Here is a 105440-nt window from a genome sequence, read left to right as displayed (position 1 = left end):
CGAGTGACGGAGACGTACTCGATCGGGAACGTCAACGGACGTTCCAGCCCGAGTAGCTCCTGCAGAACGATATTGACGACGCCACCGTGGCAGAACACAGCCACGGTGGCGTCGTTGTCTGTTGATGTGACGATGTCGTCGAGGGCGCCGAGGAAGTTCCCGAACTTCACCTCGTCGACCGCGGCCATCAGGTGGCGTGCCACAACGTGTCCGATGAGCTAGACCTATGGTCGGGCAGACCAGGACGGCACGCCTCGCCGGATCGTCAACTCTGCAAACACAGCCGCACAGGTATCCCTACAGAGCGGCAGGCGATCCGCACGTTTCGGACGCGATCACCGATGATGCGAAACGCCGTGACGACGCTCCAGGAAACGATGGGGGCTCTCCCAGCCTTTCGCCTGCAAGGTCGTCGGGCAACCGCGATAGACGGGGCGGAAAGAGCTTGCGAAGAACACCCCGGACGACCCGGACGCCGATCTGCCGAAGTGGTTGCGGGACTGGGCCAAATCCAACCAACGCGAAGGATTCCTACGGGCGTGGGCGGATCTGCGTGCCGCGGGGTGGGTGATCAACAAGAAAAAAAGTTCAGCGACTCTGGCGCAAGGAAGGGCTGCGGGTGAAGGTCCACAAGATCCATAAGCGGGCTGGCGCCTCGACCACCCAGATTACCGAGGCTGATGCGCCGAATCCGTTGTGGGCGATTGACTTCCAGTTCGACTCCACCACCGACGGACGGAAGTTCAAGATCGCATCGATGGTCGACGAACATACCCGGCAGTCGGTGCTCAACATGGTCGAGCGATCCATCCCGGCAGAGGATCTCGTCGCAGCTTTGGAGAAAGCGTTTGCACTCTGGGGCGGCCCACCACAGGTCCTTCGGTGGTAGGACCCCGTTTGGTGAGCCACTCGATATCAGAGAATCAATGCATGTGAATACAGCTGGCAGCGTACTCATTCGGAGTGCGGTACGCCAGCGATGAATGACGGTGTCGCCGAAAGATACATGGCGCGTTTGAGTCTGGAGTTCCCGCCGTACCTGATCAGCCTGGCATGAATCGTCCGGGCGCCCCACCGCGGATTCTCCGTCCGCATCGCCACGATCCTCGCTTCGACCACGGGGTCCGCCTGCCGCGGTGAGGTGCGAGGACGACGAGACCTCAGTTGCAGGGCATTGGCGCCTTCGGTGTTCAGCCGGCGGCGATAGTCGTAGAACGACTGTCGCGAGACGCCGTAGCGGCGGCAGGTATCGGCGACTGTTATGCCGTCGCGCAGTGGGGTCAGCAGGATTTCCAGCGATCGTTCGTTCACACTCATCGCTCGCACCCTCGAGAGAGAGTGTCAGAGATGTCCCGCGCACGCAGTGTCAGCTATCTGTCCAGTCCTTACAGTTCTGACACGACGGTGTCAGTCCGGTTTCTTCGGCGATGCGGATCAGCATGGTTCCGCGGTGCGACACGAGTACGTCGCGAGTGGTGTCGCCCGAGAGTTTTCGGTCTACGTCCTCAGCGGCCAGACCTCCCATAGTATTTCGATAAAAAGTCAAGCAGCATCACATCTTTCGGCCGCCACGTCGTACGTGCCGTAGTTGCCCAGTTGACGAATTCGCAGTCATTCCGCAGCACTCCAGGGTAACGGGTTCAGGTGCACTCTGAACTCAGCCGTCAACTGCTGCCCGCAGAAACCCTCGTTCTACCGCATCCGCCATGATCTCCCAGAATCCTCCTCGGTCAAGGTCGGCCCTCTGCTACTACTGCCCGGAGCCCACCCGAGAGCTGTGGTGCGGGGTCGACGCCGCATCACAGCATCGTCATCCTGCAGTGAAACCTGCGTCGATTGTTAGGACACTCCCAATCGCCGAAGCAGCACCGGCCGAACTCAGCCACATGATGCCCGAAGCAATTTCTTCAGGTGTGCTGTACCTTCCCAGCGGATATCCCGCACCGCCTTTGGATGGTGCCCCTCCTTCGAAAGAGTCCACAATCCGGTCAGCCATCGGAGTCTGGACGCCAGACGGACATACCGCATTGATCCGCACTCCGTTACGTGCATATTGCAATCCAGCGCTTCGCGTGAGGCCAAGGACGGCATGCTTGGAAGCGCTGTAGACGGCGGAGCGGGCGGAGCCGACCAAACCTGCACCGGATGAGACGTTCACGATGCTGCCACCCTCCGCCTGCTTCAACATCTGTTCAATCTGAGATCGCATGCAGTACCAAACTGCTCGTAGATTCACGTCCATAGTGAGGTCGAAGAGGGCGTCATCCTCATCTAAGAGCTTCTTTGTAGCCCCCTCGACGCCGGCTGCATTGACAGCGCAGTCCAGCCCTCCCCATCGAGAGACAGTCGCCTGAACTGCCGCGAACACTTCGTCCCCCTGCGTTAGATCGCAGTGCAACGCCAGTGCCTCGGCCCCAGTTTCCTCGATCTGATCGACAACTTCGGCGAGCAATTCACTATTGCGATCAACGACTGCCACCTTTGCGCCTCGTGCCGAGAACTCAAGTGCCGTTGCCTTCCCTATACCGGATGCTGCACCAGTAACGAAGATCGTCTTGTTCTGAAAATTCACTGCACTAACCTCTCGTGAGAATGCGCTGATGTGCTCACCAATATTTTTGGAAGTCGGAATCAACTTCTGCGGTCAATTCTGCGAGCAACCCAGGCGGGCCACCGGTCGAGTATTGCCGAACCGCCTTTGCAATATCGGCCGTCTGTCTACGCTTCCGATACTGCCGATTCCGCAGCGTGCCAGTGTGGTCCGACAACGTCTCGTGCCGTGGATCGAGCCAACTCACAGGATGCAGACATCCAACGTGCAGTTCGGTTGATTCCGAAGTAGCGTAATTTAATTGGATCGCGCTATCTACTCGAGTAATCCTGCAATCTCCCGACTACTGAGTGCCGAGCCGGGATACCTCGTGACGCCACGCGGCTCCCAGGTTGAGGCCGGAGCCCAGGTTCGGCAAGTCAGCCAAGTCCTGTGCGCTGATCGGGCGCAGCGTGCCGCCTGCCGAGACGATGGTCAACGACAGCGATGCGATCGTGTCGACCGAGATGGCGCGAAGCACCGCTTCCTGTACCGAAGTACCGGTGGAGGTGAGGCCGTGTCCGCGCATGAGGACCACTGGCCGGTCACCCAGGGAATCAGCGACGTCGTCACCGAGAGCTGAGTTGTGAATCAAAGCGGCCCGGGGAAATACGGGCACTCCCCCGTGCGCCAGAACAGCCCCCGGGATGTCGTAGGCCCCCACGATGGGCAAAATGGGCAACCCCGCGAGATCGGCAGCCACAACATTGGCGGGGTGCGCGTGCACCACCGACATGACATCGGGGCGAGCAACGAGCACCCGGCTGTGAAGCGGCAGCTCGTACGGCACGGTGTATCCGTCGAGTTCGCCGGGAGCGCCTGGCTCACCGGTTAATTCGACCAACCGAATATCTTGCGCCGTCGTGTGCGCCAAACCGCGCTCTTGCGCGCCCCGGCACCGAACCAGCAGCTTCGTGTCGTCGATTCGATGACTGATGTGCCCGAGAATGCCGGGCGCTAGTTGGCGAGCTGCCAAAACGCGGCAGCCCTCCGCCACCAGTTCGCGCAGGTCATTCAATTCCGCAGACATCATCGCTTCACCGCCGGGGTAGAAAGTTGTGTATGCACCGCATCGGCAGGGCCGCCGGCAGCGATAGTCCGCCGAAGCTGAACCGACGCTTTGGGCCAGTTGACGGTAAATCCGCCGCTGGCCCGGCCGTCGGAGTCCTGCCAAATCGCGGCCAATCGCAGTGGATCGGATTGCTCCACCACTAGCGGATCAGCCGTGGTGTCGCGGGTTCCGAACAACTGAATCTTCCAGTTGTACTGATCGCTCCACACATAGGCCACCGGATCGTGCGCCTGTAGATCATCGGGGTGAACAATATTGTGGGCCAACGTGTTTGCCTGCTCGACAGCGTTGGTCCAGTGTTCGACGCGCGCCGACTTGTCGAGCCGCGGCTGGTACCACTTCGAGATGTCACCAACGGCGTGGATGTGCGCGACATCGGGCGTACGGCCGTATTCGTCGCACACGACACCGTCGTCGAGTGTCAGGCCCGAGGACTCCAACCATCCGACATCGAGAACCGCACCAATTCCCACAACAACGGCGTCGACGGGGAATTCGGAGCCGTCGGAGAGCTGTGCCCGCAGACCCCCGTCGACGCGATCGAGTGCGCTGACCGTGGTACCGAACTTCGTTTCAACACCATTTGTTCGGTGCAGATCAGAAAGTCGTTCTCCCAATTCATTTCCAACGATGCGCGCCATCGGGATGGGCGCCGGATCAACGATCGTGACGTCGATGCCCTGCTTGCGTGCGAGTGAGGCCACCTCGGCACCGATAAACCCCGCACCGACGACGAGGAGGTGCGCTGCACCTTTAAGGCTCTCGCGCAGCGCGCGAGCGTCGGAAAGAGTGCGCAGCACATGCACATCCGGACCGGTCCAGGGCGACGGCCGAGCAGCGGCGCCGGTAGCGATCACCAGCTCGTCGTAGTCGAGAATTGCGCCGTCAGCGAGGACCAGCTGGTTGGCCTGCGTGCGCAATTCGACTGCGACACTGCCCAACACCAGCTCGATGCCGAGCTCGCTTGCCTCTTCTGCGGTGAGCAGCGGAACGTGTGCGTCGCCGTCGAGCGGCACTTTCGACAGCGGCGGCTTGTCGTACGGCAGATGCGACTCGGCCTCGACTACCGTTACAGCCCCGGCGTAGCCCTCATTACGCAACGCCCGGGCCGTACGGATACCACCGACGGATCCGCCGACGATAAGAACCCCGCCGCTCACTCGTCCTCCAGCCAGAGGGCGTTGGCGGGGCAACTCTTCGCCGCGGTCTCGACCCGCTGGCGGTCGGACTCGTCCACGCGGGCCTTGAGCAGCACCACCAGACCGTCGTCGTCCATGTCGTAGACGTCGTCCGCCGCGACCACACAGTTTGCATAGCCTTGGCACAGGTCGAGATTCGCTTTGAGGATTGCCATTGAGGATTCTTCTTTCGGTAGGTCGCGTGGTGCGACTCTTAAACTTTGATGCCCATGCCGCCATCCGAATGAACGACGCGGCCGGAAATGCCACGTGATCGGTCGGAGGCGAGGAATACGTAACTCCACGCGTGATCGATGCCGGAGAGGGCGACTCCCAACGGGTTTCGGCCGGCGAGTTCCTTCGCGCGGTCCGGTCCGTCGAGCCGGTTCTCCATCAGACCAAGTGTCGAGAGCCCACTCAGATCGGTACCCAGCGTGCCGCCGGGGGCAACGCCGTTGACGCGGATGTCCGGTGCCAGCTCGTACGCGAGGGTCGTGACCAACCCACGCACCGCGAATTTGGATGCGACATAAAGTGTTCCACCGCGCCCCGGGTAGTAGGCGGACGTCGACTCGGTGAGCACGATGGAACCGCCCGACTCACGCAGAGCCGGCGTCGCAGCCTTGACGCTGTGCAGGTGCGATTTGACGTTGATGGCAAACATTTCGTCGAATGCCTGGTCCAGCATGTCGGCGTCGATGCTCTCGAGCTTGCGGTAGAAGTCGAAGACGCCCACGCAATTCACCAGAATGTCCAGTCCGCCAAAGCGATCCACGACTGCAGTTACTGCAGCCTGGTTCGCGGCAGCCTTGGTGGCGTCGCCCTGGACAACCTCGACCTCGGGGTGCTCGGCCGCGAGGGCCTCGCACTTGGCCGCGTCGAGCTCGAGAACACCGACACTGGCGCCCTCGGCAAGGAAGGCGTCGACGACACCGCGCCCGATGCCCGAGCCAGCCCCGACGATAAGCGCACGCTTACCGTCGAGCCAGCCGGTCACGAAGCATCCTCAGTGTCGAGGAGCGACTGGAACGGCTTCCCGACCATCGCGGACAATGTCGTCTCGTTCTGCCACGTCAGAGCCTCGAGCTCGAGAGCGTCGAGAGTGATCCACTGACCGGACTTCGGTGATTCGATAAGCAGCCGAACGCCGTTGCGGGTGTGGACCTTCGAGATCCGCATATCTGCGAACTCGTTTGCGATGACGATGGTTTCACCGTCGCGCTGGTCCTGCAGCACGCCGAGCCGTGAGTTGGCCAGGGCTGCCGCGGCGGCGTCCTCGGCCTCGCCTTCCCAACCGAGCTTCACAGGAACACTGCCAGATTCTGCATGCGCAGCACGGACTCGTCGGCGGCGATGTGCCGACGGGCCAGACGCCAGACGCCGTCCTCGAGACGCAGCAGGTCAACGCGACCAACCGAGAGCAGCGAGGGCTCCAGCACGTCGCCGCGACTGCGGAACAACAGGACTGCCGACTCGACGACGAGCTCGTTCTCGTTCTCCGTCGCAAAAGTGCGGACGTTGGACAGGTGGTGGCGCAGTCGCGACGGGGGATCCTCGGCCCACGCGTGGCCGGTATCGAAACGCGCGACGCGGCGACTCAACGAGTACTTGTCCTCGTCGAAGTGCGCCATGTCCTTGGCCGTGTCGTAGCCGGTGCCCAGCGCCGTGGTGACGCGGATCGGCATGAAGTAATGGATGTCCTCGGCAAGCGTTTCCAGCCAGGCGTCGTAGTCCTGCCGGTCGAGGATGTATGTCTCCTCCACGAGCCAGCGGTGCACTGTCAGGTGCCGCTGATCGTCGAACGCCAGCGATGGGCCCACGGCCGCGGTCTTCGACGCGTCCTGTCCGAGAGGCGAACTCGCGGAGTCGATGGGGATGTAGGTGCTCATGGTTACGCCTCCGCCTTCTCGCTGCTGCACTGCGCTGCCGTCTCACTGCTGCACTCGCCATCGACATTGGGAGCACCGACGTGGATGTTTTCCGTCACCGGGGCCGGCTTCTCCAGGTAGTCGGCCCACTCGTTGAGTAGGTGCCGCTGGTTGTATTCGCCGTAGCCGACGTGTGCGACGCCGGGACCGCAGAACTCTTCCTCGGTCAAGGGCTGCACCACCGGGCTGTCGTCGTGAAGCATGCCCATGCGGCCGTTGAGCAACAGTCGACGGGCCATCGAGCCGCCGGCCGTGTTGGTCAGGGAGACCCAGTTCTCGACGTCGTCCTGCTCGAACATGCCGCTCGAGCCGAAGCACATCAGGTAGGCCTTGTAGGAGAGCTTCTTGAACTCCTCCGGGGCTTCCTTGTCGACGACGAACCAGGACAGGACCTCGGTCTCGTCGGCACTGATCGGCTGCCACTGGCGGATGGAGATGAAGGGCAGGACGTCGTCGCCTTCAGCGACCTTCGGCCAGTTGTGGACCAGGCTGATGTTCGGGAACACCGAGGCGGCAGAGATCATGAAACCGTCGCGTCCGATGACGTCGACCTGCTCCTGGGACCACTGCTCCTTCATACGCTCGATCATCTCGTCGGGGTAACCGACGTAGCTCATCTTCTCTTCGAAGGTTCCCGGGGGCAGCTTGTACGTGGTGCCGCCGCCCTTGCCGGCCCAGTACGTGTTGCCGTCCTTGCGCTTCTCCGCCTTCGGCTCGCGGAACAGGCCGATCTCGACGACGGAAGTGTGGGTCTGCGGCGTGTGGTACATGTCGCCGGCGAAGTTCTCGGCGCCGATCTTCCAGTTCGCCTTGACTCGCCAGCGCTGCGGTCCGCGGATCTCGACGCCGCTGGCACTCTGCTTCGTGTAGTAGTCGAGGTAGAACTTGAAGTCGCCGAGGAAGTCCTCCAGCGGCTCGGCGTCCGGGTCCATCGATACGAAGATCAGCCCGTTGTAGATGCCCAGACTGGGCGCCGGCAGCAGTCGCTGACCCTTGCGCGCGAAGCCTTCCTCGCCGCCGTAGGCCTCCTTGTGGAACGGCATGCCGACAATGCGGCCATCGTTCTTGTAGGACCAGCCGTGGTACGGGCAGCGGAAATGCGAAGCATTGCCCTGCTCGGCGCGGCACACCTGCATACCGCGGTGCAGGCACATGTTGAACATCGCGTGAATCTCGCCGGACTGGTCACGGCTGACGATGAACGAGTTCTCCATAACGCGGCGTACGACGTAGTCGCCGACCTGCGGCAACTCCGACTCGTGCGCAACGAACATCCATGCGCGGCTGAACAGTCGCTCCTTCTCGGCCTCGAAGACCTCTGCGTCGTTGTAGATGTGCGCAGGGAGCATGCCTCTTCGGACGTTCGCAATAACGTCATCCGCGTCACGCATGAGAAGCCTCGTTTCGATAGTTTTCTGATGTACAGAAAGTTATTCTGCTTTCAGGAAGGGTTGATGTCAACCATCAGTTTCATTCCGGCGCGACCAGTGTAGTTTCCGCAGGGAAGAATTAGCATCTGCAAAGCAGAGGATTTGAGGGCGGTGTGTCCCGCTCCACGAAAAATAGCCACCGCACACTTACGTGCACGGTGGCTTCACACACTTACTTCTACGCCGCTTCACCACCCGGATCGCGAGGTATGAGACGCGCGGTGAGGCGTTGGTGATTGCGAGAATCCCCCCAACTCACAAGACGTCCGCGAGTTCCTTGAGCAGCGCCGCTTTGGCGCTAAGTAAATTCATCACTACGCGAGGCATTGCAGGGCAATCCCGACCGAAGGCAAGACGCCCACCGAGTCAGCGACTCTCGGGAACTCTCACCGCCGATCCAGACAGGACGACAAGAAATCTCATGATCTCAACAGCATTCACGGAAACGTTCGGCGTTTGCCACCCCATCGTGCAGGGCGGCATGCAATGGGTAGGACGAGCGGAACTCGTTGCCGCCGTTGCCAATGCCGGCGCACTCGGATTCATCACTGCACTGACCCAGCCCACACCGGCCGACCTGGCGAATGAAATTGCCCGATGCCGCGATCTCACAGATCAGCCATTTGGAGTCAACCTCACAATCCTTCCCTCCATCACTCCGCCCCCGTACGACGAATACCGCCAGGCGATCATCGACTCAGGGGTGAAGATCGTCGAAACCGCAGGCTCCAACCCCGGACCGCACCTGCCCATGTTCCACGACGCCGGAATCAAAGTTCTGCACAAATGCACCACCGTGCGCCACGCAGTGAAGGCTCAGGATCTCGGAGTCGACGGCATCAGCATCGACGGCTTCGAATGCGCCGGCCACCCCGGCGAGGACGACGTAGCCGGACTGGTCTTGATTCCCGCAGCGGCAGAGAAAATCTCGATTCCTATGGTCGCATCGGGTGGATTCGCCGACGCCCGCGGACTCGTGGCCGCACTGGCCCTCGGCGCCGATGGCATCAACATGGGCACACGCTTCATGTGCACCGCGGAATCCCCGATTCACCAGAACATCAAGGAAGCAATCGTCGCCGCCGACGAAACACAGACCGAACTCATCTTCAGATCACTCCGAAACACCGCGCGTGTCGCAAGCAACACCGTAAGCCGCGAAGTTGTCGAAATACTCTCACGCGGAGGGCAATTCGAAGATGTTCGGGAACTCGTCGCCGGCGCTCGCGGACGCACCGTCTATGAAAAGGGCGACCCCGACGCAGGCATCTGGACCGTCGGCACCTCACAGGGCCTCATCCACGACATCCCCACCGTCGACGAGTTGGTCCAGCGCATCATGTCCGAAGCACAGGACATCATCGGCGCACGACTGCGCTCGATGACCGAACGCATCTCGGTCTAGAACAGGCAGGTCGACAACGCCGTCCCGTTCGTCAACGACGGAGACCTACCTCAACTGCAGTGAGGTGGACACTGTCCACCATATTGATGACAGTCGCACCAAGTGTGCGTATTGTGAACCCAAGTACGTATTGCGAACAGAAACCGAACGACGAGGTTCCCCATGTTGCATCTACCGCCGCGGTACCAGCGGCCGACTGGCGTCAATGCCCCGGCCGATTTCGCGGACTACAAGACCACCTCTCTGCGCCACCCCAAGCAACCGCTGAAGCTGCTCCCCCAGCGCCTCACGGAACTGACCGGGCCGGTATTCGGCGAAGACCGCGTCGGCGCGGGCGAAAATGACCTGACCATCGCCAACGGCGGCGAAGCACAGGGCCAGCGCATCGTGGTTCACGGACGTGTTCTCGACGGTGACGGCAAGCCCGTCCCCCACACACTGCTCGAGGTGTGGCAGGCCAACTCCGGTGGACGCTACCGCCACACCGGCGACAACTGGCCCGCTCCGCTCGACCCGTTCTTCAACGGTCTCGGTCGCTGCGTGACTGATGCAAACGGGCACTACTCGTTTACGACCGTCAAGCCCGGCGCCTACCCGTGGATGAACCACGACAACGCCTGGCGCCCCGCACACATCCACTTCTCGTTGTTCGGCACCGCCTTTACCCAGCGCCTCGTAACCCAGATGTACTTCCCCGACGACCCGATGTTCTTCCAGGACCCGATCTACAACGCGGTTCCCGAAGAGGCACGTCACCGCATGGTCAGCGTCTTCGACTACGACGCCACCGTCCCCAACTGGGCTCTGGGATTCCGCTTCGACATCGTCCTGCGCGGCCGCAACGCATCCGTATTCGAGAACGAGGAAGACCACGATGACTGAGAAGCCGGCGCCCATCTACCCCGTCGTCCCCGGAGACTTCACCACCGCACCGTTCGGTGTCACCCCGTCGCAGACCGTCGGACCTTATTGGCACATCGGCCTGCCGTGGACCGATGGCCCGGATGCCGCTCCCGAAGGCGCCGATGGCCGAATCACGTTGTCCATCAACGTCATCGACGGCAGCCGTACCCCTATCGCCGACGTGATGATCGAAACGTGGCAGGGCGACGCACTCGGACGCTTCAACCATCCCGATGACCCGCGTGGCGCCGTCGAGCTCACTCCGGCCGGCTTCCGCGGGTTTGCCCGCAGCGCAGCCGATTCCACCGGAACGGCCGTGGTTCATACCGTCAAGCCCGGCGCACTGCCCACCGAATCCGAGGTGGAGGAAGCTCCACACGTCAACGTCTCGGTATTCGCCCGCGGCATGCTCGACCGCCTCGTCACTCGGCTGTACTTCCCCGAGGATACTGACGCGCATGCGGTTGATCCTGTGCTGAGCTCGCTGACCGAAGCCGAATGCGCGAAGTTGGTGGCTACCAAAGTCGACGGTGGGTACTCCTGGACGGTCTATGTTCAGGATGCCAACGCAGACGGCGTCGAGACGCCGTTCTTCGAACTGTAAGAGGAGTACACATGCCCACCCGCGGCGACTTGTTCGATCCGGTGTTCGGAGCCACCCCCGTGGCCGAGCACCTGTCCGACCAGGCATGGGTCACTGCCTTGCTCGACGTGGAGGCTGCGCTGAGTTGCGCAGCCGCCACGCTCGGGTTGGCCGACGGTGAGCACTGTGCTGCTGTAGCTTCAGCTGCGGCGGAGCTGTCACAGCCTGGTGGCCTCGACATCGCGGCGTTGGGGCGCGCCTCTGCCGCCGGCGGAAATCCCGTCATTCCGCTGGTGAAGATTCTCCGCGAGAGAGCGGCTCGAGCCGGGGTCCCCGGCAAGGTTGTGCATCCTGGCGCTACCAGCCAGGACATCATGGACAGCGCACTGATGTTGTTGGCACGACGGGCCGGTTCGGTTGTACTCGCAGATCTGACCCGAGCCGCCGACGCCGCAGCGCATCTTGCGCGGGCTCACCGGTCCACTCCAATGGTGGCGAGAACCTTGGGGCAACAGGCACTTCCGACTACCTTCGGCTTGCTCGCGACCAGTTGGTTCACTGCACTCGATGCTGCGGCTGTCCGGTTCGACGCCCTGTTGTCGGCACTTCCCGTTCAATTCGGTGGCGCGGCGGGCACACTCGCCGCGTCGTACCCGGACGGCCTCACCCTGGCCGACGCGTTTGCCGACGAACTCGGACTGGCCCGGCAGGTTGTGCCGTGGCATACCGATCGCGTGACCATCGCCGAGTTGGCAACCGCCCTGGGCATTGTGGCCGGCGCAGTATCCAAGCCCGCTACCGATATCATCACCATGGCCTCCACCGAGTTGTCCGAGGTAGCCGAAAATGCTCCCGGTGGCTCGTCTGCCATGCCGCACAAGCAGAATCCCGTCGCGGCCATCACCGCGCGCGCCGCAGCGAGACGCGTTCCCGCATTGGTCGCCACCGCCCTGTCCAATATGGACCATGAGTTCGCACGGGCCGCTGGTCCCTGGCATGCCGAGTGGGAAACCGTCACCGATCTCCTCCGACTGGCCGGCGGTGCAGCGCACCAACTGTCGGTCAGCCTCACTGGCTTGCAGGTACATACCGATGCAATGGCACGCAATCTCGACATCACCGACGGCTTGATCCTGGCGGAGGGCGTCACCAAAGCACTCTCGGCGCACACCGACCGTGCGCGTGACATCGTTACTGCTGCAGCCGCTTCCGGTACCCGCCTGGATCAGGATCCGGCAATCACCGAACATCTGAACCTCGCCGAGCTTTCCGAACTTCTTGATCCAGCACACTATCTAGGCCACGCCACCGATCTGGTCGACAGAGCCCTGGCGGGGCGCCCCACAGGAGATTCACGATGAGCGTCGCCCTCAACTTTCAGCAGTCCGGCAATCCGGCGGCTCCCGCAGTGGTCCTCCTCGGATCGCTCGGCTCCGATCTCTCCATGTGGCAGCCGCAGATTCATGCATTGTCGAATCGGTTCCGGGTCATTGCCGTCGATCATCGTGGCCACGGCCAGTCGCCGGTGCCGGCCGGTCCGTACACCGTCGCGGACCTCGGTGGAGACGTCATCACGCTGCTCGATTCCCTCGAACTCGAGTCAGCGCACCTGGTCGGGCTCTCCCTCGGCGGCGCCGTCAGCCAATGGATTGCCGCGCACCACCCCACTCGCGTCGATACTCTGACATTGCTCTGCACGTCGTCGCAGTTCGCCCCCGCCCAGCCGTGGATCGACCGTGCCGAGGCTGTGCGCACCGACGGGATTGCGTCAATCGCTGAGGCCGTAGTGGGACGCTGGTTCACCGCCGGTCTTACCGAGCAGGATCCCGAGTTGGTCGCTCGCCATATCGCGATGGTCAAAGCAACACCCGACGAGGGTTACGCCGCCTGCTGCGAAGCACTCTCGACCTGGGACGGCCGTGCCGACCTCGCCCGCATCGTGGCTCCGACGCTCCTCATCGCCGGCGAGCAGGACGCCGCTACTCCCCCGGCCACGGTGGCGGCAATCGCCGACGGTATCGCCGATTCCGTGATGCACGTCGTCAACCCTGGCGCGCATCTCGCTAGCGTCGAGCAGGCCGGACGCGTCACCAAACTCATTGCAGCACATATTTCTTCGCACACTCCTGCCGTCGCGCAGCGCATTGCAGCCGTCGAGGCCGGCATGACCGTGAGGCGTCAGATCCTCGGCGATGCCCACGTCGATCGGTCCATCGCCGGGTCCACCGAGTTCACCGCACCGTTCCAAGATTTCATCACCCGCACAGCGTGGGGTGACATCTGGTCGCGCCCCGGCCTCGACCACCACACCCGCCGACTGCTCACGTTGGCGATCCTCACCGCTGTCGGTAACGAGCACGAACTCGACATGCACATCCGCGCCGCACTGCGTGCCGGGACAGATCCTGACGAACTCGTGGAAGTATTTCTCCATACCGCGGTCTACGCGGGCGTGCCGAACAGCAATCAGGCTTTTGCGCTGGGAAAGCAGGCCCTCGCCGATCTCACGCCGAAGCCCGAGGAGAACACCACACCATGAGCGAGAACGAACAGTCACCGGGACCGTCAACCGACTACGTCCAGTCGCTGGCCCGCGGACTGTCCGTCATCAAGGCTTTCGACGCCGAGCATCCGCGTCAAACGCTCAGTGATGTCGCCCGGCACACGGATCTCACGCGTGCCACGGCTCGTCGGTTCCTGCTCACTCTCGTCGAACTCGAGTACGTTCGTACGGATGGTTCGGTGTTCTGGCTGACACCGCGAGTTCTCGAACTCGGTTACAGCTACCTCTCCAGTTTGTCACTGCCCGAAATCGCGGGCCCACATCTGGAAGCGTTGTCTGCCAAGGTCCGTGAATCGACCTCCGTGTCCATCCTCGACGGCGACGACGTCGTGTACGTGGCTCGTGTTCCGGTCAGTCGCATCATGACAGTCTCGATCACCATCGGCACTCGCTTCCCCGCCTACGCCACGTCCATGGGCCGCGTATTGCTCGCCGGGCTGTCCGACGCCGCACTCGATGCGTACCTGACTCGGGTTTCCTTTACACGGCTCACCGGTAAGACTGTCTCCACTGCTGTAGGCCTGCGCGCCGAACTCCAGAAGATCCGTGCCGACGGCTTCGCCGTAGTTGACCAGGAACTCGAAGAAGGTTTGCGTTCGCTCGCCGCTCCCATTCGAGATGCAACCGGCAACGTGGTTGCGGCAGTGAATATCTCGACCCAGGCCGCCCGATACTCCGCCGAAGCCGTTCTCACCGAATTGGTTCCGGCAGCCCTCGCGACGGCCGATGCCATTTCCGTCGACCTCGGCCGCACCCAGACCTCGAACAATCCCTCGACCACGCCCCGCTGATCGAGCCACACCACAAGGAACCATCGTGCCTGACGTTGTTATCTGTGAACCCCTCCGCACCCCGGTAGGCCGCTTCGGCGGCGTCTTCCGTGACATCGCCCCGGAAGACCTAGCCTCCACCCTGATCGCCGAACTCGTCTCGCGCACCGGCATTTCCGGCGCAGACGTCGACGACGTCATCCTCGGACAAGCCTCTCCCGGAGGTGAGGCTCCCGCGATCGGACGCATCGCCGCACTCAATAGCGGACTCGGCATCCACGTTCCGGGTATGCAGGTAGATCGCCGCTGCGGATCCGGATTGCAGGCAATTATCCAGGCAGTCATGCAGGTTCAGTCCGGCGGCAGCGATCTGGTTCTCGCCGGCGGCGCCGAATCGATGAGCCAAGCCGAGTTCTACGCCACCGGAATGCGTTGGGGCATCAAGGGAGAAGCCGTTGCGCTCAGCGACCGGTTGGCCCGCGCCCGCGTCACTGCCGGCGGCCGCGACTTCCCGGTTCCCGGCGGCATGATCGAAACGGCCGAGAACCTGCGCGCCGAGTTCTCCATCAGCCGTGAGGATCAGGATGCACTGGCCGTACAGTCGCATCAGCGCGCCGTCGCTGCCCAGAAGAACGGCGTCTTCGCCGAGGAAATCGTTCCGGTCTCCGTTCCCCAGCGCAAAGGCGACGCGCTTCTTGTCGACACCGATGAGCATCCGCGCGCCGATACGTCGATGGAATCGCTTGCCCGCCTTCGCCCCATGCGCGGAAAGATCAATCCCGACGCCACCGTCACCGCCGGAAATGCGAGTGGTCAGAACGACGGCGCCGCATTGGCAATCGTCACCACAGCAGAGAAGGCACGCGCGCTGGGCCTGCGCCCCCTTGCCCGCCTGGCAAGTTGGAGCGTCGCCGGTGTTCCTCCCCGCACCATGGGCATCGGTCCCGTCCCAGCCTCGGAGAAAGCACTCGGTCGCCTCGGACTGACCCTGGCCGATATGGACGTCATCGAACTCAACGAAGCCTTTGCCGCACAGGCACTTGCAGTTCTCCGCACGTGGAAACTCGAACCCGACGACGCGCGGATCAACCCCAACGGTTCCGGCATCTCGCTCGGCCATCCGGTCGGCGCAACCGGTGGACGAATCCTGGCGACCTTGCTTCGCGAGATGGACCGTCGCGAGGCGCGGTACGGCCTCGAGACCATGTGCATCGGCGGTGGCCAGGGGCTGGCTGCAGTGTTCGAACGCCTCAGCTGACACACTGCGGAGAGCCGCCACCGAACTTATGGCGACTCTCCGCAGGTCATGCGTCGCGGAGGCTGTCCCGCAGCACTTTTCGGTTCAGCTTGCCCACGGCCGTTTTCGGAACCGATTCGGCGAAGACCACGCGTCGCGGTTTTTTGTACGACGCCAACCGCTCGCCGACGTGAGCTACCAATGCCGCCTGCAGCGCGTCATCCTCGGCAATCCCTTCCTTCAGGACCACCACGGCCGTCACCGCTTCCACCCATTTTGCATCCGCGGTACCCACCACCGCCACCTCGCGCACTGACGGATGTGTCAGTAGCGCATCCTCGACCTCACGCGGGTAGACGTTGTATCCGCCGCTGATAATCATGTCCGACGCACGATCCTTGAGGAACAGGAAACCTTCCGCGTCGAATTCACCGATATCGCGGGTGTGTACCCAGCCGTCGTCCGTGAATGTCTCCGCATTGAGCTCGGGCGCGTTGAAGTAGCCGGAAATCGCTGACGTCGAACGGATGACAATCTCACCCGGTTCCCCTTGTGGCACTTCGTTGCCCTCGGAATCGAGCAGTCGAATCTCGACGTCGATGGCCGGCTGACCGCAGGACAGCAACCGTTCCGGGGTGTGATCTTCAGGCCGCAGAACGGCAATGCACAGGGGTGCTTCGGTCTGTCCGTAGTACTGCAGGAACCGATGATGTCCCCAGGCGTCCATCGCTCGTTCGATGGTCGCGAGCGGCATCGGCGATGCACCGTAGATCACAGCTTTCAGGCTGGAGATATCAGCCGTGGTGAAATCCGGCCGTTCGACGAGCATTTGAATCATGGTCGGCACCAAGTTGATTGTGGTGGCCCGATGCTCGGTTATCGACGTCATGAACGTCGACGGATCGAATCCCGGGAGAATCACAGTCTTGCCGCCACGCAGCCAGAATGGAAGGACGAATACTCCGCTCGCGTGAATCAGCGATGCCGCATGCAGCATCGTATCGTCCGGTGTCACCGACACGAGGTTGAGCAACACGTTTCGGCAGATTCCGGCGTAACTACTCTGCGTGTGCTGCGCCGCCTTGAGAGTCCCGGTAGTCCCGGAGGTGAACAGCGTAAGGATGACGTCCTCTGCCTCGACCTCGACGTCCGGAATGGTCGCGGGCATAGTCTGAGCCTGGTCGAGCAGAGAATCCATTCCGCCACTTGGTGTTTCGAGTCCGATGAACGTCCGATCCGGGAATTGCTCGGCAAGGTCTGATGCACGGTCTGCGAGGTCGGGGCCGAACACGATATAGGCACTGTCCGTGTCCTCGAGCATCCTCGAATGCTCGTCGAGCGAGAGCCTCGAGTTCAAGGGTACCCGATTGATTCCGGCCTTCACACACGCAAAATCTGTCGGCACGCTAGCGAGAGAGTTGTTGACCAACAGGGCAACTCGCGATCCATGCCCAACTCCCAGCGCAATCAACGCGTACGCCAACCGGCTACTGAGTTCATCCACTTCGGTGAAGGTCATCGACTGATCGCCGAACACGACTGCCGTGCGCGGTCCATGCTGGCGGGCGCCTCGAACGATCAAATCTCGGGTGATGGGCATCATGTGGCGTTCTCCTCGTTCGGATCGTTGTTTTCGAAGCGGCCGTGGCGTCCGGCACCGGCAGCAAATTCAGCGGCGCCGCGTGCGCCTTCGGCGGCAACAATCGGATTGCCGGCAACACCTTCTGCTCGAAGTGCCTCGGCGAGGGGAAGATCGAAAGATCGATAGGCCGACTCGCGGTCAGCCAGCATGCAGAGCTGAGGAAATGCCGTCAACTGACGCGCGAGTTCCTGTGCCGCAGCCAAGGACTCACCAACCGGAACAACACGATTCACGAGTCCGAAGGACTGCGCTTCCCGCGCATCAACCGGGCGGCCGGTCAAGATCATGTCGAGTGCGCGGCCTTGCCCGACGATCCGGGGCAGTCGCACCGTCCCACCATCGATCAGTGGCACTCCCCAACGTCGGCAGAAAACTCCGAAAACGGAGTCTTCCTCGCACACTCGTAGATCTGCGAGCAAGGACAGCTCCAATCCCCCAGCCACCGCATATCCACTGACAGCAGCGATCAGCGGCTTGGACAGCGCCAACCTGGTGGGGCCCATCGGGCCGGTGCCGCCACCTTCGGGGTGCAGTTCATGCACGCGGGCAGGATCCGAGACAGCAGTCAAATCCGCTCCGGCGCAAAATGTTCCACCCGAACCCCAGAGAATCGCGACTCGCTGCGTGTCGTCGGCCTCGAACTCAAGGAACGCATCCCGCAGTTGTACTGCCATCGGTCCGTCCACTGCATTCTTGCGATCCGGACGGTTCATGACGATGGTGGTGACGCCGTTGTCTCGCTCGACGTAGACATCTCTGCCCGGCTGATCGGAGTCGGTCACGATACTTCCTCACTTCTCACGGTTAAGGTTTCCCAATACCCACCATGCCACTTGTAACAAAATTGGTCAGGAGTTGTCGAAAAGTTGTTACAAATTGATCGAGCGCTGTCCGCCGGCCGAGTTGTCCTGGATCTGGCGACGGCAAGCCCGGAGACCGAATTCAGCACGACAATGCTGACCCGAGCAGGCGAATTGATCGGCGTCACCGCGTCAAGCATCCGGGTGGCGACCGGGCGTCTGTGCAAAGAAGGAAAGCTACGTCGCACAGCCCGCGGAACCTACATCCTCAACCCCGAGGGATTTCCGACCTACGGCGAGGTAGAAGGCTGGCGTACACGTATGGATCGACTCCGGACCTGGGATGGGTCATGGGTCGCCGTCGAACAATCCGCATTGAAGCGAAGCGACCGTACCGCCGCTCGTCGACACGACCTAGCACTCCACTTAGCGGGCTACGCAGAATGGACGCCGACGCTGTCGGTACGTCCGAACAATCTCGACGGCGGCGTCGACAACGCTCGATCTGCACTGCACCGACTCGGCGTGGCACCCGAGTCCACAGTCATGCGCGTCGACTCGTTGACACCCGAAGACGATTCAACCGTGCGTGGATTGTGGAATTCCGACTCCTTGCTCGCCGAAATCGCCGATGCCCGCGAAGCACTGACCATCGCAGAAGAACGCCGATCTTCCGTCAGCCGCGAGGAAGCCGCTCGGGAATCACTGGTCCTCGGCAGCGCCGTGATCGCGGTGATCATCCGAAATCCGCTCTTGCCCGAAGATCTCGAACCCCAGCAACCGCTGAGGGACCTGATCACTCACATGCTCGAGTATCAGGTCGCCTCACGCGAATTGTGGTGGTCACTACTACAGCTCTGACAGTTGTGAGTCAGGCCCGCCGAGCTGCAACAGCCTGCGCCAAACGGTCCAATTGCGCTGCCGTGGTGGACCAGTCGATGCACGCGTCGGTGATGGACTGTCCGTACGTGAGCTCGTCAGCCTTGCCCAAGGTCAGGTCCTGACGACCGGCTTCGATGAAGCTCTCCAGCATGACACCGGCAATTCCCTGCTCACCTTCGGTGAGACGACGGGCGATGTCGTCGAGCACGATGACCTGACGCTCGTGGTCCTTGCTGCTGTTGCCGTGGCTCGCGTCGATGACCACGCGCTCCGGCAGATTCGACTTACGCAGTCGTGCAAGGGTATCGGCGACGGTCTCGGCGTCGTAGTTCGGACCGTCGCTGCCGCCGCGAAGGATGACGTGGCAATCCGGGTTTCCGGCGGTACGGATCAGCGCGGCCTGACCGTCGAGATCGGTGCCGGGGAAGACGTGACTTGCTGCCGCAGCGCGGGTTCCGTCGACGGCTACCTGCACATCACCTTCGGTGGAGTTCTTGATACCAACGGGCATGGACAGTGCGCTGCACAACTGGCGATGCACCTGGCTGGCCGCAGTGCGGGCGCCGATGGCTCCGTAGCTCACGAGGTCTGCGATGTACTGCGGCATGATCGGGTCGAGGAATTCGCAGCCGACCGGCAATCCGAGACTGGACACGTCGAGAAGCAGCTTGCGGCCGATACCGAGACCGGTATTGACGTCGTACGTGCCGTCGAGGTGCGGGTCGTTGAGCAGACCCTTCCAGCCCAGCGTCGTACGCGGCTTTTCGAAGTAGACGCGCATGACGATGTGCAGGTCGTCACGCAATTCTTCGGCTTTGGCGGCCAGTCGACGGGCGTAATCCATGGCAGCTTCGGGATCATGCACCGAGCACGGGCCGACTACGACGATGAGTCGGTCGTCATCGCCGTTGAGAATGTTGATGGTGTCGGCGCGACCGGTACGCACAGTTGCAGCCGCGACCTCGTCGGGAGCGTGCTGAGCACGGATAGTCGCCGGTGAGACGAGCGGACTGATGCTGACAGTGCGCTGATCATCGAGGCTGTCCGATGTGGCTGTGGTGTTGATGGTGACAGTCATGGGGTTTCGGTTTCCTGTTCTCAGGCCGACCCCAGAGGTGAAATGAACTCCAGCGAGCCGGTCTGTAATCCGGCTCTTGGGTGGAGGTTGTCAGCGCATGGTTACGCTGGCAGGCCCACCCGGGGCCGGCCTGCTAAACCAGAAATACACGCGCTGCATGTCGGCCACCATACCTCGAGTTCGAACTTCGGGGGCCGTTCAGGTCGTCGCATCACGATGAAGGCTGTTGCCGACGTCGCCATAGGGCCCTGGGCTGAGATATGACCGCGCCCCGGCGCCATCGACTGTGTCGGTGACGTCCGGGGCATGGAAGGGCGAATCAGCCAAGGTCCGGGTGGCCGACCCAGTCGACAATCGTCCAGCCCTTCTGCGGGCTGCCCTTGAGGACGACGCGGCCGCCGTTGCGTATCGGATCGGTGCCGAGTTTGTCCTTGTCGGCGTTGCTGGCGTTCATCATGGACCAGAACATGATGGTGGCGCCGTGCGCGAAGATCACCGGGTTGGCGCAGTCGCGGCGCTGCACATCGAGCAGTGCCTGATCGACGCGGCCGTCGAACTCGTTGCCGTCGATGGAGCCTGGAATCCGTGCGGTCAGGTCGCCGGAGAGCCACTTGATCGGCGCCTGTAGGTACCCGGACAGTCCCGCGGCTTCCGAGGTGCCCTCGTACTCGCCTGCCTCGATCTCCCGGAAACCGGGCTGAATGTTGAGGCTCAGATCGAGCTTGGCGACGGTCGGTGCCGCAGTCTGCTCGGTACGCACCATGTTTGACGCGAAGGCGCAGTCGTAATTCTCGTCGGCCAACTGGACGGCCAGGTTGTCTGCCTGTGTCCGGCCGCGTGGGGTCAGGTCGGGTCCGGGCACCGTGGTGTCGATCAGGCCGGAGGTGTTACCGGCGGACTCGGCATGGCGCACCAGGGTGATGACCATTTCGTCGTTGCTGCTGCCGGAGCTGCTGCCGAAGCTGCTGCCGAAGCTTCCGAAGTCGATATCGGCGGACGCGACGCCGGTGGTAGCGGTTGTGGCCGCGACCGCGGTCGCCATCACCGCAATGGATAGTCGAAGAGATCGGATTCGCATGGGTGGGAAGGCCTTTCATCGTGGGGAACGCCACTTCAGGTATGCCGAAGAACCGAAACTTGGAGTGTCGGATCTCACACAACCAGCTATTTGCCAGAATCGGTTACGGGTCTCCCATTCATCGGGAAATCCCTCGCGCACCGGACCGCACGCAGGCGAAAACCACCAGGAGCGGAGGTGCGAGCGGCGTCTGGTCAATTCAGCACCCCACCGACGCATCAGATGAGACTCATCCTCCGAGTTGAAAAACCTTGCGGCCCTGACGAACCCCATTGATCTGAATTTCGATGCCGTGTTCTCCGGCGTAGTACTTTCGGGTGCTGATCGGCCTGAACGAGTGACGCTTTCCGATTGCAATGGCGATTCCCGGAGCAAGTGTTCGGGTAGCCAACTTGAATACCTTCGGAGTGGTAAGACCGTTGGCCTTCACATGGTGGACCACGTAATCGATCACCACCGTAACCTCGCCCGCACCCTGATTGGTGAGGACGAAGTCGAAGGAAAGATCGCCACCAGCGGCTACGGCGTCTCGGTCGAGAACGAAGTCCGCGACGACAACATCTGTGGGTGGCGCAAAACCGAGCAACGCGAGAGCATCCGCATCGCCGGCTTTCACCAGGCTTCGGAGCGCGTGACGGACAACCTTCGGCGTTGCTGGATCTGCATCGCCGAGCCAACGTTTGGCGACCGACACCGCCAACACAGGATCGATCCGACTGAGATCGTTGAGGTGGTTCGCGACCGATCGCCTCACGTACTCGGACTCGTCCCGATACAACGCGTCGAGAATCGCAATCGTGGACTCCGGCCGCGCTGTCAGTGCCTTCACCCGCCGACCCCACGGCAGACGTGTCCGCGTTCCCTCGCTGGCAAGGCGTCGAACGTGCTCGTCCTCGCGATCAGTCCATCCGAGCACTATCTCCAACGCTCGCTCGAAATCCGCGTCGAGGAACGTTCGAATCGCAAATTCACCGGTCAGACGAGAAGTCAGCTCGGCAAGGAGCGCCATTCCGTCGTCGAATCCGTCAGGGTCTTGTGTTGCCGACACTGCGACGGCTTCTGTGACCGGCCAGATCATCCACCCGGTGAACGCGTCCTCGGCCAAGGCGGCGCGAATGATCTGCGCGAAAGCCGAATAGTCGTCGGGAAGCTCGTTCAGCATCGCATCCCGGACAACACGCGTGCGTTCGCTCAGGCTCAATCCTCCGAAACCCGCGGCCGAGCCTCGCACGCCGTCCAGACGTTTTCGCCCCGTCGCGCGTTCGAGACAACGTGCCAAGTCCGCGACTACAGCCGTTCCGAGTAGTTCATCTGCGGTCGGCATCAACACCACGCCGTGAGTTGGTCGGTCATGCGGGCAGAGTACGTCCAAGGTCCGACAACCTTCGCCGTAAACCCATGACAGTTGTCATGGGCAAAAGGTGACGGACAGCCGAGGAACAACTCTCCCCCGCACGACAGATTGAATCTATGACCTCAGCACACGCACTACAGACACAATCGAGAGTCTCGGCGGGTGACGCAGTCCGGTTGACCGGAGTCCGGAAGGAGTTCGGTTCCGTTGTCGCCGTCGACGGTATCGACCTGAGCATCGAACCCGGCGAGATCGTTGCGTTCCTCGGTCCCAACGGCGCCGGAAAGACAACCACGGTCGACATGATTCTCGGGCTGTCTCGGCCCACATCGGGCAAGGTAGACGTTTTCGGGATGCCACCTCGTGCCGCCATCGCGCGGGGACTCGTTTCCGCTGTCATGCAAAGCGGCGGATTGCTCCCCGAGTTGACCGTTGCCGAAACCGTCGCCCTGACCGCGAGCCTCTACGCCCACTCTCGTCCGGTCGACGACGTCCTCGACCGGGCCGGAATCCTCGATATCTCCGGGCGACTCGTGAAGAAGTGCTCCGGTGGTCAGCAGCAGCGCCTCCGGTTTGCGATGGCACTTCTGTCGGATCCGCGGTTGTTGATTCTCGACGAACCGACGACCGGAATGGACGTGGAAGGTCGACGAGACTTCTGGTCGGCAATCCGGGCAGACGCCGACCAAGGTCGCACCGTGCTGTTTGCAACGCACTACCTCGAGGAGGCCGACGCGTATGCCGACCGAATCATTCTCGTTCGGCACGGCCGGATCGTGGCGGACGGAACAACGTCGGAGATCAAATCGATGGTCGCAGGGAGGACGCTGCGAGCGCACATCCCGAATCTGGACAAGCAAGCCCTGCAATCGATTCCGAACTGCGATTCGATCGAGCTGAACGGCGACACTCTCGTAGTCCATTCCCGGGACACCGATTCCGTCGCACGCTACCTGCTCACACACACGCAAGCCCACGACCTCGAAATCATCTCGCACGGACTCGAAGATGCGTTCATCGCGCTCACCTCCGACACCACCGACGGACAATTGTGATGACCCGAGTTTCCGAAACCTCCACTTACCGAGAAGATCGCGCCGTTGCACCACTAGGCGGTTTCAATACAACCCTGCTGCGCATCGAGTTTCGGCGCTTGACCCGCAATCGACGGACGATGATCTTCACACTGATCATGCCGGTCGTGTTCTATCTCGTTTTCGGTCCGGGTCAGGGAAACGAGGATCACGGTATCGAACACGGAAATGTCGCTGCCTACATCATGATCAGTATGGCTCTGTACGGCGCGATGCTTGCCACGACCAGCGGGGGCGCAATGGTCTCCATCGAGCGCGCGTCGGGCTGGAGTCGCCAACTGAGGTTGACCCCACTGACACCGGTGGCCTATGTCGTCGTCAAACTGATCATGGCGATGACACTAGGTCTGATCTCCATTCTCGTTGTGTATCTCGCAGGTTCCTTCACCGGCGCACAGATGGACGGATCACTCTGGTTCACAACAGCATTGATCGCTTGGCTAGGTTCTGCCATCTTTGCTGCATTCGGCTTGTTCATGGGCTATCTACTGCCAAGTGAAAATGTCATGCAGCTTCTCGGCCCCGGTTTGGCGCTGCTGGCCTTCGGCGGCGGGCTCTTCGTGCCCTTGCAAGACGGTTCGGTCTGGGCAACCATTGCTCAATTCACTCCGATGTTCGGCATCAACGCGCTGGCACACGCACCACTGACCGGCAATTCCCTTCACTGGACCTGGATCGCCAATATCCTGGTGTGGTTCGCCATCTTCGCCGTCGGCGCGGTCTGGCGATTCCAGCGAGATACGGAGCGTGTGTAGTTGTCCGAGACCAGCCACCGAGGCGATTCCGTCGCACCACCGCGATGGAATCGTTTCGGCATTCTGTTTGCCGCCGTCTGGATGGTCTTTCTCGGTGGCCCGCTCATCGAAGGGTGGAATCACCGCGACGAACTGCGTGGTTGGGCGGGCATTCTCGCCACGCTCGGATTCAGCACGCTGTATCTCCACACCTTTTACAGAGTTCAGCAGCGTCGTCGGATGACAAGTACGGAGCCGACGCTTCTCTGGGCCGCCTTCACGCTGGCGGGACTGACAGCGCTCGCTGGTGTGATGATCATCAGCGTCGGGCCGACCGGCCTTGCCGCTGCGCCCTACCTCGCTGTCACCGCCGTGACCATGCTGCCGACCGTGGCCGGCGGCGTCTTCACATTGATATTTGCGGCGTCAGTGGAAATCGTCAGCGCTTCAGCCGGATGGGGAAACTATTCCGGCCTGTCACTCGGAGTGTGTGCCGCCGCTTTCGCCACGTGGGGCGTGATGTCCCTCATCAGGCGCAATTTCACGATGCTCCACGAACGAGAGGAGCAGGAAAGGCGCGCTGTCATGGAGGAACGGGCAAGAATGGCCCGTGATCTTCACGACATCCTGGGGCACTCACTCACAGTCATCACCGTGAAAGCCGAGCTGGCCAACCGATTGCTCGACATCGACATAAACCGGGCCCGAAGTGAACTCGACGATCTCGAGCGCCTTTCCCGCGATGCGTTGGCCGATGTGAGATCAGCAGTCGACGGATTTCGCACTATCTCGCTTCCGATGGAGATAGCCCGTGCTCGCGAGGCCTTACGCGCCGCCGGCATCGAAGATCGCACTCCGAACAGCACGGAAATGGTTCCCGGTCACCTGCGAGAGTTGTTCGCCTGGACAATTCGTGAAGGCGTCACCAACGTCGTACGCCACAGCGCCGCAACACAATGCACAATCACAGTGGACGCGAACAGCGTTGAAGTTACCGACAACGGTGTCGCTTCGGGGCGTACGACAACCGGCAACGGGCTGACCGGCCTACGTGAACGTGCAGCATCCGCCGGAGCACGCGTCATCATCACGAGCCCATCGCCACAAGGTTTTTCGCTACAGGTCCTGGACCAGGAGACAACGTGACGATCCGCCTACTGCTCGCAGACGACCAAGCTCTGGTGAGAGGAGCACTTGCCGCACTTCTCGATCTCGAATCCGATCTGACAGTAGTTGCCGAAGTCGGCCGCGGCGACGAGGTGGTGGCAGCAGCGCTCGAGCACCAACCGGATGTGGCATTGCTCGACGTGGAAATGCCGGGGATGGATGGCATTGCAGCCGCTGCGGCACTGCGCGACGCGGTACCGACGACACGCGTCCTGATTGTCACCACCTTCGGACGCCCGGGGTACCTCAGGAAGGCACTACGAGCCGGGGCAACTGGGTTCGTCGTCAAGGACACTCCGGCACGCCAACTCGCAGACGCGGTACGACGGGTGCACGCGGGATTACGCGTCGTCGATCCGACGCTGGCAGCAGACAGCCTGATCAGTGGAGAATCTCCCTTGACCGAGCGCGAGACCCAGGTCTTGCGAGCCGCCCAGACCGGCGCGCCCGTAGCCACCATCGCTGCAGAACTCTTTCTCACTGCCGGCACCGTTCGCAATCACCTGTCATCCGCGATGGGCAAGACCGGTGGCACCACGCGCGGGGAGTCCGTTCGGATTGCGAACTCGAACGGATGGCTTTGACCAGACATATGATCGAGCAATTCCGTCGCAATTGACTAGTCGAGATCCCTTCGTTGAGCGACGGCCGAAAATTCACGTATCCTCAACGTGGTTCCGCAAACTAGCAAGACATTGCCGCCCAGGGAAGGCTTGGCTCACGACCTGGTTATGATGCAGTTACCGATAGGTCCGGGGCGGGCGATACGGGAGGGACGGGGGTAATGGTGCACAGGTTCAGCCAACGATTGAATTCGTTGTTCGAATCCGCTCCTAGCCACGTCACCAATGCACTGGTGGTACGAAGCATGACCGAACACGGCTGCCGAATTTCGACGCCCTATCTGTCACAACTCCGAACCGGCGTCCGTACCAATCCGTCACCTGAAGTCGTTGCTGCCCTCGCCGAATTCTTCGACGTAAACCCGGACTATTTTTTCAGCCCATCCCAGCAATTGCCGTTCGTCTCCAGCGGCGATGCCGATCATTCATTGCTGGAACAGCTTCACAACGATCGTCTGCGCAACCTGGCGTCGCGCGTCATCGACTTGTCTCCCGCATCGCAGGCTTTGCTCGTCGAGATGGCAGAGAACCTCCGATCATCCGAGAACCTGCCCCGCGTACCTCCGGACTCCAGCGCCTACACCTGGCGAACGTAGTGGCTTTCACTCGTGCGACGTGCGAACACTCCCTTCCATTTGCGGTGTCCTATGCTGGGCGATGCAGCTGGTTCGCCTGGCACGGTAATGAGGAGCCCCGAAGACCGTTCCCGGCGTCGAAGCTCCATCAGCTCACGCTGACGGAGTGAGAGGGAACCTGGTGAAAATCCAGGACTGTCCCGCAGCGGTAAGCAGGAACGACCGCCGTCTACATGCACTGGGCATCTGTCTGGGAAGCGACGGCCAGTAGGTTCGATCATTGTCGATCGGGAGCCCGCGAGTCCGAAGACCTGCCGACTGTGTCGGGCACGCCGTGCCCGACGGTCCACCGCCTCGAGGAATGGGCGAGTAGATCTCAGAGAGGCCGCACGTTTAATGCGGCCCGGTGAGGTGTACCCGTCTGCCGGCAGTGGCCATCAGTGCATTGGCAATCTGGAGAAATTCCGTGACAACTACATTCACCGCGACCGTGCTGGGCTCACCGCGCATCGGTCCTCATCGCGAACTCAAGCGGGCAACCGAAAGCTACTGGGCAGGGCGTATCGACGCCGATGCTCTGCAGCGTGTGGCCCGTGATCTGCGCCGGCAAGGGTTGGCCGACCTCCGTGACCGCGGCCTCGACTCAATTCCGGTCAATACGTTTTCTTTCTACGATCAGATGCTCGACACCGCAGCGCTTCTCGGCGCTCTCCCCGAACGAGTGGCCTCTGTTACCGACCCCTTGGATCGATATTTCGCCGCAGCGCGCGGCACTGACACGATCGCTCCGCTCGAGATGACCAAGTGGTTCGACACCAACTACCACTACCTGGTTCCCGAGATTTCACCATCCACTACGTTCGCACTCGATCCTTCCAAGGTACTCACCGAACTCGCAGAAGCACTTTCCGACGGCATCCCGGCGCGCCCGGTCCTCATCGGACCCGTCACCTTCCTGTTGCTCTCGAAGGCCGTCGGAACGGACGAACCGCTTCTCACACGTCTCGACGAACTCTTACCGCTCTACGGGGATCTGCTCGGCAAGATCGCCGACGCCGGCGCGACATGGGTCCAGATCGACGAACCCGCTCTCGTCGGCGATCGCACCGACGAGGAGATCGAAGCAGCACGGGCTGTGTACGAACATCTTTCGTCACTCGACCGCCGTCCGGCAATCCTCTTGGCCTCGTACTTTGGTTCTCTGGGCGACGCATTGCCTGCACTCGCATCCACCAATGTCGAAGGTTTTGCGATCGACCTTGTCGCTGGCCACGATTCAATCGGTTCGGTGCCGGAGCTGACTCGCAAGTTCGTCGTCGCCGGAGTTGTCGACGGCCGCAACATCTGGCGAACCGATCTCGATTCCGCATTATCGACGCTGGGATCACTACTCGGCAGCGTCGACAAACTCGCAGTTTCCACCTCGTGCTCGCTCCTCCACGTTCCCTACTCGCTCGACGCAGAACCTGGCCTGGACAGAGCACTTCGTTCATGGCTTGCCTTCGGTGCCGAAAAGGTCCGGGAGGTAGTCACACTCGCGACAGCAGTGAACGAGGGTCGTGAATCCGTCGAGGATGATTTCGGACTGGCACGCGCTGCAGCCTCTACGCGCAAGGACGACAGGCGGCTCAACGACTCAGCTCTCCGTGGGCGCCTCGACGCGGTACTCCATTCGGCCACGGGTCGCGCCCCGGCAGCCGAACGACGCAAAGTGCAGGCCGAATTACTCTCCCTCCCTCCGCTTCCCACGACCACCATCGGATCGTATCCCCAGACGTCGAAGATTCGGGTGGCGAGGGCGGCACTGCGAAAGGGTGAGATCGACGAGATCGCGTACGTCGATCGCATGCGCGCCGAGATCGCGGATGTAGTTGCTCTGCAGGAGAAGCTGGACCTCGATGTGCTCGTTCACGGTGAACCTGAGCGCAATGACATGGTGCAGTACTTCGCCGAACAACTCGAAGGATTCTTCGCAACCGCCAGCGGCTGGGTTCAGTCGTACGGAACACGCTGCGTGCGGCCGCCGATCCTCTACGGCGATGTCTCGCGTCCGAAGCCGATGACCGTCGACTGGATCACGTACGCACAATCCTTGACCGACAAGCCGGTCAAGGGAATGCTCACCGGACCCGTCACTATTCTGGCGTGGTCGTTCGTTCGTGACGATCAGCCGCTGTCAGAATCGGCCAACCAAGTAGCACTGGCGATTCGAGACGAGACCGTCGATCTGCAAGCCGCGGGAATCGGGATCATCCAGGTCGACGAACCCGCCCTGCGTGAACTTCTCCCGCTTCGTGCCGCCGACCAACCCGCATACCTGGACTGGTCGGTGGGATCATTCCGCTTAGCCACTTCGGGAGTGGCGGACTCAACCGCCATCCATACGCACCTGTGCTATTCGGAGTTCGGCGCAGTAATCGGCGCGATCGCCGGCCTCGACGCCGACGTCACCTCGATCGAGGCCGCCCGCTCGCACATGGAGGTACTCGACGACCTCAGCGCCGTCGGATTCGATCTGGGCGTCGGCCCGGGTGTCTACGACATCCATTCACCGCGCGTCCCGAGCGTCGACGAGATTGCCTCCTCGCTGCGCAAAGCGCTCGAAGCCGTTCCGGTGGAGCGACTGTGGGTCAATCCGGACTGTGGTCTGAAGACTCGCGGTCCCGTTGAGGTGGAAGCTTCGCTGCGTAATCTCGTCGAGGCCGCAAAGCTAGTTCGAGCAGAACTGTAGGGCCTTCGCCCCTGTGCGCCTTTCTGGTAGTGGGCACTACCAGAAAGGCGCACGATGGTCAGTTCAACCAGGTATTGCCGAAGAGCATGATGCCGTCCACGCTCGGTGTCACGCCGTGCACGTTCTGGCCCCACGCAATGAACACCTTGCTGGAGTTGACTACCGCCATCGGAGCAGTGTCGTTGACTAATTTCTGGATGTCGTCGAGGACAGCCTTGCGCTGGTCGACACCCGCTGCAGCCTGCAACTGGCTCAACAACTGGTCCATCTGAGGGTTCTTGTACCCCAAGATGTTTGACGGCGATTCACTGAACAGGTTGCCGTACATCCGCGTGTACGGAGACTGCTCCAAGATATTGAACCCCGTGTACGAGATATCGAAATCATGTTTTGCGAACTGCCGGGAGATCAAATCGTTGATACTGGTGGCGTAGGAGATGTCCACGGTGAAACCGACTGCCTGCAACATCGATTGGAAAGCCAGCGCACTTCGTTGCGTCCCTGGATCATTCATCCCAACGTAGGTGAGCTTGCCGTCGTAACCGTCAGCTTTTGCCTCGGCCAGATACTTCTTTGCAGCCTCGGGATCGTAGCCGTTGCCCGGTACGGATCCGTGCCACTTGGACCACGGCGCAAACATGTCGGTTCCCGGCGCCCCGAATCCGCCTTGAACTCGCTCGTTGAACGAATTCGGATCTACTGCAGCAACAATCGCCTGACGGACACGTACGTCCTTTGCCGCGCGGTCCTCGCGCTGGTTGATGGCCAACACACCGGCCATGCTCGCCGACGTCACAAATCCAGGATCGCCGGCCTCGAGAGCTTCGTGCATGTAGTCCGGAGACCGCAGATACGCAACCTGAACGCCGTCCGTGTGTAGACCTTCGAGTTTGGCCTGCTCGTTCACAATTGCCGGGAAGCGAAGCTTCTCGAGATACGGTGCGCCATCCCAGTACGTCGGACGAGCCGCAAGAACGAGTTCGTCCTGAGATGCGAACTTCTCGACTGTGAACGGCCCCGCTCCGACGGGAGCAAAAGTACCGGTAGCCATCGATGACGGCGCGACGATCATGCCGGGACCGGTGGTGAACATAATCGGGAACTCGTCCCACGGCTGAACGAGCGTGAACACGATGGTGCTCGAATCAGGTGCATTCGTCTCTCGCACAGTCGTTTTCCAGACCTGCGAGTGAGTGCCCTTCTTCTGCAGGTAGTGGTCGATGCTCCAGAGAACAGCTGCACTGTCCACCGGGGTACCGTCGCTGAACGTGGCACCGTCTCGGAGCTTCAGCGTCCACACGGTGTTATCAGCGTTCGCGGACAAAGACTGCGCCAACTGCGGAACATATTGTCCGGCTTCGGTATCGAAGCGCATCAAGAGGTCGTAGATTGCGGCCATTTCACTGCCGCCGGAAGCCCCACCGTCCTGCCGATCTGCTGGATCGAGGCTACTGATTCCGTTGTAGGTCGCAAACGACACCTCACCGCCGGACTTCGGATCCCCGCCGTCGCCTTGATTGCCGACGACGCCGATCGTGACGTCCGACGCATCCGTCGTCTCGCCGCCACTGTTACCGGCGCAGGACGTCACGACGAGTGCTGCCGACGCGAGTACAACCATCCAGATTCGAGCACGAACCCCGTACGAGCTTCTCATTCGACCTACTTTCAGCTTCCCGGATTCTGGCTCGTCACAGCCGTCCACCCCAATTGGTCATCGGTCCATTGATAGACGACCGCCGCCGTTTCTGTATGCGAATTCTAGAAATTGACCGAATCATGCAGATCTGAACCAATGGCCAGCACATCAGGAATTGCTGCCAAAAGATGCTGCCATCAGCTAATTTCCGTCGAACTGTCCGTGATCTCCGCCGATTGACGTTTCACAAAAGGCTGAAATCAGATTCTAAATATCTGGGCAGACACGGAGAACCAGCGAAATGACGTCTTCGACATTGCGCTGCGCCTCGGCGAATCCAATCCGCCCGCCGCTCCACAGCGCCAGCGCGGTCAACATCGTGCCACCCACGGCGAGGGAAGTTACGCGCGCGACTTCCGCCGGAACGCCATCCATCAGTTCGAACATCACGGTCCGATGTGCTGCCGCACGCTGATCCAGCGTCTCGATCACGAATTCGTCTGCCGATGAATGAAGTTCGATCTCCAGACGGGCAAAGTTCGGTCGCCGTTGAAACGCCTTCATTTCACGGCGATGCAGGAGAAGTACACGCTCACAGACGCCGAGGTCATCCATCCGGGGATCCTCCTGCACTGCGCGCTGTTTCACGTGAAGGCCGCTCCACTCGACCATTGCCGCCGCGAGGAGTTGTTGCTTCTTCGGAAAGTAGCGGTACAGAGTTCCGAGAGCCACGCCCGACCGTTCGGATACGTCCTTCATCTGAATACGATCCGACGGAATCTGTGTCAGCATCTCGATTACAGTGCACGTCAGGCGATGACGCCGCTCTAGTTGGCCGGCGTTCATGAGCTCCATGCTCATCGGGGGTTCATCGCTATGTGCAATCACGGAGTCACGGTAATTCACCAAGTCGCTGATCGGTGGCTATCCAGCGATATTCGCCGCAGCAATCTCGAGGTCCGACCCTCGGTCGATTCGGGAGGCAAGATCCTATTTCGGGTCGACACCGGCGCGACGACGCGTCGCCTCGGCCACCGACGCCCAGTCGAGCGCACCCTGGCCGTGAGCCAAGGCGTCGACAAAAATATTCTCCAGCTGGGAACCGAACGCCAGTGGCACCTGCTGATCTCGCGCCTCCGCGAGCGCGAGTCGTACGTCCTTGAGACCCAACTCAACGCTGAATCCGACCGGCTCGTAATCACGTTTGGCAATCATCGATCCGTATCCGCCGTAGACCGCGCCGGGAAACAGGCTGTCGTTCATGATCTCCATCAACTGTTCCGGTGAACCCCCGAGCTTCTCGGCCAACGTAGTTGCTTCGGATATAGCTTGAATTGCGTTGGCAATCAGATAGTTTCCCAGAATCTTGAAGACGTTGGCCTGCGCTGGTTCATCACCCACATTCCACATCCGGCGTCCGATGACTGCGAGCAGCGAGTCGACCTTGGCAATCGCCTCTACATCTCCCGCCACCAGTACCGTGAGCGCAGCAGCGTCTGCCGCGTCGGCCCGCCCGAAAACCGGCGCGGACAGATACTGGACCCCGTGTACCGCAAGAGTTGCTGCCGCCGTGCGAGCTAGTGTCGGGCTCACAGTAGCGAGATTGACGTAGACAGCGCCTGCCGGCAGCGCGCGCAACGCCTGCTCGTTCAAGACGTTGTTTTCGAAGGCCTGATCATTGGCCAGCATGCTCATCACGACGTCATTCGCCAACGCTTCGGATGCGTCGAACACCTCTGTGCCACCACATTCGACGATGCTCGCGGCCCGACCAGGTGTTCGGTTCCACGCCTTGACCTGGTGTCCGGCTTTGGCCAGATTCCGCGCAATGGGTCGTCCCATGGTTCCCAGACCCAGAAATCCGATATCCATCGTCATCTCCCCTGATCGACCGAGACGCCGGATGCTGCGGTCGTTCGCACCTCCATCCACACTATCGAGAGAACTCCCGAGCGCAAGAGCACTCGGGAGCTCAGACGGGTGACCCGGCCGTCCAGCCTGGCAGTGCTAAATTCCTCTCATTGCCCCCGCGGTCCAGCTGCAACTTCCCGATCCGCTACGACTACTCGATTACCAACAACAAGTCACTACCCTCGACCTGAGCCAGTGCCGCAATCGCAAGTCTGCTCACCACGCCGGCACACGGCGCCGTGATAGCTGCCTCCATCTTCATCGCCTCGATGGTCGCGACTGAGTCACCCGCGGCAACCTGCTGACCCGGTTCAACGGTCAGCGTGACGACGCCGGCGAAGGGCGCGGGGACATGCCCGACAATGTTCCGGTCAGCCTTCTCCGCGGCCGGAACTGTATCAGCCATGCTGCGATCGCGAACCGACACCGGCCGCAACTGACCGTTGATGATGCACATCACCGTGCGGAATCCCCGTTCGTCCGGTTCGGAGATCGCCTCCAGTCCGATGATCAATTCCACTCCGCGATCGAGTTTCACACGGTGCTCCTCACCGCGTCGCAACCCGTAGAAGAACTGGTTGGCGGAAAGCCGTGAAGTATCACCGTACTGCTCACGATGATCCAGGAATTCCTGTGTCGGACCGGGGAACAGCAACCGATTCAACGTCGATCGGACTTCGGCAGATTCACCGTGCAGGGCCTTGGTGTCGTCGGCTGTCAACTCGGCTTCCGGCTTTGCCTGACCACGGCCCGCCAATGCCTTGGTGCGAAACGGCTCTGGCCAACCCGCTGGAGGAGTACCGAGTTCACCACGCAGAAAACCGATCACTGATTCGGGAAGGTCGAACTTCGCGGGATCCGCGGCAAACTCGTCAGCACTCACACCCGTACCTACGAGGTGAAGGGCCAAGTCTCCGACCACCTTCGACGACGGCGTCACCTTGACCAAGCGGCCAAGCATTCGATCGGCCGCCGCATACTTCGACTCGACGTCCTCGAAACGGTCTCCGAGACCCAATGCCGCTGCCTGCGTGCGCAGATTCGAGAGTTGACCGCCGGGGATCTCGTGTGTGTACACACGTCCGGTCGGCGCCGGGATGCCGGACTCGAACGGTGCGTACACCTTTCGCAGAGATTCCCAGTAAGGTTCGAGGTCGCATACGGCCTGCAGATCAATCCCGGTGTCAAATTCGGAATGCGCTGCCGCAGCTACGATCGCCGACAGTGCGGGCTGACTCGTGGTTCCTGCCATCGGAGCGGATGCACCGTCTACGGCGTCGGCGCCGGCCTGCCACGCCGCCAGGTAAGTCGCGAGCTGACCACCCGGAGTGTCGTGGGTGTGCACATGAACCGGAAGATCGAAGTTGCTACGCAGTGCGGAAACAAGGGTCGCGGCGGCGGGTGCACGCAGCAATCCGGCCATGTCCTTGATCGCCAGAACGTGTGCTCCCGCATCCACGATCTCCTCCGCCAGGCGGAGATAGTAGTCGAGTGTGTAGAGCGTCTCCCCAGGATCCGACAGATCGCCGGTGTAACTCAGCGCCACTTCCGCAACCGCCGTTCCGGTCTCGAGCACCGCATCGATCGCCGGACGCATTTGATCAACGTTGTTGAGCGCGTCGAAGATTCGAAAGATATCGACTCCAGTCCGCGCAGCTTCCTGAACGAACGCCGAAGTCACCTTTTCCGGATACGGCGTGTACCCGACGGTGTTACGGCCACGAAGTAGCATCTGCAGGCAGATATTCGGTACCGCCTCACGCAGCGCTGCGAGTCTCTCCCAGGGGTCTTCCTTCAAGAAGCGAAGCGCCACATCGTAAGTCGCACCGCCCCAGGCTTCGATAGATAACAGTTCCGGAGTCATCCGGGACACGTGGCCGGCTACTGCGAGGAGACCACTGGTGCGAACCCGGGTCGCGAGCAGTGACTGATGCGCGTCACGGAAGGTCGTATCCGTGACGGCCACTGCCTTCTGCTCACGGAGTGCCGCAGCAAAACCTGCCGGACCCAATTTCACGAGTCGCTGCTTGGAACCGTCTTTCGGTGCCGCAGTCAGATCGATCTTCGGAAGTTTTTCGTGCGGATAGCCTTTCGACGGCCGTTCGCCGTGCGGCCGGTTCACCGTCACGTCGGCAAGATACGTGAGGATCTTCGTTCCCCTGTCTGCAGATGCCCCTGACGTGAGAAGTCCCGGACGCTCCTCGATGAAAGATGTCGTCACCTCACCCGCGCGGAAGTCAGCATCGTCGAGAACCGCCTGCAGGAAGGGAATATTGGTGAAAACACCCCGAATGCGGAATTCGGTAACCGCGCGTCTGGCCCGCGAGATGGCTGTGGGGAGATCTCGTCCGCGGCACGTCAGTTTGACCAGCATGGAATCGAAATGCGCACCGACTTCCGCACCGAGTGTCGCGCCGCCGTCGAGGCGGACCCCGGCACCACCCGGTGTGCGGTAGGCCGTGATGCGCCCGGTGTCTGGACGGAATCCGTTGGCAGGGTCTTCGGTCGTGATGCGCAATTGCAGTGCCGCGCCTCGCAGGACAATCGATTCCTGCCTCAGTCCGAGATCGGACAGCGTCTCACCCGACGCGATTCGGAGCTGGGCCTGAACCAGATCGACATCGGTCACTTCTTCAGTGACAGTGTGCTCGAACTGGATTCGCGGATTCATCTCGATGAACACATGATTGCCACGGGTGTCGAGTAGGAACTCGACAGTACCGGCACACGAGTAATTGATCGCCTTGGCAAACGCAACCGCGTCAGCGCAGATCTTCTCACGCAGGCCGGCGGGAAGGTTCGGGGCGGGTGCCAATTCGACAACCTTCTGGTGACGTCGCTGCACGCTGCAGTCGCGCTCGAACAAGTGGATGACATTGCCCTCACTGTCGGCGAGAATCTGTACCTCGATATGACGAGGATCGATCACTGCCTGCTCGAGAAACACCGTGGCATCGCCGAACGCCGACTCCGCTTCGCGGGCAGCTGCTTCGATGGATTCCCTCAACTGAGAATATTCGGAGACACGACGCATCCCTCGCCCACCGCCACCAGCAACTGCCTTCACGAAGATCGGAAATTCCATCGAATCCGAAGCAGTCATCAGCGCATCGATATCGGTGGACGGTTCAGAAGACGCGAGAACTGGTAGTCCCGCTGCTCGCGCCGCTGCGATTGCGCGGGCCTTGTTTCCCGTCAACTCCAGTACCTCGGCCGACGGCCCCACAAACGTGATACCCATCTCGGTGCATGCTGCCGCAAGTTCGGGGTTTTCCGACAGAAATCCGTAGCCGGGGTAAATCGCATCAGCATCGGACTTCACTGCAGCAGAAACAATCTCGGGCACTGAGAGATACGCGCGAACCGGGTGACCCTGCTCCCCGATCTGATAGCTCTCGTCGGCTTTGGACCGGTGGATCGAGTTCCGGTCCTCGTGAGGGAACACGGCCACGGTTCCGGCGCCTAGTTCGTAGGCGGCGCGGAATGCGCGGATTGCGATTTCGCCTCGGTTGGCGACAAGCACTTTGGAGAACATAGAGAGAAAACCTCGCTGTCGAGTGGTCCAGTACCGCGAAATGCGCATGGCCCGCACGGAAAGTGCGGGCCATGCGTAGAAAAGCATCGACGAGGCCAGGAGACGGTGATGCCAGAACCGAACCTCGCCGACGCAGTCTTGAAGGTGTCATGCCACGACGGTGAAATGTGTCATGCCACGACGGTGAAATGTGTCATGCCACGACGGTGAAATGTGTCATGCCACGACGGTGCGCTGCGGCACGCCGGAGTACTGGCTCAGTGGCCTGATCAACGCATTGGACTGTCCTTGCTCGATGATGTGCGCCGTCCACCCGGTGATGCGACTCATCACGAAGATGGGCGTGAACATCTCGACATCGAACCCCATGAGGTAATACGCAGGGCCCGTCGGGAAGTCGAGGTTCGGCTTGATTCCGGTGGCGCTGACCATCGTCTTCTCGAGAGTCTCGTACATCTGCACCCACTTCTCGCCGCCGGTTACTGCTGCGACGTCGATGAGTGCTTGCTTCATGGTGGGAACCCTCGAGTCGCCATTCTTGTAGACACGGTGTCCGAACCCCATGACTTTGCCCTTGGCTGCGAGCTTGGCCGACATCCATGTTTCGGCCTGATCGGGATCGTCGATCTCGATCATGTCGTGCATGACTGCTTCGTTGGCACCTCCGTGCAACGAGCCTTTGAGCGCACCGATTGCCGCAGTTACTGCGCTGTAGATATCCGACAAAGTGGACGTCACAACGCGAGCAGCAAAGGTGGAAGCATTGAAGCTGTGCTCTGCGTACAGGATCAACGAGACCTCGAAGGCCTTCACGATCGCCTCGTCCGGAACACTGCCGAAGCACATGTTCAGGAAGTTCTCCGCGAAGCCCAGGTCCGATTGCGGCGCAATGGGATCCTGTCCACGGCGACGACGGAAATCTGCTGCGACGATAGTCGGCAAGACTGCTGTCATACGCAACGCCTTGGCGAGATTCTCCGGAGCCGAGTTGTCATCCTCGGCCGGATCTTCGGCGCCCAAATAGCTGATAGCCGTACGGACCACGTCCATCGGATGGCAGTTGTCCGGCATCTTCGTCAAGAGCGAGAGCAGCGACCGATCCGCGCGTCGGAGTGAACGCTCACGTAGGCATAGCAATTCGAACTGCTCAGGCGTCGGCAATTCTCCGTACCAGAGCAGGTAGGAGACTTCTTCGAAGCTGCAGTTGGCTGCTAGCTCTTGCACTGCGTAGCCGCGGTACGTCAACGAATTCGTCTCGGGCACTACCTTGGAGATGGCTGTCGTATCAACGACAACTCCTGCCAAGCCCTTGTAGATCGTCGGAATCTGTTCGGTCATGTCCTACTCCCCTCCACGCTGAAATTGAATATGCCACTGTCGAATTCGTTGTAGCGCTCGTACTCGAGAATTTCGTAGAGACGGCTGCGGTGCTGCATCTCACCGAGCAGACCCTCCTGAGTTCCCGTCTTGTGGATCTCGCGCAGCCCCTTTTCGATGGCGAACATCGCCAGACGCAGGGTGGTCACGGGGTAGATGACGGCGTTGAAGCCGATCTCTTCCAAGGTTTTCGCTGAGATGAGATTCGACTTTCCGAACTCGGTCATGTTGGCGAGAAGCGGGACATCGACTGCGGCACGGAACTTCTCGAAGTCGGCCTCGGTAGCAAGAGCCTCTGTGAAGATCAGATCTGCGCCGGCGTCCGCGTAGGCTTTTGCCCGCTCGATCGCGGCATCGATACCGTCGATGCCGGCCGCGTCGGTACGCGCACAAATCACGAAGTTGGGGTCACGCCGCGCCGAGACTGCGGCGCGTACTCGGCGCACCATATCCTCGGTGGGGACGATGGCCTTGCCGTCGAGATGTCCGCAACGCTTGGGGTTAATCTGATCTTCGAGATGAAGACCGGCAATACCGTCGTCCTCGAAAATCGTGACCGTGCGGGCGGCGCTCATGGGCTCACCGAAACCGGTGTCCGCGTCGATGAGCGTCGGAAGGTCCGTAACGCGGGCGATCTGTTTGCTGTGGCCGGCTACCTCGGTGAGCGTGGTCAACCCGATGTCGGGAAGCGCCAGACCTGCCGAGTAGGCGCCGCCGGAGACGTAGACGCCTTCGAAGCCGATTTCCTGAATAAGCTTGGCCGTCAACGGATTAATAGCACCGGGCAGGCGCTGAATCTTTCCCGACGTCAAGCCTGCACGGAAGGCGATGCGCTTGTCTGCTGCGGACGTCGATGCCGCGATGAGGCCCGTCATCAGAAGAGTCCCTTGGTGACCTTGGGTGCCCGAGCGAGAACGTCGTCGGAGACGGTGAAGGTGAGCTGATCGAGCTCGCCGGTCTTCAATTCGGCGGTGCGCTGGGCTGCTTCGAGGAAGCGGTCCTGCTCGGCGGGCTCAATGACGCCCTCGGCGAGGGTACGGAACTTCGCGATGTACTGATCGCGAGCGAAGGGACGCGCGCCTAGCGGATGTGCGTCGGCGACGGCGAGTTCGTCAATGATGACCTCGCCGCTCTTGAGGGTGATTTCGGCGCGGGCACCGAAGGCCTTCTCGTCCGGGTCCGTCGAGTGGTAGCGACGGGTCCATTCGGGGTCTTCTCGGGTGGAAATCTTGTTCCACAGCTCGATGGTGTCGGGGCGCTGCGCGCGCTCGGGAGCGTAGGAATGCTCGTGATGCCAGGTGCCGTCTTGCAGTGCGACGGCGAAGATGTACATCACCGAGTGATCGAGGGTTTCACGTGATGCGGTGGGATCGAACTTCTGTGGATCGCCGGAACCGGTGCCGATCACGACATGCGTGTGGTGGCTGGTGTGCAGGACGATCGAGGCGATCTGTTCGAGATCACCGACGCGGGAGCGCATCCGGCGCGCGAGGTCGATCGGGGCCTGGCTCTGGTACTCCGCGGAATGTTCCTTGGTGTACGAGTCGAGGATCGCGCGCTTGGCCTCTCCGGTTCCGGGCAGCGGGACGTGGTATTCCTTGTCCGGTCCGCCGAGAAGCCACGCGATGACACCGTCTTCGCCTTCCCAGATCGGTGAGGGTGCGCCTTCGCCGCGCATGGCACGGTCGACAGCTTCGACGGCCACCTTGCCGGCCAACGCGGGAGCGTAGGCCTTCCAACTGGAGATCTCTCCCTTGCGGGACTGGCGGGTCGCCGTCGTGAGGTGCAGGGCCTGACCGATTGCCTGGTACACCGTCTCGGGGTCGAGTCCGAGCAGGGTTCCGATACCGGCGGCGGCGGAGGGTCCGAGGTGGGCGACGTGGTCGATCTTGTGCTCGTGCAGACAGATTGCGCGCACGAGGTCCATCTGAATCTCGTAGCCCGTTGCGAGACCGCGGATCAGATCGTTGCCACTGCGTCCGGCATGCTGAGCGACCGCGAGGATCGGCGGAATGTTGTCACCGGGGTGCGAGTACTCAGCGGCCAAGAAGGTGTCGTGGAAGTCGAGTTCACGAACTGCGACGCCGTTGGCCCACGCTGCCCATTCCGGCGAGAAGGTACCGGGAACACCGAAGACAGCGGCTCCGGGTGTGTACGGATGAGCCTGTGCCTGTGCGCGGGCATTGACGACCGGTCGACGCACCAGAGAAGCCGCGGCGACGGATGCATTGTCGATGATCCGATTGACGATCATGTCAGCCGTGGCGTCTGAAACCTCGACAGAATCGGTGGCAACCTCTGCGATCTTCCACGCGAGGTGTTCTTCCTTGGGGAACTCTTCGGCCGAACGGCGAGTGCGTACGAGATGCGTCTTCATAATCCTCTTTCCACGTGCTTCGGTATCCATTTGCACGGTACGCAGCACGCGATATCCCACAAAAGGGCTTGCACCTGCCTATTTATGCAACACCGAAGTTGCGAAGTTGCGAATGTTGCGAACAGGCTCTCGGTAGTGTGAACGCCATCAGGACGGAGGAGATCTCTTGAAGAAGATGTATGCGGGTGCCCGTTTGCGACGGCTCCGAGAAGAACGAAGCCTGTCGCAGTCCGCGCTGGCGAAGGCGCTCGAACTCTCACCCAGTTACGTCAATCAACTCGAGAACGACCAGCGGCCACTGACCGTCCCCGTACTCCTGAAGCTCAACTCCGAATTCGATCTCGACGTTCAGTTCTTCGCTTCGGATTCCGACGCGCGTCTGGTCGCCGACGTCCATGAAGCGTTGGCGGAAACCTCTGAATCCGGAGATGTATCCCTGGCCGAAGTCGACGAACTTGTTGCGCGGATGCCGGCCGTCGGACGCACCTTGGTGATGCTGCACAGGCGGTTACATGCCGCCACCGAACAACTCGATCAGTTCTCCACGCAACTGTCCGGCGATGCGGCGCCAGAGTCGACACTTGTCCCCATGCCCTACGAAGAGGTTCGCGACTTCTTCTACGACCGCCGCAACCACATCGCGGCGCTCGACAATGCTGCGGAACGCCTTTTCCTCGACAACAAATTATCCATCGGCGCAATGGATCTCCAGCTCGCCCGGCTTTTGCGGGATCAACACGGCGTCACGGTCCGCATTCGCACGGACGAGCCTGACAAGCTAGGTCCAAAGCGGTTCTACAATGCCGAGAAATCGATCCTCACGCTTGCACGCCGCCTTTCCGCTGGGCAGCGCGCCTTTCAGATTGCCATGCAGTTGGCCTTCTTCACCCAAGCAGAACTCATCGATTCCATTGTGGCCGAGGATGATTCACTTACTGCCGAATCCTCCGCACTAGCACGGGTCGGATTGGCCCATTATTTCGCCGGCGCACTCCTACTTCCCTACACACAGTTTCTCGATTCCGCGGAGTCGTTGCGCTATGACATCGAGCTACTAAGCCTGAAATTCGAGGTCGGATTCGAGACCATCTGCCACCGGTTGTCCACTCTGCAACGACACGGCCAACGCGGGATCCCATTCTTCTTCGTTCGGACCGACCGTGCGGGAAACATCTCGAAGCGCCAATCGGCAACGGCATTCCACTTCTCGCGGGTCGGTGGCAGTTGTCCATTGTGGGTGATCCACGAGGCATTCGCCAGTCCCGGACGCATCCTCACTCAGGTTGCGAAGATGCCGGACGGACGAACCTACCTGTGGGTCGCTCGAACAACCCACAGCGGCGGATTGGGCTACCTTGCTCCCGAACGCAATTTCGCCATCGGCCTCGGATGCGACATCGGCTACGCCGACCGGATGGTCTATTCACACGGCATCCAGACGGACGACCCCGCCACGATCGTTCCGATCGGGTCGGGCTGCAAGGTATGCGACCGACCGTCGTGCGCTCAACGCGCATTTCCCCAACTCGGCCGCTCGGTATCCGTCAGCGAGAACAGCAGCAGCCACCTTCCGTATCCGCAGGCGTAAGGCCGCCTGCAACAAGGCCAAACTAGTACACGTATTAATTAACTAATGTACAAAAATCACCTCCCAGTCGCGATAGAGTGACGGCATGAAAGCCCAGGAGAGCACCGGCGAACTCAACTTTTGGTCGTTCATCGAGTTGGCGAACAAGCGACTCGCCGACGAACACGGCTTTCGCCATCACCTGGCCACCGAGGTCTTGTTGACGCTCAATCGCGCATCCAACGTGGTCACCTACGATCTCGAGTCGTCGATCCATCGGCCACGAGGATGGTCGTGGTCGTCCTTTCGCTTACTGTTCGTAACCTGGCTGGCCGGGCCGATCGAGCCGAAAGCCGCTGCTGAGCTCACCGGAATGAGCCGGGCTGCCGTCTCCAATCTGTCCAAGTCACTGGTCGCCGACGGCCTGATCGACCGACGCCCTACCGAGAACGACGGCCGATCCGTCCAGCTCTACCTAACCGACAAGGGCCGAGAAGCCATGGTCGAGGCGTTTCGAGAGCAGAACGAACGCGAACACGCCTGGGTCAGCGTCCTCAGCGAGGCTGAGCAGCGCATCCTTGTCATGCTCCTGGACAAACTGATCACCAATCGCAGCCAGTTCGACGTCCGCGGCCGCAACTGACATAGATCCGATCACGTTCAAGGGTTGCACCTGTCACATCATTTTAGTTAATGTGTTTACTATCTAGTTGATGTGAGTCAGACGGAAACAGCACAGAAGGAGCCCAGTCATGGCGTTCTACCGACAACTCGGCAATATCCCACCGAAGCGTCACACCCAACACCGTGACGAGACGGGCAACCTCTACTACGAAGAACTGATGGGCGAAGAGGGATTCTCCTCGGACTCGTCACTGCTCTACCACCGCGAGATTCCGTCGTCGATCGTGGACGCCACGGTCTGGGAACTGCGCGACCAGAGCACCACTCCCAACCACCCGCTCAAGCCGCGGCATCTGAAACTGCACACCTTGTTTCCCGAAAGCACCTGGGGACACACCGATGTCGTGACCGGCCGTCGACTGATCCTCGGCAACGCCGACGTTCGACTGTCCTACGTCGTGGCAGCCGCCGCATCTCCCCTGTACCGCAATGCAATCGGCGACGAAATGGTCTACATCGAATCCGGTGAGGCCACCGTCGAAACCGTCTTCGGCGCACTCGAAGCACGTGAAGGCGACTACGTCCTCATTCCGATGTCCACCACCCATCGTTGGATCCCCAAGGGCGACAAGCCGTTGCGGGCATACGCGATCGAAGCCAACAGCCACATCGTTCCGCCCAAGCGGTACCTCTCACGATTCGGTCAACTTCTCGAGAATGCGCCGTTCTGCGAACGAGACCTTCACGGACCCACGGCGCCGATGATTGCCGAGGGCACCGACGTCGAGGTGCTGGTGAAGCACCGCACCTCGCACGGCATCGTCGGAACTCGAATGGTCTATCCCACGCATCCTTTCGACGTCGTCGGCTGGGACGGATGTCTGTACCCGTACACGTTCAACATCTCCGATTACGAGCCCATCACAGGCCGCGTTCACCAGCCGCCGCCGGCGCATCAGGCGTTCGAGGGCAACAACTTCGTGATCTGCAACTTCGTCCCCCGTAAGGTCGACTACCACCCGCTGTCGATCCCGGTTCCGTACTACCACTCCAACGTCGATTCCGACGAGATCATGTTCTACTGCGGTGGAGACTACGAGGCGCGCAAGGGATCCGGTATCGGTCAGGGTTCCATCTCGGTTCACCCAGGTGGCCACGCGCACGGCCCGCAGCCGGGTGCCTACGAACGCAGCATCGGGGCCGAGTTCTTCGACGAACTGGCCGTGATGGTCGATACGTTCAGACCGCTCGAGCTCGGTGAAGGCGCACTCGCGTGCGAAGACGACTCCTACGCCTGGAGCTGGGCCGGACGGGGGCCGCAGAAATGACGTTGATTTCCCCACTCCTCCAGGGCCTCTGCGACGACGCCGCCCTGTTCCCACCAGGCAATGCGCCTCTTGCCGAGGCGATTCCGGCCCACCATGCTTATCGCCGCGCCGACTACGCTGCACTTGTCGGACCGTTCATCTTTCCGGCCCCGCGATTGGGCGAACTGGCTGCTCACCTGTCCGGTGACAGCTCCCTGTCATTGAGTCTCACGGTTCCGACGGGTCCGGCTGACACAGCGGCCGCGCTGGCGAGCGCCGTCGATCTCCCGGGGGTTCGTGTTATCGCCGTCGAGGTGGGAACACCCGCCGGGGTTACCGCTGACGAGGCCTTCGACGAACTCGCGCGCATTCGTTCCACGTATCCCGACATCGAGATTTTTGTGGAAGTTCCCCGTGACAGCCGGTGCGGTGACTATCTTGCTGCGCTGACAGCGGCCGGATACTCCGCGAAGTTTCGGACCGGAGGCATCGTCGCCGAGGCGTATCCGGATGAAGGCGAGCTTGCCGACGCTATTATTTTTGTTGTCCGGGCTGGCATTCCGTTCAAGGCAACTGCCGGACTACACCATGCCGTACGCAATACGGATCCCGACACAGGATTCGAGCAACACGGCTTCCTCAACATCTTGACAGCTGTCACCGTCGCAGCCGCGGGCGGCGATCGATCCGATGTCGTTGCAGCACTTGCCGAGCGGGATGGGTCCGCGATCGCGCGCGCCTTGAGCGGTGTGACGGACAAGGCAGCTGCAGATATTCGCCGACGGTTCCTCTCGTTCGGCACCTGCAGCATCACGGATCCCCTGACCGAACTCGAAAGCCTCGGACTGATCTCCGTCGGCCCGAAGACAGAAGGAACACTCGTATGACCACCACGACTATCGACATTCCCGCCGATTCCTTGTTCGGCATCAACAACCTTCCCTACGGAGTGTTCTCGCCTGCCGGCGGAGCGCCGCGCATCGGTGTGCGGGTAGGCGAGGTGGTCATCGATCTGGCTGTAGCGCTGGATGATTCCGTCTTCGCCGAGCCGACCTTGAACGCCTTCATGGCTCAGGGCCGGGAACGCTGGGTATCGGTACGTGAGCAGATCACAGAACTCGTAGCCGGTGAAATCCCCACGGAAGCAATCTTTTCCGTCGACTCGGTGACACTGCATCTCCCCATCGCCGTCGCCGACTACGTCGATTTCTACGCGTCGGAGAACCACGCCACCAACCTCGGTCGACTGTTCCGCCCGGATGCCGCGCCCCTGATGCCCAACTGGAAGCACCTCCCCGTCGGATACCACGGTCGTTCGAGCACCATCGTCGTTTCCGGTATCGACATCATCCGCCCATGCGGTCAGCGCAAGGCTCCCGATCAGGAGAACCCTGATTTCGGACCGTCCCGTCGACTCGACATTGAAGCCGAGATGGGTTTCATCGTCGGAACTCCGTCGACAATGGGTGATCGCATCACTCCGGACGAGTTCTCCGAGCACGTCTTCGGTGCAGTTGTCGTCAACGATTGGTCTGCCCGCGACATTCAGGCGTGGGAATACGTCCCCCTCGGCCCCAACCTCGGCAAAAGTTTCGCGACGTCAATCTCCCCGTGGGTCGTGCCGCTTCTCGCCCTCGAAGCAGCCCGGATCGATACTCCTGTCCAGGATCCGGAACCTCTTCCCTACCTTCGTGGTGACGAGAAGTGGGGCCTGGACATCGATTTGGCCGTCGAGTGGAACGGCCACATAGTCTCACGGCCGCCGTACGCACAGATGTACTGGTCACCGGCGCAGATGCTTGCCCACACCACCGTCAACGGAGCCACCGCCAGTACCGGCGATCTCTTCGCTTCCGGGACGATTTCCGGTCCCGAGAAGAATCAGCGCGGCGCCTTCATCGAATTAACCTGGGGCGGCAAGGAACCCGTCGCAGTGGGCAGCGAGACGCGCACCTTCCTCGAAGACGGCGACACCATTTCCATCTCGGCGACCGCACCGGGCATCGGCGGATCTCGTATCGGGTTCGGCGAGGTTTCGGCCGGCATCCTGCCCGCGAGGTTCTCAGCGACTCACTGAGACGCCCGAGAGGCCTACGCACGACAACACGGATCAACGCGATGAGGGCGTTGGTCCGTATTGTCGTACCCAGAGCCGGAAGAGCCGAAAATCATTGACATACAACGATGTCAGTGCAACATGCTGCCGAGGTTGCGTGCCGCCGCGACGACCTGGGCACCTAGGGCAGCGCGGTCATCCGTGTCGAATACCGAGATTCCGAGGCTGGCGAGAGCATCTCCGCGCCGCCCGGGAATGACGGCCGAAATGCCTAGCACGGAGGGAATGAGCTCTCCGTCGGTCATCGCGTAGCCGCGAGCACGCGCCGCGATGATCTCTTGACGCTCCCCGTCGACGGGTGGCAGCGAAGCAAGGATCGAGAGGCCTGCTGACCCCCGATTGATCGGGTCGACCTGGCCGGGGTGGAACGCCACATGGACTTTGGCGCTGCGTGGTTCGACAACCATCAGTGCACGCACCTCCCCCTCGCTCTCACGGACCACGAGGTGAGCGGTGGCCTCGGTGGCGTCGGCGAGAGCTTCAAGGATGGGGCGGGCCAAGGTCCGCAGATCCTGCTCGACAGGTTCCGCCAGCGTGACCAGCCCGGCCCCCAGCGTGACGCGCTTGAAGGAATCCTTGCGGCACAGGTGATGAGCCTCGAGCGTGCGAATCAGCCTGTGCGCCACGGTGCGGTGAACACCGATACCGTCCGCGATGTCAGTGACCGAGAGACCATGCGGATACGACGTCAAGAGCTCCAGAACCGCAAGTCCGTGATGCAGCGTTTTCGACATGCTCGAGTCCACCTGAACTGCGCTTTTGCGCGGCCGATGCTCCTCGTTGAGTTCCGACATGGAGTCCCCTTCTTGACGTATGTGAGGTATGCCACCTACGCTTTGTTTATATCGCACACCACGTGCGATTATCGCACACAAACGAACGAGTTGCACATGTTTCGACAAATGCAGCGAATCGTGTCCGGAAAGAAGTTTTTCTGATGAGTGATCCCTACTCCTTGGCACCAGAGGTCGTAACCTCGATTCACCAGCTCTACGGAATGCAGAGCCACCTCATCGATACCGGTCAGTCCGATTCCTGGGCAAAGACTTTCACAATCGACGGCAAGTTCCATTCACCCAGCTATCCCGAACCGGTCGTCGGATTCACTGAGCTGACAGCCTTTGCCGCCCGCTTCTTCGCAGGAGCATCAGCAGTGGGTGAAGTTCACCGGCACGTGTTGACCAACCTGGCGATCGAGTCGCACGAACCCGGCGTCGTCACCGTTCGGGGCTACTTGCAGATCGTGGCAACCGTCATCGGCGGCGAATCGCGATTGGTGCGGATGACGACGATCACCGACCGGGTCGTCCGGGTGAACGAAGAGTGGCGAATTGACCGGCGCGTCGTCTCCCGCGACGACACGCCCCGCTTTTCGACCCCCGCCTGAGCAACCCAAACTTTTGTACCTGACCATTTTCAGTAGGAGAAACAATCATGACCGCAGTTGCTGACCAGTCCAATCCCGGCCGTACCGTCGCCACCCAACTGTTGGCGCTGTACCCGGAGTTGGCCGGCAAGGTCGCCGTCGTGACCGGTGCGGCGCAAGGTATGGGTGCGACGTTCGCCGAAGGCTTGGCGACGCGCGGCATCAATGTGGTCGGCGCCGATATCAATGAAGAGCAGATGCTTGCGACCGCTGAATCCATCAATGCGGCACTGGCCTCGACGTCCTTGGCAGACAAGCCCGGCCGTGTAATCGGTGCCCGCATCGACGTCACCAAGCCCGACGAGCACGAATTGCTCGCCCAGCTTGCCTTGAAGGAATTCGGCCAGGTGGACTTCTGGATCAACAATGCAGGCATCTTCCCGTTTGCACTCGCCGAGGAGATCACTCCCGAACAAATCGGCGCGACACTGAGCGTCAACGTCGAAGGCGTGCTGTACGGCGCTCAGGCTGCGGCCCGCCACATCAAGCCCGGCGGCGCCATCGTGAACATGTCTTCCGTGTCCGCTCTACGCGTGCGCAAGGGTCGCGGTGCGTACTGCACTTCGAAGGCTGCTGTCGCTCACCTCACCGAATCGCTGGCAGTAGAGTTCGGCGACAAGGGAATTCGTGTCAACTCCATCGCTCCCGGCTACATCGACACCGCCATGACGAAGTGGGTGCAGGAAGACCCGATCGCACTCGCCAATGCTCTCGACGCAGTGCCACTGCACCGCCTGGGCTCACCCGAGGAGGTCTTCGGCCCGCTGCTGTTCCTGCTCTCGGACAGTTCGCGTTACGTCACCGGGCACAGCATCGCAGTCGACGGCGGTTCACGGCATGTCTGATCAAACGTCCTACCCCGGAGTTGTTCTCGTCACCGGCGGCGCTGCCGGTATGGGTGCGCATCATGCGCGTACCCTCGCAGCGCGTGGGTCGCACGTCTGTGTTGCAGACGTTGCCGATTCATCGGAACTGATCGACGAGATCACTGCCGCCGGCGGATCGGCTTCGGGACACACCCTCGACGTCAGCGATGCCGCAGCCTGGACGTTTCTGGTCGACGACATCCGCACCGCCCATGGCGAACTCGGCGGCTTGGTCAACAATGCCGGTATCTCGCGTCGACTCGAATTCATGGACACCCCGGACGATATCTGGGAACTGACCATGAAGATCAATCTGTTCGGGCCGTTCTACGGCATGAAGGCTGTGGCGCCGTTGATGCGTGAGAGTGGTGGCGGATCCATCGTCAACATCTCGTCCATCGCCGGCCAGATCGGTTACTTCTCACCCGCGTACTCCTCGAGCAAGTGGGGCCTCACCGGCCTATCGAAGTCGGCTGCCGGCAACTTCGCCCAGTGGGGCATCCGCGTCAACTCGGTGCATCCGGGAATGGTCGGAACTGCCCTGCTCGGTACCACGAGCGATTTTATCGACGCGTCTCTGAAGTCAGTTCCCCTCGCGCGCATGGGAACTCTGAATGAAATCACCGAAGCCGTGCTCTTTCTGCTGTCGGACAAGTCGACGTACACCACCGGAACGGAAATGACAGTGGACGGCGGACTGGTCTCGAATGGCTTGTACCACCGCGTCATTGCGGAGACTGGAGAACTTTCATGAGTGACGACTGGGACGTCATCGTCATCGGCGGCGGTGGCGCCGGACTGGCGGCTGCCGTATCGGCTGCCGAAGAAGGCGCGTCGGTGCTGCTGTTCGAGTCCGAAACCGAACTCGGCGGCTCCACCCAACTTTCTGCCGGAATCTTCACCGCAGCAGGCACCAGCGTGCAGGCCGGCCTCGGCATCGAGGACTCCGCGGAGAAGTTTTTCCAGCACTACATGGACCTCAACCAATGGCTACTCGCACCTGGACTGATCCGCGCCTTCTGCGAAAATGCCGGTCCGACACTGGAATGGCTCATCGAGCTGGGCGTCGAGATCCCCACGTCGATCTCCGGCAATGCGCACCAACCTGGGCTTGCGCAGGCCGGCGTCGAAGATGTCTGGCGCGGCCACGTCCCGAAAGATCAGGGCTACGGCCTCGTTCAGACACTGGACCGGGCGCGCCGTAAGCACGGTATCGAAGCCATCCTCGGCACGCGGGTACAGAAGCTGATCGAGGAAGACGGTCGGGTTGTCGGTGTTGTTGCCGACGACATCGAAGTCCGCGCCGGAGCCGTCGTGGTTGCCACCGGCGGATTCGCGCAGAACCCGGAACTTGTCGATCAGTACTTCCCCGTCGCCAACAAGGCGGGCGACGATTTGTTCGTCGTTGCAGCCGAAGGCAGTCGCGGAGACCACATTCGGTTCGCACATGAGCTGGATATGCCCATCATCGGTGACGGCTGGGGCCTGATCATGCCCACCGTGTATTTTCAGCGGTTCCATCACTGGCAGTCCGGTTTCCCGCCGAAGTCGCGCATCTACGTCAACCGGAACGGTCGCCGGTTCATGGACGAGGACGCATCGTATGCGATCTCCACCGGAATCATCGATCAACAGGGCGGTTACGGCTGGATGATCTTCGACGAGAATGCTCGCGTCAGTCTTGCTCCCGGATACGCGGATTGGAACCCGGAGCGCGTCGAGGAGGAAGTTGCCGCCGGCAACACTCATCGCGCCGACACCATCGAAAAACTCGCAGCACTCATCGACGTCCCCGTCGCAACCCTTCAAGCGACGGTGAACAAGTGGAACGAACAACTACCGAACGGCCGTGACGACGACTACCTTCGTCATCGGACGCTGCGCAACAAGGGCGCGGTCGGCAATCCCGACAGCATCGTGGCAGCACCGTTTTACGCGGCGAGAATCCTTCCCGCAGAGCTGGTCTGCACCCACGCCGGTATGGAAATTGACTCCAATGCGGCCGTACTCGGCCGCGAGGGAAACCCGGTCGAGGGTCTCTATGCAGCCGGTGAGGCCGGCGCCGGAATCCTCGGATTGCGATATGTAGGCGGGGGCAACGCCGTTGCCAACGCTCTGACCATGGGCCGCATCGCAGGACGTAACGCGGCGAAATTCACCCGGACCAGCGTTTCCGACGCAGCCGTCCATTCCTTTGCTCACGCCTGACGTCCATCGTCTGCGCAGCACCGAACCAAGTCAGTAGGGACCAAAATGTTAGAGAATGAGACCATGGCGCGAGCCGAGGACAGCGAGATCAGCGAAGTGACACCTCAGGGTCAGTCGACCACAAAGGTCATCCGCGCGGCTGTGGTCGGTACCGTCGTCGAATACTACGACTTCGGCATCTACGGATACATGGCGACGACCATTGCGGCACTGTTCTTCGTGTCGCACGACCCGAACGCTGCGCTCCTCGGCACGTTCGCGGCATTTGCCGTCGCATTCTTCCTACGTGTTCCCGGTGGCATCTTCTTCGGCCACATCGGTGACAAGTACGGGCGAAAGAACGCCTTGTCGTGGACCATTCTGCTGATGGTGCTGGCCACCGCAGGCATGGGTCTACTGCCGACCTACGCCACGTTGGGCGTCTGGGCGACTTCGATTTTGGTGCTCGCTCGCTGCCTCCAGGGCTTTGCCGCGGGTGGCGAACTCGGTGGCGCCAACGCTTTCGTATCCGAATCTGCACCGGCCCGCTGGCGTGCCACGCAGACCTCGATGGTCAATACCGGAACCTACCTGGGTTCGTTGGCAGCATCACTGATGGCGTTGGGCCTGACCTCGGCCTTCACCCACGAGCAGATCCTGGAATGGGCCTGGCGCATTCCGTTCCTGCTCAGCCTCCTGATCGGTGGCATCGGTATCTGGATCCGTAGCCAGATGGAAGACACCCCGCAGTTCACAGAGCTCCAGGACAAGGGCGAGACGAAGAAGCTCCCCATCAGGGAACTGCTCAGCACCTCCGGCGGCAGCGTCGTCAAGATCATTCTGCTCGGCGCACTCATCACCGGCGGCTACTACATCGCATCCGTCTACGCGGCTACTTACCTCCAGACCACCGGCGGTCACTCCTCGCGAGTCGCATTCCTTTCGACTTCTCTCGCACTGGTACTCGGCGTCATTACGCTGCCCACCTCCGGATACCTGGCCGACAAGTACGGACGACGTCCGGTGTTGTTCGCCGGTAGCGCCGCAGCAGTACTGCTCGGAGTCCCGATGTTCATGATGATGGCCGGCGGAAGCGTCTGGCAGGCCGTCGTCGGGCAGTCAGTTCTGTTCATCTGTGTCTCGGTCGTGAACGGTGCCTCGTACGTGACGTACGTGGAAATGCTGAAAGCCTCTGTGCGATACAGCGGTCTGGCACTCGGCAACAATGTCACCAACATGTTCCTCGGCGGCACTGCACCTTTCATCGCGACGTACCTCATCAGCCTGACCGGGAATTCGCTCGCCCCGGCTGGTTACTTCGTATTCTGCGCCGTGATCACCTTCGTCACCGTGTTCTTCATCAAGGAAACCAAGGGCATCGCTCTGCAGGTCGACTGATCACACCGATTCCAGGACAGGAGATTTCACTGTGACCTTCGCCGACAAGCAAGCGATCACCGAAGTTCTGTACCGGTATGCCCGAGCGGTCGATCGAAAGGACTTCGAGAGCGTCGCCCTCTGCTACTTCGACGACGCGATCGACAATCACGGTGGCTACATCGGAACCGTCGACGGCCTGATCGAAGATATGAAGATCCGGCACAAGACGATCGACTCGTCGATGCATGTCATTTCGAACATCTTGATCGACGTCAATGGTGATGTCGCGCAAGCGGAGTCGTACTGCCTGTGTTACCTGCGTCAAGAACGCTCGGGCACGAACACCGCGCAGACACTTGCCACGATCAAGTGTCGTTACGTCGACCGGTTCGAGCGACGACACGGGGAATGGCGAATTGCCGATCGCATCGTGGTTTTCGACGAATCGCGTGAAGAGTTGGTCGAGAACGTGCTCCCGCAGAACTGGGTGACATCACGCCGATCCTTCGAGGACCCGGTGTACACGCAGGTCCCCTGAGTCGCGACGCGACTGCGCGCACTTTTGGTAGCGTGAACTACCAAAAGTGCGCACAGGGGCGAAGCCCCTAGCTGAACACCAACTCACCCTCGTCGACGCCGACAGTAATGCTGCCGCCTTCTTCGAGGAGATCGTCGAGCAGCATGTCGGCGATCTTGTCGTCGACTACCCGCTGGATCGAACGACGCAACGGACGCGCTCCGAACTCCGGCTGATGACCATGTTCGGCGATCCAATCCACGGCGTCAGCCGTGAACTCGATCTCGATACCCTTGGACTGCAACCGCTTACGGCTGTCGTCGAGCAGCAAGTCCGCGATCCGGTGCAACTGCTCGGTATCGAGCTTGCGGAAGATCACGATCTCGTCGATTCGATTCAGGAACTCCGGCCGCATCGATTCACGCAGCCGCGCCATCACACGATCACGCAATGGCTTTTCAGCCGATTCAGCGTCGCCGGTAATGAAGCCGAGCCCACCGGACTTGCTCGAGATGATGTCCGAGCCGAGGTTACTGGTCATGATCACTACGGCATTCTTGAAGTCCACCGTGCGACCCTGACCGTCGGTCAGACGGCCGTCGTCGAGCACCTGAAGCAAGGTGTTGAACACGTCCGGGTGCGCCTTCTCGATCTCGTCGAGCAGGATCACCGAGTACGGGTTACGACGCACTTGTTCCGTGAGCTGTCCGGCTTCGCCGTATCCGACGTATCCGGGAGGTGCACCGACCAACCTGCTGACCGTGTGCCTTTCGCCGAATTCACTCATGTCGAACCGCAGCATCTTGTTCTCGTCGCCGAAGAGTGTGGCAGCCAAAGCTTTTGCGAGCTCTGTCTTACCGACACCAGTCGGACCCAGGAACAAGAAACTACCCACCGGACGATTCGGGTCACTCATGCCGGTGCGGCTACGACGCACTGCCCGCGCAATCGCGCGAACAGCATCGTCCTGTCCGACGACACGACCGTGCAGTTCCTCTTCCAGACGGCGCAGGCGATCTTTCTCTGCCTGAGTCATCTGGCTTGCCGGGATACCCGTTGCGCGGGCGACAACTTCGGCGATCTGCTCGGCAGTCACGTCAGGTGTCTCTTCGGCCGGAGCCGCACTTCCCGCCTTGTCGAGGCGCTGCGTCACGATGTTGATCTCGTCACGCAAAGTGGAGGCCTTCTCGTACAACTCGTCGGCGACGGCTTTCTCCTTGTCGGCTTCGAGCTGCTCGAGACGCTGCTGCAGCGCTGCGGTATCGACGGTCGCGGTCTTCAACCGCAATCGCGCGCCCGCCTGGTCGATGAGGTCAATTGCCTTGTCCGGCAAGAACCGATCACCGATGTAGCGAGCGGACAGTTCAACCGCAGCGGTGATCGCCTCGTCGGTGTAGTGCACCTTGTGGTGATCCTCGTAGCGACTGCGCAAACCACTCAAGATCGCGATCGCATCCTCGATCGACGGCTCCCCCACCTGAACAGGCTGGAAGCGTCGCTCGAGTGCGGGATCCTTCTCGATGTGCTTGCGGTATTCGTCGAGCGTGGTGGCACCGACAATGTGCAGTTCACCGCGAGCGAGCTTGGGCTTGAGGATGTTTCCGGCATCCATTGCACCTTCGGCGCCGCCGCCGGCACCGGCGATGGTGTGCATCTCGTCGATGAAGACGATCAGTTCGTCTTTATGCGCCGTGATCTCGTCGATGACCTTGGTGAGTCGTTCTTCGAAATCACCGCGGTAGCGAGTACCCGAGACCATGTTGGAGAGCTCGAGTTGAACAATCCTCTTGCCTACCAGGGAATCCGGCACTTCACCGTCGACAATGCGCTGAGCCAAGCCTTCGACGATCGCAGTCTTACCGACACCCGCCTCGCCTACCAGAACAGGGTTGTTCTTGGTACGACGCGAGAGGATCTCGATAGTCTGCTCGATCTCGTCGGCGCGGCCGATCACCGGATCGACACCACCGTTGCGTGCGCGGTCGGTGAGGTCCACGCCGAACTTGTCGAGCATCGGCGTAGTGGACTCCTCTGCTTCTGCAGGAACATCCGGGTTACGAACGGCATTCTGCAGCTTCTCCGGCGTAACGCCGCCAGAAGCGAGCAGACGACCGGGCGCGTGATCGAGATCGCCGGCGAGTGCAATGAAGAGGTGTTCCGGATCGATGTACGTCGATCCGAGGGCGCGGGCCAGTTGATGCGCCTCGAGTAAAGCAGTTTTGACGGCACTACTGAGCGCGGGTGCGGTGAATCCGACCTGCTCACGGCCTTGTGGGAGCCGCAAATCGACGGCGTCGACTACGGCTTTCGGGTCAGCCCCGGCGCGCTGCATGAGCGTGCGGACCGGGTCCTGCTCCGCCATGACGCGGAGAACGTGCAGTGCATCGAGATCCGAATCACCGCGAGCAGATGCTGTGCGTGCAGCTTCAGCCATGAGTTGCTGGGTGGCCCTGCTCATGAGCCGGGAAATATCGATACGACCGGGACCCTCCGGCCCGAAGAATGCTGGCATTCCGAAGCCTCCTTGCAGAAAGTTGAGCGTTACTCACTCAAGTAACATGCCCGAGGCGTAATCAATTCCCGCGAGCTCGGACTACTTTCAGCAATGGAGGTCAGCCGGCTATTCCCTGCCTGTTCACCATCGTCATTCGACGACGATCCGCGCCCCGACTGTGTGAACGACCTGCACGTCGGGATTCCACGGAATTAGCGCGTCGACGGATTTCTCGAGCTCGTCCAATGGCGGCAATGTCTCAGGTCCGAGCACCGCTACGGTGGCGGTACTGCCCTGCCACGTGACAGCGGTGACCTCTGCTCCGGGAGTGCCGTCGAGCCACTGTTCGGCTGCGGTCCCGATCTGCGTCGCCCACAACGACGACAGGGAATTGCCGACCATCGGAATTGCAACCACGATCAACAGGGCAGTCAGCAAGGAGTATGCCCGGCGGTGCGATGTCTTCGATATCCCGGCATCGCGTGTGTACCCGGCGACGACGAACACGGCTGTCCCAGTAATGATCATGGCGACGACATTCGAGGCGAACAGCACAAACGCGCCCATAGCCAGAGTCGGAGCCCCGGATACCAGGCACACACCTACCACCGCCAGTGGAGGAACCAACGAAATGGCGATGGCGACGCCGGGAAGTACGTCGCCGACGTCTTTGCGCGCAACAGCGATAGCACCGACCAAACCGGTCGCCAGGGCGGCGGTCAAATCCATCAACGTCGGCGAGGTGCGTCCGAGCACTTGCGAATTGGTCAGAACGTTGGTCGGATTCGGCAGTACCTGCGCAAACACAATGCCCAATACGACGACGACGCAGATGCCACCGGCGACGTACAGCAAGCTCCGACCGACCAAAGCGCCGCGGCCGGTGGTGATGCCCAGACCCACGCCGAGGATGGGCGTCGACAAGGGTGCGACGATCATCGCGCCGATCACGGTGGCGGTGGAATCGCTCACGACGCCGGCCACGGCGATCACCGCCGACAACGTCAGCATCACCCAGAAGGCGGAGCGTTTGGCCTCACTGTCCCCGACCGAAAGGTCGAGTCGTTCGTCGAGTTGCGCCAAGGTCCGTCGCTGCTCGTCGGGGATCACCCCACGCATCACGCCTCCTCCCGAAGACTCCTCAGACCGTCGGATACAGGATCGAAAACCTTTACTGCAGAATGCAGTTCAACTAGCACTGCCGAACGCCGGAGGCGCCGGACGAACGGGATAAGCAGCAACGTCCATGGTCACCGTGCCTGCGCACGTACCACTGTCGATCGTGGTGGTCCACGAGCCTGTCAGCGTGCCATCACTTTGCGGTGTGTAGTACGCGAACGAGTGTGCCGGCGCCCACTCCTTTGGTACGCCCTCACCCATATAGCAGTCCCATTCCCAGTCATAGGGATGAACCCAGCGCGTCCCGTCCCACGTGTATGTCGCGGGCTGGGGCAGGGTTGGGTTGGCGGGCGGCGGCCCGCCGATCACGGTGGCAACACAGGGACTGTCAGAACAATCCGTCTTGAATGTGTACGTGTCGGAGAAGTCAGGTTCCCACTGACTCGCCGCCAGACTCGTACCGTGTTTCGACGCGGCGAAGCGTTTGAGTGAGTAATCGCCGGACCAGGACGGCTGCGCCGCTCCCGCCGGCACAATCCCGGCGACCAAACCGACAGCCATGAGCGCAATCAGCAGTGCTTTTCTCATAAAAAAGTGAATCACGTGGACCGCCCGGTATTCGAAGAATCGCTCAATCGCCCCAGACGGCCCACGTAACGGGCTCGCTCAGCCGCCGACGTACGCCGCGAGATGCTTTCCGGTGAGAGTGGAACCGTCGGCAACGAGGTCGGCTGGTGTTCCCTCGAAGACGATTTTTCCGCCGTCATGGCCGGCGCCGGGGCCTAGGTCGATGATCCAGTCGGCGTGCGCCATGACTGCCTGATGATGCTCGATGACGATGACAGACTTACCGGAGTCGACAAGTTTGTCGAGCAGGCCGAGAAGCTGTTCGACGTCTGCAAGGTGGAGACCTGTCGTCGGCTCGTCAAGGACGTAGACGCCACCCTTCTCACCGAGGTGGGTAGCCAACTTGATTCGCTGCCGCTCGCCGCCGGACAGTGTCGTGAGCGGCTGGCCGATGCGGAGGTAGCCCAGCCCGACGTCGACGAGTCGAACCAGAATTTTGTGAGCCGGCAACAGCTTTGCGTCGCCGTCGCCGAAGAACTCCTCGGCCTCGGCCACCGACATCGCGAGCACCTCGCTGATGTCCTTCCCACCGAACTTGTACTCCAAAACGTCGGCCTGGAATCGCTTGCCTTCGCACTCCTCGCAGATGGTCGCGACGCCGGCCATCATTGCCAAGTCACTGTAGATAACGCCGTTGCCGTTGCACGTCGGGCAAGCGCCCTCAGAGTTGGCGCTGAACAGCGCGGGCTTCACCGTATTGGCCTTCGCGAATGCCTTACGAATCGGGTCGAGCAATCCGGTGTACGTCGCGGGGTTACTGCGCCGCGAGCCCCTGATCGCACCCTGATCGATGGCAACCACACCATCGCGTTTCGACAGCGAACCGTGGATCAGCGAGCTCTTACCCGACCCCGCCACACCGGTCACCACGACCAAAACACCAAGTGGCACATCGACATCGACGTTCTGCAAGTTGTGTGACGTAGCGCCGCGAATCTCCATCGCGCCGTTGGATTCACGCACGCTTTCCTTGATCACAGCCCGGTCGTCGAAATGTCGGCCGGTAATGGTGTCGCTGGCCCGCAGCCCTTCGACACTCCCCTCGAAACAGACTGTGCCACCGCCACTACCGGCACCGGGGCCAAGATCAACGATGTGGTCGGCAATCACAATCGTCTCCGGCTTGTGCTCGACGACGAGCACTGTGTTGCCCTTGTCGCGTAGACGCAGCAGTAGATCATTCATCCGTTGGATGTCGTGGGGATGCAGACCGGTAGTGGGCTCGTCGAAGACATAGGTGATGTCCGTGAGCGAGGATCCGAGATGTCGAATCATCTTGGTGCGCTGCGCTTCACCACCCGACAGTGTCCCGGAAGGCCGGTCCAGACTCAGGTATCCCAACCCGATTTCCACGAAGGAATTGAGAGTATCCGAGAGCGTCTCCAACAACGGAGCCACCGAGGGTTCCTTCACGCCGGCGACCCACACGGCGAGGTCGCTGATCTGCATCGCACAGGCGTCGGCAATGCTGATGCCCTTGATCTTCGACGACCGGGCCGCCTCGCTGAGCCGGGTGCCGTCGCACTCCGGGCAGGTTGCGAAGGTGATTGCCCGCTCCACGAATGCCCGGATATGCGGCTGCATCGCATCTACGTCCTTGGACAGGAACGACTTCTGAATCTGCGGTATCAGACCCGTATATGTCAGGTTGATTCCTTCGACCTTGATCTTGGTCGGCTCCTTGTAGAGGAGGTCGTTCAGTTCCCTCTTGGTGTACTTCTTGATCGGCTTGTCGGGATCGAAGAAGCCGCAGCCGCGGTAGATACGGCCGTACCAGCCGTCCATGCTGTAGCCGGGAATGGTGAGCGCGTTCTCGTTGAGCGACTTGCTGTCGTCGTACAGCGCCGTCAGGTCGAAATCGCTGACCGAACCACGGCCCTCACATCGCGGACACATACCGCCGGTGATGCTGAAGCTCCGACGCTCCTTGGTCTCACGGCCGGCGCGCTCGATGGTGATCGCACCGGCGCCGGAGGCCGACGCGACATTGAAAGAGAACGCCTGAGACGAGCCGATATGAGGCTTTCCGAGTCGACTGAACAGGATGCGAAGCATCGCGTTGGCATCGGTAGCGGTTCCGACCGTCGAACGGGGGTCGACGCCCATACGCTGCTGGTCGACGATGATCGCCGTCGTCAGCCCGTCGAGAACATCGACGTCGGGTCGAGCCAACGTCGGCATGAAGCCCTGGACAAACGCGCTGTACGTCTCGTTGATCATCCGCTGCGACTCCGCGGCGATCGTACTGAACACCAGTGAACTCTTTCCCGAACCCGAAACTCCGGTGAACACTGTCAACCGTCGCTTCGGGATTTCGACACTGATGTCCTGAAGGTTGTTCACTCGCGCGCCCTGCACGCGGATGAGGTCGTGACTGTCGGCAAGATGCTGCGTGGTCGACGCATCCACCTTCCCTCGCTTGGCTGTGCTCGTGGCAGTCCGCGCGGCAGTGCTCACTCTTGTCTCCATCTGTCAGTCGTGTCCGTCTATACAAATACTTAGCCGTGACGGCTGGATAGCTCAGCGTAATTCTCGGATGCAGTCACGATAGTTGCGATTCGGGCGTCGGCGCTTCTCGATTCCTGATCGGTCTTGTCACCTGTTTCGAGACGCACGACGGCAATCCCACAGTCGTTTGTGCAGCATCCCGCCGATAGACGCTGGGAGGAACTCCCACCAACTCCGTGAAACGACTACTGAAGGTACCGAGCGAGCTGCAGCCGACCTCGAAACAGACCTCCGTGACGCTGAGGTCGCCGCGACGCAGCAACGCCATCGCGCGCTCGATGCGCCGCGTCATCAGATAGGCGTACGGAGGCTCTCCGTAGGCGAGCCGGAATTGGCGACTGAGATGCCCGGCCGACATATTCACCCCGCGCGCGAGCGCCTCGACATCCAAAGGCTTCGCATACTCCCGGTCGATCCGGTCGCGAACGCGGCGTAGGAGCGCGAGGTCAAGCAGTCGCTGCGCTTCGGCGGTTGTGCTGGTCACCTGATCGATCGTGCCACGTCTCAATCGCGTTGTGCACCCGAAGCCAATCGTTTCCAGAGCTTCTCGAGTGGCGTCGAAACCAGGAGCAACAGCAACGGGTAGTAAGTCGTGGCGGGAATCAGCACGCTGATCAGCAGCGCCACAACGAGGATCAACGTCGTGACGGTCGTCGCTGCAACGCTTGACGACGCATCGCCTTCACTCAACTCCGGCTTCCGATCCAGGCCCCAAGCCATCACCGCGAGACATCCCGCGCTGACCGCCATCGTCCCGATATACAGCGCCCTCGTTGTCGTCTCCACGGATGCCGTAGCCACCAAAGCTGTGGGAAACGGCAGGAAGACGATTGTCAGCGCCCAGAGCGCCAAGCTCCGAACCACGGCTGCGTCGCCGTCGATCACGAAGCGAAGTAACCGATGCTGAGACCACCAAAACCGAAAGATGACCAGAAAACTGAGTCCGAAGGCATAGAACTGAGCCGCATGCTCCCGAAGTAGTTCCGCTGTCGTACCGTCGTGATCGCTGGTCAATTCGACCAGCGGAAGCACCAGCAGGGTGATCGCGATTGCCGCAATTGCATCGATGAAGGTGACGTACCGTTCGAAGTAACGTGTCCGTTCTGCAGTCTCTGCCATCGCGGAAGCATAAGCGCCACAAACGAAACCCGCCGGTCTCTGACTACTTCTCGACATTTACGACATTCGATAACGCCGTCACCAGATCCGCGGGTTCGTCGACGTACAAACTGACTCTGTCGACGGATCCACTGCGGCGATAGCGCGGAATCATCGACGGTAATCCAGCGGGAATCGGTTGTTTCAGAACAACATCGATGTTGGTACCGTCCAAGTTCGGCAGCACCAGTCGACCACCTTCCAACGCTGGTACCGTCTCACCGTATCGGCGACTACAGCGGGCCGACGCAATGAGTGTGCGATCGATCGAGATGACAACCTTGCCCGATTGCCGCAGCACAAAACGAGAATCGGTCACAAAGTGCGGGTGCACACGATGAACGGCGAGGTAACCGAACAACGCCAGTAGCGACCACACCGATACCACTGCGAAAATCGCACTGAGCCACATCCACGGAATCAGGAGATGCAGAACTGCAATTTCGACGACGGTGGCAATACCGAAAGCTACGGGGAGAACCAGTGATCCACCGCTGGCCCGAATGGGGACACCGCCGGGCTCGACGCCTTTGTCTCGTCCACGCACCCAGAACCACAACGACTGGTAGGCAAGGAGTTCCGCCCGAATCGGCCGCCAGAACGGAGAATCGCCGAGCACCTCAGATACCGAGACGGCAGCTCCCAGTCCACGACGGCGACACTCCACATACGCTGTCACGAACCCGAGGAGGACAAACAACGCCAACGGGGCTTCGACAACGAGAAAGAGCAGTACCGCCTGCCCCGCCGTGAGAATGCCAGTCACGAAGAATGCCCCGTTGACAAGGAAGACCAGAGCGGTTACCAGTTGCATTCTTCGATGAAAAGCTTTGGCGCTCAGAAGTTTCATTCAAGATCTCCCGTCACAGTCATTCTCGCTAGTAGAGCGCGTTGAACTCGCAGTACCACCTCGCGTTGCGCCGGATCGGGAATTACATCTTCCAGCAAGACCGGCATCTGTGATCCGAAGCCAGCAGTATCGGCCTCCAGGTCTGAAATCGCCTGTTCATCGAATTGGTCGAGAAGTCTCCGCGAGAGTCCTTCGATTTCTTCCTCGGCCGAATCTACTTCACGCCCTTCCAAATTCGACCAATCGGACAGGAGCGCAAGATAAATCGGTCGCGCTTTGTCGTCCGCAATTGCCGACGCGTAGGACAACAGAAATTCCTCGGGAAGGTTGCCGGTCATTGCCAGCACTTCGAGGAGGTCTCGTTCACGTTCGAGCGCAACGCGAACCGCAGTCGACTGGGCAGTGTCGATTGCATGCGTGAGAGCACGAGCGACCCCTGCGGGCAACGCGGAAATGGGTCGGCCGTTCTCCGCATCGGCGAGCATCGCAGTGAGCCCGCCGTGGCGGCGCGCCAACTTCGCCTGTTCGGCTTCCACCGACCCGATCAATGCACGAAGGTCGGCAACGGTGTCGCTCATACCTTCGTCCGACTCATCGGCGGAAAACAGCGCCGCTATCGAGCCCAGCGGCACTCCGCGCTCAGCCAGCCACCGGATTCGGACCAGGCGTACGACGTCGTCCATTGTGTACTCGCGGTACCCGTTCGCACGTCGATCCGCTTCTCGCAGTAGCCCGAGTCGGTGGTAGTGCCGCACGGTTCTCGGTGTGGTCTGTGCAGCATCGGCAAGCTGACCTATACGCATGCCCACAGTCTGAACCATGACGCTGCGTCAAGGTCAAGAATGACTTCGAACAGAGCTGTGCCCCAGCGAAGATAGCCGCTGGGGCACAGTCGTTCCTTACATCGAACTAGGCGGTGATACCGAGTTCACGCAGACGCTCCTTGTACAGCTCGATGTTTCCGAGCTTGACGTCCTCGTACCCGCGAACCATGTCCGGCAGCCCTGCGATTTCCACTGCACGGGCGTACCCGTCGGCAGTAAGTGTGCTGGACAGGTCACCGATCAGGCCCTCGTACTGAGCCAGTAGTTCACGCTCAATCTTGCGAACATGCATGTAGCCGAAGGGATCGAGCTTGGTGCCGCGAAGCTTCTTGCCCTTTGCCAGAACCTTCAGTGCCACATGCGACTTGGGTCCAAGACCGATCTTCTTCTTGCGTCCCATCACCTTGAGAATCGGCGGGTGGAGCTTGTAGGTCAGGTTCTCCCCGGCCGGCACCTGCGACTTGACGTCCTCGATGAAAGCAGGGTCGACCAGCATCCGAGCAACTTCGTACTCGTCCTTGTATGCAGTGAACTTGAACAGACCGCGGGCAACAGCCTCACTGAAGTCGGTTCGCTCGGTTGCTGCGCGCTCAGCGGTCCAGACGGCTTGAACCTGGTCGATGTAGCGCTTCGCAACCTTGGCGGACTGGAACTCGATCAACTGTGCTGCACGCAGTTCCACCAATCGAAGTGTTTCGCCCGTGAGGCTCGTACCGGCGAATACATGTGCCGGTACGACAACCGGTGCCCGAACGGACTTGGCCGGCGTGATGACGGCTTCGAATGCAGCGGGGTCGGCGATTGCGACGCGGCCCCAGCGGAACGCTGCGATATTCGACTCCACCGCAACACCATTGATTCCGATTGCTTCTTCGATCGACTCGGCCGGCAGACGGAGTCCACCGCTCTGGTAGGCCGCGCCGATCAACAGGAAGTTGGCAGCAGCGGTGTTACCGAACAACTCTTGCGCCGCGGCCAATGCGTCGAAGGAACGCAGGGTCCGCGATACCTTGTCCAGGCGAGCCAGTAGGGATGCCTCTTCGGGGTAGCGAACAGCCTTGTCGTACACCATGTCGCCGGTAGGAGTCTGCGACGTCGACGCGATGGAGATGGTCGATTCGTGGTTTCCGTATTCGAGGTTCTTGTTGTCCGTCGCAGTCAGTAGATCGAACGCAACGATGCAGTTGGCACTGCCCGGAGTGAGGCGGTTGGACGGCTCGAGCGCTCCATCACTGAAACGTAGATGGGAGACAACGGGTCCGGCCTTCTGACTCAGCCCGATCTGGTCCAAACTTTCGACCTCGAGCCCCGCGCGCAGTGCCGCCGTTGCCAATACCTGGTTGACAGTCACGATACCCGTGCCACCGATACCCGCAAGAAACACGTTCTGCGTGGCCGTGAGCGGACCGAACTCCGGGTCGAGGACAACAGGTGGCTGCGGACGAACTGCCTTGGGCGCCTTCGTGCCGGGGACCAACTCCACGGTCACGAAAGACGGGCAATCGCCGTCGAGGCACGTGTAGTCGGTGTTGCAGGACGTCTGATCGATCTTCGTCTTGCGACCGAATTCCGTGTCCACCGGCTGAACCGACAGGCAGTTGGACTTGACGCCGCAGTCGCCACAGCCTTCACACACTGCTTCGTTGATGACAACTCGAGTGTTGCGCGTAGGCAAAGTGCCGCGCTTACGCTGACGCCGCGCGTCAGCCGCACAGTGCTGGTCGTAGATCAGAACCGTGACGCCCTTGATCTCGCGGAGTTCCTTCTGCGCCTCGTCGAGACGATCACGATGCCAGAGCTTGGCGCCCTTGGCCAAAGCCCGCTTGCTGTGCCGCGCAGGATCGTCGGCGCAGATGATGATCTGTTTAACACCCTCGGTGGTCAGCTTGTGGGTGAGCTGCGCAACGGAGAGGGCGCCTTCCGCATCCTGCGCGCCGGTCATTGCCACTACCTCGTTGTAGAGCAACTTGTAGGTGATGTTCACACCGGCAGCGATGCACGCCTGCACCGCCAATTGGCCCGAGTGGAAGAAGGTTCCGTCGCCGACATTCTGAAAAAGGTGCGGTACGTCGGTGAACGGGGCCTGACCGATCCACTGGCTACCCTCGCCGCCCATCTGGGTCAGCCCGGTGACTGCACTGTCCTCACGTCCGGACATCGTAACCAAGGTATGGCAACCGATTCCGCCGCCGCCGATGGAACCCTCAGGGATCGCGGTGGATCGGTTGTGAGGGCACCCGCTGCAGAAGTACGCGGTTCGCTTGGCGGAGAGGACATTCAGTGACAACGGAGCGGGAAGGGTGCGCTTGAGTTCGACATGCGGCTTCAGCACCCGGCGCAGCGGGGCCAGCAGCCGGCCGGCGGTAAGTTCGCCGCTGGCAGGCATGAGAAGGCGACCTTGACCATCGCGCTTGCCGACAATTCGGGGAGCGTCGTCGACGCCGTAAAGGATTTCGCGGATCTGCGCCTCGACGAACGCAGTTTTGTCTTCGACCACGATGATCTGTTCGAGTCCGGCTGCGAACTCGCGCACTGTGTCTCCGACGACCGGGTACGGCATGCCGATACGGAATAAGCGAATTCCGGCGCGGTGCAAAGCTTCGTCGTCGACGCCCAGGTCTGCGAGAGCCTGACGCACGGAATCGAATGTGGTTCCGGTGGCCGCGATACCGATCTTGGCACCGGAGGGATCAACCTCGATGACATCGAGGTTGTTGGCGGCGCCGTACGCATGAACCAGATCCCAACGCGGGCCGTACAAATCGGCTTCGGCGATCACACTGTCTGGCGGAGCTGCCATCTGACGCTGCTTGTACACAAACGGCTTGCCCTCGAACTGAACCTCGGGGACCACGATGTCGAAGTCTGCGATGCTGCCGTCCACCGTCCAGGCTCCGTCTGCGACGTCGGCGACAATCTTCAGGGCCACAACACAACCCGAAACACGGGAGAGCGCAACTGCGTGCATGCCCATCGTGATGATCTCTTCGGCATTTCGGGGAAACAGAACCGGAACTCCCATTGCAGCAAGAGAGCGTTCACTCACTGCGGGAACCGTCGACGACTTGGATGCCGGGTCGTCACCGACCAGCAGCACTACTCCGCCTTTGGGGTTGACGCCGTACATGTTTGCGTGGCGGATGGCGTCGGTCGCGCGGTCGACACCTGGCCCCTTGCCGTACCAAATTCCTGTGACACCGTCATGTGTTGCTGTGCCCACCGGTAGATCGGTCTGACTTCCCCATACCGCAGTCGCAGCGAGTTCCTCGTTGAATCCGGGAACAAACGTGATGTCGTGTTCCGCCAGCACCTTGGGCATTCCGTGAAGCATCTTGTCGACGCCACCCAACGGACTGCCCTGATATCCGGAGACGAAGGTAGCGATGCGCTTACCCGCACGGATGTCGCGGACGTGCTGTTCGACAAACCCGCGTGCAATCGCCTGAACACCGGTGAGCAACACCGGGCCCGATCCCGACCGGTACCGATCGTCGAGGTCGTAGGGCTTGGCTTGGGCTACGCCCGACACCAGTTCAGTCATCGTGACCACCGTTCCCATCTGAAGTGCACCCGAACACACCACATATTTCGATCTGTTCAGATGATCGTTATCCAGGTATGAAAAAGCGTCAACAGTGAGGGCTAGAACTATTCATTTCGCTCATCTGTGAGCTGGATCACCTCGCTTAGTTCATCGAATCTGTCAGTTGGAGACGCATTCGTGGCCACAACGAAAATCGATCCTGAATTCGCCTTGACCTTGACGCAACGTCAACTTACATACTGAACTCAGAACACACGACAAGAAAGGAATGCAGCAAAGTGAACGAATGGTCCATCCAAGAACTCGCGAAGGCTGCGGGAACCACGAGCCGAACCCTTCGCCACTACGGCGAACGCGGACTTCTCGAACCCAGCCGAACCGGCACAAATGGGTACCGCTTCTACAACGAGCATGCACTGATCCGCCTGCAACGGATCCTGCTTCTGCGAGAACTCGGACTGGGACTACCGGCCATCGCGGAAATCCTTGCCGGCGAAAGAGATACGACAAGCGCGCTGCGCACTCATCTGGACCTGCTCGAGCAAGAGAGATCTCGCATCGACCGCCAGATCGAATCCGTGACAACGACATTGAAAAAGACACAGGGAGGTCAGGCACTCATGCCCGAGGAAATTTTCGACGGTTTCGACAACAACCAATACAAGGACGAGGTGATCGAACGCTGGGGAAAGGACGCGTACAGCCGCGGCGACACATGGTGGCGCTCGATGACCGAGCAAGACAAGAAATCGCACCACAGCGCACAGCAAGACATCGCCGCAGCCTTCGGCGACGCCACCGCCCGGGGGCTCGGACCCACCGACCCCATCGTTCAAGAGATCACGCAACGCCAATTCGACTGGATCAAAATCGGTTGGCAGGGAAGAACACCGCGCGCCGACGCGCTCATCGGGCTAGGCCGGATGTATGTCGAGGATCCACGGTTCAGAGCGAACTACGACGCTCACGGCGGCGGGACAGCGGAGTTGATCCGCGATGCGATGGAGGTCTACGCCGAGAACCACCTACGCTGAAACTTCCCGACCAACCTTCAACTCAGAAGTGAAAGCCTGTGGGCAGCGGCGATCGCTTCGTCGCGAGAATGAACACCGAGCTTTCGATAGAGACTTCGGATGTGGCTCTTCAGCGTATTCGGGGAAACGAACAGCTTTTGCGCGATGTCCGCACGGGAGAGGTTATCGGCCAGTTCCCGCAATACATCCGCTTCTCGACTGGTGAGCGTGACACGTTCGATAGCGGACGGATAGATCTCGGCCACTTCGGAATCGAGAAATCGGGCAACCCGCTCACCACCTTCAGGATCCGGGGCTTCGAGTTGCACGATCAGGTCCCGCGGAACCGTGGCCAACGCCGACCATGCGCCGGAAGCAGCAACCCCGGCGCGGGCCGACGCCCACGAAGCTGATGCCTCCGGTTGCCTCCCCAAGCTGTGATGTGCCATTGCTTCGATCAAGTACGCTTCGACCCGAACCCTGGCGAATTGGTTTTCACTCCAGTCGATTTCACTGCACAGGCGCAGCGCCTGGTCAGGATTTCCGGTCAGCAGTTGTGCTCGTGCCGCCGATACGGCGACTATCGGCGGCGGGCTGTCGAAGGCACTGACCTCGTCAAGCGCCTTCTCCCCTTCACCCGCTGCAAGCAACAGGTCGACTCGTGCTGCGGCGAGCATCGCAGTACTGATCGAACCGGGGCAGATGACGGGCGGTTCGTTGGTAGCGACAGCCCGCTGAAGAGTGACGAGCCCCCCGAAATCATCTCGTGTTGCCAACGCCCAGCGTGCCCGGGCATATGCTGCGAAGGCCCAGAGGTCCCCCGCCGGCGAGATGCTCCCGAGAATCTCGATCGCCGAGGCGGCGTCTCGAAAATCCAACGCGTCCAGGGCAACCCACACCCGGGCGATTGCAGCGCCGATATGCGACGCAGGCCCTAACCATCCTTGAACATCGGGATGGGTGCATTCTTCGTCGAGCCAGCGGGATGTCTCCGAAAGGTCACCGCGCATAGCTGCGTTGAGCGCTAAATTGCCGGCCGCATGTCGTGCCACAAAGCACGGGCCGTATTCAAGCGCACCGCGGTACGCAATCGCTAACGCTTCCTGCGCCTCGTCGAAATTGCCGATCAGTTGGTGTGAAACACCCCAGATCAGTTGCAGTGCCGGTAGCTGAACCCCGAAATCCTTCTTCTGCTCGCCGCTCAATCCAGCGGCAACGTGAGAAAGCTTACGAGCGATCCCGGCAGAGCGTAGGTACTCACCCGAGGCCCGCAGAATCACGATCTGAACGGTTCCGCTGTTCAGGAGTGCGAGTGCGTCCGAACCGCCGCCCAGAGCCTGCAATTTCGACGCGTCCGACGGCAATGTGCCGTTGCCCGTCGACTCTGTACGCAATCGGCGCTCCAGCAGGTCGCGCCCGATCTGCATGGCCGGATGTGATGACACGATGTGATCAGGCATGGACCACAAAGCTTTTCGGGCCAACCCGCCATGATCTACCAAGAGCTCTGCCCAATGCCTAGCGAGGATCTCGGCCACCGTCGACCATGCTTGCGCATCGAGTGCGTAGCGCACCGCACCGGCAAAGTCGGACGATTCACGGCAATGCTCGGAAAGTCGGACCAATCGAGCGGGAGAATCACCGCCGATCTCGTCGCCGATCCTCATCAGTGCTTCTCGAATTGCCGGCGCAAAATACCACCGCGCCGGACTCTCGTCTGCCATCCGGAAGAGAAGCCCGACCGATTCGAGTCCGCCGACCAGAGTCGCCGCGTCGTCGTTCCCGGTGACCAGCCGAGCTATCTCGGGGGTCACGATCCGTGCAACGGACAGCGACAACGCAAAGTCCGATAGCTCGGTCGGTTTCGATCCTCGGATGACCCGCCGCTTCATGTACACGTACAACGCCTGATCAAGACGTTGCTGAATTTTCTCGTGACTACGCAATCGCACCGGCAGCGCGTTCACGACGTTCGATGCCAGCTTCATCAATGCCGGTACACCTGCGAGTTTCTCGCAGATCGAATGAACAATATTGGAGGACAGTGCGATTCCGGCACTCGAGAACAACGCAACCGACTCTTCGAGGGTGTACCGCAAATCGTCTACGGACAGATATTCGTCGATAGCGACGCAGTCAAATATGTCACTGATCGATCGATCCTGTAGCGTCACAATCACTTTCAAGCCTGATACTTCCGCCAGCAAGGAAGCGAGCCGGCTTCCGAGGCCGCCTCCGTCCACCAAATCGATTCGGTTGAACACGACAACAAACGGGATGCTCGACGAGACAAGGTATTCGCGGACTGCACGTTCGGGATCTTCATGCTCCGCCGACCCCCCCAACGCCACGCAGGAATCCTGAATTACAGCAAGCGCATTATTCCAGTAGTCGATCCGATCCATCCGCTCCGTCGGCGCCGGCACCCACACCACCGGACGGGTCGGGATGGTACCCATCGCGGACAACCACAATCCTGCAAGTTCGGTTTTTCCGAAACCCTGTGGCGCATCGAGCACCGTCAACCCATCGGGTGTCTGCATGCGCTCGATGAGTCGCGCACGAAGCGTCGTCGATGTCGTTCCCACGAGCCTGCGTCGCAAGGAAACGTGACTTCGAAAACTCTGTCCGACGCGAGCCGATTTTGATCCGGATATCACGATGTACCTGACACCTCGTGCCGATCGGAAGCAGATCTCGGGTCAAGGCAACAAGTCCCCACAGATCCGCGCATGGTAACGACAATAGACATATCCGAATTGCATCGCGAGACGGCGCCGCACCAAAATGTGCCCGCTTTGTCTTATTCTGTGCGCTCCGTCACCTATTGCCACTATTTTGTCGAAATACCATCTGACCTGGCGCAATTTCCTTATGATGCCCGGATCCCGAGAACTTACGACGCTGGCACCGCGCCAAACCGCTAGACAGAAACCTCCACGGAAGCCTTGTCCTCCGGATCATGGCTGGCAGCGCCGAATACCGCGACCGCGACGGCGCCGGCGATGGCACCCACAAATCCCACGACCGCCAACCATTCCAGGCCGGGCCGTGACGCGTCACCGAGAATCATCACACCCACGATCCCCGGCACCACGGTTTCGCCGACGACAAGTGCCGCCGTCGCACCGTTCACCGAACCGAGTTGCAACGCAACGGTGTGAAGATAGAAGCCGCCGAGACCGGTTACCGCGATCGCCCAGGCCGCCGGATCTCGCAGCAGCACAGCAACATCGAAAGGGTCGACCCCGTCGACAACTCGGACTGCGATAGCCAGACCACCGAACAGGACTCCGGAGATCAACCCGGAAACGACGGCAGCACGGGACCCGAGCCATCGGATCAGGCCCACGCCGATCAGCAGAACCGCAGCCGATCCGGCGAGAACTCCCCAGTGCACTGCGGCATTCGAACTACCTCCGCCGGCGTCACCGGCCGAGACCCCGAGAAGCAGCAGCGAGAGAATCACGGCACTGATAGCGAACCAGTCGCGTCGGTGAAGTTGAATTCCGAGTACCACGGTGCCCAGGACCGCAGTGATGACCAAGTTAGCGCTGATCACGGTCTGCGACAGGAAAAGTGGAATGAGTCGCGCAGACACGGCGCTGCCAGCAAAACCCACTACGTCGAGGAGCGTTCCGACAATGAAGGACACCGTCAGTACGGCGGCAAACGTCGAACGCATCGTCGGTCCACCCGACGCCGTCACATGGCGATCGTCCCCGCGAAGTTCCGCAGCGGCGGCAGACTTCCGCGCACCGTAGGCCTGCATCACCGAAGCGACGCCGTAGCCGACGCAGGCAACCAATGCCGCGATCAGGCCGATCAGCACGATAACCCAAGATGAGGTCCGACATCGTCCGTCATCATGTCCACTCTGCCGCACCTTGCCCTGAAATTTGTCTGAACACTGCACACTCCCCGAGAACCTACAAGTCGATTTTGTACAACTAGGTTGCACACAACTAAACCTTGCGCTACAGTTCTTCTTGTGACCAACCCGCTCGCCCTCGACCACCAGGTGTGCTTCGCCCTCTACTCGGCGTCGCGGGCCACCACCGCCGCTTACCGAGCCATGCTCGACGACCTGGGGATCACCTACCCCCAGTACCTCGTCCTGCTAACGCTCTGGGAACGCGACGGCCGGGGAGTCCGAGATATTTGCGAAGCACTCGATCTCGACACCGGCACCCTCTCACCGCTTCTCAAGCGACTCGAAGGTTTGGGATTGATCGAGCGTCGACGCCTCTCCACCGACGAGCGCCGCGTCGAAATCCACCTGACCGAGGCCGGCGCAACGCTGCGCTCCAAGGCCGAGGACATACCGGCCAGGCTCGCCGAAGCTACCGGTCTGAGCCTGAACGAGCTCGGCGAACTCCGCGAGGTTCTGGTCCGGCTCGGCAAAACACTTCAATCATCGAACGCTCACTCCGACGGAAAGAAGAAGCCATGAACATCGTGTACACCGCAGAAGCGCTCGCCACCGGCGAAGGCCGCAACGGTCATGCTCGCACCTCCGACGGACGCCTCGATCTCGATTTGGCGATCCCCAAGGAAATGGGTGGCAGCGGCGACGGCACCAACCCCGAGCAGCTTTTTGCGGCCGGATACGCGGCCTGCTTCCATTCCGCACTGCAGATGGTTGCCCGCGCCGAGAAGGCAAACGTCGCGGATTCTGCTGTAGGCGCCCGCGTCGGCATCGGCCCCAACGGAGCCGGAGGCTTCGGTCTCGCTGTGACGCTTGAAGTTTCACTCCCACACTTGTCCCATGACCAGGCCGTCGAGCTGACGGAGAAGGCACACCAGGTGTGCCCGTACTCCAATGCAACTCGCGGCAATATCGAGGTCACCCTCGAAGTAACCAAGGAAGACGACTAATGAGCACCACCAACCCCACTGTCAGCCGCGAGATCCGACTCGCATCACGCCCCGACGGTTGGCCCACCGCCGAGAACTTCTCGCTGGTCGAGGCACAGCTCCCCGAACTCGAAGACGGCCAGATCCTGGTGCGTAACATCGCAATTTCGGTTGACCCGTACATGCGTGGACGCATGAACGACGTGAAGTCGTACCTCCCGCCGTTCCAGATCGGAGCTCCGCTCGACGGCGGCGCCGTCGGCGAAGTTATTGCATCCAAGTCTCCTGATCGGGCTGTCGGCGACGTCGTAGTCCACGGTCTCGGATGGCGCGAATACGCCGTTGTCGACGCTGCGACGGCTGGACCCGCTGATACGTCCATCGCTCCCGCCACGGCCTACCTGGGTGCGCTCGGCATGACCGGCCTGACCGCCTATGCCGGTCTCACCGCTGTCGCTGAGTTCAAGGAAGGCGATACCGTCTTCGTTTCCGGCGCAGCGGGTGCTGTCGGTTCGCTCGTGGGCCAGATCGCAAAGCTGTTGGGCGCCAAGCGCGTTATCGGAAGCGCAGGTTCGCCGGCCAAGGTTGCACGTCTGCTCGAACTCGGCTTCGATGCAGCGTTCAACTACCACGACGGCTCGGTCACTGAACTCCTCGCAGCGGCCGCACCGGAGGGTATCGACGTCTACTTCGACAACGTCGGCGGCGACCACCTCGAGGCAGCGATCAACTCCATGAACCCGGGTGGCCGAATTGCCCTGTGTGGAGCCATTTCTCAGTACAACACCACCGAGAAGCCCACGGCTCCCCACAACTTGGCTGCAGTAATCGGCAAGGGTCTCACGCTGCGCGGTTTCCTGGTCGGCGGCTACCGCCACCTCGGACCCGAATTCCGCACCCACATGGCAAGCTGGCTTGCCGACAACAAGATCGAGTGGGACGAGACAATCGTCGAAGGCCTGGAGAACGCTCCGCAAGCCTTCATCGATCTGATGCGCGGCGCGAACACCGGCAAGATGGTTGTCACGCTGTAGCTTTCACCACTAGATTTTTCACGACCGACGATGGCCGAGAATCACTGTGATTCTCGGCCATCGTCGTCGTGGATCAGATCCCGAACGACACTCCGGTCAACTTCTCGGACAATGCCCACAGCCCAGCTGCGGTCTTCTTGTCGTGCGACTTCTTGTTCGAACCAACAACTTTCGGATAACCACGCTGCTCGAACGGACCATCGGGACCGATGTAGCTGCCGCCGAACGCGTCGGGCGCCGTAGCCGCCCACAACTCCGGCAAAGCCCCCATCTGCGCGGACTGCGCGATCAGGTTGCCGATGCCCATCAGTTTGTCCTGAATCGACTCGGTGTGCCCCTGCAGGTTCGTCGCCGCGTAACCGGGGTGCGATGCCAATGCCTTGAGAGTCGAACCCGAAGCCGCCAGTCGACGTTGAAGTTCGTACGTGAACAGAAGATTCGCGAGCTTGGACTGCCCGTAGGCGCGCCACCGGTTGTACTTGCGGTGCTCGAAATTGAGATCGTCGAGATCGATAGTCCCCAACTGATGCATCATGCTGGACATCGTGACGACGCGGTCGGTCAACTTGTCCTTCAGCAGTCCGGTCAACGCGAAGTGGCCGAGATGGTTTGTACCGATCTGCATTTCGAACCCGTCGACCGTCCGGTTGAACGGCACCGCCATCACCCCGGCGTTGTTCACCAGGACGTCAACGGCATCGGTGGCATCGGCAAACTCGCGTACGGACGACAGATCCGAGAGATCAAGTTTGCGCACCACAGCATTCGAGCCGATTTCGGCAGCGACTACATCCGCTTTCGATGTGTTCCGACATGCAAGCACGACGTCGGCGCCGGCCTTACCCAGCGCCCGCGCGACTACCTCCCCCAACCCACTGTTAGCGCCCGTCACGACAAATTTTCGTCCGGTCTGATCGACAACGTCATCTGCAGTCCACTTGGTCATGAAATCCAGCGTACGTGCGTTACTCAGCGGCAGGAATGGCTGAACTTTTGATCACGGTTTCCGTTTGGTTTTGATCGGCTTAGCACCCGGCGCCGGCGCGGTGGGTGCCGGCTTCGGCGTGGGTTCGACCTCGGCTTCGCGCTTCTCCGCCGCAATTTTGCCGTACACAAAATGCTGTTGAGCCAACGTCCAACAGTTGTTGCTGACGAAGTAGATCAGAATTGCGACCGGTGCGAAGGAACCGAACGCGATCACGCCGACCGGAAACACCCACAGTGCGAGCTTGTTCATGATTGCCGTTTGCGGGTTGGCAATCCCGGAATCAACCTGCCGCGCGACCGATGCTCGCGACGTGAAATGTGTCGCCACGGCCGCAAAGACCATCAGCGGAACGGCGACCAGAATGATGGATAATCTGGTGATGTCACCGAATGCCTCCAACTGGGCGGCCGGGCTCGAAATCATGGCCGACAGCGGCGCCCCGAACAACTTCGCGTCGAGAAATGACTGCACGTCGGAAGCACTGAAGAAATAGTTGGCCGTATTCGCATTGTCCGCGATCGACATTGGCTCGGTCGGGCTCAGAAACGGGATGTGGGAGGCCGCTCCGGTCCGATTGAACGAGCGGAGGACGTGATAGAGCCCGATGAAAACCGGTGCCTGAACAAGCATCGGCAGACACCCGAGCAACGGACTGTAGTTGTGCTCCTTCTGCAGCTTGCTCATCTCCACGGCAAGTTTCTGCCGGTCGCCGGCGTACTTCTTCTGCAAAACCTTGATCTGCGGTTGCAGCTTCTGCATCACCAGTTGAGTGCGAACCTGCTTGACAAACGGTTTGAACAGAATCGCCCTGAGCGTGAATACCAGAAATACGACCGACAGCGCCCACACGACGCCGCTGTCCGGCGATCCGGAAACGAAAGAAAAGACCTTGTGCCAGAACCACAGAATTGCGGACACGGGGTAATAGATAAAATCGAGCATGATGAATGAACCTCGCCAAGAGGGACGTTCGGAGAATCCGAACGCGGGAATGGTCGTGGACTGAGCCAGAGAGACCGACCTACGACGGGTTCAACCCCGCGCTACGTCGATCTAGCGACCAATTCCCGGTGCTCGAGGTTGCGGACGTCCTGGTGCGTCCGGACTGCTCTGCCGGCGGAAGGCGCCACGCAAGCAGCGTTCATCGCCGGACGGACCCTGGGACGACACCGTGCGCAGTTGGAGCGCTTCGTACATCGGCGACGCCGACAGCGCCGCGACGACAAACACCGCGATCGCGGTTCCCAATACGGCAGCACTGCCCGAGGAACTGAGCGGTGGAGCGGCCAGCAATGCGATGAACGGAAGCAGAAGTAGCAACAGTGACCGCGTCACCGTGCTCGCTCCCTGCTGATTCATGAAATCGAAGATACACGGTTGTTCACAGCTCACGAGCCAAAACCTGCCTGAGACAATCAACCGATGACGTCTCGAACTTTCGAAGAGCTGGTCGAAGAAGCACAATCCGTCTCCGTCGACGGTTGGGATTTCTCTTGGCTCGACGGACGCGCCACCGAGCAGCGTCCGTCCTGGGGATACCAGCAACTCATGAGTGAAAGACTGAGCCGAGCCGCTGCGGCGCTGGATATTCAAACAGGTGGCGGCGAAGTGCTCTCCGCAGCCACGACGCTTCCGCCGGTCATGGCTGCCACCGAATCCTGGCCACCCAATGTTGCCAAGGCAACTGCCCTACTTCGCCCGCGCGGAGTCGTCGTTGTCTCGGACCCGGATGAGCCGCCACTACCTTTTGCCGATGCCGCCTTTGATCTGGTGACATGCCGTCATCCCGCGACGGTGTGGTGGAGCGAAATTTCTCGGGTCCTCGAACCCGGCGGGACGTACCTCGCCCAGCATGTCGGTCACGCAAGCGTTTTCGAACTAGTCGAGTACTTTCTCGGCCCCCAACCGGAGGCCCGACGCGGTCGGCACTACGAGGACGAGAGTGCCGATGCCCGCGATGCCGGTCTCGAGGTGGTCGACCTCCGGTTCGAGCGACTGCGCCTGGAATTCTTCGATATCGGTGCTGTCATCTACTTCTTGCGCAAGGTGATCTAGATGGTTCCCGGCTTCACAGTTGAGCAGTACCTCGACCAGTTGCGCGAACTCGACCGACAGATACGACGCGACGGACCCTTCGTCGCCTACTCGAGCCGGTTCCTGATCGAGGCTCGAAAGGCCGGCTAAGCCGGATGCACCGACTTCCAGTGCTGCGCAATGTCGATCCGTCGCGTGATCCACACGTTCTCGTGTGCTTGAACGTGATCGAGGAACCGTTCGAGAGCCGCCGCACGGGCGGGCCGTCCGATAATGCGGCAATGCAATCCGACCGAAAGCATCTTCGGCGCGCCCGCAGCACCTTCGGAATACAGAACGTCAAACGCGTCCCGCAGATGGGCGAAGAATTGATCGCCACTGGGAAACCCTGCCGGAGAAGCGAATCGCATGTCATTGGTATCGAGGGTGTACGGAACAACCAGATGCTTGACCGTCTCGTCACCACGCGGCACGTCGACCCAATACGGGAGATCATCGGCATAGGAATCCGAGTCGTAGACAAACCCACCGTGCTCGACCACCAACTGACGGGTGTTCGGTGAATCGCGTCCGGTATACCAACCGAGCGGCGCGGATCCTGTGAGGTCGCGCAGGATCGCGACGGCCTCGGCCATGTCCGCGCGCTCACGTTCGACGCCGACCGTTTGATACGACGTCCATCGCAGTCCGTGACACGCGATCTCATGGCCCAGTTCGCGAAAAGCGCTGACTGCTTCGGGATTACGCTCCAGAGCTCGGGCGACGGCAAAGATCGTGAGCGGTAGCCGGCGCTTCTCGAAAATGCGGAGGACTCGCCACAACCCGGCCCGCGATCCGTACTCGTAGATCGATTCCATACTCATGTGACGGTTCGGAAATGCCTCGGCCGGAGTCATTTCCGATAGAAATGTCTCCGAACCGTCATCCCCGTCGAGAACATTCCGCTCCCCACCCTCTTCGTAGTTGAGGACAAACTGAAGGGCTATCCGCGCGTCGCCCGGCCACTGTGGATGGGGAGGATTCTTGCCGTACCCCACCATGTCACGCGGATAGCTGTTCATGACAACACCTTTACAGTCACTGGCTGGAAATCGCAGTGCGAGCTGCCGCCGTCAACGTACCGAAAACACGCAGTCGCGCCAGCCCCCCATCCGGGAAGATATCCAACCGCACATCCGTGACCGAAACATCTCGCTCGATCAGGAATCGATGACGCGTATCAGGGCGAAATACAGTGCGCGGCAACAGTTCGATCCACTCGCCGCTCGACGTGCGCCCGGATAACGAACCTGCCCCCGGTGCGTTGCCGAGGAAGTACGACGTGTCGACCTCGAGAAAACTCAACGACCCCTCACCCGCAAGTTGCACCTGCACCCAATCGTTTCCGTCATCTCGACGACGGGCTGTCTCCCAGCCATCACCCATCGACGCGGCACGACCCGGGAACAGGATGTTCTGGGGCGAGCTGTAGAACATGTTGGAACAGTCGGTGACTCGTCCACCGTTCTCCAATGCGGCAAGATCGAGGGGACCGGCGTCGAGAAAGCGTACGTCCGGTCGCGCCTCACCGTGGACGCGGAATCGTGCCACACCACCATCCGGGTAAATGGTGAGCTTGACGTGTGTCCACCTCTGATCGGACCTCACCGCGAACGGATTCTCCGAGTCGCCGGACACTGCTGAACGCTCGACAATGCTCTGCCACTCCCCGGACGTCGCCAGTTCTTGTGGGTCCGGGTAACCGTCGACGGAAAGGCCTTCTACCGATATCTCGGGCGGGTAGTTGCCCTTGAACCACGCTGTATCGATCACCACACCTCGAACCACACCGGGAACGCCGAGTCGAACAATTGCCTCGTCGTGACCGGCGACGCGACGTCGACGGGTTTCCCAACCGTCGTACACCTGACCCTTGTGTCCGAACGTAGCCGGTTGGTACCCGGCCTTCCCTGACCGGATCAGTGCCTCACGCTCGGCAAATGCTTCGTCATTAGCCCAGATCACAGCGCCGCCGAGCGTGCGCAAGGCCAGGTCCGGAAAGATAGTGAAATCAGCAACGCTCATCAGTTCACTCCATTGTTCGCGGTTGTACGTCCCACCAAGTTTCGTAGCACCGCGACGTCTGCAGCAGGTGCTAGTGCAAGGACGTCGGACTCGGCGAAGGCTCCCGCCTCCACGCCTCGAAGGATCACAGCGGCCAGTGCCTGCGCCGTTGCCGGTTCGTCCATCACACTCCCACCGCGGCGGTCGAGGTAGGCCTGCACTCGCGGCGCGGCAGCAGCCAAGGCCGAGCGATAGAAACCGAATGTCGCGAGCCACCGAGTGACCAGATGGCCCGCGTGCATGTCCCACCCTTGGTAGTAACCACGCTCGAGGGAACGCCTGACCAAGCGGTGGTGCCGCCGGATCGCGTCGTGAATTGCGTCGGAGGTTCCAACCGGGGCGATTTGGGTGGAACCGTCGCACACCCACACTCCCGTCTGTGCGGCCGCGGCGAGCATGACAGCCTTCGCGTGATCTGCGACGGGATGTTCGAGGGATTGAAACTGCGACGCAATCCCGCAGGCAGCGCTGTAATCGTAAGTACCGTAATGCAAGCCGGTAAGTCTCCCCTCGGCGCGATGGATGGCCGGCGCAATCGCGACGGCTCCGTCGGCAGCGATCACTGCCTGCGGGCTCTCGATCTGCAACTCGAATCGAAGGGATCCAGCAGCCAAGCCGTGCGCCTTCTCCAACTCCTCACAGAGCAGCACTGTCGCGGTAACCTGCTCTACAGCACGCAGTTTGGGTACCGTGAATACAAATCCCGACGGCACTCCCCCGGCCGCGTCGAGAACAAGTTCGAGAGTGCGAATGGAGCGTCGGCGCTCACTGGCGGGCAACCCCTTGAACCTGATGCCGCACCAGCTCGGACCCTGCGGGTCTTGACTGATCGTAGCCAAGGTTCGACCGGCATTGCTCGCTGCGGCATCCTCCTCCGCGTCGTCCCGTCGTCCGTAGCCGTCCTCGAAATCGATACGCAGGTCTTGGACGGGATTGCAGCCCAACAGAACCCGAACATCACCGAGCGCATTCTCCGCATCAAGACCGGCAATGACGTGTGCATGGGCGTCAAGCAGCCGTATCGCCTGCTCACCCCACAACCGAGGCGTATCGGCGCTCGCGTCGGCCGCACTGACATACACCGTATGCACGGGTTGAATCTCGTCTCGATTGCCCGGGTACTGGCTTTCGAGTCTCGCATCGACCGGGTCGAGCAACTGCGCCAACTTTTCGAAGGCATCAGAGGGGAGGCGCGATGCTGTCATAGGACAATCCTCGCAGAACCAATACGAACTCGCTGTTCGTTATAGATAACCCAACTGAGGCGACTACACGAACCTGCCGGAGAACGCCCGCGGTGGTGGACCTCACAAGCGTATCGACCCACAATCGGCGCCCGAAGTGCCGCGACTGGCCCGATTGCCCGTCCCGTGCGGCTACCGTCGAAGATGTGTCTCGATCTCCGCTACCTGTCCGCGACGGCCTCAACCCCAGTCGCATCCGTCAGCCCGACTCCGGGCTGTGGGAAACCACGCTGGAATACCTGCTCGAGCGGTTCCCCCAGGACTCCGAGCGGCTACGTGAGAAGGTCGCCGCCGGCGAGGTCGTGGACGAAAAGGGCGTCGGCATCGACGAGCAGACGGCCTTTGCACCCCGCCGCTTCGTCTACCTCTATCGCGATCCGCCCGTCGAAACCCGGGTGCCCTTCGAGATCGACATCCTGCACCGCGACGACAACATCCTCGTCATCGACAAGCCTCATTTTCTGGCGAGCACGCCTCGCGGACGCTACATCGCCGAATCCGCTCTGGTACGCCTTCGCCGAGACCTCGATCTGCCCGAACTCAGCCCGGCGCACCGACTCGACCGCGTGACGGCCGGACTCCTGCTTTTCACCGTCCATCAGCAGGCCAGACGCGGATACCAGACGATGTTCGCCGACCGTCTCGTGTCCAAGGAATACGAAGCCATCGCGCGTTACGACGCCGATGTAGTGACACCCGCCGTTGTTCGGAGCCGGATCGTGAAAGAACGCGGAGTCCTGAAAGCCCAAGAAATCGAGGGCGATCCCAACAGCGAATCCCGGATCGAACTCGTCGAAACGCACGGCGAATACGCGCGTTACCGGCTCATTCCGCACACCGGCAAGACGCACCAGTTGCGCCTACACATGACGTCTGTGGGCCTACCCATCCACGGCGACAACTTCTATCCCACTTTCTACGATGTTGCCGCAGAAGACTATTCGAATCCGCTACGACTACTGTCGAAAGTGCTCGAGTTCAAGGACCCGGTCAGTGGCGAGAATCGCCGATTCGAAAGCAAACTGACACTCTCGTGGCCGACCTGAGACCTGCAACTCTTCCCCTTCGCCTCCGTTACCGGAAGGATGGAGGCGCAGACACGCCGCACCGCATTGCACCGCATTGCACCGCAGAAGGAGAACAGATGAGCAAGACCGCTGCCGTACCCGGAGCCGTGTCGGAAGTCGAGCGAAAGTACGAAGCACCTGCAGAGCAGGAAGTTCCGGCACTCGACAACCTGCCGGGAGTCGTGGGCTCGCCGATCCACGACTCGATTCAGCTCTCCGCCACGTACTACGACACGGTCGACTATCGATTGCTCGCCGAGAAGATAACGCTGCGCAAGCGTGAAGGTGGCGACGACGCGGGCTGGCACATGAAACTCCCCGGCGAAGGGGATGCTCGAACCGAGATTCAACTTCCTCCCGACGACGGAACCGAAGTGCCCGCGGCACTGTCGAGCCTGGTTCGGGCAATCACTCGCGGCAACGAACTGACCCCCATCGCGTTGATCATCACCGACCGCGAGCGCACCCGGCTGAACGACGCCGACGGCACCCTGCTGGCCGAGGTGGTATCCGATACCGTAATCGCCTGCAAGGCCGACGGTTCCGAAGAATCAAGCTGGCAAGAGGTGGAGGTTGAGCAGGGCGCCGGCGGCCAGCCCCTGGCCGACGCCATCGAAGCAGTCCTGTTCGAGGCCGGACTCGAACGGTCGGCAAGTCCGTCCAAACTCAAGCGAGCATTGGGCACCTCCATCACCCCGTACTCCGCAGCAGCAGGCATCGCAACCAAGTCGCCGAGCTCACGAATCCTGCTGCGCAATTACATTATCGAGCAGATTCGCGCTCTCACCGACGCCGATCTCGGAACCCGCCGACGCAATGAAGAAGCTGTTCACGACTTCCGCGTCGCGGCGCGCAGAATCCGCAGCGCCCTGCAATCGTATGCCGGAGATTCACCGCGCATCGACAACCTCATCGCCGATCTTCGATGGTTGGGCGGCAAATTCGGCGACGCCCGTGACGTCGAGGTGCAGTGGCAACGTCTCGTCGACCGCCTCGATGAAATCGACGTTCCCGAGCAGGAAGCCGTGCGCGCCCGGATCGACGAATACTTCTCAGCCCGAGGAGAAACCGCACTGGACAATGCACTCGGCGCACTGAACTCCGAGCGTTACCTGTCTCTACTCGAGCAATTAGACGCCTACATCGGCGATCTGGAATTCGACAGCGTCGGCCGCCGCGCGGACAAGAAGGTTTCGGCAAAAGAGTTGGCTCGCACGTTGCGCCACCTATCGCACAAGGTCGGTGGACGTGTCGACGACGTGGCCAAGGCGCACTCACGTGCGGAACGCGACGAGAGAATGCACCGAGCACGCAAGGGCGCCAAGAGAATGAAATATGCGATCGAAGTGATGGAGCCGTCGAGTAAGCGTCACGCTAAACGTGTACTCAAGCACTTCACCCATTTTCAGGATGTTCTCGGCGAACACCAGGATTCTGTTGTGGCACAGCACCATTTACTGGAGATGGCGTCGGAGCACGAGCACACCTCGCTCACCAGTTTCAGTCTCGGAATTGTGTACCGACACGAACTCGACATCGCCGACAAGCAGGCGACATTGTTGAAGAAGACATGGAAGGAAGCTGCGAAGTCATCAGAAGCGCTATGGCGGTAGCCTCCACCACGACAGTCGACGGATCTCGAACTTATTGAGGGAGTAGACATGACCACACTTGCCGGACACCAGGACATCGTTGTCGGTATCGACGGATCCGAAGCCTCGACCGCGGCCGCCAGATGGGCTGGGTCAATTGCACAGGCAGTCAACGCGCGACTGATTCTGGCGCACGCATTGCCGCAGGAGGGCCCGATTTACAGCCCGGCCGCCGTCATGCTGCAGTCACAATTCCTCAATCAGATCAGGGAAGACGGCGAAGCCATCACCGGCGTCGTCACGGATCTACTAGCGAACGAGTTCCCTTCCCTTGTTATCGAATCCGAGATCGCACCGGGGCCACCGATGACGCACATCCTCGAATGCGCCGCGACTGCACGTCTGATCGTGATGGGTTCGACGGGTTCCGGCGCCCTGCGTTCACGCCTGCTCGGCTCCACTGCACTGAAGGTTGCCAACCATGCCCCCTGCCCCGTGACGGTCTGGCGCGGGACTGCCCAGCATCCCGGGCCCGACCAACGTCCGGTGGTTGTCGGCGTCGACGGAAGTACATTGAGCGAGAAGGCCGTCGAATACGCATTCCAGTATGCGGATCAGTTCGAGGCACCTCTTTTTGCCGTTCACACGTGGCAAGGTGCGTCGACCTTCCGTGAGGGAGGCGCAGGAATCCTCATCGATTGGGAAGCCGTCGAACAGGAAGAGTCCGCATTGTTGGCCGAAAACCTTGCCGGCATGTCGGACCAGTATCCGGATGTTGCGGTCACTCGCATCAGCGAACCCGGTGCTGCCGCACCCGTAATGCTCAAATATGCCGACGACGCCCAACTCCTGGTTGTCGGCAGTCACGGCCGGAGCGCTATGGCTGGTGCCGTAATGGGTTCCACGAGTCAGAACCTTCTGCACCATGCACCGTGTCCGGTGATGATCGCTCGCGGCTGACCAAGCGGCATCAGCCCAAGCCCGTGCCGACCAACTGACCGACCCCGTACGTCACCGCCATCGCCAAGGCTCCGCCGAGAACCACTCGCATGACCGCTCGGGACTTACGGGCACCGCCGAGCGTCGCGCTGATCGTCCCGGTCAAAGCCAGGGCGATCAGCACAGCGAAGAACGCAATCGGCACCCGACTTCCGGTTGCCGGCAAGAGAATTGCGATCAACGGAATTGCCGCACCGATGGTGAACGACACCGCCGACGAGATTGCAGCATGCCAGGGGTTGGTCAGGTCATTCGGATCGATGCCCAACTCGACTTCGACATGTGCTGCGAAGGCGTCGTGTTCGGTAAGTTCCTCGGCAACTTTCCGAGCCGTCTCCGGACTCAATCCCTTGTCCTCGTAAATCCCGACGAGTTCGGCAAATTCCTCTTCGGGAGTCTCTTGAAGTTCTCGCTTTTCCTTCTTGAGCAGCGCACGCTCGGTATCGCGTTGCGCGCTGACCGAGACGTACTCGCCGAGCGCCATGGACACCGCACCCGCAACTAATCCCGCAAATCCGGCGGTGAAGATCGCCGAACGTTCCGTTGTTGCCGCCGCAACACCGACCACCAGGCCGGCGGTGGACACGATGCCGTCATTTGCGCCCAGAACACCCGCCCGGAGCCAGTTCAAACGATTGTTCAAGCTGGGAGTACTCGGCCGCGATCCCTCGCTGGGAACTTCACCGGTGACCTGCACGCTATCGGACATACCCCTCAGATTAGGGTTCCGCCGCAGTCTGCGATAGCAATCTGAGGCTGCCCTCAGGAGACCCACGTCACCATACCAACCAAGCACTTGCTAGGTTAGTTCCGTCAGAAGGTTCAGCCACGCACAGCCAGGAGTAGACATGACTGCAACGCGCACCGCACTGATCAGCGGCGGAACCGGCGGCATCGGTTCCGCAATCGCCCTCATGCTTGCCGCACGCGGACACGACGTGGCCTTCACCTACCGAAACAATGCCGCCGCAGCAGCACAGTTGAGCGAGAAGATCCGCTCATTCGGGGTCTCGGCACACTCGTACCAAATGAATCTCGATCGCGAAGGCTCCATCACAGCCGCCGCGAGCGCCGCGATCAACGACCTCGAATCCCTGACAACGCTCGTCCACGCGGCGGGTCCTCACGTCCCGATGACACACCTCTCGCGCGTGACGCCGGCCGTCTTCAGTGAACAGTTAAACCAAGAAGCCGCAGCGTTTTTCACCCTCGTACACACCGCACTACCAGCACTGCGCGAATCCTCCGGCTCTGCAGTTGCCGTCACCACAGCGGCCACCGACCGCTTCCCGATCCGTGACGGACTCTCCGCCGGCACCAAAGGTGCTGTCGAACAACTGATCCGGGGATTTGCCGCCGAGGAAGGACGCTACGGCGTGCGCTTCAACGCAGTCGGCCCCGGGATGCTCACCGATGGTATGGCCGAAAGACTCATTGCCTCAGCCGATCTCGACCCACATGCCCTCGATGTCACCATGAGCCGGATCCCACTCAAACGATTTGGGTCAGCCGTCGACATCGCCGAAGCCGTCTGCTTCCTCGCCAGCGACGCAGCAGGTTTTATCAGTGGTCAGAAACTGAACGTCGATGGCGGATACACAGTGTGAGGCACTAGCCGCCCAGCCTGCGAAACACCAAACGCACCGTAAATTCCAGGTGCGCCATCACCTGGTCGGCGGTCATCCGACCCGCCACCCACGAGACCAGAGAAGACATCCAGACGTCGTCGATCACCTTGACCGCGTCCAACTGCTGCTGCGACACTTCCTCGACACCGATCGCCTTCGCGAACATCTCCGTCACCACGTTGCCCAGTGCATTCAGTTCCGGCGTAGCCGACGCATCCGCAAACATGTACGCGCGGACCAAAGCTTCATAGAGTTGATGATTGGTCTCGAGAATCTCGGTGTTCTTCCTCAACACAAACAGAATTCGGTCCGAAGGCGACTCACCCGGAACCGTGAAATCCTGAAATCTGTCGCGCAACCCCTCGAACATCCATAGCAACGCCACAATGAGCATGTGGTTTTTGGAGGGGAAATAGCGGTATACCGTCCCGATCGCGACTCCCGCACGCTCGGCAACCGATCTCATCTGAACTGCGTCATAGCCGCCTTCGGATGCGGATTCCATTGCCGCGTCGATAATTCTGCTGAAACGCGCACGCTGTGAAGGCGTCGTACGACGCCCCGTAACCGAGCTTCTTTCCACTACAGACTGATCCGGCTTATCGCCACCTGACATGCCCACAACCTTCTCTGACGCCGATTTCAGTGTCCAATGTAGCCGCCCACCAGAGATCCCGACGCGTACTGGACAGATCAGGAAGCACGTCGAGGGCGGGTTCCACCGCTGCGATATCGCGGGTCGTCGTCGCCGTCACGTCGCACGGAACGCCGTCGATCCGGCTGTTGCGCTCGCTGCGGCGTCCGCTGCCGATCCCGCTGCGGCGCCCGGGCAGGCGCCCGGGCAGGTGCCCGGGCAGGTGCCCGCCGAGCTTGCGGACGTTCCCGCGGCTTCGGCGTCAGCTTCTTCGCCTCACCGAAGCGCGGCTTTCCGAAGACAAACGGAATCCATCCGCGGCCACTACTTTCGAGCGACGCTACGGCCTCCGGTTCACGGAACGCGGCGTGTGCGATCAAGCCGAACATCAACAGCGTCGTGATCATTGACGTTCCACCGGCCGAGATGAGTGGCAGCTGCAAACCCGTCACCGGGATCAGACCCACCACGTACGCGATATTGATGAAGGCCTGCATCACGATCAAGGTCGTTGCGGTCGCCGTCATGACTTTGAGGAACGGATCGGTCGAACGCTTCGCGATTCTCAGACCGACCAGAAGGACTGCGACAAAAAGTGCCACCACGATCAGCGCGCCGATCAGTCCGAGCTCTTCACCGATCACCGCGAAGATGAAGTCGTTGTGTGCCTGCGGAAGATAGCTCCATTTGGCGTCGGACTGCCCGAGGCCGCGTCCGAAAATTCCGCCGTTTGCCAAGGCGTACTTGGCTTGAGTGCTTTGGAAATTCAGGCCCTGCGGATCCAGATCGGGATTCAGATATGCCTTGATTCGATCCGAGCGGTAACCGGCGGTAAGCCCGAGAACGAGGAAGGCGACGCCGGAACCCAATGTGAGAATAATGAACGTCTTGATCCGGAACAATCCGAACCACAGCACCGACATGAAGATGATGCCGATCGTGATGGTGGTGCCGAGGTCCTTCTCCAGCACGACGAGAACAAGAACAAGAAGTGTGGTGCCACCGATGACGGGCAGGGCTCGGTTGACGTCGAGTCTCGAATTCATGAACGACGCCACCGTCGCCGCCGACCAAATGGCCAGCGCGAGTTTGGCAAGTTCCGACGGCTGGAATGAGATTCCGGCAACGACGAACCAGCTTCGGGCACCCATCTGCTCCGATCCGATACCCGGAATCAAGACCAGCACAAGTAGGACCAAACACAAGATCAACAGCCACGGCGAGTATTTACGCATCAGTTCCGTGGGCACTCGCACAACAGCTACGAACAACACCAGCCCGATCGCCGCGAACATGCACTGCGGCCAGAACCGGGCATACGACGTGCCGGAGAGGACATACGATTCGACGCTCGACGACGAGAGCACCATCAACAAACCGAAGGCCACGATCAGGATGACCAAGCCGACCATCATGTTGAAGTCGAACAACGGACGATTGGTCCACATCGCTGCACGGGCACGGAAGGTCATCGGCTCGCCCCCGCGCGCTTTGCCTTTGTCGTCGCTCCGATCCGTCACCACTTTAGTATCGTGCCACGACTTCTAACTCGTGGGTAACACTGGTCTCACGTGTCACACCCAGCACAGCACGAGCCCCGCCCGACTCTCGTCGGACGGGGCTCGTCGAGTTGGCGGAGAAGTTACTTCGCGCCCATCCATGCCTGGTCGAACAGCATGATGCCGGTTGCGGTCGGAACCACACCGTGCACGTTCTTCTGCCATGCCCAGAATGAGGACAGACCACCGACCGGCGCCGACGGCACCGTTTCGTTCCACAAGGTCTGGATCTTGCTGATCACGGCGAGAGCGGAAGCGTTGTCCTTGGTCTGCTGCAGTTCTGCGATCAACTGGTCCATCGCGGGATTGGCGTAACCCGCGGTGTTGGACTTCGAGGTGCTGTTGGTGGTCGAGAACAGTCCGAGGTCCGGAATCGACTCGTAGAGGCCGATGCCGGCATGTGCGAGGTCGAAATCGTTCTTGACGTAGACGTTCTGAACGATGTCACCGGCGTTGTTGGCCAGAATCAAGTTGACCTCGAAGCCGACTGCCTGCAGAAGCGACTGCACGGCCAGGCCGATCGCGTGGTCCTTGGGCTCACTGAGAACGATGTAATTGAGCTTTCCGTTGTATCCGTCGGCTTTGGCCTGGGTCAGAAGTTCCTTGGCCTTGGCCGAATCGTAGGCGATGCCCGGGGTGTCGACGTGCCACTGCGACGTCTTACCGAAGAGCTCGGATCCGGGCAGTCCTTCACCGTTCTCGGCGCGCTGATCGATCAGCTCGGGATCCAGTGCGTAGCCGATCGCCTGGCGGACCCGAACATCCGAACCCGGGCGGCCCTCGCGGTTGTTGATGATTTCGGCGCTACCGGCGTTGAGAACGTCCATGTATCCGGGGTATCCGGCAGACTTCGCAGAATTGATAGCTGATGTGAGACCACGAATGTATGCAACATCCAACTGGCCGCTGTTCAGAGATTCGAGGTTGGCCTGCGGCCCGTTGAGCGCCACCATGCGCAACTTCTCGAGCTTCGGAGCGCCACCGTAGTAGGCGGGGTTGGCCTTGAAAACTCGCTCGACGCTCGGAGTGAACAGATCTTCGGTGAATGGTCCGGCACCGATAGCGGTGAACTTGTCACCCTGCTGCGACGACGGAGCGACGATCATTCCGTGGCCGAGAGCCAGCATCGAGGGGAAACGCATCCACGGTGCATTGAGGTGGAAAACAGCAGTGGAGGCGTCGACGGCGTCCATCGATGTGACGGAAGCGACCCACAGTTCCGCTCCGTTGCCCTTACCCGCGTTGTACCGATGGATGCTCGCGACTACTGCATTTGCATCGACCGGGGTCCCGTCGCTGAACGTCACTCCGTCGCGGAGCTTCAAGGTCCACGTCGTGCCACCGTCGTTGGTTTCGAGTGACTTGGCGAGCTTCGGCTGAAAATCGCCGCTCGTCGTGTCGTAGCTCACCAGAACGTCGTACACGGCAGCCAGTGCCTCGCCGCCCGAGCCGCCACGTGCTGCTGTCTTCGTCGGATCCAGGGTCGCTGCCAGGACCTGCACACCGTAAGTCAGTGTTCCGCCGGCAACGGCGGGTCCGGGGTCACTCTGCGGATTGACCATCCCGGTCAATGCAGCCGAGGCCGTGGAGTCACCGCCCGGAGAACTGGTGTCGTTGTCGGTGCTGGCGCAGCCCACGAGCAATACGCCCGCCGCTGACAATGCAACCGCCACCCGGCTAATTTTCCCGATGCGTCTGGGTCTCGAGTTCGACACGTCGACCTTCACTTCCCTCTTGTGCAGTAAAAAAGGGCCGGCCGTCGAGAGACAACCGGACCACGCGCCGCCATGGAATGGGGCGCAGTGGCCAATACTGCTGATCGAAGATAAGTGACGCACGGCACGTTCCCGCTGACCGGAATCTTCCGAAAAGGAACCAGATCGGCCAACCGGAAGAAGGGGCGATGCCACGCAATAAAAAAAGCTCCAGATTCGCGTTCTGAGAACGTCGAAACTGAAGCTTGAAATATCGAGTTTTGGTGGCCAGGGCCGGGATCGAACCGGCGACCTTCCGCTTTTCAGGCGGACGCTCGTACCAACTGAGCTACCTGGCCGGACGGCACCCGAACCGAATGCCTACGCATTGCGTTGTTCTCAGTCAGATGACTGAGAACAACGCTTTGCGACCCTGACGGGACTCGAACCCGCGACCTCCGCCGTGACAGGGCGGCGCGCTAACCAACTGCGCCACAGGGCCTTGCTTTTTCCTTGCTGTGAAACCGTACTACATCTTCTCGCTGCTCCCAAACCACTGTCCTAGCTGGGCATTTCTGCAACTCAAAGCTTGTCGTGCGGGTCTTGCCGGTCAAACCATACTGCATCGTTTCGCTTTCGCAAAACGTACCCCCTACGGGATTCGAACCCGCGCTACCGCCTTGAAAGGGCGGCGTCCTAGGCCGCTAGACGAAGGGGGCCCGTCGGATCACTCCGAACTAGTTCCCCAACGGCATTCCGTTGGGAGCTTGGATAGCTTAAGACACGTAACTGGAAAAACCCAAATCGCCAGGTCAGGCAGCGGAAATCGCACTATTGCTGCACGTAGGACTCAACCGGAGCCCACCCGTCGCGATGAAACTTCTCGAGCCATTCCGCGCTGGCCATCGCTTCGAGCACTATCTCGAGAGACTCTTCGAACCAGGACGCTAGGTCACCACTCTGCGAAGTCAGGTCGGCCATGTAGCGCTGGCCGGCAAGACTTGCCGCGAGGACGCGCGTGAACTTCTCGATATCCACATCTTCACGGAACAGACCGGCATCCTGGGCCAGTGCCGCGAACTGATGCGCCGAGCGTCCCCACACCTCTCCTGCACCCGCCTGAACGTCGGCATAGAACTCAGGCTCGATGATCAGCCTGAACTCCGCGCGCACGATCACATTGGTCTGGAACAGCGTGGCGACATCACGCACCAGACCGTGCAGAAGCTGGAACGGGTCGAGATCAGTGTGCTTTGCCCACTGATCGGTGACGTCGGTGAATAACTCGATTGCGCCGGTAAGGATCGCCCTCGCCAACTCTTCCTTCGACTGAAAATGGAAGTACATGGCGCCCTTGGTGGCTTGGGAGCCATCAAGAATCGCGTTGACCGAGGCGGCGGCGTAGCCGCGCTTGGCAAACTCACTTGCAGCCGCTTCGACCAGGGCGGCGCGGGTACGCCGCGCACGCTCTTGTTGACGTGCCATTGGCGGTGTCATACCTCTCGACGAGTCGGTCTCCGAAAGGTGCCGCCTGCGGCACCTACAATCCCCCGAAAGTTCACAATATCTTCTCGGCTTACGTCCCGTAAGGCATCGCGTAACACCCACCAAAAGTACTAGTGAGTGTCAGTCAGTCAGATGACACCGAAAAGCCTGCCGGTTCACATAACACACCGAGTGGTATTGTTTTGCTCGCTCGGGTGCGGCGCAGGGGGTGCGCATCCGAGCTTTCGTGTTCCCCTAGGCGGGCAATGGGTCAATCACATTGCAGAGATCTCAACGCTGGCCCAACTACTTGAACAACCAAAGGTACTATTTATTCCGGTCGAACACCTCAAAATCAGGAATTTTCGAAAAAATTATTCAGTTAGGCTGTCTAATTAAGAGGCGGCCGAGGAGTTGAAAATGACCCAAGACGAGATCGACAGACTGTGGGAAGACCTCGGCGTGTTCACACGACGCCTACGCACCGAACGCGGTGAACGCGGCCTCAGCCCCACCCACATCCAGGCCCTCGGACATCTCAATCGGAGCGGACCGATGACCGCAAAAAGTCTTGCGCAACTTGAGCGTGTCACGCCTCAATCGATCGCCAAAACCATCATGGCCCTCGAGGAACAGCGACTGGTGACCCGTCGATCAGACCCTTCGGACGGCCGCGCGAACCTCATCGACCTCACCGAATTGGGAACATCGACACACCGCGACGACCGGGGGCACATGACGCGGTGGCTTACCGACGCGATGGATGCCGAGTGCACCGACGCCGAGCGCGACCTTCTCCTGATCGCCGGAAGAATCCTGCGCAGACTCGGCCACTCCACTCCCCCACAATCCCCATCAGCCGATCCGCGAACTGCCTCGAAACCGTGACGGACGCCGACGGGGCATCAGCACCACGAGCGTCCGTCCCCCTTCGACTGAGCCTCGCCCTGGGATCCGGCACGATCCTCCAGCCACTGAACTCGTCGATGATCGCAGTGGCGATCGTTCCCATCGCAATATATTTCGGTTCGGGTTCCGGCACAGCGTGGGTGATCTCCGCGCTCTACATCGCCACGGCTGTCACCGCTCCGACTGCCGGGCGTCTGGGCTCAATCCTCGGAGCCAAGCGCACCTACCTCGCCGGCCTCGGTCTGATCGCCGCGGGCGCGATCCTCGGATCACTCGCCCCGTCGCTGGGTTGGCTCATCGCTGCACGAATACTCCTCGGAATCGGCACGGCCACTCAATATCCCAACGCCATGACCATCGTCCGCCGGTATGCCGATCAGCACAAAGCTCAAACACGTTCCGCAATAGCAACACTCACGATCTGTGCACAATCCGTCGTCGCACTGGGACCAACTCTGGGCGGTCTACTGGTCGGAACACTCGGATGGCAGTCCATCATGTGGGTCAACCTGCCCATCGTGGTCGTCACCGGACTCTGGGTCTCGTTCGCCACCCCCGCCGATCCACCACGACCGAACAAATCGAGCACTACCACCTTCGTCCGCTCGTTGGATCCAGTCGGAATCATGCTCTTCCTGGCGCTCATCACGTCGACAATGCTCTTCTTGCTATCTCTCTCCGACGACCCGTCCTGGTATCTGCTGCCGGCGATCGCCGTCTCGGGAATTCTGTTCACACTGTGGGAACGTCGAACTGCCACACCGTTCATCAACGTCCGCGCGGTCGCAGCCAACCACGCATTGAGCATGACCCTCGGCCGCGCCCTCCTGACCTACACCGCCTTCTACTGCATATTCTTCGGACTCCCCCAGTGGCTGCAAGTCGGGCGTGGCATGTCGCCCACCACCGCTGGTCTGGTCATGCTTCCCATCGCCGCCGTGGGAATCATCTCCACCATGACCGCATCCCGGACCTACGGCCTCTACGGCGCACGAATCACCTTGCTGATCGGGACTGCAGCGCTGACCATCGGTGGACTTCTCGTCACTTTCGTGGAATCGAGCAGCACACCCCTCGTTGTCCTTCTTGTGGTCGCCGCGATCCTCGGCATCCCGAACGGCTACAACAACATGGGGAATCAAAATCTCGTCAACTCCGTGACCACCTCAGCCGACGTCGGAATGGCTATCGGCCTCTACCGGACGATCCAGTACATCGGAGCCAACCTCGCGGCCGTTGTCATCGAACTGACCATGCGCGGAACCATCGACGACGCCGGTTTACACCGCACTGGAGGAGTCATCACGATCATCGGAATCACCCTTCTGGTGGGGGTGGTGTTTTCACGCTCTCTTCGGAATGGTTAGACTCTGCGCCGCGCCCCTATAGCTCAGTTGGTAGAGCTACGGACTTTTAATCCGCAGGTCGTAGGTTCGAGTCCTACTGGGGGCACCAACAGCAGTCCGGCACCTCTCTTCGGAGGGTGTCGGGCTGTTTTGTTTCACTACCCGCGTTGCCGTCGGCACGCCGCGGACTCTCGATTTCTACCCTTAGGTGCGATTCGCATCGTGTCAGAATTGTTCGGTTTGCTACTTTTATGCGCGTGAGGGTCGCCCCTTGGATTCGCTCTCGACCCAGCACCACAGTTCAGTGATTCCTCACGGAACTTCTTGTGCGCGAACGCCGTAACGAATTACGCCGCGAAGGCCAGAGGCAACAATGTCCGACATGGACACTCGCGTGCCAGTGGCACCACCACCGGTACCGTACGAACCCGACGACCGCTGGGTTCCGGTGGATCGACGATGGTTCGGCCTCGACCGCGCAACGCTTGTCCCAGCTGCAATAGTGCTCGCCATCGCGATTGTGATGAGCATTGTCATCCCGGCGATCAACGACTCGGTCTCCTACGACGACCAAATCGTGGCCGGTGACGTCATCGAAATCGAAGGTGGCGTGACTTTCATCCCGGCGCTCGGGTGGGGAATCACCGCTGGCGTTCGCGCAACCGACCTTCCAACTGCTGGTTCGTTCCCCCCTCGCGCAACCTTGGTGAACGGCAGCGCGATGTTCACGGTGTACACCGCGCCGTTTGCCGGGGACGCGAACGCCCTCCTCGAACAGATCAAGAAGACATCGGACACCCTCGCAACCGAAAAATCATTGCGGGTGAGCAGTGATGCTTCTGCGATCACTACCGCTAGCGGCCTCCGCGGCATGCTGACCAGTTATTCGAACTCGAACGCCGACGGCGTGATCGCAGCATTTGTCGCCAACGGCAAGGGCATCGAAGTGGTCTCCACTGGCCCGATCGACGTGGACCCAACGATCACCGATGACGTCGCTCGCATGATCGTGAGCATCAGCCACCAAACCGGAGAGGGTTCGTGATGAACACGTCCACCGTGCACTCGACGGGCGATCTGAGCACCGCCCAGCTCGCAGCGATTCACAACTCCGGCTGGGGTCGGTCGTTCACGTTCTACCAACCACGTAGCGCCGCATTCTGGGTCTACCTGATGTTGGTCGTCAGCGGAGCCTTCAAACTCTTCTCGATGCTGTCCGCGTCCGCCCCGGCCTACGCCGATGCCATCACGCTCTCCGTCGTGCTGTTCGCTGTGTACGGCGCGATCTTCTGGTGGTTCACACATCACATGGATCGATACTCGCGCCAGCCCGTCAAACTGATCGTGGTGGCCTTCCTGTGGGGCAGCTTCGCCGCAACGTGGGCGATGGCGGCCAACGCCAACGACGCGATCATCTCCCTCTACGCCAAGATCTTCGGGCAGGCCTGGGCGTCTGACTGGGGCCCCGGTCTGACGGCACCGTTTACCGAAGAAATCGCGAAGGGCATCGGACTGCTGCTACTCATCGCACTGGCGTCCCGCTTTGTGCGCACCGCATTCGACGGATTTATTCTCGGCGCCTTCATCGGACTCGGCTTCCAGATCTTCGAAGACATTCTCTACGCACTGAACTCAGCCGCATCGCAGTTCGGAGCCGATCCGGTGGGCGCGGCAATGTCGACCATCGTTCTGCGCATGGTCTTCGGAGTAGCGGCTCATGCGCCGGGCTCGTCTATCTCCTGGGCCGCCCGGCCGAACCACGCCGGGTGGGTCGAGGTCTCGCACTGATGGCGTCAGCCATGCTGTTCCATGGACTCTGGGATTCCGCCGGCGCACTCGTGCAGGGCAAGAACGCACTCATCTTCCCACTCTTCATCATCATGATCGCGGCTGCGCTTACCCTCGTGGTCCGAGCGTTCCGGATGACGGCTCCTCGTGAGCGTCAGTTCCTTCGGGACATCCTGGCCCTGAGGCCGAACACGGCGTCATCACCGAAGCCGAACACGGCGTCATCACCGATGACGAACTGACTGCGCTGTGCGGCGACCGTAAGGCCCGCAAGGCCTTCCGCAAATCTGCTGGAACCCAGGCAGCCCGCAAGCGCAACGGGTACGTTCTCGAGGCCGCTGCAGATCTCGCCGACGCTCTGGCAGATTCACACGGAACCGACTCCGGTCGAGTCGAATTCACTCGATCCGAGGTAAGTCGGATCAGAAGCGGCCGCCCGTCGGTCGAAGCCTGACCCGTATCGAACAGAAACCGCCGCAGATGACCTTGTCGGTCATCTGCAGCGGTGTGCGATCCAGCCCTCATCTTCTAGCTCAGCCTTGCATTGGATCAGTGCAAAGTATCCGATTTGCGATATTTCAGAGTGCTGCGCGGTTCTACTGCATCGCTGCGTTAATCTTCCGCAGTGAACACACAGAAGCATGAAGCTGCCCCGCGCATCAGCGGGCGCCACCTTTCCTACCTTGCCTTCGCCGTTGTGGTCATTGCGTACTTGGTGATAATCCAGTTCGGCGGCCGCCTCATCGCTGGATGGGGCGACGAGGACAACACCCTGACCACCCGCGGGGTCATCTTCACGATGGCGATCCCACTCGGGCTCGCGCTGATTTTTACCTACGGCGTCATCACAGCTTTGGGATGGTGGCGACCGGTAATCAAGGATGACCGCCCGGTCAATCGCTGGGTATGGGTTGTGCCCATCATTCTGCTTGTCGGCATCCTGTTGGGCATCGATTACAGCGCGCTTGCCGAGAAGGGATGGATATTCATCCTCGTCGTTCTCATCGCCACACAGTTCGTCGGATGGGGCGAGGAAGGAATGTTCCGCGGCATCGGTGTGACGGTGTTGCGCAACCACGGCCTCCGCGAGGGCCAGGTTGCTCTGTGGTCCAGCCTCATCTTCGGCGCTGTCCACCTGACGAACGCCTTCGGAAGTGGTGCTTCCGCGATCCCTCAGGCGATCCTGGTCAGTTTCGCCGGGTACTTCTTCTATCTCACTCGCCGGGTCTCGGGTAGCAACGTGCTCAACTCCGTACTGCACGGGCTCTTCGACTTTGCACTGCTCAGCGGTTCCGCGATCCTGCTGGACCAACAGAGCTACGTCGGGGCCATCGCTCCGATCCTTGTCTACCCGATCCTTGCAATCATTCTGCTCGTCAAACGTCGCGCCATCGAACCGTCCCAGCCCGCCGATGACTCGGCCCCATCCCGCACGTAGATGCGCTGGCCCGGCGCAGCGAACCTCGCCGGGTCACTAGGGGGTACATCTCGATGTGCGTTTCAACCGGTGCGCTAGCTGCAGTTTCTACCGAAAACAGCATTGTCAGCGCGCACAAGAATCTATCGAAACACGTGCAGCATCACAGTCAGGAACTCGCGATCAATCGCCGGACTGATTCGACTGCCGTCAGCCGGCGCTGAGCTGAAGTTCGAGAGACCTTCCCAGCACCGGGGCGAGACAAAGTCCTGGCGATCTCGGTGATCACCAACAACAATTCCGACGCATTCCAACTGTGATCTATGTGACCAGCTGCCTGCCCTCGACGAATCTCCTCGATTTTGGGGCGGAAAGTTCTGCTGCGTATGTCGTTCTCGCTCATCACATCCGGCGCTTCGAGGTCCGCCCACTCCTGCAGACGGGCATTCTCGGGATGAGCCACATAATTGTCGAAAAGCCGCCCCACGTATCCGGGTAGGTCGTCGCCGCGTAATGCCGTTTCTGTTGTGGTTTCGAGGGTCCACTGAGCCGTAACAGCAGCGAACAGTTCTTCCTTGCTCGCGAAGTACGCGTACAGACGGTCTTTGCTGGCCCGAGCCTCCGCGGCAATCCGATTGATCCGAGCTCCTGCCAGACCATGCCGGGCAAATTCTTCCTTCGCGGCAGCAAGAATGCGGTCTCTTGTGGCTTCCCCGGCTGAACGCATGTGAACAGCCTAGAACGAATTGACCATTGCCGAACCATCCGGTTCGGCGTAGCGTCCGGAGTTGGCGAACAGTTTGGTTCGCGAACTTGAACGACGACCGCAAGGATCCCTATGAATCTCGACGAGGCCCGCACTGCATTCACACTGCTCCGAGCGGCTGAGAGCGGTGTATCACCGGCTGAACTCGACAAAATCTGGGCAGCACTCGACACAGTCGCAGCAGCAGACATCCTCGGCGAATGGAAGGGCGACGACTTCGCTACCGGCCACCGGCTACACGACGCACTGGCCGCAACCCGCTGGTACGGAAAGACATTCAACTCCCTGAACGACGCAAAGCCGTTGATCTGCCGCGACGAAGACGGCAACCTCTACTCCGATGTCAAGGGTGGCAACGGAGAAGCGAGCCTGTGGAACATCGAATTCCGCGGCGAAGTGACAGCAACGATGGTCTACGACGGAGTATCGATCTTCGACCATTTCAAGAAGGTCGACGAGCAGACACTGATGGGAATCATGAACGGCAAGTCGAAGTTGGTGTTCGACAACGGTCAGCACTACTACTTCCTGCTCGAGCGAGCTTGATTCGCGCCGAACAGAACTCGACCTTCGCCATGCAGATGACAGCGGCACTGTCTCGCGGTCCGGAATCGCCGTTCACGCTCGAAACCGTCCAGATCGATGATCCCCGCCCCGACGAGATATTGGTACGTATCGTCGCGACCGGACTGTGTCATACGGACCTGTTCACAAAATCCCTACTGCCGCAGACGGTTGGCGCCTGTCTGTTCGGACACGAAGGTGCAGGAATCGTCGAGGCCGTGGGCTCCGAAATCACACACATCGTTCCCGGTCACCACGTACTCCTGAGCGTCCGTAGTTGCGGTGTATGCCGCCAATGCATCGACGGGCACCGAGCGTATTGCGAACGCTCCCACCAACTCAACAGTGCGGGTGTTCGCACTGACGGTTCGTCTCCGATCCATCAGAACGGCGCACCGATCAGAGCCGCCTACTTCGGGCAATCCAGCTTCGCGCAATACGCGATCACGACGGTGGACAACACCGTTGTCATCGATCCGGCCGTCAACCTGGCCGTCGTAGCGCCTCTGGGTTGCGGGTTCCAGACAGGTGCCGGCGCTGTACTCAATATGCTTCGGCCCGAACCTGACTCGACGTTTGTCGTCTTCGGAGCCGGCAGCGTCGGGTTCGCTGCCATCTTGGCCGCAAGAACAGCAGGGGTCACCACCATCGTCGCAGTCGACCCGGTGGCGGAACGTCGCAAACTAGCCGAAGAGTTCGGCGCGGTCACGATCGACCCGGCAACCGACAACATCGTGGATGCCGTGCGCGCTGCCACCGACGGCGGTTCCGCGCATTCATTGGACACCACCGGAATTGGCGCAGTCATCAATCAAGGTGTCGCATCACTGCGTGCACGTGGAACTCTGGCCGTGGTCGGACTCGGCGCACGCGAAGTCCCCCTGAACATCGCCGACATCATGCTGAATGGGAAGACCGTTCGGGGATGCATCGAAGGCGACTCGGACGTCACAACTTTCATTCCCCGACTCGTCGAACTCTTCAACGCCGGCAGTTTCCCGATTGATCGTCTGGTAACGCCCTATGCGTTCTCCGACATCAATCAAGCCGTCGCCGATCAAACCTCGGGAAAGGTGATCAAACCCGTCCTGTTGTGGTGAACCAAGCGCCGGTTCACTTTTCGAGGTGCGAACTCTCGACATTGGCCTCGGGCTCAGTTTTCTTGCCGTCGCCCTTCTTCCCGTCGCCGCGCATCTTCGCGAGTTCCTTGCCGCGCTTGTTGTACATGTACCCCAGAAATACGATTCCGATGAACAACGCCACACCGATTACAGCGCCCAGCACCGAAGCACCGCGGAAGCCGGGGCCGTCGACGTCGAGGACACGTTCGCCGGCATGCGCAGCACTACTGTTGCCGAGCACAATGCTCAGTGTCAGCAGGTTGGGCAAAGCAAAAATCACGCCGAGCACCAAAGCGCTGATCTGCATCACACGAGCATGCTTGCGCTTGCGCACCTGCCAAATCGCACGGAAGAATAGCAGCGGAACCAACGTGCACACGAGCCCGAACATCACGCCCCACGCAATGCCTCCACTGAAACTGCCGTCGGCGAGCGACGCAATCCGCTGAGACCACCAGCGCGGGAGGTACGCGGCGAGAATCAAATACGTGATGACCAGTACTACTGCCGCCACCGCGATGGTTATGGCCTTCTTCGCCCACGGCGGCATGCCGGGTGCAGTTGTAGCCGGTGATGTTTCCGGTGTCGTCATGACAAATCCTCGTTTTGGTTCGGCACTGTTGTTGTCACGAATCTAACTGGTGGCCGCCGCGGGTATCCGCATCGAGCACAATTCGGGCAAGCCGCTTGGGTGCCACCAGCGTGTAGGAGGTGTAGATCCATTCTTCGAGTTGATCCCACAGTTCTTCGGGGACGTCGGCACCGATGTCCAGAACGACCCAACCGTGCCTCCCCAGCCCGTAGCTCGCCGGACTGACAAAAGACTCCGTAGCCACAACAGCTTCGGCCTCTTCCTTGCTCAGCTTCACCGTCAGAGACGTCGCTTCGACATTGCAGAACACGAAGTTCTTGCCCCGCACCCGAAATGTGGGATGCCCGTCCCATACCTCGATGTCGACGCGCTGAGCCTCGGGAAGACTCAGCGAGATCTCCTCGAGCCGAACCATGTTGTCCGTCATGACAGAAGATTGTGCACCTAGTTCTCGGCGCATCCCACCCGTAATCGCGTTAGGCTCCGTTCGACCACGTTAGACGACCCCAATCCTTCGGGAGAGTGGCATGCGTACGTTTGTTCATGTGGTGCTGCTGATCTGCGGCATTGCCATTGCAGTCGGCTCATTCATGTCGATATTGGCCGGCGTGAAACCCATCAATGTCCGCCTCGAGGATTTGAGAGACGGGTTTCCGGCGGGCTGGGTGATCGAGCAGATCGGCGAACAATCCGTGATGTTCTATCGATCGATGATGATCCTGCTCCTTGCTGCCGCAGTGCTGATTCTCGTTGCCGCACTGTTCGGCTCGCGCATCGCGGCCTGGCTGGGAATCGTTGTCGGTTTGGGGACGCTGGGCACGTTTTATTACCGGGTGAACGACCAATTCGGCAACGTCATCCGGGAAAACTACGCCACAGTCCTGACAAATCAGACAGGATTCATTTTGACCGCCGGAGGTCTGATTCTCGCGCTTCTCGCCTGCCTGGTTCCTCGGGAGAAGGCAAGATCCTGACCACAGAGCAACCTCAGGGTTACTCGAGAGTTGAACATTGACTAGTGTCTGCACCAACCGGGTGTGGACCAAGGAAACACCCCAGAAGAGGTAGGCATCAATGGCTTCGCTCGACGACCTTCTGTCACAGATCCCGATCGACCAGATTGCGCAGCAACTGGGAGTAGATCGTGCAACTGCGGAAACCGCAGTAAAATCAGCACTTCCGACGCTTGTCGGCGGCCTCGGCGCCAACGCAGAAGACGAGGCCGGAGCGGCTTCACTCGAGAGCGCATTGCACGCGCATGCGGACACCACAATTCTCGACGACGGCATCGACATCAGCAAAGTCGACACCGAAGACGGGCAGAAAATTGTCGCGAATATCTTCGGCAACAACACTGATCAGGTCGCCAGCACACTCGGCGGAGTGGGCGGTGGCAACGATCTGGTGAAGCAACTTCTCCCGATCCTGGCACCGATCGTTCTGGCTTACCTCGCCAAGCAGTTCACGGGCGGCGGCAACACAACGCAGACGCAGGCTTCAACCGGCGGCGGCATCGGCGATCTACTGGGCGGATTGCTCGGCGGCGGCAATTCCGGCGGCGGCATCGGCGACGCACTCGGAGGCCTCCTGGGAGGCTCCGGCGGAGGCGGTATCGGCGATCTACTGGGCGGGCTTCTCGGCGGCGGCAAGAAGTAGTCTCACAGCGCGGCGGCTCCCGAACCGGAGTCGCCGCACTGACTTCAGCCCACCGGCACGGATCTGAACATCTTCAGCGACAACACCATTGCGACGAGCAGCAAGCAACCGACAAAGGTACTGACCCCATTCCACCCGCCGGCGGCGTAGGCGGCACCCGCCAAGACACCGGCCACCGACGAGCCCCCGTAGTAGGCAAAAAGATAGAGCGCCGACGCCTCCGCCCGATGAAGCTGGGCAAGCCGTCCCACCCACCCGCTTGCCACCGAGTGTGCCGCAAAGAATCCGCCGGTGAAGAGCAACATTCCCGCCAGAACCAGAACTAGATTGTCGGGAACGGTTAGTGCCAGACCCAATGCCGTCACTGACACGGAGCCCAGCAGTACCCACTTCCGCCCCAACTTGTCCGCAGCGATGCCGGCTATCGTCGAAGTGAATGTCCCGGCGAGGTAGAACAGGAACACCAAGCCCACCACAGCCTCGGAAAGTCCGAAAGGTACACTGGCAAAACGAAATCCGAGAAAATTGTAGACCGATACAAATGCACCCATCACGACGAAACCCAAGATGAAGAGCGTCCGCAACGATGAATCTTCAAGGTGAACACGAAGATTCGCGACCAACCTTCTCGGAGAGACCGGCTGGGGCCGGAAGAACTGCGATGTCGGCAAGGTGCGAATCATGATGAGCGCAAACACCGTCGAGACCATTGCGACCGCAAACAAGGCCAAGTGCCACGAACTCACATCGATCACCGCCGACGGGATCAGTCTGCCGATCAATCCGCCGATCGTGGTGCCCGCGACGTATCGACCCATCGCAGCGCCCAAATCCTTCGGGTCGATCTCTTCTGCCAGGTAGGCCATCGCAACTGCGGGAATGCCGGCCAGTGCAGCACCTTGGAGCGCCCGGCCTACCAGGAGAACCTCGATCGTCGGGCTGAGCGGCAAGAGTAGGCCGATCACACAGGAGGCGACGGCCGAGACGATCATGACTCGGGTTCGGCCGTACCGCGCGGACAGAGCACTGGCCGGAATGATTGCCAATGCCACCATTCCCGTGGTTACCGAAACGGAGAGCGCCGACACCGCCGGCGAGACCGTAAACGCTTCCGCAAACGCCGGGAGTAGTGCCTGAGCCGAGTACATCGACACGAACGTCGTCAATCCCGCAGCGAAGAGCGCGAGGGTGACGGCCCGGTATCCGAGCGACCCGCGCCGATGCGGCACGACATTCGCCCCAACTTCTGTCGAAACACTCATCGAATTACCTCCGTCGCAAATCCTCCCGCCCCACCGCAACAAAAGAAAATGCATGAATGTCGACTTCTATATGCCTCAGGAACATATAGATTCAGGGAGTGATGCTGACCGAAGATCTCGAATGGTTTGTCGTACTCGCCGAAACCCAGCAGGTGACCGCCACGTCGGACCTCACCCATCTGTCGCAGCCCACGCTGTCCCGCAAACTCGCACGACTCGAACAACAGATCGGCGTGCCACTCTTCGACCGGCACGGGCGCCGGCTCACCCTCAACCGCTACGGCCGAATTCTCTACGAACACGCCGGTAGCGCACTGAAAAATCTCCAAGATGCGCAGCGTCGGATCGACACGCTTCGCAGTCCCGACATCGGCACAGTTCGGCTCGACTTTCTCCATTCCTTCGGCACCTGGCTGGTTCCGCGGATGCTGCGGAGCTATCGGGTCGCACATCCCGATGTGCGGTTCGAACTTCACCAGGACCGCGCACAATTCCTGACCGATCGCGTCTCGTCCGGCGAGACCGACCTCGCCATCGTCTCCCCACAACCGGACAACCCTGCGCTCGCGTGGACACAGATTGCGCAGCAGAGACTCGCACTTGCCGTACCCGCCGGGCATCGATTTGCCCAACTGCCGCAGGTCGAACTCTCACAGGCAGCGGGCGAACAGTTCATAGGCATGCAATCCGACTTCGGTATGCGAAGAATTCTCGACGAAATGTGCGCCGCTGCGGGTTTCACTCCCGAATTCGTGTTCGAGAGCAGCGAACTCGCCACCGTCGGCGGTCTGGTCTCGGCATCATTGGGAGTCGCGGTCATGCCGATCCAGGATCCGCCCATCTGGGCGGAGGGAATCGTCTATGTCCCGATCGCCGACGCCGAGCGCAAGATCGGCCTCATCTGGGTTGACGATCGAGCATTGCCCCGGCCTGCGCTCGAATTCCGCGACTTCGTGCGCAAAAATATTTGGTCCTGAAATTCAGACACACAACCGCACCAGTAGGTATGATTTGGATCACATGTGATCCGAACGGATCAGACAATACGGCCGATCAACGAAACTGATCAATCAGCATCTAGCTACGGGTCGGTAACATTCGATCCTGGGGGAAAATTCATGCCATTCTCTTCAAACCTACGGTGCCGTAGGCTGGGGCGAAGTCGGGCATTCACTCAACACGGAGGCAATCAATGACGAGGAATCTGACGCAGCTCGAGCTGCTACAGGAACTGCAGCCGGTCGCGGAAGAGAACGTCAACCGCCACATCTCCATGGCAAAAGAATGGCATCCCCACGACTACGTCCCGTGGGACGAAGGTCGCAATTTTGCAGCCATGGGCGGCGAAGATTGGAGCCTCGAACAGTCGCAGCTCGGTGAAGTTGCTCGCGCCGCGATGATCACCAACCTCCTCACCGAGGACAACTTGCCGTCGTACCACCGTGAGATCGCCGAGAACTTTTCGCAGGACGGCGCTTGGGGTACCTGGGTCGGCCGTTGGACCGCCGAAGAGAACCGTCACGGCATCGTGATGCGCGACTACCTCGTCGTCACCCGCGCCGTCGACCCCGTCGAACTCGAACGCCTCCGCATGGAACATATGGTCACCGGCTACAACCCGGCTGTCCCGGACGACGGAGCCGGCGTACTTCACTCTGTCGCCTACGTGACGTTCCAGGAACTCGCGACGCGCGTCAGCCACCGCAACACCGGTAAGGCCTGCAACGAACCGATCGCAGACAAGATGCTTCAGCGCATCGCTGCCGACGAGAACCTGCACATGATCTTCTACCGCAACATCTGTTCCGCAGCACTCGACCTCGCGCCCGACCAGACGCTCAAGTCCGTGTCGAACATCGTGCAGAACTTCCAGATGCCCGGCAGCGGAATGCCGAACTTCCGTCGCAACGGGGTCCTCATGGCCAAGCACGGAATCTACGACCTTCGCCAGCACATCGACGAAGTAATCTGGCCCGTTCTGCGCAAGTGGAACATCTTCGAACGCAACGATTTCAGCGCCGAAGGTGAGAACACACGCGAGGAGTTGGCGGCATACCTCGAGAAACTCGATGGTCAGGCAGCCAAGTTCGAGGAGCAGCGCGATCGCATGCTCGCCCGCGAGGCAGCAAAGCGCGAACAGCAGGCTTCTTAATTTCACCAGCTATTCTGTGCCCGGTACCGGATTCGGTACCGGGCACTTTCAATTGTCAGAAATATTTGTTCAGAGGTAGTCATGTCATCCCTTCGTATCGGTTCACTCGAGCTGCACAGCCCCGTGGTCCTCGCACCCATGGCAGGCGTCACCAACGTCGCCTTCCGCACGCTTTGCCGTGAACTCGAACTCGAACGGGCCGGCAGCACCTCCGGCCTCTACGTCTGCGAGATGGTCACGGCACGCGCTCTCGTCGAGCGCCAGCCGGCCACCTTGCACATGACCACCTTCGGCCCCACCGAAACTCCACGATCCCTGCAGCTGTACACGGTCGATCCGGACACGACGTATGCCGCGGCCAAGATGATCGTCGACGAGAACATGGCCGATCACATCGATATGAATTTCGGCTGCCCAGTCCCCAAGGTGACACGCAAGGGCGGCGGCTCGGCACTGCCGTACAAGCGCCGTCTGTTCGGCCAGATCGTCGCGGCTGCAGTCCGCGCCACCGAAGGCACCAAAATCCCGGTCACCGTGAAGATGCGTGTCGGTATCGACGCCGACCACCACACGCACCTCGACGCCGGACGTATCGCTGCAGCTGAAGGTGCTGCCGCGATTGCTCTCCACGCCCGTACCGCGTCGCAGCGATACTCCGGAACTGCCGACTGGAACGAGATCGCACGCCTCAAAGAGCACGTCACCGACGTTCCGATCCTCGGCAACGGCGACATTTTCGACGCCTCCGACGCTGCCCGGATGATGGACGAAACCGGATGCGACGGCGTGGTTGTAGGCCGCGGCTGCCTCGGACGCCCCTGGTTGTTCGCCGAACTCAGTGCGGCGCTCAACGGCCAGACCATCGCCACGCCTCCGACGCTCGGTGAAGTCACCAAGATCATCGCCCGTCACGCGCAGCTTCTGGCCGCGCACCACGGCGAGATGAAGGGCCTGCGTGAGCTTCGTAAACACGTTTCCTGGTACATGCGCGGCTTCCCGGTCGGATCGGATCTGCGGGTGTCGATGGCATTGGTCAGCACATTGACCGAACTCGACGATCTTCTCGGTCAGCTCGATCACGACGTGCCGTTCCCGAAGGACGCCGAAGGCCCCCGCGGGCGCCAGGGCTCCCCTGGTCAGGTGGCTTTGCCCGACGGCTGGCTCGACGATCCCGAGGACGATGTGGTGCCGGTCGGCGCCGACATGATGCACTCGGGCGGATAGCTTTCAATGTGAATTCGGTCGATTCGTCGGCTTTCTGAGTGGATAACTCAGGATTCACCAGTAATATGGCTCCAGCTTCACCAAAAGGTGTTGCGGTACAGCGAAAAACAGAACGAACTGTCCGAATCGGCAGTCGACGACGGGACAGGTTGCATCGGTGGGTGATGATCACGACTCGGGCCCGCCTTCGCCCGAAAGCCGGGCACCGTGGGAACGGCCACTCGCAGATCAGCGATACCGCAACCGCCGTTCGGAGCGCCCGAAACCGACACCTGAATCCGAGCCGAAAGCGCCGGGAACAGAACGCCGAATCGCTGGTCTGTTCGGTCGACGCGACTCCCCCAACACCGAAGACAGCATTTCGGTTGCGGAACTCGTCGCCCGAGTAGGTGACGCACCGACCGATTCGAATCTGCACAGCGGACCCGTTCCGACACCCCCGATAGCGCCGGCTGCAGCCGAATGGATCTCCAGCGAACCGCCCACGTCCGCGTCTCCTCGAGTCGTCAACGCAACCGGCGGTAGCAGGCTCGCACTGAACAAGATCAAGCGTCGTCAGCGCCTCAAGGTGATCAGCAGATCAGCCGTCGCGTTCATGGCCGTGATGTCCTTGACCTTGACAGGCGTCGTCTGGGGCTACCAGCACGCGACCGACGGCAAGTTCGAACAGATCGCAGCACTCGATACCAACTCCGACGACATCGTCGACGCACTGGGCCAACTCGGCGACGAAACCTATTTGATCGTCGGTACCGACACACGCGCCGGAGCCAGTGGCACGATCGGCGCCGGAACGGTCGACGACGCCGAAGGCGCCCGCGCCGACACCGTGATGCTGGTCAACATCCCAGCGGATCGAAGCCGCGTTGTCGCCGTCTCGTTCCCCCGCGACCTCGACGTCGACCGCCCGATGTGCAAGGGCTGGGATAACAACACCGGCACCTACACCAGCGAATACTTCCCCGCTGCGAGCGGTGAAAAACTGAATGCCACGTATGCACTCGGCGGACCCAACTGCCTGGTCAAGGTCATCCAGAAAATGTCCGGGCTCAAGATCGGCCACTTCGTCGGCATGGACTTCGCCGGATTCGAGCGCATGGTCGACACCGTCGGCGGCGTCAATATCTGCTCCCCGGTCCCCATCGAAGACGGCATTCTCGGCACTGTCCTGCCGACCAGCGGCAACCAATTGCTCGACGGCCGGACCGCACTCAACTACGTCCGCGCCCGCCACGTCGAAGCCGAGGGCAACGGCGACTACGGACGCATCACGAGACAGCAGAAGTTCCTGTCCGCGCTCCTCCGATCGGCGCTGTCCAACCAGGTTCTCCTCAATCCCGGC

At 60.8% G+C, this 105440-nt stretch carries 97 protein-coding genes, 4 tRNA genes, 2 pseudogenes and 1 riboswitch (1 of these 104 only partly in view); of the genes and pseudogenes, 50 read left to right on the top strand and 53 right to left on the bottom strand.

The window, feature by feature from the left end; translation table 11 throughout:
- A pseudogene (locus tag MTX36_RS06740) lies at nucleotides 1-203 on the bottom strand (histidine phosphatase family protein); the annotation flags it as partial.
- Nucleotides 204-619: 416 nt separating this feature from the next.
- Here MTX36_RS06740 and MTX36_RS06735 point away from each other — a divergent pair.
- Entirely contained in the window at nucleotides 620-889 is a 270-nt protein-coding gene (locus tag MTX36_RS06735; RefSeq protein WP_243618951.1) for a DDE-type integrase/transposase/recombinase, read from the top strand.
- 65 nt (nucleotides 890-954) lie between these two features.
- Here MTX36_RS06735 and MTX36_RS06730 read toward each other — a convergent pair whose 3' ends face one another.
- The 10 genes from MTX36_RS06730 to MTX36_RS06685 form a co-directional block, all read right to left on the bottom strand.
- On the bottom strand, nucleotides 955-1317 hold the full coding sequence (locus tag MTX36_RS06730; protein WP_243618949.1) for a helix-turn-helix domain-containing protein: 363 nt from the start codon (nucleotides 1315-1317) through the stop codon (nucleotides 955-957).
- A 49-nt stretch (nucleotides 1318-1366) separates the two neighbouring features.
- Nucleotides 1367-1525: a hypothetical protein gene (locus MTX36_RS06725; protein ID WP_243618947.1), complete on the bottom strand. Its 159-nt coding sequence runs from the start codon at nucleotides 1523-1525 to the stop codon at nucleotides 1367-1369.
- 285 nt (nucleotides 1526-1810) lie between these two features.
- On the bottom strand, nucleotides 1811-2572 hold the full coding sequence (locus MTX36_RS06720) for an SDR family oxidoreductase (protein WP_243618946.1): 762 nt from the start codon (nucleotides 2570-2572) through the stop codon (nucleotides 1811-1813).
- A 322-nt stretch (nucleotides 2573-2894) separates the two neighbouring features.
- The gene (locus MTX36_RS06715) at nucleotides 2895-3623 is read right to left on the bottom strand and encodes a class II aldolase/adducin family protein (RefSeq protein ID WP_374230435.1); all 729 of its coding nucleotides are present in this window, start codon (nucleotides 3621-3623) and stop codon (nucleotides 2895-2897) included.
- On the bottom strand, nucleotides 3620-4822 hold the full coding sequence (locus tag MTX36_RS06710; RefSeq protein ID WP_243618944.1) for an NAD(P)/FAD-dependent oxidoreductase: 1203 nt from the start codon (nucleotides 4820-4822) through the stop codon (nucleotides 3620-3622). Before MTX36_RS06710 ends, MTX36_RS06715 begins: the two co-directional genes overlap by 4 nt.
- On the bottom strand, nucleotides 4819-5016 hold the full coding sequence (locus MTX36_RS06705; RefSeq protein WP_094271338.1) for a ferredoxin: 198 nt from the start codon (nucleotides 5014-5016) through the stop codon (nucleotides 4819-4821). Before MTX36_RS06705 ends, MTX36_RS06710 begins: the two co-directional genes overlap by 4 nt.
- A gap of 38 nt (nucleotides 5017-5054) precedes the next feature.
- Nucleotides 5055-5837 (bottom strand): 3-(cis-5,6-dihydroxycyclohexa-1,3-dien-1-yl)propanoate dehydrogenase, encoded by a 783-nt coding sequence (gene hcaB / locus MTX36_RS06700; protein ID WP_243618943.1) that lies wholly within the window; start codon nucleotides 5835-5837, stop codon nucleotides 5055-5057.
- Complete coding sequence (locus MTX36_RS06695; protein ID WP_094271336.1) at nucleotides 5834-6145, bottom strand: hypothetical protein; 312 nt, start codon at nucleotides 6143-6145, stop codon at nucleotides 5834-5836. Before MTX36_RS06695 ends, hcaB begins: the two co-directional genes overlap by 4 nt.
- Nucleotides 6142-6729, bottom strand: coding sequence for a 3-phenylpropionate/cinnamic acid dioxygenase subunit beta (locus tag MTX36_RS06690; protein WP_243618942.1), 588 nt, complete (start codon nucleotides 6727-6729; stop codon nucleotides 6142-6144). Before MTX36_RS06690 ends, MTX36_RS06695 begins: the two co-directional genes overlap by 4 nt.
- Before the next feature lie 2 nt (nucleotides 6730-6731).
- Nucleotides 6732-8159, bottom strand: a complete 1428-nt coding sequence (locus MTX36_RS06685) for an aromatic ring-hydroxylating dioxygenase subunit alpha (protein ID WP_243618941.1) — start codon at nucleotides 8157-8159, stop codon at nucleotides 6732-6734.
- Between the two features lie 460 nt (nucleotides 8160-8619).
- Here MTX36_RS06685 and MTX36_RS06680 point away from each other — a divergent pair, with 460 nt between their 5' ends.
- The 7 genes from MTX36_RS06680 to MTX36_RS06650 all read left to right on the top strand — a co-directional run bounded on the left by MTX36_RS06680 (nucleotide 8620) and on the right by MTX36_RS06650 (nucleotide 15680).
- Nucleotides 8620-9603, top strand: a complete 984-nt coding sequence (locus MTX36_RS06680; RefSeq protein WP_243618940.1) for a nitronate monooxygenase family protein — start codon at nucleotides 8620-8622, stop codon at nucleotides 9601-9603.
- 162 nt (nucleotides 9604-9765) lie between these two features.
- On the top strand, nucleotides 9766-10485 hold the full coding sequence (gene pcaH / locus MTX36_RS06675; RefSeq protein WP_243618939.1) for a protocatechuate 3,4-dioxygenase subunit beta: 720 nt from the start codon (nucleotides 9766-9768) through the stop codon (nucleotides 10483-10485).
- Nucleotides 10478-11110 carry a protocatechuate 3,4-dioxygenase subunit alpha gene (gene pcaG, locus MTX36_RS06670; protein ID WP_243618937.1) on the top strand — a complete coding sequence of 211 codons (633 nt, stop codon included), beginning with the start codon at nucleotides 10478-10480 and terminating at the stop codon, nucleotides 11108-11110. Before pcaH ends, pcaG begins: the two co-directional genes overlap by 8 nt.
- A gap of 11 nt (nucleotides 11111-11121) precedes the next feature.
- Nucleotides 11122-12450 (top strand): 3-carboxy-cis,cis-muconate cycloisomerase, encoded by a 1329-nt coding sequence (pcaB, locus tag MTX36_RS06665; RefSeq protein ID WP_243618935.1) that lies wholly within the window; start codon nucleotides 11122-11124, stop codon nucleotides 12448-12450.
- Nucleotides 12447-13628 (top strand): 3-oxoadipate enol-lactonase, encoded by a 1182-nt coding sequence (gene pcaD / locus MTX36_RS06660; RefSeq protein ID WP_243618933.1) that lies wholly within the window; start codon nucleotides 12447-12449, stop codon nucleotides 13626-13628. The genes pcaB and pcaD overlap by 4 nt, the downstream gene beginning before the upstream one ends.
- The gene (locus MTX36_RS06655) at nucleotides 13625-14443 is read left to right on the top strand and encodes an IclR family transcriptional regulator C-terminal domain-containing protein (RefSeq protein WP_243618932.1); all 819 of its coding nucleotides are present in this window, start codon (nucleotides 13625-13627) and stop codon (nucleotides 14441-14443) included. The genes pcaD and MTX36_RS06655 overlap by 4 nt, the downstream gene beginning before the upstream one ends.
- A 25-nt stretch (nucleotides 14444-14468) precedes the next feature.
- Entirely contained in the window at nucleotides 14469-15680 is a 1212-nt protein-coding gene (locus MTX36_RS06650) for an acetyl-CoA C-acetyltransferase (protein WP_243618931.1), read from the top strand.
- A gap of 46 nt (nucleotides 15681-15726) precedes the next feature.
- On the opposite strand, the gene MTX36_RS06645 is transcribed toward MTX36_RS06650, so the two are convergent.
- Nucleotides 15727-17262, bottom strand: a complete 1536-nt coding sequence (locus tag MTX36_RS06645; RefSeq protein WP_243618929.1) for a class I adenylate-forming enzyme family protein — start codon at nucleotides 17260-17262, stop codon at nucleotides 15727-15729.
- Entirely contained in the window at nucleotides 17259-18083 is an 825-nt protein-coding gene (locus MTX36_RS06640) for a crotonase/enoyl-CoA hydratase family protein (RefSeq protein ID WP_308198201.1), read from the bottom strand. Before MTX36_RS06640 ends, MTX36_RS06645 begins: the two co-directional genes overlap by 4 nt.
- Nucleotides 18084-18167: 84 nt before the next feature.
- On the opposite strand from MTX36_RS06640, the gene MTX36_RS06635 reads away from it, so the two are divergent.
- Nucleotides 18168-18962 (top strand): hypothetical protein, encoded by a 795-nt coding sequence (locus MTX36_RS06635; protein ID WP_243618927.1) that lies wholly within the window; start codon nucleotides 18168-18170, stop codon nucleotides 18960-18962.
- Between the two features lie 10 nt (nucleotides 18963-18972).
- Here the strand turns inward: MTX36_RS06635 and MTX36_RS06630 are convergent, their stop codons facing one another.
- The 3 genes from MTX36_RS06630 to MTX36_RS06620 all read right to left on the bottom strand — a co-directional run bounded on the left by MTX36_RS06630 (nucleotide 18973) and on the right by MTX36_RS06620 (nucleotide 22463).
- Complete coding sequence (locus tag MTX36_RS06630; protein ID WP_243618926.1) at nucleotides 18973-20061, bottom strand: 3-deoxy-7-phosphoheptulonate synthase; 1089 nt, start codon at nucleotides 20059-20061, stop codon at nucleotides 18973-18975.
- A gap of 319 nt (nucleotides 20062-20380) precedes the next feature.
- The gene (locus MTX36_RS06625) at nucleotides 20381-21103 is read right to left on the bottom strand and encodes a histidine phosphatase family protein (protein WP_243618924.1); all 723 of its coding nucleotides are present in this window, start codon (nucleotides 21101-21103) and stop codon (nucleotides 20381-20383) included.
- Between the two features lie 265 nt (nucleotides 21104-21368).
- Nucleotides 21369-22463 carry a DNA alkylation repair protein gene (locus MTX36_RS06620; RefSeq protein ID WP_243618923.1) on the bottom strand — a complete coding sequence of 365 codons (1095 nt, stop codon included), beginning with the start codon at nucleotides 22461-22463 and terminating at the stop codon, nucleotides 21369-21371.
- Between the two features lie 146 nt (nucleotides 22464-22609).
- On the opposite strand from MTX36_RS06620, the gene MTX36_RS06615 reads away from it, so the two are divergent.
- From MTX36_RS06615 to metE, 6 genes are all read left to right on the top strand, one after another.
- Nucleotides 22610-23548 carry an ABC transporter ATP-binding protein gene (locus MTX36_RS06615; RefSeq protein ID WP_243618922.1) on the top strand — a complete coding sequence of 313 codons (939 nt, stop codon included), beginning with the start codon at nucleotides 22610-22612 and terminating at the stop codon, nucleotides 23546-23548.
- Entirely contained in the window at nucleotides 23548-24342 is a 795-nt protein-coding gene (locus MTX36_RS06610; protein ID WP_243618920.1) for an ABC transporter permease, read from the top strand. The genes MTX36_RS06615 and MTX36_RS06610 overlap by 1 nt, the downstream gene beginning before the upstream one ends.
- On the top strand, nucleotides 24343-25467 hold the full coding sequence (locus MTX36_RS06605) for a sensor histidine kinase (RefSeq protein ID WP_243618918.1): 1125 nt from the start codon (nucleotides 24343-24345) through the stop codon (nucleotides 25465-25467). It begins immediately after the preceding gene.
- Nucleotides 25464-26072: a response regulator transcription factor gene (locus tag MTX36_RS06600; RefSeq protein ID WP_243618916.1), complete on the top strand. Its 609-nt coding sequence runs from the start codon at nucleotides 25464-25466 to the stop codon at nucleotides 26070-26072. Before MTX36_RS06605 ends, MTX36_RS06600 begins: the two co-directional genes overlap by 4 nt.
- Nucleotides 26073-26272: 200 nt before the next feature.
- Entirely contained in the window at nucleotides 26273-26707 is a 435-nt protein-coding gene (locus MTX36_RS06595) for a helix-turn-helix domain-containing protein (RefSeq protein ID WP_243618914.1), read from the top strand.
- Nucleotides 26708-26818: 111 nt separating this feature from the next.
- A riboswitch (cobalamin riboswitch) is annotated at nucleotides 26819-27020 on the top strand.
- Between the two features lie 132 nt (nucleotides 27021-27152).
- The gene (gene metE / locus MTX36_RS06590) at nucleotides 27153-29417 is read left to right on the top strand and encodes a 5-methyltetrahydropteroyltriglutamate--homocysteine S-methyltransferase (protein WP_243618913.1); all 2265 of its coding nucleotides are present in this window, start codon (nucleotides 27153-27155) and stop codon (nucleotides 29415-29417) included.
- Between the two features lie 58 nt (nucleotides 29418-29475).
- Here the strand turns inward: metE and MTX36_RS06585 are convergent, their stop codons facing one another.
- The 7 genes from MTX36_RS06585 to prpD all read right to left on the bottom strand — a co-directional run bounded on the left by MTX36_RS06585 (nucleotide 29476) and on the right by prpD (nucleotide 40256).
- Nucleotides 29476-31074: an ABC transporter substrate-binding protein gene (locus tag MTX36_RS06585; protein WP_243618912.1), complete on the bottom strand. Its 1599-nt coding sequence runs from the start codon at nucleotides 31072-31074 to the stop codon at nucleotides 29476-29478.
- A gap of 249 nt (nucleotides 31075-31323) precedes the next feature.
- Complete coding sequence (locus MTX36_RS06580; protein WP_243618981.1) at nucleotides 31324-31917, bottom strand: TetR/AcrR family transcriptional regulator; 594 nt, start codon at nucleotides 31915-31917, stop codon at nucleotides 31324-31326.
- A 129-nt stretch (nucleotides 31918-32046) separates the two neighbouring features.
- The gene (locus MTX36_RS06575) at nucleotides 32047-32928 is read right to left on the bottom strand and encodes an NAD(P)-dependent oxidoreductase (protein WP_243618911.1); all 882 of its coding nucleotides are present in this window, start codon (nucleotides 32926-32928) and stop codon (nucleotides 32047-32049) included.
- A 190-nt stretch (nucleotides 32929-33118) separates the two neighbouring features.
- On the bottom strand, nucleotides 33119-36502 hold the full coding sequence (locus tag MTX36_RS06570; protein WP_243618910.1) for a pyruvate carboxylase: 3384 nt from the start codon (nucleotides 36500-36502) through the stop codon (nucleotides 33119-33121).
- A gap of 216 nt (nucleotides 36503-36718) precedes the next feature.
- Nucleotides 36719-37840, bottom strand: coding sequence for a bifunctional 2-methylcitrate synthase/citrate synthase (locus tag MTX36_RS06565; RefSeq protein WP_243618909.1), 1122 nt, complete (start codon nucleotides 37838-37840; stop codon nucleotides 36719-36721).
- The gene (prpB, locus tag MTX36_RS06560) at nucleotides 37837-38754 is read right to left on the bottom strand and encodes a methylisocitrate lyase (RefSeq protein ID WP_243618908.1); all 918 of its coding nucleotides are present in this window, start codon (nucleotides 38752-38754) and stop codon (nucleotides 37837-37839) included. The genes MTX36_RS06565 and prpB overlap by 4 nt, the downstream gene beginning before the upstream one ends.
- Entirely contained in the window at nucleotides 38754-40256 is a 1503-nt protein-coding gene (gene prpD, locus MTX36_RS06555) for a 2-methylcitrate dehydratase PrpD (protein ID WP_243618907.1), read from the bottom strand. Before prpD ends, prpB begins: the two co-directional genes overlap by 1 nt.
- Nucleotides 40257-40422: 166 nt before the next feature.
- Between prpD and MTX36_RS06550 the strand changes: the two genes are divergently transcribed.
- The 5 genes from MTX36_RS06550 (at nucleotide 40423) to fahA (ending at nucleotide 45831) form a co-directional block, all read left to right on the top strand.
- Nucleotides 40423-41844 carry a short-chain fatty acyl-CoA regulator family protein gene (locus MTX36_RS06550; protein ID WP_243618906.1) on the top strand — a complete coding sequence of 474 codons (1422 nt, stop codon included), beginning with the start codon at nucleotides 40423-40425 and terminating at the stop codon, nucleotides 41842-41844.
- A gap of 85 nt (nucleotides 41845-41929) precedes the next feature.
- A complete protein-coding gene (locus MTX36_RS06545; protein ID WP_094271316.1) occupies nucleotides 41930-42466 on the top strand; it encodes a MarR family winged helix-turn-helix transcriptional regulator in 537 nt (178 codons plus the stop codon).
- A gap of 109 nt (nucleotides 42467-42575) precedes the next feature.
- Nucleotides 42576-43775 (top strand): homogentisate 1,2-dioxygenase, encoded by a 1200-nt coding sequence (locus tag MTX36_RS06540; protein ID WP_094271315.1) that lies wholly within the window; start codon nucleotides 42576-42578, stop codon nucleotides 43773-43775.
- The gene (locus MTX36_RS06535) at nucleotides 43772-44641 is read left to right on the top strand and encodes a hypothetical protein (protein WP_243618905.1); all 870 of its coding nucleotides are present in this window, start codon (nucleotides 43772-43774) and stop codon (nucleotides 44639-44641) included. Before MTX36_RS06540 ends, MTX36_RS06535 begins: the two co-directional genes overlap by 4 nt.
- A complete protein-coding gene (gene fahA / locus MTX36_RS06530) occupies nucleotides 44638-45831 on the top strand; it encodes a fumarylacetoacetase (RefSeq protein WP_243618903.1) in 1194 nt (397 codons plus the stop codon). The genes MTX36_RS06535 and fahA overlap by 4 nt, the downstream gene beginning before the upstream one ends.
- A gap of 110 nt (nucleotides 45832-45941) precedes the next feature.
- On the opposite strand, the gene MTX36_RS06525 is transcribed toward fahA, so the two are convergent.
- A complete protein-coding gene (locus tag MTX36_RS06525; RefSeq protein WP_243618902.1) occupies nucleotides 45942-46664 on the bottom strand; it encodes an IclR family transcriptional regulator in 723 nt (240 codons plus the stop codon).
- Nucleotides 46665-46807: 143 nt separating this feature from the next.
- Between MTX36_RS06525 and MTX36_RS06520 the strand changes: the two genes are divergently transcribed.
- The 6 genes from MTX36_RS06520 (at nucleotide 46808) to MTX36_RS06495 (ending at nucleotide 52267) form a co-directional block, all read left to right on the top strand.
- Nucleotides 46808-47257, top strand: a complete 450-nt coding sequence (locus tag MTX36_RS06520; RefSeq protein ID WP_243618900.1) for a nuclear transport factor 2 family protein — start codon at nucleotides 46808-46810, stop codon at nucleotides 47255-47257.
- 47 nt (nucleotides 47258-47304) lie between these two features.
- Complete coding sequence (locus MTX36_RS06515; RefSeq protein WP_243618898.1) at nucleotides 47305-48141, top strand: SDR family NAD(P)-dependent oxidoreductase; 837 nt, start codon at nucleotides 47305-47307, stop codon at nucleotides 48139-48141.
- Nucleotides 48134-48916, top strand: a complete 783-nt coding sequence (locus MTX36_RS06510; protein ID WP_243618896.1) for an SDR family NAD(P)-dependent oxidoreductase — start codon at nucleotides 48134-48136, stop codon at nucleotides 48914-48916. Before MTX36_RS06515 ends, MTX36_RS06510 begins: the two co-directional genes overlap by 8 nt.
- The gene (locus MTX36_RS06505) at nucleotides 48913-50370 is read left to right on the top strand and encodes an FAD-dependent oxidoreductase (RefSeq protein WP_243618894.1); all 1458 of its coding nucleotides are present in this window, start codon (nucleotides 48913-48915) and stop codon (nucleotides 50368-50370) included. The genes MTX36_RS06510 and MTX36_RS06505 overlap by 4 nt, the downstream gene beginning before the upstream one ends.
- A 63-nt stretch (nucleotides 50371-50433) precedes the next feature.
- A complete protein-coding gene (locus tag MTX36_RS06500; protein WP_243618892.1) occupies nucleotides 50434-51747 on the top strand; it encodes an MFS transporter in 1314 nt (437 codons plus the stop codon).
- Nucleotides 51748-51778: 31 nt separating this feature from the next.
- A complete protein-coding gene (locus MTX36_RS06495) occupies nucleotides 51779-52267 on the top strand; it encodes a nuclear transport factor 2 family protein (RefSeq protein ID WP_243618891.1) in 489 nt (162 codons plus the stop codon).
- A 67-nt stretch (nucleotides 52268-52334) separates the two neighbouring features.
- Here the strand turns inward: MTX36_RS06495 and MTX36_RS06490 are convergent, their stop codons facing one another.
- The 9 genes from MTX36_RS06490 to MTX36_RS06450 all read right to left on the bottom strand — a co-directional run bounded on the left by MTX36_RS06490 (nucleotide 52335) and on the right by MTX36_RS06450 (nucleotide 65367).
- The gene (locus MTX36_RS06490; protein WP_243618889.1) at nucleotides 52335-54758 is read right to left on the bottom strand and encodes an ATP-dependent Clp protease ATP-binding subunit; all 2424 of its coding nucleotides are present in this window, start codon (nucleotides 54756-54758) and stop codon (nucleotides 52335-52337) included.
- A 132-nt stretch (nucleotides 54759-54890) separates the two neighbouring features.
- A complete protein-coding gene (locus tag MTX36_RS06485) occupies nucleotides 54891-55859 on the bottom strand; it encodes a TIGR00341 family protein (RefSeq protein ID WP_243618888.1) in 969 nt (322 codons plus the stop codon).
- 69 nt (nucleotides 55860-55928) lie between these two features.
- Complete coding sequence (locus MTX36_RS06480; RefSeq protein WP_243618886.1) at nucleotides 55929-56447, bottom strand: hypothetical protein; 519 nt, start codon at nucleotides 56445-56447, stop codon at nucleotides 55929-55931.
- 78 nt (nucleotides 56448-56525) lie between these two features.
- Nucleotides 56526-58943 (bottom strand): ATP-binding cassette domain-containing protein, encoded by a 2418-nt coding sequence (locus MTX36_RS06475; protein ID WP_374230434.1) that lies wholly within the window; start codon nucleotides 58941-58943, stop codon nucleotides 56526-56528.
- Nucleotides 58944-59028: 85 nt separating this feature from the next.
- Nucleotides 59029-59478 (bottom strand): helix-turn-helix transcriptional regulator, encoded by a 450-nt coding sequence (locus tag MTX36_RS06470; RefSeq protein WP_243618884.1) that lies wholly within the window; start codon nucleotides 59476-59478, stop codon nucleotides 59029-59031.
- A gap of 20 nt (nucleotides 59479-59498) precedes the next feature.
- The gene (locus MTX36_RS06465) at nucleotides 59499-60113 is read right to left on the bottom strand and encodes a TMEM175 family protein (protein WP_094271302.1); all 615 of its coding nucleotides are present in this window, start codon (nucleotides 60111-60113) and stop codon (nucleotides 59499-59501) included.
- A gap of 43 nt (nucleotides 60114-60156) precedes the next feature.
- Nucleotides 60157-61002, bottom strand: coding sequence for a hypothetical protein (locus tag MTX36_RS06460; protein ID WP_243618882.1), 846 nt, complete (start codon nucleotides 61000-61002; stop codon nucleotides 60157-60159).
- A complete protein-coding gene (locus tag MTX36_RS06455) occupies nucleotides 60999-61805 on the bottom strand; it encodes a MerR family transcriptional regulator (protein ID WP_243618881.1) in 807 nt (268 codons plus the stop codon). Before MTX36_RS06455 ends, MTX36_RS06460 begins: the two co-directional genes overlap by 4 nt.
- Nucleotides 61806-61911: 106 nt before the next feature.
- Nucleotides 61912-65367 (bottom strand): indolepyruvate ferredoxin oxidoreductase family protein, encoded by a 3456-nt coding sequence (locus MTX36_RS06450; protein ID WP_243618879.1) that lies wholly within the window; start codon nucleotides 65365-65367, stop codon nucleotides 61912-61914.
- 281 nt (nucleotides 65368-65648) lie between these two features.
- Between MTX36_RS06450 and MTX36_RS06445 the strand changes: the two genes are divergently transcribed.
- Nucleotides 65649-66404 (top strand): TipAS antibiotic-recognition domain-containing protein, encoded by a 756-nt coding sequence (locus MTX36_RS06445; protein WP_243618878.1) that lies wholly within the window; start codon nucleotides 65649-65651, stop codon nucleotides 66402-66404.
- 17 nt (nucleotides 66405-66421) lie between these two features.
- Here the strand turns inward: MTX36_RS06445 and MTX36_RS06440 are convergent, their stop codons facing one another.
- A complete protein-coding gene (locus MTX36_RS06440) occupies nucleotides 66422-68926 on the bottom strand; it encodes a LuxR C-terminal-related transcriptional regulator (protein WP_243618876.1) in 2505 nt (834 codons plus the stop codon).
- 380 nt (nucleotides 68927-69306) lie between these two features.
- Nucleotides 69307-70215, bottom strand: coding sequence for a hypothetical protein (locus tag MTX36_RS06435; RefSeq protein ID WP_243618874.1), 909 nt, complete (start codon nucleotides 70213-70215; stop codon nucleotides 69307-69309).
- A gap of 159 nt (nucleotides 70216-70374) precedes the next feature.
- Here MTX36_RS06435 and MTX36_RS06430 point away from each other — a divergent pair, with 159 nt between their 5' ends.
- Genes MTX36_RS06430 through MTX36_RS06420 form a run of 3 tightly spaced genes read left to right on the top strand, consistent with a single transcriptional unit; the run spans nucleotide 70375 to nucleotide 72274 of the window.
- Nucleotides 70375-70836 carry a MarR family winged helix-turn-helix transcriptional regulator gene (locus tag MTX36_RS06430; RefSeq protein WP_243618872.1) on the top strand — a complete coding sequence of 154 codons (462 nt, stop codon included), beginning with the start codon at nucleotides 70375-70377 and terminating at the stop codon, nucleotides 70834-70836.
- On the top strand, nucleotides 70833-71261 hold the full coding sequence (locus MTX36_RS06425) for an organic hydroperoxide resistance protein (RefSeq protein WP_243618871.1): 429 nt from the start codon (nucleotides 70833-70835) through the stop codon (nucleotides 71259-71261). The genes MTX36_RS06430 and MTX36_RS06425 overlap by 4 nt, the downstream gene beginning before the upstream one ends.
- Entirely contained in the window at nucleotides 71261-72274 is a 1014-nt protein-coding gene (locus MTX36_RS06420; protein ID WP_243618870.1) for an NADP-dependent oxidoreductase, read from the top strand. Before MTX36_RS06425 ends, MTX36_RS06420 begins: the two co-directional genes overlap by 1 nt.
- A gap of 73 nt (nucleotides 72275-72347) precedes the next feature.
- Here the strand turns inward: MTX36_RS06420 and MTX36_RS06415 are convergent, their stop codons facing one another.
- The 3 genes from MTX36_RS06415 to MTX36_RS06405 all read right to left on the bottom strand — a co-directional run bounded on the left by MTX36_RS06415 (nucleotide 72348) and on the right by MTX36_RS06405 (nucleotide 74621).
- A complete protein-coding gene (locus MTX36_RS06415; RefSeq protein WP_243618868.1) occupies nucleotides 72348-73220 on the bottom strand; it encodes an oxidoreductase in 873 nt (290 codons plus the stop codon).
- Nucleotides 73221-73271: 51 nt separating this feature from the next.
- Entirely contained in the window at nucleotides 73272-74204 is a 933-nt protein-coding gene (gene yidC, locus MTX36_RS06410; RefSeq protein ID WP_243618867.1) for a membrane protein insertase YidC, read from the bottom strand.
- A gap of 111 nt (nucleotides 74205-74315) precedes the next feature.
- Entirely contained in the window at nucleotides 74316-74621 is a 306-nt protein-coding gene (locus tag MTX36_RS06405) for a DUF6412 domain-containing protein (protein ID WP_243618865.1), read from the bottom strand.
- Nucleotides 74622-74684: 63 nt separating this feature from the next.
- Between MTX36_RS06405 and MTX36_RS06400 the strand changes: the two are divergent.
- Nucleotides 74685-75446 (top strand): annotated as a pseudogene (locus MTX36_RS06400) (class I SAM-dependent methyltransferase).
- Here MTX36_RS06400 and puuE read toward each other — a convergent pair.
- Genes puuE through MTX36_RS06385 form a run of 3 tightly spaced genes read right to left on the bottom strand, consistent with a single transcriptional unit; the run spans nucleotide 75443 to nucleotide 78604 of the window.
- Nucleotides 75443-76357, bottom strand: a complete 915-nt coding sequence (gene puuE / locus MTX36_RS06395) for an allantoinase PuuE (protein ID WP_243618863.1) — start codon at nucleotides 76355-76357, stop codon at nucleotides 75443-75445. The pseudogene MTX36_RS06400 and the gene puuE sit on opposite strands and share 4 nt — an antisense overlap.
- Before the next feature lie 16 nt (nucleotides 76358-76373).
- On the bottom strand, nucleotides 76374-77360 hold the full coding sequence (gene alc, locus MTX36_RS06390; protein ID WP_243618861.1) for an allantoicase: 987 nt from the start codon (nucleotides 77358-77360) through the stop codon (nucleotides 76374-76376).
- Entirely contained in the window at nucleotides 77360-78604 is a 1245-nt protein-coding gene (locus MTX36_RS06385) for an aldolase/citrate lyase family protein (protein WP_243618860.1), read from the bottom strand. Before MTX36_RS06385 ends, alc begins: the two co-directional genes overlap by 1 nt.
- Before the next feature lie 185 nt (nucleotides 78605-78789).
- Here MTX36_RS06385 and MTX36_RS06380 point away from each other — a divergent pair, with 185 nt between their 5' ends.
- From MTX36_RS06380 to MTX36_RS06370, 3 genes are all read left to right on the top strand, one after another.
- Complete coding sequence (locus tag MTX36_RS06380) at nucleotides 78790-79689, top strand: pseudouridine synthase (protein ID WP_243618859.1); 900 nt, start codon at nucleotides 78790-78792, stop codon at nucleotides 79687-79689.
- 98 nt (nucleotides 79690-79787) lie between these two features.
- On the top strand, nucleotides 79788-81323 hold the full coding sequence (locus MTX36_RS06375) for a CYTH and CHAD domain-containing protein (protein ID WP_243618858.1): 1536 nt from the start codon (nucleotides 79788-79790) through the stop codon (nucleotides 81321-81323).
- Between the two features lie 48 nt (nucleotides 81324-81371).
- On the top strand, nucleotides 81372-82262 hold the full coding sequence (locus tag MTX36_RS06370; RefSeq protein WP_243618857.1) for a universal stress protein: 891 nt from the start codon (nucleotides 81372-81374) through the stop codon (nucleotides 82260-82262).
- A gap of 10 nt (nucleotides 82263-82272) precedes the next feature.
- Here MTX36_RS06370 and MTX36_RS06365 read toward each other — a convergent pair whose 3' ends face one another.
- Nucleotides 82273-83010: a VIT family protein gene (locus tag MTX36_RS06365; RefSeq protein WP_243618856.1), complete on the bottom strand. Its 738-nt coding sequence runs from the start codon at nucleotides 83008-83010 to the stop codon at nucleotides 82273-82275.
- Between the two features lie 139 nt (nucleotides 83011-83149).
- Between MTX36_RS06365 and MTX36_RS06360 the strand changes: the two genes are divergently transcribed.
- Nucleotides 83150-83908 carry an SDR family NAD(P)-dependent oxidoreductase gene (locus tag MTX36_RS06360; protein ID WP_243618855.1) on the top strand — a complete coding sequence of 253 codons (759 nt, stop codon included), beginning with the start codon at nucleotides 83150-83152 and terminating at the stop codon, nucleotides 83906-83908.
- Nucleotides 83909-83912: 4 nt separating this feature from the next.
- Here the strand turns inward: MTX36_RS06360 and MTX36_RS06355 are convergent, their stop codons facing one another.
- From MTX36_RS06355 to MTX36_RS06325, 7 genes are all read right to left on the bottom strand, one after another.
- Entirely contained in the window at nucleotides 83913-84545 is a 633-nt protein-coding gene (locus MTX36_RS06355; protein WP_243618854.1) for a TetR family transcriptional regulator, read from the bottom strand.
- Nucleotides 84546-84622: 77 nt separating this feature from the next.
- A complete protein-coding gene (gene ftsW / locus MTX36_RS06350) occupies nucleotides 84623-86011 on the bottom strand; it encodes a putative lipid II flippase FtsW (protein WP_374230440.1) in 1389 nt (462 codons plus the stop codon).
- Between the two features lie 194 nt (nucleotides 86012-86205).
- A complete protein-coding gene (locus MTX36_RS06345; RefSeq protein ID WP_243618852.1) occupies nucleotides 86206-87795 on the bottom strand; it encodes an ABC transporter substrate-binding protein in 1590 nt (529 codons plus the stop codon).
- 303 nt (nucleotides 87796-88098) lie between these two features.
- Nucleotides 88099-88175 (bottom strand) — tRNA-Phe (locus MTX36_RS06340).
- Between the two features lie 69 nt (nucleotides 88176-88244).
- A tRNA-Asp gene (locus MTX36_RS06335) sits at nucleotides 88245-88318 on the bottom strand.
- Between the two features lie 144 nt (nucleotides 88319-88462).
- Nucleotides 88463-88535 (bottom strand) — tRNA-Glu (locus tag MTX36_RS06330).
- A gap of 112 nt (nucleotides 88536-88647) precedes the next feature.
- Nucleotides 88648-89301 carry a TetR/AcrR family transcriptional regulator gene (locus MTX36_RS06325; RefSeq protein ID WP_243618851.1) on the bottom strand — a complete coding sequence of 218 codons (654 nt, stop codon included), beginning with the start codon at nucleotides 89299-89301 and terminating at the stop codon, nucleotides 88648-88650.
- Nucleotides 89302-89721: 420 nt separating this feature from the next.
- Between MTX36_RS06325 and MTX36_RS06320 the strand changes: the two genes are divergently transcribed.
- The 7 genes from MTX36_RS06320 to MTX36_RS06295 all read left to right on the top strand — a co-directional run bounded on the left by MTX36_RS06320 (nucleotide 89722) and on the right by MTX36_RS06295 (nucleotide 94782).
- A complete protein-coding gene (locus MTX36_RS06320; RefSeq protein ID WP_243618850.1) occupies nucleotides 89722-90189 on the top strand; it encodes a MarR family winged helix-turn-helix transcriptional regulator in 468 nt (155 codons plus the stop codon).
- Nucleotides 90186-91577, top strand: a complete 1392-nt coding sequence (locus tag MTX36_RS06315) for an MFS transporter (RefSeq protein WP_243618849.1) — start codon at nucleotides 90186-90188, stop codon at nucleotides 91575-91577. The genes MTX36_RS06320 and MTX36_RS06315 overlap by 4 nt, the downstream gene beginning before the upstream one ends.
- Before the next feature lie 12 nt (nucleotides 91578-91589).
- Nucleotides 91590-91665, top strand: a tRNA-Lys gene (locus tag MTX36_RS06310).
- 273 nt (nucleotides 91666-91938) lie between these two features.
- Entirely contained in the window at nucleotides 91939-92601 is a 663-nt protein-coding gene (locus MTX36_RS06305; protein ID WP_243618848.1) for a hypothetical protein, read from the top strand.
- Nucleotides 92601-93344 carry a PrsW family glutamic-type intramembrane protease gene (locus MTX36_RS30210; protein ID WP_308198199.1) on the top strand — a complete coding sequence of 248 codons (744 nt, stop codon included), beginning with the start codon at nucleotides 92601-92603 and terminating at the stop codon, nucleotides 93342-93344. The genes MTX36_RS06305 and MTX36_RS30210 overlap by 1 nt, the downstream gene beginning before the upstream one ends.
- Complete coding sequence (locus tag MTX36_RS30205; RefSeq protein ID WP_308198198.1) at nucleotides 93344-93586, top strand: hypothetical protein; 243 nt, start codon at nucleotides 93344-93346, stop codon at nucleotides 93584-93586. The genes MTX36_RS30210 and MTX36_RS30205 overlap by 1 nt, the downstream gene beginning before the upstream one ends.
- Nucleotides 93587-93969: 383 nt before the next feature.
- The gene (locus tag MTX36_RS06295) at nucleotides 93970-94782 is read left to right on the top strand and encodes a CPBP family intramembrane glutamic endopeptidase (RefSeq protein WP_243618847.1); all 813 of its coding nucleotides are present in this window, start codon (nucleotides 93970-93972) and stop codon (nucleotides 94780-94782) included.
- 148 nt (nucleotides 94783-94930) lie between these two features.
- Here MTX36_RS06295 and MTX36_RS06290 read toward each other — a convergent pair whose 3' ends face one another.
- Nucleotides 94931-95488, bottom strand: a complete 558-nt coding sequence (locus tag MTX36_RS06290; RefSeq protein WP_243618846.1) for a TetR/AcrR family transcriptional regulator — start codon at nucleotides 95486-95488, stop codon at nucleotides 94931-94933.
- A gap of 111 nt (nucleotides 95489-95599) precedes the next feature.
- Here MTX36_RS06290 and MTX36_RS06285 point away from each other — a divergent pair, with 111 nt between their 5' ends.
- Nucleotides 95600-96073 (top strand): DUF4334 domain-containing protein, encoded by a 474-nt coding sequence (locus MTX36_RS06285; RefSeq protein ID WP_243618845.1) that lies wholly within the window; start codon nucleotides 95600-95602, stop codon nucleotides 96071-96073.
- Between the two features lie 29 nt (nucleotides 96074-96102).
- Nucleotides 96103-97191 (top strand): NAD(P)-dependent alcohol dehydrogenase, encoded by a 1089-nt coding sequence (locus MTX36_RS06280; RefSeq protein WP_243618979.1) that lies wholly within the window; start codon nucleotides 96103-96105, stop codon nucleotides 97189-97191.
- A gap of 13 nt (nucleotides 97192-97204) precedes the next feature.
- Here MTX36_RS06280 and MTX36_RS06275 read toward each other — a convergent pair whose 3' ends face one another.
- Both MTX36_RS06275 and MTX36_RS06270 read right to left on the bottom strand, forming a co-directional pair.
- Entirely contained in the window at nucleotides 97205-97804 is a 600-nt protein-coding gene (locus MTX36_RS06275) for a hypothetical protein (RefSeq protein WP_243618844.1), read from the bottom strand.
- 34 nt (nucleotides 97805-97838) lie between these two features.
- Nucleotides 97839-98231, bottom strand: a complete 393-nt coding sequence (locus tag MTX36_RS06270) for an MmcQ/YjbR family DNA-binding protein (protein ID WP_243618843.1) — start codon at nucleotides 98229-98231, stop codon at nucleotides 97839-97841.
- Between the two features lie 100 nt (nucleotides 98232-98331).
- On the opposite strand from MTX36_RS06270, the gene MTX36_RS06265 reads away from it, so the two are divergent.
- Together MTX36_RS06265 and MTX36_RS06260 are read left to right on the top strand one after the other, a co-directional pair.
- Nucleotides 98332-98778, top strand: a complete 447-nt coding sequence (locus MTX36_RS06265; RefSeq protein ID WP_243618842.1) for a hypothetical protein — start codon at nucleotides 98332-98334, stop codon at nucleotides 98776-98778.
- Between the two features lie 100 nt (nucleotides 98779-98878).
- Entirely contained in the window at nucleotides 98879-99460 is a 582-nt protein-coding gene (locus MTX36_RS06260) for a DUF937 domain-containing protein (protein ID WP_243618841.1), read from the top strand.
- A gap of 44 nt (nucleotides 99461-99504) precedes the next feature.
- Here the strand turns inward: MTX36_RS06260 and MTX36_RS06255 are convergent, their stop codons facing one another.
- Nucleotides 99505-100722 (bottom strand): MFS transporter, encoded by a 1218-nt coding sequence (locus MTX36_RS06255; RefSeq protein WP_243618840.1) that lies wholly within the window; start codon nucleotides 100720-100722, stop codon nucleotides 99505-99507.
- A 98-nt stretch (nucleotides 100723-100820) separates the two neighbouring features.
- Here MTX36_RS06255 and MTX36_RS06250 point away from each other — a divergent pair, with 98 nt between their 5' ends.
- The 4 genes from MTX36_RS06250 to MTX36_RS06235 all read left to right on the top strand — a co-directional run.
- Entirely contained in the window at nucleotides 100821-101699 is an 879-nt protein-coding gene (locus MTX36_RS06250) for a LysR family transcriptional regulator (RefSeq protein WP_374230433.1), read from the top strand.
- 215 nt (nucleotides 101700-101914) lie between these two features.
- Nucleotides 101915-102874 carry an acyl-ACP desaturase gene (locus tag MTX36_RS06245; protein WP_243618839.1) on the top strand — a complete coding sequence of 320 codons (960 nt, stop codon included), beginning with the start codon at nucleotides 101915-101917 and terminating at the stop codon, nucleotides 102872-102874.
- A gap of 81 nt (nucleotides 102875-102955) precedes the next feature.
- Nucleotides 102956-104098 (top strand): tRNA dihydrouridine synthase DusB, encoded by a 1143-nt coding sequence (gene dusB, locus MTX36_RS06240; protein ID WP_094271266.1) that lies wholly within the window; start codon nucleotides 102956-102958, stop codon nucleotides 104096-104098.
- Nucleotides 104099-104255: 157 nt separating this feature from the next.
- Nucleotides 104256-105440 carry the 5' portion of an LCP family protein gene (locus MTX36_RS06235; RefSeq protein ID WP_243618838.1) on the top strand. Its footprint extends 744 nt past the window's final position, so 1185 of the gene's 1929 nt are visible here — the first part of the coding sequence; it begins with the start codon at nucleotides 104256-104258; its stop codon lies off the right edge, out of view.

Source organism: Rhodococcus sp. ARC_M6 (assembly GCF_022810305.1).
Lineage (GTDB): Bacteria > Actinomycetota > Actinomycetes > Mycobacteriales > Mycobacteriaceae > Rhodococcus_F.
The sequence above is the reverse complement of the archived record's forward strand: the minus strand, read 5'-3'. Positions and strand labels throughout refer to the sequence as shown.

Coding starts and splice junctions, on each gene's coding strand:
- MTX36_RS06730 (WP_243618949.1), bottom strand. CDS start 1,317: ATGAGTGTGAACGAACGATCGCTGGAAATCCTGCTGACCCCACTGCGC.
- MTX36_RS06725 (WP_243618947.1), bottom strand. CDS start 1,525: ATGGGAGGTCTGGCCGCTGAGGACGTAGACCGAAAACTCTCGGGCGAC.
- MTX36_RS06715 (WP_374230435.1), bottom strand. CDS start 3,623: ATGATGTCTGCGGAATTGAATGACCTGCGCGAACTGGTGGCGGAGGGC.
- MTX36_RS06705 (WP_094271338.1), bottom strand. CDS start 5,016: ATGGCAATCCTCAAAGCGAATCTCGACCTGTGCCAAGGCTATGCAAAC.
- MTX36_RS06690 (WP_243618942.1), bottom strand. CDS start 6,729: ATGAGCACCTACATCCCCATCGACTCCGCGAGTTCGCCTCTCGGACAG.
- MTX36_RS06685 (WP_243618941.1), bottom strand. CDS start 8,159: ATGCGTGACGCGGATGACGTTATTGCGAACGTCCGAAGAGGCATGCTC.
- MTX36_RS06680 (WP_243618940.1), top strand. CDS start 8,620: ATGATCTCAACAGCATTCACGGAAACGTTCGGCGTTTGCCACCCCATC.
- pcaH (WP_243618939.1), top strand. CDS start 9,766: ATGTTGCATCTACCGCCGCGGTACCAGCGGCCGACTGGCGTCAATGCC.
- pcaG (WP_243618937.1), top strand. CDS start 10,478: ATGACTGAGAAGCCGGCGCCCATCTACCCCGTCGTCCCCGGAGACTTC.
- pcaB (WP_243618935.1), top strand. CDS start 11,122: ATGCCCACCCGCGGCGACTTGTTCGATCCGGTGTTCGGAGCCACCCCC.
- pcaD (WP_243618933.1), top strand. CDS start 12,447: ATGAGCGTCGCCCTCAACTTTCAGCAGTCCGGCAATCCGGCGGCTCCC.
- MTX36_RS06655 (WP_243618932.1), top strand. CDS start 13,625: ATGAGCGAGAACGAACAGTCACCGGGACCGTCAACCGACTACGTCCAG.
- MTX36_RS06645 (WP_243618929.1), bottom strand. CDS start 17,262: ATGATGCCCATCACCCGAGATTTGATCGTTCGAGGCGCCCGCCAGCAT.
- MTX36_RS06630 (WP_243618926.1), bottom strand. CDS start 20,061: ATGACTGTCACCATCAACACCACAGCCACATCGGACAGCCTCGATGAT.
- MTX36_RS06625 (WP_243618924.1), bottom strand. CDS start 21,103: ATGGCGACCGCGGTCGCGGCCACAACCGCTACCACCGGCGTCGCGTCC.
- MTX36_RS06620 (WP_243618923.1), bottom strand. CDS start 22,463: ATGCCGACCGCAGATGAACTACTCGGAACGGCTGTAGTCGCGGACTTG.
- MTX36_RS06615 (WP_243618922.1), top strand. CDS start 22,610: ATGACCTCAGCACACGCACTACAGACACAATCGAGAGTCTCGGCGGGT.
- MTX36_RS06610 (WP_243618920.1), top strand. CDS start 23,548: ATGACCCGAGTTTCCGAAACCTCCACTTACCGAGAAGATCGCGCCGTT.
- MTX36_RS06595 (WP_243618914.1), top strand. CDS start 26,273: ATGGTGCACAGGTTCAGCCAACGATTGAATTCGTTGTTCGAATCCGCT.
- MTX36_RS06585 (WP_243618912.1), bottom strand. CDS start 31,074: ATGAGAAGCTCGTACGGGGTTCGTGCTCGAATCTGGATGGTTGTACTC.
- MTX36_RS06580 (WP_243618981.1), bottom strand. CDS start 31,917: ATGAGCATGGAGCTCATGAACGCCGGCCAACTAGAGCGGCGTCATCGC.
- MTX36_RS06575 (WP_243618911.1), bottom strand. CDS start 32,928: ATGGATATCGGATTTCTGGGTCTGGGAACCATGGGACGACCCATTGCG.
- MTX36_RS06570 (WP_243618910.1), bottom strand. CDS start 36,502: ATGTTCTCCAAAGTGCTTGTCGCCAACCGAGGCGAAATCGCAATCCGC.
- MTX36_RS06565 (WP_243618909.1), bottom strand. CDS start 37,840: ATGACCGAACAGATTCCGACGATCTACAAGGGCTTGGCAGGAGTTGTC.
- prpB (WP_243618908.1), bottom strand. CDS start 38,754: ATGACGGGCCTCATCGCGGCATCGACGTCCGCAGCAGACAAGCGCATC.
- prpD (WP_243618907.1), bottom strand. CDS start 40,256: ATGAAGACGCATCTCGTACGCACTCGCCGTTCGGCCGAAGAGTTCCCC.
- MTX36_RS06545 (WP_094271316.1), top strand. CDS start 41,930: ATGAAAGCCCAGGAGAGCACCGGCGAACTCAACTTTTGGTCGTTCATC.
- MTX36_RS06540 (WP_094271315.1), top strand. CDS start 42,576: ATGGCGTTCTACCGACAACTCGGCAATATCCCACCGAAGCGTCACACC.
- MTX36_RS06535 (WP_243618905.1), top strand. CDS start 43,772: ATGACGTTGATTTCCCCACTCCTCCAGGGCCTCTGCGACGACGCCGCC.
- fahA (WP_243618903.1), top strand. CDS start 44,638: ATGACCACCACGACTATCGACATTCCCGCCGATTCCTTGTTCGGCATC.
- MTX36_RS06525 (WP_243618902.1), bottom strand. CDS start 46,664: ATGTCGGAACTCAACGAGGAGCATCGGCCGCGCAAAAGCGCAGTTCAG.
- MTX36_RS06520 (WP_243618900.1), top strand. CDS start 46,808: ATGAGTGATCCCTACTCCTTGGCACCAGAGGTCGTAACCTCGATTCAC.
- MTX36_RS06515 (WP_243618898.1), top strand. CDS start 47,305: ATGACCGCAGTTGCTGACCAGTCCAATCCCGGCCGTACCGTCGCCACC.
- MTX36_RS06510 (WP_243618896.1), top strand. CDS start 48,134: ATGTCTGATCAAACGTCCTACCCCGGAGTTGTTCTCGTCACCGGCGGC.
- MTX36_RS06505 (WP_243618894.1), top strand. CDS start 48,913: ATGAGTGACGACTGGGACGTCATCGTCATCGGCGGCGGTGGCGCCGGA.
- MTX36_RS06500 (WP_243618892.1), top strand. CDS start 50,434: ATGGCGCGAGCCGAGGACAGCGAGATCAGCGAAGTGACACCTCAGGGT.
- MTX36_RS06490 (WP_243618889.1), bottom strand. CDS start 54,758: ATGCCAGCATTCTTCGGGCCGGAGGGTCCCGGTCGTATCGATATTTCC.
- MTX36_RS06485 (WP_243618888.1), bottom strand. CDS start 55,859: ATGCGTGGGGTGATCCCCGACGAGCAGCGACGGACCTTGGCGCAACTC.
- MTX36_RS06480 (WP_243618886.1), bottom strand. CDS start 56,447: ATGAGAAAAGCACTGCTGATTGCGCTCATGGCTGTCGGTTTGGTCGCC.
- MTX36_RS06465 (WP_094271302.1), bottom strand. CDS start 60,113: ATGGCAGAGACTGCAGAACGGACACGTTACTTCGAACGGTACGTCACC.
- MTX36_RS06460 (WP_243618882.1), bottom strand. CDS start 61,002: ATGAAACTTCTGAGCGCCAAAGCTTTTCATCGAAGAATGCAACTGGTA.
- MTX36_RS06455 (WP_243618881.1), bottom strand. CDS start 61,805: ATGCGTATAGGTCAGCTTGCCGATGCTGCACAGACCACACCGAGAACC.
- MTX36_RS06450 (WP_243618879.1), bottom strand. CDS start 65,367: ATGACTGAACTGGTGTCGGGCGTAGCCCAAGCCAAGCCCTACGACCTC.
- MTX36_RS06440 (WP_243618876.1), bottom strand. CDS start 68,926: ATGCAGACACCCGATGGGTTGACGGTGCTCGATGCGCCACAGGGTTTC.
- MTX36_RS06425 (WP_243618871.1), top strand. CDS start 70,833: ATGAACATCGTGTACACCGCAGAAGCGCTCGCCACCGGCGAAGGCCGC.
- MTX36_RS06420 (WP_243618870.1), top strand. CDS start 71,261: ATGAGCACCACCAACCCCACTGTCAGCCGCGAGATCCGACTCGCATCA.
- MTX36_RS06415 (WP_243618868.1), bottom strand. CDS start 73,220: ATGACCAAGTGGACTGCAGATGACGTTGTCGATCAGACCGGACGAAAA.
- yidC (WP_243618867.1), bottom strand. CDS start 74,204: ATGCTCGATTTTATCTATTACCCCGTGTCCGCAATTCTGTGGTTCTGG.
- MTX36_RS06405 (WP_243618865.1), bottom strand. CDS start 74,621: ATGAATCAGCAGGGAGCGAGCACGGTGACGCGGTCACTGTTGCTACTT.
- puuE (WP_243618863.1), bottom strand. CDS start 76,357: ATGAACAGCTATCCGCGTGACATGGTGGGGTACGGCAAGAATCCTCCC.
- alc (WP_243618861.1), bottom strand. CDS start 77,360: ATGAGCGTTGCTGATTTCACTATCTTTCCGGACCTGGCCTTGCGCACG.
- MTX36_RS06385 (WP_243618860.1), bottom strand. CDS start 78,604: ATGACAGCATCGCGCCTCCCCTCTGATGCCTTCGAAAAGTTGGCGCAG.
- MTX36_RS06375 (WP_243618858.1), top strand. CDS start 79,788: ATGAGCAAGACCGCTGCCGTACCCGGAGCCGTGTCGGAAGTCGAGCGA.
- MTX36_RS06370 (WP_243618857.1), top strand. CDS start 81,372: ATGACCACACTTGCCGGACACCAGGACATCGTTGTCGGTATCGACGGA.
- MTX36_RS06365 (WP_243618856.1), bottom strand. CDS start 83,010: ATGTCCGATAGCGTGCAGGTCACCGGTGAAGTTCCCAGCGAGGGATCG.
- MTX36_RS06360 (WP_243618855.1), top strand. CDS start 83,150: ATGACTGCAACGCGCACCGCACTGATCAGCGGCGGAACCGGCGGCATC.
- MTX36_RS06355 (WP_243618854.1), bottom strand. CDS start 84,545: ATGTCAGGTGGCGATAAGCCGGATCAGTCTGTAGTGGAAAGAAGCTCG.
- ftsW (WP_374230440.1), bottom strand. CDS start 86,011: ATGTGGACCAATCGTCCGTTGTTCGACTTCAACATGATGGTCGGCTTG.
- MTX36_RS06325 (WP_243618851.1), bottom strand. CDS start 89,301: ATGGCACGTCAACAAGAGCGTGCGCGGCGTACCCGCGCCGCCCTGGTC.
- MTX36_RS06320 (WP_243618850.1), top strand. CDS start 89,722: ATGACCCAAGACGAGATCGACAGACTGTGGGAAGACCTCGGCGTGTTC.
- MTX36_RS06305 (WP_243618848.1), top strand. CDS start 91,939: ATGGACACTCGCGTGCCAGTGGCACCACCACCGGTACCGTACGAACCC.
- MTX36_RS30210 (WP_308198199.1), top strand. CDS start 92,601: ATGAACACGTCCACCGTGCACTCGACGGGCGATCTGAGCACCGCCCAG.
- MTX36_RS30205 (WP_308198198.1), top strand. CDS start 93,344: ATGGCGTCAGCCATGCTGTTCCATGGACTCTGGGATTCCGCCGGCGCA.
- MTX36_RS06290 (WP_243618846.1), bottom strand. CDS start 95,488: ATGCGTTCAGCCGGGGAAGCCACAAGAGACCGCATTCTTGCTGCCGCG.
- MTX36_RS06285 (WP_243618845.1), top strand. CDS start 95,600: ATGAATCTCGACGAGGCCCGCACTGCATTCACACTGCTCCGAGCGGCT.
- MTX36_RS06280 (WP_243618979.1), top strand. CDS start 96,103: ATGCAGATGACAGCGGCACTGTCTCGCGGTCCGGAATCGCCGTTCACG.
- MTX36_RS06275 (WP_243618844.1), bottom strand. CDS start 97,804: ATGACGACACCGGAAACATCACCGGCTACAACTGCACCCGGCATGCCG.
- MTX36_RS06270 (WP_243618843.1), bottom strand. CDS start 98,231: ATGACGGACAACATGGTTCGGCTCGAGGAGATCTCGCTGAGTCTTCCC.
- MTX36_RS06265 (WP_243618842.1), top strand. CDS start 98,332: ATGCGTACGTTTGTTCATGTGGTGCTGCTGATCTGCGGCATTGCCATT.
- MTX36_RS06260 (WP_243618841.1), top strand. CDS start 98,879: ATGGCTTCGCTCGACGACCTTCTGTCACAGATCCCGATCGACCAGATT.
- MTX36_RS06255 (WP_243618840.1), bottom strand. CDS start 100,722: ATGAGTGTTTCGACAGAAGTTGGGGCGAATGTCGTGCCGCATCGGCGC.
- MTX36_RS06245 (WP_243618839.1), top strand. CDS start 101,915: ATGACGAGGAATCTGACGCAGCTCGAGCTGCTACAGGAACTGCAGCCG.
- dusB (WP_094271266.1), top strand. CDS start 102,956: ATGTCATCCCTTCGTATCGGTTCACTCGAGCTGCACAGCCCCGTGGTC.